The 115,343-nt window shown below is 73.9% G+C and carries 92 protein-coding genes and 2 pseudogenes (3 of these 94 running past the window's edge); 29 read left to right on the forward strand and 65 right to left on the reverse strand.

Annotated features, from left to right (window positions below; translation table 11 throughout):
- Both NX801_RS06590 and NX801_RS06595 read right to left on the reverse strand, forming a co-directional pair.
- Window positions 1-922: the 5' portion of a phytoene desaturase family protein gene (locus tag NX801_RS06590; RefSeq protein ID WP_258786139.1), read on the reverse strand. It extends 494 nt beyond the left edge of the window; 922 of the gene's 1,416 nt are visible here — the first part of the coding sequence; the start codon lies at window positions 920-922; its stop codon lies beyond the left edge, outside the window.
- 253 nt (window positions 923-1,175) lie between these two features.
- Window positions 1,176-2,006: an inositol monophosphatase family protein gene (locus tag NX801_RS06595; protein ID WP_258786140.1), complete on the reverse strand. Its 831-nt coding sequence runs from the start codon at window positions 2,004-2,006 to the stop codon at window positions 1,176-1,178.
- A gap of 173 nt (window positions 2,007-2,179) precedes the next feature.
- Between NX801_RS06595 and lplAB the strand changes: the two genes are divergently transcribed.
- Entirely contained in the window at window positions 2,180-3,235 is a 1,056-nt protein-coding gene (lplAB, locus tag NX801_RS06600; RefSeq protein ID WP_258786141.1) for a lipoate-protein ligase LplAB, read from the forward strand.
- Window positions 3,236-3,351: 116 nt separating this feature from the next.
- Here lplAB and NX801_RS06605 read toward each other — a convergent pair whose 3' ends face one another.
- A complete protein-coding gene (locus NX801_RS06605; protein WP_258786142.1) occupies window positions 3,352-4,752 on the reverse strand; it encodes an amidase in 1,401 nt (466 codons plus the stop codon).
- A 105-nt stretch (window positions 4,753-4,857) separates the two neighbouring features.
- Window positions 4,858-5,859, reverse strand: coding sequence for a TIGR03842 family LLM class F420-dependent oxidoreductase (locus NX801_RS06610; protein WP_258786144.1), 1,002 nt, complete (start codon window positions 5,857-5,859; stop codon window positions 4,858-4,860).
- Window positions 5,860-6,384: 525 nt separating this feature from the next.
- Between NX801_RS06610 and NX801_RS06615 the strand changes: the two genes are divergently transcribed.
- Both NX801_RS06615 and NX801_RS06620 read left to right on the forward strand, forming a co-directional pair.
- Window positions 6,385-8,070 carry a sodium:solute symporter family protein gene (locus tag NX801_RS06615; protein WP_258786145.1) on the forward strand — a complete coding sequence of 562 codons (1,686 nt, stop codon included), beginning with the start codon at window positions 6,385-6,387 and terminating at the stop codon, window positions 8,068-8,070.
- 41 nt (window positions 8,071-8,111) lie between these two features.
- Entirely contained in the window at window positions 8,112-8,444 is a 333-nt protein-coding gene (locus NX801_RS06620; RefSeq protein WP_258786146.1) for a hypothetical protein, read from the forward strand.
- A gap of 150 nt (window positions 8,445-8,594) precedes the next feature.
- On the opposite strand, the gene NX801_RS06625 is transcribed toward NX801_RS06620, so the two are convergent.
- The 8 genes and pseudogenes from NX801_RS06625 to ggt all read right to left on the reverse strand — a co-directional run bounded on the left by NX801_RS06625 (window position 8,595) and on the right by ggt (window position 17,720).
- On the reverse strand, window positions 8,595-9,026 hold the full coding sequence (locus tag NX801_RS06625) for a nitroreductase family deazaflavin-dependent oxidoreductase (RefSeq protein ID WP_258786147.1): 432 nt from the start codon (window positions 9,024-9,026) through the stop codon (window positions 8,595-8,597).
- A gap of 154 nt (window positions 9,027-9,180) precedes the next feature.
- Complete coding sequence (hydA, locus tag NX801_RS06630; protein ID WP_258786151.1) at window positions 9,181-10,572, reverse strand: dihydropyrimidinase; 1,392 nt, start codon at window positions 10,570-10,572, stop codon at window positions 9,181-9,183.
- 89 nt (window positions 10,573-10,661) lie between these two features.
- Window positions 10,662-11,942 carry an aspartate aminotransferase family protein gene (locus NX801_RS06635; RefSeq protein ID WP_258786152.1) on the reverse strand — a complete coding sequence of 427 codons (1,281 nt, stop codon included), beginning with the start codon at window positions 11,940-11,942 and terminating at the stop codon, window positions 10,662-10,664.
- Complete coding sequence (locus tag NX801_RS06640) at window positions 11,939-12,781, reverse strand: nitrilase-related carbon-nitrogen hydrolase (protein WP_258786153.1); 843 nt, start codon at window positions 12,779-12,781, stop codon at window positions 11,939-11,941. Before NX801_RS06640 ends, NX801_RS06635 begins: the two co-directional genes overlap by 4 nt.
- 362 nt (window positions 12,782-13,143) lie before the next feature.
- Window positions 13,144-14,673, reverse strand: coding sequence for a UL36 very large tegument protein (locus NX801_RS06645; protein ID WP_258786154.1), 1,530 nt, complete (start codon window positions 14,671-14,673; stop codon window positions 13,144-13,146).
- A gap of 230 nt (window positions 14,674-14,903) precedes the next feature.
- A pseudogene (locus NX801_RS06650) lies at window positions 14,904-15,275 on the reverse strand (PPOX class F420-dependent oxidoreductase); the annotation flags it as partial.
- Between the two features lie 11 nt (window positions 15,276-15,286).
- Complete coding sequence (locus tag NX801_RS06655) at window positions 15,287-15,544, reverse strand: helix-turn-helix domain-containing protein (RefSeq protein WP_258786155.1); 258 nt, start codon at window positions 15,542-15,544, stop codon at window positions 15,287-15,289.
- Between the two features lie 286 nt (window positions 15,545-15,830).
- Complete coding sequence (gene ggt / locus NX801_RS06660; protein WP_258786157.1) at window positions 15,831-17,720, reverse strand: gamma-glutamyltransferase; 1,890 nt, start codon at window positions 17,718-17,720, stop codon at window positions 15,831-15,833.
- A 112-nt stretch (window positions 17,721-17,832) separates the two neighbouring features.
- Here ggt and NX801_RS06665 point away from each other — a divergent pair.
- The 3 genes and pseudogenes from NX801_RS06665 to NX801_RS06675 all read left to right on the forward strand — a co-directional run.
- Window positions 17,833-18,585: pseudogene (locus NX801_RS06665) on the forward strand (hypothetical protein); the annotation flags it as partial.
- Between the two features lie 466 nt (window positions 18,586-19,051).
- Window positions 19,052-20,236 carry a L,D-transpeptidase gene (locus NX801_RS06670; protein ID WP_258786158.1) on the forward strand — a complete coding sequence of 395 codons (1,185 nt, stop codon included), beginning with the start codon at window positions 19,052-19,054 and terminating at the stop codon, window positions 20,234-20,236.
- 169 nt (window positions 20,237-20,405) lie between these two features.
- Complete coding sequence (locus NX801_RS06675) at window positions 20,406-22,028, forward strand: CocE/NonD family hydrolase (protein ID WP_258786159.1); 1,623 nt, start codon at window positions 20,406-20,408, stop codon at window positions 22,026-22,028.
- 66 nt (window positions 22,029-22,094) lie between these two features.
- Here the strand turns inward: NX801_RS06675 and NX801_RS06680 are convergent, their stop codons facing one another.
- The 10 genes from NX801_RS06680 to NX801_RS06725 all read right to left on the reverse strand — a co-directional run bounded on the left by NX801_RS06680 (window position 22,095) and on the right by NX801_RS06725 (window position 31,950).
- A complete protein-coding gene (locus NX801_RS06680) occupies window positions 22,095-22,535 on the reverse strand; it encodes a DUF6278 family protein (protein ID WP_258786160.1) in 441 nt (146 codons plus the stop codon).
- A 154-nt stretch (window positions 22,536-22,689) separates the two neighbouring features.
- Window positions 22,690-23,469, reverse strand: a complete 780-nt coding sequence (locus NX801_RS06685; protein ID WP_258786161.1) for an exodeoxyribonuclease III — start codon at window positions 23,467-23,469, stop codon at window positions 22,690-22,692.
- Between the two features lie 115 nt (window positions 23,470-23,584).
- The gene (locus tag NX801_RS06690; RefSeq protein WP_258786162.1) at window positions 23,585-24,232 is read right to left on the reverse strand and encodes an MBL fold metallo-hydrolase; all 648 of its coding nucleotides are present in this window, start codon (window positions 24,230-24,232) and stop codon (window positions 23,585-23,587) included.
- Window positions 24,233-24,353: 121 nt separating this feature from the next.
- A complete protein-coding gene (pcaDC, locus tag NX801_RS06695; protein WP_258786417.1) occupies window positions 24,354-25,862 on the reverse strand; it encodes a bifunctional 3-oxoadipate enol-lactonase/4-carboxymuconolactone decarboxylase PcaDC in 1,509 nt (502 codons plus the stop codon).
- Between the two features lie 299 nt (window positions 25,863-26,161).
- Window positions 26,162-26,716 carry a hypothetical protein gene (locus NX801_RS06700; RefSeq protein WP_428986077.1) on the reverse strand — a complete coding sequence of 185 codons (555 nt, stop codon included), beginning with the start codon at window positions 26,714-26,716 and terminating at the stop codon, window positions 26,162-26,164.
- Window positions 26,713-27,876, reverse strand: coding sequence for an ROK family glucokinase (locus tag NX801_RS06705; RefSeq protein ID WP_258786163.1), 1,164 nt, complete (start codon window positions 27,874-27,876; stop codon window positions 26,713-26,715). Before NX801_RS06705 ends, NX801_RS06700 begins: the two co-directional genes overlap by 4 nt.
- Window positions 27,877-28,134: 258 nt before the next feature.
- On the reverse strand, window positions 28,135-28,971 hold the full coding sequence (locus tag NX801_RS06710) for an ATP-binding cassette domain-containing protein (protein WP_258786164.1): 837 nt from the start codon (window positions 28,969-28,971) through the stop codon (window positions 28,135-28,137).
- Window positions 28,968-30,026, reverse strand: a complete 1,059-nt coding sequence (locus tag NX801_RS06715) for an ABC transporter permease (protein ID WP_258786165.1) — start codon at window positions 30,024-30,026, stop codon at window positions 28,968-28,970. Before NX801_RS06715 ends, NX801_RS06710 begins: the two co-directional genes overlap by 4 nt.
- A complete protein-coding gene (locus NX801_RS06720; RefSeq protein ID WP_258786166.1) occupies window positions 30,023-31,036 on the reverse strand; it encodes a sugar ABC transporter substrate-binding protein in 1,014 nt (337 codons plus the stop codon). Before NX801_RS06720 ends, NX801_RS06715 begins: the two co-directional genes overlap by 4 nt.
- A 194-nt stretch (window positions 31,037-31,230) precedes the next feature.
- Window positions 31,231-31,950 (reverse strand): GntR family transcriptional regulator, encoded by a 720-nt coding sequence (locus NX801_RS06725; protein ID WP_258786419.1) that lies wholly within the window; start codon window positions 31,948-31,950, stop codon window positions 31,231-31,233.
- A 184-nt stretch (window positions 31,951-32,134) separates the two neighbouring features.
- Here NX801_RS06725 and NX801_RS06730 point away from each other — a divergent pair, with 184 nt between their 5' ends.
- Entirely contained in the window at window positions 32,135-33,166 is a 1,032-nt protein-coding gene (locus NX801_RS06730) for a Gfo/Idh/MocA family protein (protein ID WP_258786167.1), read from the forward strand.
- Between the two features lie 145 nt (window positions 33,167-33,311).
- On the opposite strand, the gene NX801_RS06735 is transcribed toward NX801_RS06730, so the two are convergent.
- The 4 genes from NX801_RS06735 to NX801_RS06750 all read right to left on the reverse strand — a co-directional run bounded on the left by NX801_RS06735 (window position 33,312) and on the right by NX801_RS06750 (window position 37,167).
- The gene (locus NX801_RS06735) at window positions 33,312-34,577 is read right to left on the reverse strand and encodes an MFS transporter (protein ID WP_258786169.1); all 1,266 of its coding nucleotides are present in this window, start codon (window positions 34,575-34,577) and stop codon (window positions 33,312-33,314) included.
- The gene (locus NX801_RS06740; RefSeq protein WP_258786170.1) at window positions 34,568-35,071 is read right to left on the reverse strand and encodes a MarR family winged helix-turn-helix transcriptional regulator; all 504 of its coding nucleotides are present in this window, start codon (window positions 35,069-35,071) and stop codon (window positions 34,568-34,570) included. The genes NX801_RS06735 and NX801_RS06740 overlap by 10 nt, the downstream gene beginning before the upstream one ends.
- A gap of 159 nt (window positions 35,072-35,230) precedes the next feature.
- Window positions 35,231-35,959, reverse strand: a complete 729-nt coding sequence (locus NX801_RS06745; protein WP_258786171.1) for a response regulator transcription factor — start codon at window positions 35,957-35,959, stop codon at window positions 35,231-35,233.
- Entirely contained in the window at window positions 35,956-37,167 is a 1,212-nt protein-coding gene (locus NX801_RS06750; protein ID WP_258786173.1) for a sensor histidine kinase, read from the reverse strand. The genes NX801_RS06745 and NX801_RS06750 overlap by 4 nt, the downstream gene beginning before the upstream one ends.
- A gap of 145 nt (window positions 37,168-37,312) precedes the next feature.
- Between NX801_RS06750 and NX801_RS06755 the strand changes: the two genes are divergently transcribed.
- The gene (locus tag NX801_RS06755) at window positions 37,313-37,534 is read left to right on the forward strand and encodes a hypothetical protein (RefSeq protein WP_258786174.1); all 222 of its coding nucleotides are present in this window, start codon (window positions 37,313-37,315) and stop codon (window positions 37,532-37,534) included.
- Window positions 37,535-37,689: 155 nt separating this feature from the next.
- Here the strand turns inward: NX801_RS06755 and alc are convergent, their stop codons facing one another.
- Both alc and allB read right to left on the reverse strand, forming a co-directional pair.
- Window positions 37,690-38,802 carry an allantoicase gene (gene alc, locus NX801_RS06760; protein WP_258786175.1) on the reverse strand — a complete coding sequence of 371 codons (1,113 nt, stop codon included), beginning with the start codon at window positions 38,800-38,802 and terminating at the stop codon, window positions 37,690-37,692.
- A 17-nt stretch (window positions 38,803-38,819) separates the two neighbouring features.
- Window positions 38,820-40,157, reverse strand: a complete 1,338-nt coding sequence (gene allB, locus NX801_RS06765; protein WP_258786420.1) for an allantoinase AllB — start codon at window positions 40,155-40,157, stop codon at window positions 38,820-38,822.
- 398 nt (window positions 40,158-40,555) lie between these two features.
- Between allB and NX801_RS06770 the strand changes: the two genes are divergently transcribed.
- Window positions 40,556-41,365, forward strand: a complete 810-nt coding sequence (locus tag NX801_RS06770) for an IclR family transcriptional regulator (RefSeq protein ID WP_258786176.1) — start codon at window positions 40,556-40,558, stop codon at window positions 41,363-41,365.
- 131 nt (window positions 41,366-41,496) lie between these two features.
- Here the strand turns inward: NX801_RS06770 and NX801_RS06775 are convergent, their stop codons facing one another.
- A complete protein-coding gene (locus NX801_RS06775; RefSeq protein WP_258786178.1) occupies window positions 41,497-41,784 on the reverse strand; it encodes a hypothetical protein in 288 nt (95 codons plus the stop codon).
- A gap of 184 nt (window positions 41,785-41,968) precedes the next feature.
- Between NX801_RS06775 and NX801_RS06780 the strand changes: the two genes are divergently transcribed.
- The 3 genes from NX801_RS06780 (at window position 41,969) to NX801_RS06790 (ending at window position 46,051) form a co-directional block, all read left to right on the forward strand.
- The gene (locus tag NX801_RS06780) at window positions 41,969-42,604 is read left to right on the forward strand and encodes a nucleotidyltransferase family protein (protein WP_258786179.1); all 636 of its coding nucleotides are present in this window, start codon (window positions 41,969-41,971) and stop codon (window positions 42,602-42,604) included.
- Between the two features lie 308 nt (window positions 42,605-42,912).
- Window positions 42,913-44,532, forward strand: coding sequence for a malate synthase A (gene aceB / locus NX801_RS06785; RefSeq protein WP_258786180.1), 1,620 nt, complete (start codon window positions 42,913-42,915; stop codon window positions 44,530-44,532).
- 190 nt (window positions 44,533-44,722) lie between these two features.
- The gene (locus NX801_RS06790; protein ID WP_258786181.1) at window positions 44,723-46,051 is read left to right on the forward strand and encodes an FAD-dependent monooxygenase; all 1,329 of its coding nucleotides are present in this window, start codon (window positions 44,723-44,725) and stop codon (window positions 46,049-46,051) included.
- A gap of 132 nt (window positions 46,052-46,183) precedes the next feature.
- Here NX801_RS06790 and NX801_RS06795 read toward each other — a convergent pair whose 3' ends face one another.
- Entirely contained in the window at window positions 46,184-47,140 is a 957-nt protein-coding gene (locus NX801_RS06795; RefSeq protein WP_258786182.1) for a fibronectin type III domain-containing protein, read from the reverse strand.
- Window positions 47,141-47,317: 177 nt separating this feature from the next.
- On the opposite strand from NX801_RS06795, the gene NX801_RS06800 reads away from it, so the two are divergent.
- Entirely contained in the window at window positions 47,318-47,734 is a 417-nt protein-coding gene (locus NX801_RS06800; protein ID WP_258786183.1) for a hypothetical protein, read from the forward strand.
- A 147-nt stretch (window positions 47,735-47,881) separates the two neighbouring features.
- On the opposite strand, the gene NX801_RS06805 is transcribed toward NX801_RS06800, so the two are convergent.
- Window positions 47,882-50,002 carry a hypothetical protein gene (locus tag NX801_RS06805; protein ID WP_258786184.1) on the reverse strand — a complete coding sequence of 707 codons (2,121 nt, stop codon included), beginning with the start codon at window positions 50,000-50,002 and terminating at the stop codon, window positions 47,882-47,884.
- A 1,596-nt stretch (window positions 50,003-51,598) separates the two neighbouring features.
- Here NX801_RS06805 and NX801_RS06810 point away from each other — a divergent pair.
- Window positions 51,599-52,147, forward strand: coding sequence for a TIGR03086 family metal-binding protein (locus NX801_RS06810; protein ID WP_258786185.1), 549 nt, complete (start codon window positions 51,599-51,601; stop codon window positions 52,145-52,147).
- 343 nt (window positions 52,148-52,490) lie between these two features.
- On the opposite strand, the gene NX801_RS06815 is transcribed toward NX801_RS06810, so the two are convergent.
- From NX801_RS06815 to NX801_RS06850, 8 genes are all read right to left on the reverse strand, one after another.
- Window positions 52,491-53,840 carry a nucleobase:cation symporter-2 family protein gene (locus NX801_RS06815; RefSeq protein WP_258786422.1) on the reverse strand — a complete coding sequence of 450 codons (1,350 nt, stop codon included), beginning with the start codon at window positions 53,838-53,840 and terminating at the stop codon, window positions 52,491-52,493.
- 753 nt (window positions 53,841-54,593) lie between these two features.
- Window positions 54,594-55,982 (reverse strand): 8-oxoguanine deaminase, encoded by a 1,389-nt coding sequence (locus tag NX801_RS06820; RefSeq protein WP_258786186.1) that lies wholly within the window; start codon window positions 55,980-55,982, stop codon window positions 54,594-54,596.
- A gap of 84 nt (window positions 55,983-56,066) precedes the next feature.
- Entirely contained in the window at window positions 56,067-57,461 is a 1,395-nt protein-coding gene (locus tag NX801_RS06825; RefSeq protein ID WP_258786187.1) for a nucleobase:cation symporter-2 family protein, read from the reverse strand.
- Window positions 57,462-57,522: 61 nt separating this feature from the next.
- Window positions 57,523-58,473, reverse strand: a complete 951-nt coding sequence (gene pucL / locus NX801_RS06830) for a factor-independent urate hydroxylase (protein WP_258786188.1) — start codon at window positions 58,471-58,473, stop codon at window positions 57,523-57,525.
- Window positions 58,474-58,481: 8 nt separating this feature from the next.
- Window positions 58,482-58,898, reverse strand: coding sequence for a hydroxyisourate hydrolase (gene uraH, locus NX801_RS06835; protein WP_258786189.1), 417 nt, complete (start codon window positions 58,896-58,898; stop codon window positions 58,482-58,484).
- Between the two features lie 248 nt (window positions 58,899-59,146).
- Complete coding sequence (gene uraD / locus NX801_RS06840) at window positions 59,147-59,653, reverse strand: 2-oxo-4-hydroxy-4-carboxy-5-ureidoimidazoline decarboxylase (RefSeq protein ID WP_258786191.1); 507 nt, start codon at window positions 59,651-59,653, stop codon at window positions 59,147-59,149.
- A 190-nt stretch (window positions 59,654-59,843) separates the two neighbouring features.
- On the reverse strand, window positions 59,844-60,164 hold the full coding sequence (locus NX801_RS06845; protein ID WP_258786423.1) for a helix-turn-helix domain-containing protein: 321 nt from the start codon (window positions 60,162-60,164) through the stop codon (window positions 59,844-59,846).
- Between the two features lie 53 nt (window positions 60,165-60,217).
- Window positions 60,218-60,472: a YkoF family thiamine-binding protein gene (locus NX801_RS06850; protein ID WP_258786193.1), complete on the reverse strand. Its 255-nt coding sequence runs from the start codon at window positions 60,470-60,472 to the stop codon at window positions 60,218-60,220.
- Window positions 60,473-60,663: 191 nt separating this feature from the next.
- Here NX801_RS06850 and NX801_RS06855 point away from each other — a divergent pair, with 191 nt between their 5' ends.
- The 3 genes from NX801_RS06855 (at window position 60,664) to NX801_RS06865 (ending at window position 64,147) form a co-directional block, all read left to right on the forward strand.
- Window positions 60,664-61,521 carry a TIM barrel protein gene (locus NX801_RS06855; RefSeq protein ID WP_258786194.1) on the forward strand — a complete coding sequence of 286 codons (858 nt, stop codon included), beginning with the start codon at window positions 60,664-60,666 and terminating at the stop codon, window positions 61,519-61,521.
- 62 nt (window positions 61,522-61,583) lie between these two features.
- Window positions 61,584-62,498 carry a 2-hydroxy-3-oxopropionate reductase gene (locus tag NX801_RS06860; RefSeq protein ID WP_258786195.1) on the forward strand — a complete coding sequence of 305 codons (915 nt, stop codon included), beginning with the start codon at window positions 61,584-61,586 and terminating at the stop codon, window positions 62,496-62,498.
- Window positions 62,499-62,689: 191 nt separating this feature from the next.
- Window positions 62,690-64,147 carry a catalase gene (locus NX801_RS06865; RefSeq protein ID WP_258786196.1) on the forward strand — a complete coding sequence of 486 codons (1,458 nt, stop codon included), beginning with the start codon at window positions 62,690-62,692 and terminating at the stop codon, window positions 64,145-64,147.
- A 518-nt stretch (window positions 64,148-64,665) separates the two neighbouring features.
- On the opposite strand, the gene NX801_RS06870 is transcribed toward NX801_RS06865, so the two are convergent.
- Complete coding sequence (locus NX801_RS06870) at window positions 64,666-64,827, reverse strand: hypothetical protein (RefSeq protein ID WP_258786200.1); 162 nt, start codon at window positions 64,825-64,827, stop codon at window positions 64,666-64,668.
- 118 nt (window positions 64,828-64,945) lie between these two features.
- Here NX801_RS06870 and NX801_RS06875 point away from each other — a divergent pair, with 118 nt between their 5' ends.
- Complete coding sequence (locus NX801_RS06875; RefSeq protein WP_258786201.1) at window positions 64,946-65,881, forward strand: peptidoglycan recognition protein family protein; 936 nt, start codon at window positions 64,946-64,948, stop codon at window positions 65,879-65,881.
- 126 nt (window positions 65,882-66,007) lie between these two features.
- Here NX801_RS06875 and gcl read toward each other — a convergent pair whose 3' ends face one another.
- Window positions 66,008-67,801 carry a glyoxylate carboligase gene (gene gcl / locus NX801_RS06880; RefSeq protein ID WP_258786202.1) on the reverse strand — a complete coding sequence of 598 codons (1,794 nt, stop codon included), beginning with the start codon at window positions 67,799-67,801 and terminating at the stop codon, window positions 66,008-66,010.
- 332 nt (window positions 67,802-68,133) lie between these two features.
- Here gcl and NX801_RS06885 point away from each other — a divergent pair, with 332 nt between their 5' ends.
- Window positions 68,134-68,910: a hypothetical protein gene (locus tag NX801_RS06885; protein ID WP_258786203.1), complete on the forward strand. Its 777-nt coding sequence runs from the start codon at window positions 68,134-68,136 to the stop codon at window positions 68,908-68,910.
- Between the two features lie 48 nt (window positions 68,911-68,958).
- Here the strand turns inward: NX801_RS06885 and NX801_RS06890 are convergent, their stop codons facing one another.
- The 6 genes from NX801_RS06890 to ctaD all read right to left on the reverse strand — a co-directional run bounded on the left by NX801_RS06890 (window position 68,959) and on the right by ctaD (window position 75,317).
- Window positions 68,959-70,563 (reverse strand): AMP-binding protein, encoded by a 1,605-nt coding sequence (locus NX801_RS06890; RefSeq protein ID WP_258786204.1) that lies wholly within the window; start codon window positions 70,561-70,563, stop codon window positions 68,959-68,961.
- Entirely contained in the window at window positions 70,560-72,242 is a 1,683-nt protein-coding gene (locus NX801_RS06895) for an AMP-binding protein (protein ID WP_258786207.1), read from the reverse strand. The genes NX801_RS06890 and NX801_RS06895 overlap by 4 nt, the downstream gene beginning before the upstream one ends.
- 332 nt (window positions 72,243-72,574) lie before the next feature.
- The gene (locus tag NX801_RS06900; RefSeq protein WP_258786208.1) at window positions 72,575-72,775 is read right to left on the reverse strand and encodes a hypothetical protein; all 201 of its coding nucleotides are present in this window, start codon (window positions 72,773-72,775) and stop codon (window positions 72,575-72,577) included.
- A gap of 121 nt (window positions 72,776-72,896) precedes the next feature.
- Window positions 72,897-73,229: a DUF3140 domain-containing protein gene (locus NX801_RS06905; protein ID WP_258786209.1), complete on the reverse strand. Its 333-nt coding sequence runs from the start codon at window positions 73,227-73,229 to the stop codon at window positions 72,897-72,899.
- Window positions 73,226-73,477 (reverse strand): hypervirulence associated TUDOR domain-containing protein, encoded by a 252-nt coding sequence (locus tag NX801_RS06910; protein ID WP_258786210.1) that lies wholly within the window; start codon window positions 73,475-73,477, stop codon window positions 73,226-73,228. The genes NX801_RS06905 and NX801_RS06910 overlap by 4 nt, the downstream gene beginning before the upstream one ends.
- A gap of 115 nt (window positions 73,478-73,592) precedes the next feature.
- Entirely contained in the window at window positions 73,593-75,317 is a 1,725-nt protein-coding gene (gene ctaD / locus NX801_RS06915) for an aa3-type cytochrome oxidase subunit I (RefSeq protein ID WP_258786211.1), read from the reverse strand.
- A gap of 529 nt (window positions 75,318-75,846) precedes the next feature.
- Between ctaD and NX801_RS06920 the strand changes: the two genes are divergently transcribed.
- The 5 genes from NX801_RS06920 (at window position 75,847) to NX801_RS06940 (ending at window position 83,153) form a co-directional block, all read left to right on the forward strand.
- On the forward strand, window positions 75,847-77,187 hold the full coding sequence (locus tag NX801_RS06920) for a diaminobutyrate--2-oxoglutarate transaminase family protein (protein ID WP_258786212.1): 1,341 nt from the start codon (window positions 75,847-75,849) through the stop codon (window positions 77,185-77,187).
- Between the two features lie 146 nt (window positions 77,188-77,333).
- Window positions 77,334-78,896, forward strand: coding sequence for a pyridoxal phosphate-dependent decarboxylase family protein (locus tag NX801_RS06925; RefSeq protein WP_428986089.1), 1,563 nt, complete (start codon window positions 77,334-77,336; stop codon window positions 78,894-78,896).
- A gap of 5 nt (window positions 78,897-78,901) precedes the next feature.
- The gene (locus NX801_RS06930; protein ID WP_258786214.1) at window positions 78,902-80,422 is read left to right on the forward strand and encodes a lysine N(6)-hydroxylase/L-ornithine N(5)-oxygenase family protein; all 1,521 of its coding nucleotides are present in this window, start codon (window positions 78,902-78,904) and stop codon (window positions 80,420-80,422) included.
- Window positions 80,423-80,763: 341 nt separating this feature from the next.
- The gene (locus NX801_RS06935) at window positions 80,764-82,605 is read left to right on the forward strand and encodes an IucA/IucC family protein (protein ID WP_258786215.1); all 1,842 of its coding nucleotides are present in this window, start codon (window positions 80,764-80,766) and stop codon (window positions 82,603-82,605) included.
- Window positions 82,602-83,153, forward strand: coding sequence for a GNAT family N-acetyltransferase (locus NX801_RS06940; RefSeq protein WP_258786216.1), 552 nt, complete (start codon window positions 82,602-82,604; stop codon window positions 83,151-83,153). Before NX801_RS06935 ends, NX801_RS06940 begins: the two co-directional genes overlap by 4 nt.
- 179 nt (window positions 83,154-83,332) lie before the next feature.
- On the opposite strand, the gene NX801_RS06945 is transcribed toward NX801_RS06940, so the two are convergent.
- The gene (locus NX801_RS06945; protein WP_258786218.1) at window positions 83,333-84,130 is read right to left on the reverse strand and encodes a hypothetical protein; all 798 of its coding nucleotides are present in this window, start codon (window positions 84,128-84,130) and stop codon (window positions 83,333-83,335) included.
- A 353-nt stretch (window positions 84,131-84,483) separates the two neighbouring features.
- On the opposite strand from NX801_RS06945, the gene NX801_RS06950 reads away from it, so the two are divergent.
- Window positions 84,484-85,704 (forward strand): cytochrome P450, encoded by a 1,221-nt coding sequence (locus NX801_RS06950; protein ID WP_258786219.1) that lies wholly within the window; start codon window positions 84,484-84,486, stop codon window positions 85,702-85,704.
- Between the two features lie 74 nt (window positions 85,705-85,778).
- Window positions 85,779-86,492 (forward strand): DUF4230 domain-containing protein, encoded by a 714-nt coding sequence (locus NX801_RS06955; protein ID WP_258786221.1) that lies wholly within the window; start codon window positions 85,779-85,781, stop codon window positions 86,490-86,492.
- 94 nt (window positions 86,493-86,586) lie between these two features.
- Here the strand turns inward: NX801_RS06955 and NX801_RS06960 are convergent, their stop codons facing one another.
- The 10 genes from NX801_RS06960 to NX801_RS07005 all read right to left on the reverse strand — a co-directional run bounded on the left by NX801_RS06960 (window position 86,587) and on the right by NX801_RS07005 (window position 98,951).
- Window positions 86,587-88,725 carry a xanthine dehydrogenase family protein molybdopterin-binding subunit gene (locus tag NX801_RS06960; RefSeq protein ID WP_258786222.1) on the reverse strand — a complete coding sequence of 713 codons (2,139 nt, stop codon included), beginning with the start codon at window positions 88,723-88,725 and terminating at the stop codon, window positions 86,587-86,589.
- Between the two features lie 200 nt (window positions 88,726-88,925).
- Window positions 88,926-89,921, reverse strand: a complete 996-nt coding sequence (locus NX801_RS06965; protein WP_258786223.1) for an FAD binding domain-containing protein — start codon at window positions 89,919-89,921, stop codon at window positions 88,926-88,928.
- Window positions 89,918-90,508, reverse strand: coding sequence for a (2Fe-2S)-binding protein (locus tag NX801_RS06970; RefSeq protein ID WP_309505794.1), 591 nt, complete (start codon window positions 90,506-90,508; stop codon window positions 89,918-89,920). Before NX801_RS06970 ends, NX801_RS06965 begins: the two co-directional genes overlap by 4 nt.
- A 245-nt stretch (window positions 90,509-90,753) precedes the next feature.
- The gene (locus NX801_RS06975; RefSeq protein ID WP_258786224.1) at window positions 90,754-91,266 is read right to left on the reverse strand and encodes a DUF5709 domain-containing protein; all 513 of its coding nucleotides are present in this window, start codon (window positions 91,264-91,266) and stop codon (window positions 90,754-90,756) included.
- 281 nt (window positions 91,267-91,547) lie between these two features.
- On the reverse strand, window positions 91,548-91,730 hold the full coding sequence (locus NX801_RS06980) for a CsbD family protein (protein ID WP_258786226.1): 183 nt from the start codon (window positions 91,728-91,730) through the stop codon (window positions 91,548-91,550).
- A gap of 166 nt (window positions 91,731-91,896) precedes the next feature.
- Window positions 91,897-93,033 carry an XdhC family protein gene (locus NX801_RS06985; RefSeq protein WP_258786227.1) on the reverse strand — a complete coding sequence of 379 codons (1,137 nt, stop codon included), beginning with the start codon at window positions 93,031-93,033 and terminating at the stop codon, window positions 91,897-91,899.
- Window positions 93,034-93,132: 99 nt separating this feature from the next.
- Entirely contained in the window at window positions 93,133-94,575 is a 1,443-nt protein-coding gene (locus tag NX801_RS06990) for an NCS2 family permease (protein WP_258786228.1), read from the reverse strand.
- Between the two features lie 331 nt (window positions 94,576-94,906).
- Window positions 94,907-97,264 carry a xanthine dehydrogenase subunit D gene (pucD, locus tag NX801_RS06995; protein WP_258786425.1) on the reverse strand — a complete coding sequence of 786 codons (2,358 nt, stop codon included), beginning with the start codon at window positions 97,262-97,264 and terminating at the stop codon, window positions 94,907-94,909.
- Window positions 97,265-97,431: 167 nt separating this feature from the next.
- Entirely contained in the window at window positions 97,432-98,058 is a 627-nt protein-coding gene (locus tag NX801_RS07000; protein ID WP_258786230.1) for a (2Fe-2S)-binding protein, read from the reverse strand.
- 2 nt (window positions 98,059-98,060) lie between these two features.
- Window positions 98,061-98,951, reverse strand: coding sequence for an FAD binding domain-containing protein (locus tag NX801_RS07005; RefSeq protein WP_258786231.1), 891 nt, complete (start codon window positions 98,949-98,951; stop codon window positions 98,061-98,063).
- A 676-nt stretch (window positions 98,952-99,627) separates the two neighbouring features.
- Between NX801_RS07005 and NX801_RS07010 the strand changes: the two genes are divergently transcribed.
- The 3 genes from NX801_RS07010 (at window position 99,628) to NX801_RS07020 (ending at window position 104,151) form a co-directional block, all read left to right on the forward strand.
- Entirely contained in the window at window positions 99,628-101,538 is a 1,911-nt protein-coding gene (locus NX801_RS07010; protein WP_258786427.1) for a PucR family transcriptional regulator, read from the forward strand.
- A gap of 210 nt (window positions 101,539-101,748) precedes the next feature.
- Complete coding sequence (locus NX801_RS07015) at window positions 101,749-102,612, forward strand: pentapeptide repeat-containing protein (RefSeq protein ID WP_258786232.1); 864 nt, start codon at window positions 101,749-101,751, stop codon at window positions 102,610-102,612.
- A gap of 213 nt (window positions 102,613-102,825) precedes the next feature.
- A complete protein-coding gene (locus NX801_RS07020; RefSeq protein WP_258786233.1) occupies window positions 102,826-104,151 on the forward strand; it encodes a polysaccharide deacetylase family protein in 1,326 nt (441 codons plus the stop codon).
- Between the two features lie 322 nt (window positions 104,152-104,473).
- Here the strand turns inward: NX801_RS07020 and NX801_RS07025 are convergent, their stop codons facing one another.
- Window positions 104,474-106,309, reverse strand: a complete 1,836-nt coding sequence (locus NX801_RS07025; protein ID WP_258786428.1) for a transglycosylase domain-containing protein — start codon at window positions 106,307-106,309, stop codon at window positions 104,474-104,476.
- Window positions 106,310-107,148: 839 nt separating this feature from the next.
- Window positions 107,149-108,819, reverse strand: coding sequence for an ABC transporter ATP-binding protein (locus NX801_RS07030; protein WP_309505799.1), 1,671 nt, complete (start codon window positions 108,817-108,819; stop codon window positions 107,149-107,151).
- A 239-nt stretch (window positions 108,820-109,058) separates the two neighbouring features.
- Window positions 109,059-111,158: an ATP-binding cassette domain-containing protein gene (locus NX801_RS07035; RefSeq protein ID WP_258786235.1), complete on the reverse strand. Its 2,100-nt coding sequence runs from the start codon at window positions 111,156-111,158 to the stop codon at window positions 109,059-109,061.
- Complete coding sequence (locus NX801_RS07040) at window positions 111,155-112,384, reverse strand: nitroreductase family protein (RefSeq protein WP_258786236.1); 1,230 nt, start codon at window positions 112,382-112,384, stop codon at window positions 111,155-111,157. Before NX801_RS07040 ends, NX801_RS07035 begins: the two co-directional genes overlap by 4 nt.
- Before the next feature lie 107 nt (window positions 112,385-112,491).
- Window positions 112,492-113,829 (reverse strand): YcaO-like family protein, encoded by a 1,338-nt coding sequence (locus tag NX801_RS07045; protein ID WP_258786429.1) that lies wholly within the window; start codon window positions 113,827-113,829, stop codon window positions 112,492-112,494.
- Between the two features lie 116 nt (window positions 113,830-113,945).
- Window positions 113,946-115,343 carry the 3' portion of a CocE/NonD family hydrolase gene (locus tag NX801_RS07050; protein WP_258786237.1) on the reverse strand. Its footprint extends 3 nt past the window's final position, so 1,398 of the gene's 1,401 nt are visible here — the last part of the coding sequence; the start codon falls outside the window, past its right edge; its stop codon occupies window positions 113,946-113,948.
- On the reverse strand, window position 115,343 holds a 1-nt sliver of the coding sequence (locus NX801_RS07055) for a hypothetical protein (RefSeq protein WP_258786238.1). The gene runs 848 nt beyond the window's last position; only 1 of the gene's 849 nt is visible here; the start codon falls outside the window, past its right edge; the stop codon is cut by the window's right edge — 1 of its three bases falls inside, at window position 115,343. The genes NX801_RS07050 and NX801_RS07055 overlap by 4 nt, the downstream gene beginning before the upstream one ends.

A 115,343-nucleotide genomic window follows, 5' to 3' on the forward strand; every position in this document is an offset into this window, starting at 1 on the left:
CGGTGCCGGCCCGGCGGGGCGCCTCGGCGGTCCAGGGCACGGGGCCGTCCAGGGCGTAGTCGATCTTGAAGACCGAGGCGCCGTAGCGGTAGCGGTCGTAGGTGCGGCCCAGGCCCGCGATCCGGGCGAGGGCGGTGGGCGAGGTGTCGAAGACGTAGGCGCGGGCGGGCGGCAGCTCGTCCAGCCGCTTGACCTCGTAGGAGGTCTGGATCTCACCGCCGAGGTCCCGGACGTACGCCGCGAGCGCGTCCGAGACGGACTGGGATCCGCCCCGCGCGGCCGGCCAGCCGTGGGCGTGCGCGGACAGGGCGAAGACCAGGCCGATGGCGCTGGTGGCGAAGCCGTCCAGCGGGGCGATGACATGGGCCACCAGACCGGCGATGAGCGCCCTGGCCCGGTCGTCCCGGAACCGGCGCAGCAGCCAGGTGGACGGCGGCAGCCCGGTGAGGCCGAAGCGGGCGAGACCCACTGGGTCCCGGGGCAGGGCGGTCAGCGGCAGGGACATGAAGTCCCGCTTGAGCGTCTCCCACCGGTCGAGGTACGGCTCCACCAGGCGCCGGTAGGTGCCGGCGTCCCGGGGCCCGAAGGAGGCGGCGGTCTCGGCCACCGAGCGGGCGAGCACGGCGGCCGTTCCGTCGTCGAAGGGATGGGCCATCGGCAGCTCCGAGTGGACCCACTCCAGCCCGTACTTCCCGAGCGGCATGGCCCGGAAGGCTGGTGAGCCGATGCCGAGCGGATGCACGGCGGAGCACGGGTCGTGCCGGAAGCCGGGAAGGGTGAGCTCCTCGGTCCTGGCTCCGCCGCCCACGGTGTCCCGGGCCTCGAAGACGGCGACGGAGAAACCGCGGCGGGCCAGTTCGGCGGCGGCGGTCAGGCCATTGGGCCCCGCCCCCACCACGACGGCATCGAGCATCGACGGCACCTTCGGACTCCTTCGTCAGCCGACGGCCAGGGCATCCAGGATATTCCGCCCGCCGGACCGGACGACGGGGCCCCGGCCCCGCGGAGCCCGGCCCGGACAGACCGCAGCCCCGCGGAGCCCGGACCCAATGGCCGGCGCCGGTCCGGACCGGCGCGGGCCTGCGGCACCCCCTGCCGGCCGGCCCCCGGCTCCGCGCGGCCCGGACCCGGCCGGCGACCGGGTGCGACCGCGCGGGCGGGGCCGGTCCGGGCCGTCAGGGGGTGTGGGTGCTCAGCAGCGCCCGTACCCGCTCCGCCGTGGCCGCGTCCCGCGCCGCGGTGAACGGCAGGGCGTTCTCCCCGGTGATCCGGAACGGGACACCGGCCGGCGTGAGGTGGGCGCCGCCCGCCTCGGTCACCAGCAGCAGGCCGGCCGCGTGGTCCCAGGCCAGCTCCCAGGAGAACGCCACCGCGTCCAGCTCGCCGCGCGCCACCGCCAGGTACTCCAGCCCCGCCGACCCGCAGGGCCGGGCGGCCACCCCCTCGGTGCGCAGCCCCAGCAGGGCGCGCTTCTGGTCCGGCGTGGTGTAGTCCGGGTGGGACATGGCGACCCGCAGCCCGGCGCCCGGACGCAGCGCCCCGGAGCGTATCTCCGCGCCGTTGATCCGGGCCCCTCCGCCGCGCACCGCGACGGCCATCTCGTCCCGCGCCGGGGCGTAGGTCCAGGAGGCCAGCACCTCGCCCCGGAGGGCCAGCGCCACCAGGGTGCAGAAGCCCGGGTCGCCGTGGACGAACTGCCGGGTGCCGTCCACCGGGTCGACGATCCAGACGGGCGCGTCGCCGTGCAGCGCGTCGTACACCGCGGGATCGGCGTGCACCGCTTCCTCCCCCACCACGACCGAGCCCGGCAGCAGCTTCCCGAGCGCTTCGGTCAGCCGCTCCTCGGCTCCCCGGTCCGCCACCGTCACCAGGTCGTGCGGGCCTTTCTTCTCGACGATCTCGTGCGCGGCGAGCTGCCGCCAGCGCGGCATGATCTCGGTGGCGGCGGCGTCGCGTATCGCCGCCTCCACCTCGGACAGGGCGATCCCGGGGAAGTGTTCGATCATGCGTCCAGAGAACCACAGCCCACTGACAGCCGGACACCGGTATTCGGCCCGCGCGGCATCCGCCTCGCCGGCGGACCGCCGCCCTGCGCCCCGGCCCGGCGGCCCCCGGTCCCGGGCATAGGGTGGCGGGACGGCCCGGGAACGCTCCGGACCGGGGACGGGAGCGGTGACAGGTGCACGGTGAGTACAAGGTTCCGGGCGGCAAGCTGGTCGTGGTCGACCTGGACACGGAGGACGGAGTGCTCCGCCGGGTGCGGGTGGCCGGGGACTTCTTCCTGGAACCCGACGAGGCGCTGACCGCCATCGACCGGGCGCTGGAGGGCGCCCCCGCCGACCTGGACGCCTCGGGCCTCGCCGCCCGGATCGACGCCGCTCTGCCGCCGGGCACCCAGATGTTCGGGCTGACCAGCGAGGGCATCGGGGTGGCGGTGCGGCGCGCCCTGGCGCACGCCACCGACTGGACGGACTACGACTGGCAGCTCGTCCACCAGGGGCCGCAGCCGCCCGAGCTGCACATGGCGCTGGACGAGGTGCTCACCGCCGAGGTGGCGGCGGGCCGGCGCCCGCCGACCCTGCGGGTCTGGGAGTGGGGCGCGCCCGCCGTGGTGATCGGCAGCTTCCAGTCGCTCCGCAACGAGGTGGACCCGGAGGCCGCCGAGCGGCACGGCATCACCGTGGTGCGCCGGATCAGCGGCGGCGGCGCCATGTTCATCGAGCCGGGCAACACCATCACCTACTCGCTGTCCGTACCCGACTCCCTGGTCAGCGGGCTGTCCTTCACCGACAGTTACGCCTATCTGGACGACTGGGTACTGGGCGCCCTCGGCGACATGGGCGTCAAGGCGTGGTACCAGCCGCTCAACGACATCGCCACCGAGGCCGGGAAGATCGCGGGCGCCGCGCAGAAGCGGGTGGTGGGCGGCTCCGGCGCGGTGCTGCACCATGTGACGATGGCGTACGACATCGACGCCGACAAGATGACCGAGGTGCTGCGCATCGGGCGCGAGAAGCTCTCGGACAAGGGGACCAGGAGCGCCAAGAAGCGCGTCGACCCGCTGCGCCGGCAGACCGGACTGCCCCGCGAGGCGGTGATCGAGCGGATGGTCGGTTCATTCCGTGACCGGTACGGGCTGACGCCCGGCGCCGTCACCGACGAGGAGCTGGCCCGCGCCCAGGAGCTGGCCCGCACCAAGTTCGCCACCCCGGAGTGGACGGCCCGGGTGCCCTGACCCGGCGGCGCGTCCGGTACGGCGACGCGTTCCGTGCGGCGGCCCGCCCGGTGCGACACGCCACCCCGGCGACCCGGCGGCGCACCGGGTACGGCGGCCCCGGCGGTGACCGGGACTCAGCAGCCGGGCGGGACGCGGTCGGCCCAGCGCCGGTCGGCCTCCAGCTGGGCGGCGAGGGAGATCAGGAGTTCCTCGCTGTGGGCGGGCCCGAGGAGCTGGGCGCCGACCGGGAGGCCGTCCCGGGTGAAGCCGGCCGGCACATTGACACCGGGCCAGCCGAGGACGTTCCAGGTCCAGGCATAGGGACAGGCGGCCGCCATGGTGACATCGGTACGCCAGGCGGAGAGCGTGTCATAGGCGCCTATGCGCGGGGGCGGAGCCGCCGTGGTGGGGGTGAGCAGCACGTCGTACCCGGTGAAGAGGGCCCCGATCCTGCGGTGCTGGTGCGTCTCGCGGGCCCGGGCGGCGCGCAGTACCCGGCCGCCGAGCCGGTGGCCGGCACGGGTGGCGGCCCGGGTGCGCGGGTCCAGCAGCCCCGGCTCGGGGTGGCGGCCCGCGTAGGCGGCGACCCCGGCGGCGGCGCGGGGCAGGAAGCTGAGCCCCATCAGGCCGTAGCGGGGCCGGGCCTCCTCGACGGTGTGGCCGAGCCGGGCCAGCGCCTCCGCGAGGTCGGTGACGGCCCGCCGGACGCCCGGGTGCAGCGGAGCGCGGGTGGCGGTGAAGGGTGGCTTCAGCGCCAGGGCCACCCGCAGCCGGCCCGGCTCCCGGCGGGCTGCGGCGGAGGCGTCGAGGGCACCCGGGTGGTGGCGGTCACCCGGATGCGGCCCGGCGGCGGCGTCCAGCAGCAGCGCGGCGTCCGCGACGGTACGCGCCAGCGGGCCGTTGACGGTGAGGCCCTCGAAGCAGTCGGTGTACGGGTGGACGGAGACCCGGCCGCGCTGCGGCTTGATGCCGACCAGATGGGTCCAGGCGGCCGGGATGCGGATGGAACCGGCGCCGTCGGAGCCGAGCGCGGCGGGCACCAGTCCGGCGGCCACGGCGGCGGCCGAGCCCCCTGACGAACCGCCGGGTGTGTGGTCGGTGTTCCAGGGGTTGCGGGTGGCACCGAAGGCGGGGCCCTCCGTGAACGGCCACTGGCCCAGTTCGCAGGAGTTGGTCTTGCCGACGACGATCGCCCCGGCGGCCCGGAGCCTGCGCACCGCCTCTCCGTCGGCGGTGGCGGCCGGCAGGGTGCCCGCGCAGCCGAAGGCGGTGGGCAGCCCGGCGACATCGGTGTCGTCCTTGACCGCCACCGGCACGCCGAGCAGTGGCAGCCGCTCCCCCGTCGCCAGCCTGCGGTCGGCGTCCTCGGCCTCGGCGAGCGCGGCCTCCGCCCGTACACACCGGAAGGCGTTGAGGGTCGCCCGGCTCGTCTCGATCCGCTCCAGCGCGTCCAGCACCAGGGCGGCCGAACTGACCCGACCCTCCGTCAACCGCTGTATCTGATCCGTCAGTCCGGCGATGGCTTCGGTCGGCATGGGCCGGAGCCTACTGGACGGTAGGGAAGGTGTCAGCAGGGCGACCGGAGCGGTCCCGGGGCGGCCGGGAGCACCCCCGTTCAGGCCCGGCGGCCCCACCGGGCCTCAGCCGTTGACCGCCGGGATGACCTCGGAGCCGTACGCGTCGACGGTGGCCTCCTTGGCGTCGTGCATCGCGTAGAGCGCGAACTGATCGACCCCCAGGTCGCGCAGGGCGAGCAGCTTCTCGGTGTGCGCGCCGGCCGGACCCAGCAGACAGAAGCGGTCCACGATCTCGTCCGGCACGAACTCGGTGGAGGGGTTGCCCGCCCGCCCGTGGTGGCGGTAGTCGTAGCCCTCACGGGCCTTGATGTACGCGGTGAGCGCCTCGGGCACCGCGTCGGAGTGCTCGCCGTACCGGCTCACCAGGTCGGCCACGTGGTTGCCGACCATGCCGCCGAACCACCGGCACTGCTCGCGGGCGTGCGCCAGGTCGTCGCCCACGTACGCGGGCGCGGCGACGCAGATGGTCAGCTCGGCCGGGTCCCGGCCCGCCTCCTCGGCCGCCCGGCGGACGGATCTGATCATCCACTCGGTGAGGGCGGGATCGGCCAGTTGGAGAATGAAGCCGTCCGCCTCGCGCCCGGCGAGGGCCAGCGCCTTCGGCCCGTACGCGGCCATCCAGACCGGGAGCCGGCCGTCGCGCACCCACGGGATGCGGATCGAGCGGCCGTCCACCCGGGCCTCTCGCCCCTCGGCCAGGTCCCGGATGGCCCGCATCGCCTCACCGAGCCGGGCCAGAGTGGTGGGCGGGCGCCCGGCGACGCGCAGCGCGGAGTCGCCTCGTCCGATCCCGCAGACGGTGCGATTGCCGTACATGTCGTTGAGGGTGGCGAAGGTGGAGGCGGTCACCTCCCAGCTCCGGGTGACGGGGTTGGTGACCATCGGGCCGACGGTCAGGGCACGCGTGTGCTCCAGAATCCGGCTGTGGATGACGAACGGTTCCTGCCAGAGCACGGCGGAGTCGAAGGTCCAGCCGTAGCGGAAGCCATGGCGTTCCGCGCGCCGCATCAGGCTGACCACCGCCGAGGCGGGCGGGTCGGTCTGGAGGACGAGTCCGAAGTCCATCCGGGGTCTCCTCGGTCAAGGTACTGGCAGATGGCGCGGGGGGCTTCTTCCGGAGAAGCCTTCCACGCCGGTCCTCGCTCAACCGTCGGCCCGCGCTCCGCGCCCCTTCGCGGACGGCGGTGCCCGTCCCTTCCCGGACGGCGGCCTCCTCCGGTCCCCGGACGGCCGTGTCCTCCGGACCGGCTGCCGCGCGGGTGCCCGGAGGTGGCCGGGATGCCTCACCGGGGCGCCCATCAAGGACAACAGAAACAGACAGAAACCATCACCGCCGTGCGCGCTGCGCCTCCTCGCACTCCTCGCAGTCCGCGCCCTCCCACACCGGAGCCACCGAGCCTCGCCACCCAAGTGACGACTGTCCACTGCCGGAACGGATCGTTCGTGTCCTGCGGTCGGCCCCTCTTCCCTCGCCGTCGGATCGCGATCCAGATCACAATCCAACAAAGAACACCAGCTCATCCGTTCAGTTTCCGAACGCCGGGGCGTAGGTTCCGGCAGGAACTGTTCACGCGACGAAGCGGGTTCCCCATGCATACCCACGCGGATCTGCCCCTGGCCGTCGGGCTGCGGCTGCCGACCAACGGGCTCGACTACGCCATCCTGGCGATTTACTTTCTCGTCGTCCTGGGCATCGGCTTCGCCGCCCGGCGCAGTGTGCGGACCAGTCTCGACTTCTTCCTCTCCGGGCGGTCGCTGCCCGCCTGGGTCACCGGTCTGGCGTTCGTGGCGGCCAACCTGGGCGCCACCGAGATCCTGGGCATGGCGGCGACCGGCGCGCAGTACGGTGTCGCCGTCGTCCACTGGTACTGGATCGGCGCCGTTCCGGCGATGGTCTTCCTCGGCCTGGTGATGATGCCGTTCTACTACGGCTCCAAGGTCCGTTCGGTGCCGGAGTTCCTGCTCCAGCGGTTCGACCGGAGCGCCCATCTGCTCAGTTCGGCGCTGTTCGCCTTCGCCGCCGTGCTGATCGCGGGCGTCAACCTGTACGCGCTGTCGATCGTGGTCGAGGCGCTGCTGGGCTGGCCGCAGTGGGTCTCGATCGTCGTGGCGGGGCTGTTCGTGCTCGCGTACATCACGGTCGGCGGTCTGTCCTCGGCCATCTACAACGAGGTGCTCCAGTTCTTCGTGATCCTGGCGGCGCTGATCCCGCTGACCGTGCTCGGGCTCAAGCGGGCGGGCGGCTGGGACGGGCTGAGCGCCACGCTGACCGAGCGGCACGGTGAGGCGTTCCTGCACGCCTGGTCCGGTACGGGCATCGGCGAGGCGAACCCGCTCGGCGCCAACTGGCTCACCATCGTGCTGGGCCTGGGCTTCGTCCTCTCCTTCGGCTACTGGACCACCAACTTCGCCGAGGTGCAGCGGGCGCTTTCCGCCAGGAACCTCTCCGCCGCCCGCCGCACCCCGCTGATCGCCGCCTTCCCCAAGATGTTCATCGTCTTCCTGGTGATGATCCCGGGGCTGGTGGCCGCCGCGATCGTCCCGGAGATCGGCACCTCCGGTTCGGACCTCACCTACAACGACGCCATCCCGCTGCTCATGCGGGAACTGCTGCCCAACGGGGTGCTCGGCATCGCCGTCACCGGTCTGCTCGCCGCCTTCATGGCCGGCATGGCCGCCAATGTGTCGTCGTTCAACACCGTGTTCACCTCGGACATCTGGGCCCGGTACGTGGTCCGGGACCGTGACGACGAGTACTACCTGCGATTCGGCCGTCTGATCACCGCCGTCGGAGTGCTCGCCTCCATCGGCACGGCCTTCCTCGCCGCCAGCTTCTCCAACATCATGGGCTATCTGCAGACGCTGTTCTCGTTCTTCAACGTCCCGATGTTCGTGGTCTTCGTCATCGGCATGTTCTGGAAGCGCGCCTCGGTGAAGTCCGGTGTCTGGGGGCTGGCCGCGGGCACCACCGCCGCGATGGTCAACTACTTCGTCTTCTACCGGCAGGGCGTCATCGCCATCCCGTCCGAGCAGGGCGCCAACTTCGTCTCCGCGATCGTCGGCTTCGTCGCGGGCGCGGTCGTCATGGTCGGGGTGTCCCTGTTCACCGCGCCGAAGCCCGCCGCCGAACTGGCCGGCCTGGTCTACGGAACCACCTCGCCGGGCATGACGGAGCCCCCGGACGAGAGCGACCGGGCCTGGTACCGCCGCCCGGCGCTGCTGGGCTGGGGCGCCGTCGTCCTGGCCGTCGCCTGCTACCTCCCGTACTCCCTCTGACTTCTTCCGACTCCTTCTGACCGCCCGGAGGCTGATCGCCCATGTCCGCACCGCACTCGGAACCGCACTCCGCGCCCGGCTCCACGCCACCGCCCGCCGAACTGCGTGAGGAAGTCACCCGCCTGGAGGCGAAGTCCGCGACGGCGGCCCGGCTCTTCGACATCCGCCGCATCATCGGGGGGCTGTTCACCGTCTACGGGGTCATCGTCACCGTCGCCGGTCTGCTGGCCTCCGACGCCGAGCTGAGAAAGGCCCAGGGGATCAACATCAACCTCTGGACCGGGCTGGCGATGCTCGCCCTCGGGCTGCTGTTCCTGCTCTGGATGCGGCTGCGCCCAGCCCAGCCGCCGGCCGCGCCGCCGGAGACGGACTGAGCGGGACCCCGGCGCCACGGGCACGGTGTCACGGGCGGGGGCGGAGCGGGGCTCCGGCCCTTCCCCCCGCCCGCCTCCGGCGCGGGTACGCGCTCAGGGCACCCCGGGTACGTGCTCAGGGCGAGCGGCACGGACACGGGCCGCGCGCGGTCACGCGGGGTCGAGCACGAACACCGGGATCCGGCGGTCCGTCCTGGTCTGGTAGTCCGCGTAGGGCGGGAACGCCGCCACGGCCCGCTCCCACCACCGCGCGCGCTCGTCGCCGGACGCCTCCCGGGCGATATAGGTCTTCGTCACCGTCCCGTCCTGGAGCGAGACCTCCGGATGCGCCGTGATGTTGTGGTACCAGACGGGGTTCTCGGGTGCGCCGCCCTTCGAGGCGACGACCGCGTAGCTGCCGTTGTGCTCCACCCGCATCACCGGCGTGTGGCGCGGCCTGCCGGACTTCGCCCCGCGCAGCGTCAGCAGCACGATGGGCAGGCCGGCCACCCCGACGCCCTCCGTCGTCCCGGTCCGCAGGATCTGCTCGATCTGTTCGCCGACCCAGGCCGGCACGCTGGATTCCGCCTTCTCGTCGCTCATGCCGGCTTCGAACCCGGCGACCCCCCGGGTTATTCCGCGCGCGGCACCGCCGCACGGGGACACCCGCCGTGTTCACGCCACCCACCCCGCCCCGGGCGACTCCGGGCTCCGCGCCGGGCCGCCACGTGCCGGGCGGTGCCGCGCGACCCCGGGGTCAGCCCGGGTACTGGAAGGTGGCACGGGGCACGAACCTTCCGTGGCCGGCACGGCCCACGTACGTTCTCCGGTCGATGACGACCTCGCCGCGCGAGAGGACCGTCTCGACCTGGCCGGTGACCGTCCTCCCCTCGTACGCCGAGTAGTCGACGTTCATGTGGTGGGTCTCGGCCGACAGGGTCTGGACGGCGTGCGGGTCGTAGATGACGACGTCCGCGTCGGCTCCCGGTGCGATCGTGCCCTTCCGCGGATGGAGGCCGAACATCCGGGCCGGGGCGGCGCAGGCGATCTCGATCCAGCGCCGGCGCGAGATGTGCCCGTCCAGGACGGCCTGATGGAGCAGGTCCATGCGGTTCTCCACGCCGGGGAGACCATTGGGGATCTTCGAGAAGTCCCCTCGGCCGAGTTCCTTCTGCCCGGTGAAGCAGAAGGGGCAGTGATCGGTGGAGACCACCTGGAGGTCGTCGGTCCGCAGTCCCCGCCACAGCGCCGCCTGGTGCTCCTTCGGCCGCAGCGGGGTCGAGCAGACGTACTTGGCTCCCTCGAAGCCCGGCTCCGCGAGGTTGTCCGCGGACAGGAAGAGGTACTGCGGGCAGGTCTCGCCGAAGACCGGCAGCCCCTGGTCGCGGGCGGCGGTCAGTTCCGCGACCGCTTCCTCCGCCGACACGTGCACCACGTACAGCGGAGCCTCCGCCACCCGGGCCAGCTGGATCGCCCGGTGGGTCGCCTCCGCCTCCAGGAGCGCCCGGCGGACCTCCCCGTGATGGCGGGGATCGGTATCGCCCCGGGCGAGGGCCTGTTCGACCAGGACGTCGATCGCGATGCCGTTCTCCGCGTGCGTCATGATCAGCCCGCCCGTGTCACCGGCCTGCTGCATCGCCCGCAGGATCTGCCCGTCGTCCGAGTAGAAGACCCCCGGATACGCCATGAACAATTTGAACGAGGTCACGCCCTGCTCGACGAGGCCGGGCATCTCCCGGAGCGTCGACTCGTTCACGTCCGACATGATCATGTGGAACGCGTAGTCGATCGCGCAGTTCCCGTCCGCCTTCGCATGCCAGGCGTCCAGTCCGACCCGGAGCGCCTCTCCCTTCGGCTGCACCGCGAAGTCGACGATCGTCGTCGTCCCGCCCCACGCCGCGGCTCGTGTCCCCGTCTCGAACGTGTCCGACGCGAAGGTGCCGCCGAACGGCAGCTCCATGTGCGTGTGCGCGTCCACGCCACCCGGGATCACATACTTTCCGGCGGCGTCGATCACCCGGTCGGCGGTCCAGTCCTGGCTGCCCGGCGCGGCCAGGGCCGCGATCCGCTCGCCGTCGAGGAGCACCTCCGCGTGGAATTCGTCGGAGGCGGTGACGACCAGTCCGCCGGTGATCAGAGTGCGTGCCATGGCGGGTCCTCATCTCATCTCGCGTCGGGGAGCGCGGCGGGGGCCGCTGTGCCCGGGGCCCCGGCCCGCGCCGGGGCCCCGGGCCGGCCTCAGAGGGAGCGGAGGGCTCGTTCCAGGACGGCCGCGCCCTCCTCCGCCTCCGTCACGGTCAGCGAGAGCGGCGGCGCGATCCGCAGGGCGCTGGTGCCGTGGCCACCGCCCTTGCCGAGGAGCAGCCCGCCCTCCCGTGCCGCCTCCAGAACGGCGGTGACCGCCTCCGGGGCGGCCTCGTCGGTGCCCGGCCGGACCAGTTCGATCCCGAGCATCAGCCCCCGGCCGCGTACCTCCCTCACGTGCGGCACGCCCGCGGCGGCGGCCCGGAGCCGTTCGAGAAGCAGCCCGCCGACCCGCCGGGCGTTGCCCTGGAGGTCGTGTTCCAGCAGGTACGAGAGGTTGGCGAGACCGGCGGCCATGGTGACCGGGGAGCCGCCGAAGGTGGAGATGGAGTTCGCGTCCAGGGAGTCCATCACCTCGGCCCGGGCCACCACGCCGCCGATGGACATGCCGTTGCCGATGCCCTTGGCGAAGGTGAGGATGTCCGGCGGGCCCGCGGCGCCGTGCGCCTGCCAGCCCCAGAAGTGGTCGCCGGTACGGCCCCAGCCGGTCTGCACCTCGTCGGAGATCCACAGCACCCCGTGCCGGTCGAGCACCTCCCGGAAGGCCGCGTACAGCCCGTCGGGCGGAGAGGTGAAGCCGCCGACGCCCTGCACGGGTTCGGCGATCAGCGCGGCCACGTCACCGGAGTGCCCGAGCAGGTCCTCCAGGTCCGCGACGCAGGCGGCGGTGAACGCCTCGTCGGAGAGACCGGCGAACGGGCCCCTGGTCCGGACGCCGCCATGCACGTACAGCGTCTGGAGCGGGGAGAGGCCGGTGGGCGACCAGGCACGGTTGCCGGTGATCGAGACGGTGGAGAAGGAGCGTCCGTGGTAGCTGTTGCGCATGGCCAGGATCTGCTGCGAGCGGCGGTGGCAGGTGGCGAGCAGCAGCGCGGTGTCGTTGGCCTCGGTGCCGGAGGTGGTGAAGAAGACCCGGGCGTCGGGGATGCCGGAGAGCGCGGCCACGCGTTCGGCCAGCTCGATCATGGGGCGGTTGAGGTAGAGGGTGGAGGAGTGGATCAGCCGGCCGGCCTGCTCGCTCACCGCCTTGGTGACCTCCGGCAGGGCGTGCGCGGTCATGGTGGTGAGAATGCCGCCGAAGAAGTCCAGATAGCGCCGGCCCTCGGCGTCCCAGACGTACCGGCCCTCCCCGTGGGTGAGTTCGATCGGGTCCCGGTAGTAGAGGGCGACCCAGTCGGGGAGGACGGCCCGGTGGCGGGCGAGCAGCTCGTTCACGGCCGCACCAGCCCCTCGTAGGCGTCGGGCCGCCGGTCCCGGTAGAAGGCCCACTGCTGCCGCACGGTGTCGATGAGGCCGAAGTCGAGGTCGCGGACGATCAGTTCCTCCTCCTTGTCGGAGGCGGGGTCGCCGACGAAGGTGCCGCGCGGGTCGACGAAGTAGCTGGTGCCGTAGAAGTCGTTGTCACCGTACTCCTCGCGGCCGACACGGTTGATCGCGGCGACGAAGTACTCGTTGGCGACGGCGGCCGCGGGCTGTTCCAGCCGCCAGAGATGGGCGGAGAGCCCGCGATGGGTGGCGGACGGGTTGTAGACCAGCTGTGCGCCGGCCAGCCCGAGTTGGCGCCAGCCCTCCGGGAAGTGCCGGTCGTAGCAGATGTACACACCGACCCGGCCGACGGCGGTGTCGAAGACGGGCCAGCCGAGGTTGCCGGGACGGAAGTAGTACTTTTCCCAGAACCCCTTGACCTGGGGAATGTGATGCTTGCGGTACTTCCCCAGGTAGCTCCCGTCGGCGTCGATCACGGCGGCGGTGTTGTAGTAGAAGCCGCTGTCCTCGATCTCGAAGACCGGAACGACGATCACCAGACCGGTCTCCTGGGCCAGTTCCCGCATCCGGCGGACGGTGGGGCCGTCCGGAACGGGCTCGGCCCAGCGGTAGTGCTCGGGCTCCTGTACCTGCGGGAAGTACGGGGCGTTGAACACCTCCTGGAAGCCGATCACCTTCGCGCCCTGCCGGGCGGCCTCCCGGGCGTGCTCCTCATGCTTGGCGATCATGGACTCGGTGTCGCCGGTCCAGGTCGCCTGGACGAGCGCGGCACGTACGACATGGGACATGAGCTGCTCCTTCGGCACGGCGCGACGAGCCTCTACGCGGGTGGACGGGTGCGTAGGAAGCGAACGTAAGCCTCGTCACACCCCGGAGCAAGACCACCGCCGGGAAGCGGAGCAGTCGATCACGTTTCGCACCCCACTGGTCGAAGCCGGGGAGAAGCGGATACGGGGATGAAGGGATACGAGGACGGGGTGGGGGTCGCGGGCTCGGGGCGTGGCGGCGCGGGGCATCGGAAGTCCGGAAGGCGCGGGAGGGACGGGGCGGCGGGCGCGGAGCATGAGCCTCGGCCTCGGCGGCGATGAGAGCGGCGACGCGGACGGAGCCGCCGGCGCGGGGCACGGGCCAGGGGCATACGGCCACGGGCTCAGCCGGCGGCCAGTCCGGCGACCCGGAGCGCGTGGACCAGGTCCGCCTCGCGGTCCGGGGACGCCGCGCGGGCGGCGGCCAGCACCAGCGGGACCAGCCGGTCCGGGGCCTGTCCGGCGAGCCGGGCCGCCTCCTCCGGGGCCCGGAACCGTACGACGGCGTCCACCAGGGCCCACGCGTGCGCGCCGCTCCCGCCTTCGGCCAGGGCCAGCACGGCGGCGGCCGTCTCGGCGGCCGGCCGGGCCACCCCCTGGCGCAGCAGCCCCCGGGCGTCCGCCGCCCGGCCCGCCGCGCCGAGGGCACCGGCCAGGGCGACGAGCCGGTCCGGGGGCAGGGCGGCCGCCTCCCAGAGCAGGGTGCCCCAGTCGGCGGCGAGCCCGGCGGCCTCCAGTCCGGCGGCCAGGGCCACCAGTCGCCCGGCCGGCCACCGGGCGGCCTCGCAGAGCAGCACCAGGGCCTCGCCGCTCCGTCCCGTCCGGCGCAGCGCGGGCAGGGCGGCCACGGTTCGCCGGACCGCCCGCACATCCGCCTCGTCCGGCTCGGGCAGCGGCTCCGGACCCTCCGGCGGACGGACCCCCGGCTCCGGCACCGTGCCGAACCGGGCGCCACGCGGCAGGGCGGCGACGACGGGCAGCTCCGGGACGGCGGCCCCGGCGCCGTACGCGCCGGGGCGCGGGGCCGGCGGATACCCGGCTCCCGGGTCATGGCCGGACCCGGCGCCGGGGACGGCCGGCGCGTCGGTATCCCCGGTGGTCTCGGCGGCGTCCGCGTCCAGCCAGGCGTACCGGGCGCCGCGCGGCCGCTTCCGGGCGACGGCTCCCCGGGCCGCGTGCGACCGGGAGCGGAGGCGCGGCCCGGCTAAGGCGGCGGCCTCCGGACCGGGCACGGCGGCCTCCGGCTCCCGCACGCCGGGCCCTGGTCCCACTGCGGCGGGCTCCGGGCCGGGCGCGAGGGGCTCGGGCCCCGGCACGGCGGGCGCCGGTTCCGGGCCGGCGGCCTCCCGGGCGACCGCGGCCGGTTCCGGGCCGAGCGCGGCCAGCCGGGCGTCCAGCTCCACGAGCCGGGCGGAGGCCCGCGCGTGGTCGTCCCGCAGCCAGGCCAGCTCCCCGGCCAGCCGCGCCGCCTCGGCGGAGCCCTCGGCCACCGTACCCAACAGGACCGACACCCGATCGGCCCCGGCGGCGGCGCGGTCCCGCTCGCGCTCCATCGCCGCCCGCCGGCCGCGCAGGGCCGGGCGCCCGCCGGGGCGCCGGTCCCGGGCGGCGGCCGCCCTGGTGTGCAGGGCCCGGGCCCGGGGCAGTTCGGCGTCCGCCGCGTCCGGTCCCCGGAGGGCGGCGAGGTCCTGGAGCAGGGCCTCCACCACGTCCCAGGGCGGCAGCTCCGTACCGGCGACGCAGGCCCGGAGTCCCTCGGCGTCCCGCCGGAGGAAGACGCCGTACCAGCCGGCCCCGGGATCGAGCACGGCCGTCAGCCGCGCCAGCCACTCGGTGAACCCCGTCTCACCGTGCACGGGTAGAGGCATTGCCATGTCCGCGTCCGTCCCCTCGCCACCGACCGGGGCGCCCGGACCGCCCGGGCCCGTCCGGTCCGCAGGCATTGGACCGCAGGGGTGTTACAGCGCGGCTACGGCGAGTTTTCGGTCCCCGACACGGCAGAACCGGCCCCGCCGTCCACCCCGGCGGCTCAGCCGACCGGGCCCGGACCGGTCCCCGGCTCGGCGGCACCCGGACCGTTCGCGCCGGACTGCGGAGCGGCGCCGAACCGTACGGCGATGCCCACGTGCGGCCGCCGGCCACGCCGCCAGAGCGTGGCCGGGACGTCGATCAGCCAGAACTGCCAGGAGTATTTGCGGGCGAGCAGTCTCCGCACCCGCGCCAGGTCCTCCACCAGCCGGCCGGTTCCCTCGACGGCGGGCGTCCCCGCCGCCACCCGGCCGCGTACGTCGCAGGGGGCGACCAGAACCCGGGTGTTCCGCCGCAGCCGCTTCACCTTCCAGGAATCGGCGCGGGTCCACATGACCAGCTCGTCGCCGTCGACCGCGAACCAGATCGGGGTCGCGACGGGCGTGCCGTCCTTGCGGAACGTGGTGAGACTGACGTACTTGCCCTGGGCCACTCCATGGGGGATCACACCGGACGACCCTATGCCGCGGCGGGCTCCGGCGCACAGTGCGCGACCAGTTCGTCCATCGACAGCTCCAGGACCCCGGCCAGCGCCGCGACGGTGAAGAAGGCCGGAGTGGGGGCGCGGCCGGTCTCGATCTTGCGCAGCGTCTCGGCGGAGAGTCCCGCCGCCGTGGCGATCTCCAGCATGGAACGCGGGCCGCGGGCCGCACGGAGCAACCGGCCGAGCCGCTCGCCGCGTTCGCGTTCTTCGGGGGTGAGAGGGGTGCGCACCATGAGCGCCATTCTAATACCGCCCCATCCGGCGCAGTCATGGGCAGGGGAAGAAAGTGGGCGGGATGGAGATCGGGAGTGCTGCGGCCCCGGGCGCCGTGCGCGCGACCGGCCGGGTGGGCGCCGAGGCGCCGGCGGTTGCGCGGAAGGTCGCTACCACGGCACTCCCGCCGCCACCCGCCTGTCAAGACCCGGCCGGGTGATTCGCGATGTACGGCGCGGCCGGGCCAGGGGGGCGCCCCGGGCCCGCCGGCCGCCGAGACGCCCGGCGGCCGGTCGTGTCCGTCCGTCAGCGCGCCGGGCGGACCACCATGGCCGAGCCGCCGCCCCGCCGGACCGTTTCGGCCGCTGCCACCCAGCGACCGTCCGGCAGTCGCTGCACGCCGGTGGCCGCGCCGATCTCCGGGTTCTTCTTGAAGGAGTGCCCCAGCGCCTCCAGGCGGGCGCGCGAGGGGCTGTCGTACAGCGCCGGTTCCAGTTCCGTCGCGGGCGCGTTGCGCTGGCTGGCCCGGGGCGCCGCGATGGCGTCGACCAGCCGCAGATCGCGGTCGAGCACCCCGGTCAGGGTCTGGAGCACCGTGGTGATGATGGTCGCGCCACCCGGCGAACCCACCGCCAGCACCGGTCGGCCGTGCCGGTCCAGGACGATGGTCGGGGACATCGAGGAGCGTGGCCGCTTTCCGGGGCCCGGGAGGTTCGGGTCGTGCACGGCCGGATCGGCCGGAGCGAACGAGAAGTCGGTCAGCTCGTTGTTGAGCAGGAAGCCCCGGCCGGGCACGGTGATCCCGCTGCCGCCGGTCTGCTCGATGGTCAGCGTGTAGGCGACGACGTTGCCCCATTTGTCAGCCGTCGTCAAGTGGGTGGTGTTTTCCCCCTCGTACGTGGTCGGGGTGGCCCGGCCCCCGGCCCCGCACGGCCGGGGGTGGCGCGGGTCCCCGGGCGCGAGCGGGCTGGTGAGCGCGGCGTCGTCATGGATCAGGCAGGCCCGGCTGTCCGCGAAGCGCTGCGAGAGCAGCCCCTTGACCGGCACGTCCTCGAAGTCCGGGTCACCGACCCAGCGTCCCCGGTCCGCGAACCCGATCCGGCTCGCCTCGATGAACCGGTGAAGATACCGTTCCTGGGAAGCCGCCCGGGGCGAGAGGTCGGTGCGCTCCAGGATGTTGAGGGCCTCACCGATGGTGGTGCCGCCCGAGGAGGACGGCGGCATGCCGTAGATGTCCAGCCCCCGGTAGCCACTGCGGGTGGGCTGTCGGCGCTCCACCGTGTACCCGGCCAGGTCCCGGGTGGTGAGGTCGCCGGGCCGTACGGTACGGGTGGCGCCGGGGCGCACCGGGGGCTTGCGTACGGTACGGACGATGTCGGCGGCCAGTTCGCCCCGGTAGAGCGCGTCGGCGCCCTCGCGCCCCAGCTTCTCGTACGTCCGGGCGAGATCGGGGTTCTTGAGCCGGGAGCCGACGACCGGCGGCTTCCCGCCGGGCAGGAAGAGCGCGGCGGTGGCCGGGAAGTCCCGGAACCGGGCCTCGTTGGCCTGGGTCTGCGAGCGGAAGGTGGCGTCCACGGTGAAGCCGTCGCGGGCCAGCCGCTCGGCCGGCTTGAGCAGTTCGCCCAGGGGCTTGCTGCCCCAGGCGCCGAGCGCGGTCCGCCAGGTGGCCGGGGTGCCGGGGGTGCCGACGCTCAGCCCGCTGGTCACCGCCTCGTCGAACGGAATCGGCTTGCCGCCCGCCAAGAAGAGGGAGGCGTCCGCCGAGCCCGGGGCGGTCTCGCGTCCGTCGATGGTATGGACGGCGCGGGTGCGGGCGTCGTAGTGGACGAAGTAGCCGCCGCCCCCGATGCCCGCCGAGTACGGTTCGGTGACACCGAGCGCCGCCGCCGTCGCCACCGCCGCGTCCACCGCGTTGCCGCCCGCCTTGAGCACCTTCAGGCCGGCCGCCGAGGCATCGGCGTCCACGCTGGAGACCGCCCCGCCGTACCCGATCGCTTCCGGGACCTTGACCGGTGTGCCGCCCCGGGCGGGCGCCGGAGCCGTGCCCTGAGCGGCCGGCTGGTTCGCCGGCTGCCGCACCGGCGCGGGCGGCGGGGCCGGGGGCGCGGCGAGCGGGGGTGGCGCGGCGGCGCCCACCGACAGGGCCGTGGCGGCGACCGCGGCGAGGGAGAGGTTCCGTACAGTGGAGCGACGCATGCGCACCTCCGGTTGACGACCCGACGACCGTGCGCGCAGCCTAACTTCAGGCCAGGGGCCGTACCAGGACCGACTCGAACAGGGTTCCGCTCCCCCGCTAGCATGCGCGGCCATGACGGAAGACCTCCTCGACATCGTGCTCGGAGTGCTCGCCACCGCCGTGAGCGCCGCGCTCGGCTGGCTGGCCCGGACCACGCTCTGGCGGCGCCGTCTCGGCCGCAAGCGGGCCTTCTTCGGTCTGCCACCCGACGCCGAATGCCTGTTGGTGGTCAACCAGGAGGCAGGCGAGGAGGGTGCGGGAGGCGCGGTCCACCGGTTCGACGTGTTCGCGCTGCTGGAGCTGGCGGCGCTGATCAAGGAGTGCGGGGCGCACGCCCGGATCGTGCGGCACGACACGGCGCACCAGGGGTTCGGGGAGCGCGCCGAATTCTGCCTCGGCGGGCCCGGCTCCAACCGCCGGATGGCGGCGCATCTGCGGAGCCTGCTGCCCGGGGTGCGGGTCACCACCGGTCCGGAACCGGTGGCGGAGCGGGGGACCTTCCGGATCGGCGGCGAGGAGTACCGGGCGGAGCGGGGCGCCTTCGAGTATGTGCTCCTGGCCCGGCTCACGGCGGGCGAGGGCGGCCGGCCGGTCTTCCTCTTCTGCGGGCAGCGGGCCATCACCAACCAGGCGGCGGCGCGCTATCTGGCCCGCCACCATGAGCGACTGGCCCGGGAGCACGGCCGGCGGGGCTCGTTCGTGCTGCTGCTGAAGGTCGTCAACTCGGAGGCGTACGGCCCCGATGTGGTGGAGCTCGTCGCGGACGTCACCCGCGCCGCCCGGACCGCTCCGGCGGCCGTCCCGGCCGCGGTGACCGCCGCCGCCCCGGCTCCCGCGGACCCGGCCCCGGGGACCGGCCCCGAACCGGGCACCGGCGGCGGTGCGGGCGGCCGACGGGGCGCCCGGAGCGCCCGGGACCGGGCACGCCCGGCGGGCGACCGCCCCAGGTCACCGGCCGGCGATCCGACCGGTGCCGAGGACGGGTGATGGTGGCGGAGGACGGAGGCGGGTGAACCCGCCCGGACCGCGAGCGGCGGCACGACGGCGGCTCTCCTGGCCACGCCCGCCCCACGCACACCCCATGTCGGTTTCCGTCCAACGGATACGGCAACCGGGCCGGGTTCGCCGGGGACCCGGTGGGCTGGCGGTCGCGCCGGCCGGCCGTCCAACCTCCGTGCGGGTGTCGGGCGTGTCACACCCGTTCCGGGGGAAAGTTTCCGGATCGCGGCAACCCGTCAACCTGAAGCGCCCTCTTCCCCGGGGACGACCATTCGTATCGGAGGTTTTCGAGTTGAGCCGCATACGCCCGCGCACCCCGTTCCGCACCGCCGTTCTGTCCGGCACCGCGGTCCTCGCCGCGGCCGCCCTCACCGCGTGCGGCGGGGCGGAGGGCTCCGGGACCGGCTCCGGCAAGGCGGCCGAGCCCACCACCCGGATCTCGGTCAACCTCAGCGGCCGGCAGGCCAAGGCGGGCGAGCCGGTGACGGTGAAGCTCGCGGCGGGCCGGCTCCAGCAGGTGACCGTCACCGACTCCAAGGGCGCGACCCTGGCCGGTGCGGTCGCCTCCGACGGCAAGACCTGGACCTCCGCCCGGCCGGCCGCGCCGGGCACCGCGTACAGCGTGGAGGCACGGGACACCGGCGGCGGCACCGCGCGGGCGGACTTCGCCACCGCCTCCCCGGAGAAGGTCAACAAGCTCACCCTGGCACCCGGCAAGAACACCACGGTCGGCATCGGGCACCCGCTGTCGATCGTCTTCGACCACCCGGTGAAGAACAAGGCCGCGGTGGAGAAGCGCCTGAAGGTCACCACCTCCAACCACACCGAGGGCTCCTGGGGCTGGATGAAGGACTACTCCGGCAAGGACCGGGTGGACTGGCGGCCGCGCGAGTACTGGAAGCCGGGCACCAAGGTGACGCTCGCCGCGGAACTGAACGGTGTCGACTCGGGCGGCGAGGGCGGCTGGTTCGTACGTGACTACCAGACCGGCTTCACCGTCGGCGCCCACCAGGTGGTCAAGGCCGATCTGGACCACCACACCCTCAAGCTGCTGCGCGACGGCGCGGTGGTCCGGGAGCTCCCGATGTCGGGCGGCACCCCGGGCGGCGACAAGGCGTCCTGGCGGGGCAAGACGGTGCTGATGTCGAAGGAGGGCACCATCAACATGCGCTCCGAGACGGTCGGACTGGGCGATGCCTACGACAAGATGGTCGACTACTCGATGCGGCTCACCTGGTCGGGCATGTACGCCCACGCCGCCCCCTGGAACAAGGCCTACTTCGGCAACACCAACCACAGCTCCGGCTGCCTCGGCATGAGCACCTCCGACGCCGGCTGGCTCTACGGCCAGGTGCGGCCCGGCGACCCGTTCGAAGTGGACGGCGCGGATGCCAAGGGCACTCAGGCGGTCAACAACGGCTACGGCGACTGGAACGTCTCCTGGGCCGACTGGCAGGCCAAGTCCGCGGCGCACTGACCGTTCCCCGAGCCGCGCCAACTCCCGGCCGAAACAATCCGGACGGGAGTTGGCGCGAACCTCACCAGCCCCAACGATCGTTACCGGTACGTAACTTACTGCTCGGTTACTTACGTGTGCCACACGTGCATACCCCGGATGCCCCCTTACCGCATCCGAGGAGTGAGCCGTGGGAAATCCCCGCACCGCCCTGCGTACGACGACGACCGGAGCCCTGCTGACCGCACTGGTGGCGAGTGCCGTGCTCGCCACCGGACCGTCCGGCGCGGTCGCCGCGGAGACACCGGCTGCCGCACCGGCCTCCGGGGCCGCCGCCGGCCGGTCCTCCGGCGGCGGCATACGGTTCGTCGACATCCCGGGGGACGGCGGCGTCGTGCTCAAGGGCAATGTGGTCACTCCCACTGACGCCGTACCGGGCCACCGCTATCCGGTGCTCGTGCTCCCGGCCAGCTGGGCCACGTCCCAGCTGCAGTACCTGATACAGGCCCGCAAGTTCGCGGACTCCGGTTATGTGGTGGTCAGTTACACCACTCGTGGCTTCCTGGGCTCCGGCGGCGAGATCGAGGTGGCGGGGCCGCCGGACATCGCGGACGCCTCCCGGGTGATCGACTGGGCGCTGGCCCACACACCCGCCGACCCGGCGGCCGTCGGGATGGCCGGGATGAGTTACGGCGCGGGCATCACCCTGCTTGCCGCCGCGCAGGACAAGCGGGTACGGACGGTGGTCGCCCTGAGCGGCTGGGGCGACCTGGAGCAGTCCATCTACGGCGGCCGCACCCAGCACCTCCAGGCGGGCGCCCTGCTCGGCGGCGCGGGGTACCTCGCGGGCCGCCCCAGCGCCGAATTCCAGCAGGTACTGCGGGGGTTCATGAGCTCCGACCTCTCCGGCGAGGAGGCGATGAGGGCCTGGGCCGCCCGGCGCTCCCCCGCCAACCAGCTGGACCGGCTCAACGCCAACGGCCCCGCCGTGATGCTCGCCGGCGCCTGGGGCGACACGCTCTTTCCGCCCAATCAGTACGCCGCCTTCTACGAGAAGCTCGCCGGTCCCAAGCGGCTGGAGCTGCGCCCCGGCGACCATGTCACACCCGAACTCGCCGGACTGCTCGGCGTCCCCAACGACACCTGGAACAGCGCCCATCGATGGCTGGACCACTACCTGAAGGGGGTTGACAACGGCGTGGACCGGGAGCGCCCGGTCCAGCTCTCCTCCCGCTCGGGCGGCGGCTACGAGACCTACCCGGACTGGAAGTCGGTCGGCGCCACCGAGCGCAAAATCGCCCTGGGCGCCCGGCAGCGGATCCTCGCCAACGTCGACTCGGGCGCCAACGGCGGCATGGTCATCCTCTCCAACGCGCTCGACCAGTTCCTGAAGCTGCCGCCGGTGGTGTCCGTCCCGCTGCTCCCCCGCCCGTTCGCGGCGGTCTGGGAGTCCGGACGATACGGCGCCATCCAGCACGTCCGGGGCACCGCGCGGCTGCACACCACGGTCAGCAGCACCGCGTCGAGCGGCACCTTCATGGCGTACCTCTACGACGTGGGCCCGCTCGGGCTGGGCAAGCTGGTCAGCACGGCACCGTACACCTTCCACGACCGGACCCCGGGCCGGCCGTTCGGCGTCGACCTGGAGCTGGGCTCCACCGCGTACGACGTCCCGGCGGGGCACCGGCTGACCGTGGTCGTCGACACCGTGGACCCGCTCTACGCCGAGCACAATCCGTTCGGTGCCCGGCTGACCTTCTCCTCCCCGGCGGCCGACCCGTCGTATCTCTCGGTGCCGCTGCGGGAGGAGTGAGCAGGAACGGTGGCGGCCGGGGCGGCGGGGACGCCCGACCCGGCCGGACGGTCGGGGGGACGCTCGTCAGTTCTCGGCGGACTCGGCGTAGAGCTGGGAGAGTTCGGGCGCGCCGGTCATCGCCCATTCCAGCCCCGCCGCCACCACATCGACCTCGCGCCCGGAGGCCAGCCGCACCACCGGCCGGCCGTCCGGGCTCATCCGCCAGACCGCCCCGGGAACCGTCCGGACCAGCACCGTGCCGAGGTAGAGGCCCACGTCGTTGCCGAGCGAGGGCAGTTCCTCCGGGTCGTCGCGCCAGCGCGGCGGCAACTGGTCGAGGGCGGCGAGTGAGCGGGGGCTGTCGTCCAGCCGGACACCCGACTCCTGGACTCGGGCGCGCAGCAGCTCGCACTCGGAGAGCATGTCGGCGACCCCCTCGGGGTCACGGTCGAAGGCGGAGACCAGCGGCGGTTCCGAAGGGCCGTCGTGCCGCTTGCGCCAGGCGTCCAGGAAGGGGATGTTCATACGGCCCAGCCTCGCACCGCTGTGCCCCACGCACCACAGGGCACGCGCGGAGCACGGGGAACGGAACGCCGAACCCCCGGAGAAATCCCGGTCGGCCGGGCCGCCGGAGCCCGGCCGGCCGGCTCCCGGGCTCCGGCCCTCGCGGCTCCGGCTCTCACAGCTCCAGATCGACCACCACCGGGGCGTGGTCCGAGGCACCCTTGCCCTTGCGCTCCTCCCGGTCGACGTAGGAGTCGCGCACCGCGTCCGCGAACGGCTTGTTGCCGTACACGAGGTCGATACGCATGCCCCGGTTCTTGGGGAAGCAGAGCTGCCGGTAGTCCCAGTACGTGAACGGGTGCGCGTACTTGAGCGGACGCGGCACCACATCGCCGAGCCCGGTCTCCCGCAGTGCGGCGAGCGCCGCGCGCTCGGGCTCGGTGATGTGTGTGGAGCCCTCGAAGAACGACAGGTCCCACACGTCGTCGTCGGTGGGCGCGATGTTGAAGTCCCCGAGCACGGCGAACGGCCGGGCGGCCGCGGCGTCCTCCGCGACCGCGTCCCGCAGCGCCTCCAGCCAGCGCAGCTTGTAGGCGTAGTGGTCGTGCGCGACCTCGCGGCCGTTGGGCACGTAGACCGACCAGATCCGCGCGCCCCCGCAGGTGGCGGAGATGGCCCGCGGCTCCTGGACGCCCTCGTACTCCGGACCGCCGGTGAGGCCGTGCACCACGTCCTCCAGGCCGACCCGGGAGAGCAGGGCCACGCCGTTCCACCGGCCGGTGGCGTGCACCGAGGAGTCGTAACCCAGCTCGCGCAGCTGCTCGGTGGGGAACTGCTCGGCGGTGCACTTGGTCTCCTGGACGCAGAGGACGTCGGTGCCGCTGCTCTCCAGCCAGGCCAGCAGCCGGGGGAGCCGGGCAGTGATCGAATTGACGTTCCACGTGGCGATGCGCATGACGGAAAGCCTAACGGCGGGATCGGACAACCGGCGCGGACCACGGGCGGCTCCCGGCCGTCCCGGGGCGGTCGGGAGCGCCGCCGACGGGGCGCCGGACGGCCCGCGCGCCGGATTACCGGCCGGGCCGGACGTCGGTGGTGTCCCCCGGGGTGAGCCGGAGGTGTGCGGCGCCGCCCAGTTCACCGATCTGGCGGTCGTAGACCGGCCGGGCCAGGTCGGTGAGGAGGGAGTCGTGGACGTCGATGGCGCGCCCCGGCTTCACCTCCCGCACATAGTCGATCACCTCGGAAATCTTGTTCCAGGGGGCGTGCACCGGCAGCAGCAGCGTCTCCACCGGCTGGTCCGGGACGGTGAGCGCGTCCCCGGGGTGGAACACCGCGCCGTCGTCCACCAGGAAGCCGACATTGGTGATGCGCGGGATGTCCGGGTGGATCACCGCGTGCAGTTCCCCGTGCACCCGTACCTCGAAGCCGGCGGCGGTGAAGGTGTCGCCGTGGCCCACCGTGTGCACCCGCCCCGGGAAGGCCGCCGAGAGCTGGTCGGCCACGCTCCGCAGGGTCCAGAGCTCGGCCGCCGGGTTGGCCTCCAGGGCCGCCCGCAGCCGCCCCTCGTCGAAGTGGTCGGGGTGCTCATGGGTCACCAGCAGTCCATCGGCGCCCAGCGCCGCGTCCGGCTCGCTGAAGCCGCCGGGGTCGATGACGAGCGTCCGGCCCTCCTCCTCCAGCCGGACACAGGCGTGGGACTTCTTCGTCAGTTTCATGGATATGGCTCCCCACTCTCACAGACTGGTTCGTCGCCCGGTCCGGGCCGGCCCGGACCGGGGGGCGGGGCCCGGGGCCGGTGTACGGCGTCCGGGCCGCTCCGCGTTCCGGAGCCGGACCCTAGGCCTCGGGACTGGTCTCCTCAAGGATCACCCGGCGGGCGACCTTGAAGGCGGCCTGGGCGGCGGGTACCCCGCAGTAGACCGCCGTCTGCATCAGCACCTCGCGGATCTCGGCCGGCGACAGACCGTTGCGCAGGGCGGCCCGGGTGTGCGGGGCCAGCTCCTCCAGGTGGCCCCCCGCGACCAGGGCGGCCAGGGTCACACAGCTGCGGGTCCGGCGGTCCAGGCCGTCCCGGGCCCAGATCTCGCCCCAGGCGTACCGGGTGATCAGCTCGTCGAAGTCACCGGTGAAGTCGTCGGCGCCGGCCAGGGCGCGGTCCACATGGGCGTCGCCCAGCACCTCCCGGCGCAGCCGCAGCCCCTTCTCGTACGGGTCGGGACGCCCCGCGTCGTACCGGTCGGGGTGCGCCACCTCCCGCGCGGGACCGGGCGCCACCGGCACGGGAGGCGCCTCCGGAGCCGGGGGCGGCACCGGAGCGTCCAGGACGTCCGCCTGACCGGGACCGGGCGGCACCGGGAGCACACCTGCCGGGACGGCGGCATGAGCGGGGCCGGGACCGGGCGGCACCGGGGGTACGCCGACCGGACCGGGACCGGGCGGCACCGGGGGTACGCCGACCGGACCGGGACCGGGCGGCACCGGGGGTACGCCGACCGGACCGGGACCGGGCGGCACCGGGGTCGGGCCGGTCGAGGGCTCGGGCACGGACGGCACCCAGGCGGTGGAGAAGTGGCGTACCAGCAGGTCGGTGACGGCGGTCGGCTGCTCGACGGGCGCCAGATGCGAGGCGCCCGGCACCACGGCGAGACGGGCGTCCGGGATGCCTGCGACCAGGGTCCGGGCCTCGGCCGGTCCGGTCACCCGGTCCTCGGAGCCGACCAGGACCAGGGTGGGCACGCCGACCCGGCTCAGCTCGGTCCGTACGTCGAAGGCCACCAGTGCCTCGCAGGCGGCGACATAGCAGGCGGGATCGGTGGTACGGACCATCTGCACCGCCCACTCCACGATCGCGGGCTGGGCGGCGGCGAAGCCGGGCGTGAACCAGCGCTCGGGGGCGCTGCGGGCCATCGGTTCGAGCCCATTGGCCCGGACCATCACGCCGCGCTGACGGAACTCGTCGGCGGTGCCGAACCGGGGCGAGGCGGCGACCAGGGCGAGCGAGGCGAGCCGGTGCGGGGCGCGCAGGGCCAGCTCGGCGCCTATCGCGCCGCCGATCGAGCAACCGGCGTACCCGAAGCGCTGAATGCCCAGTTCGTCCAGGGTGGCCAGCAGTCGGGTGGTCAGCTCCCCGACCGCCGCGGCCGGATCGGCCGGCGCACCACCGTGGCCGGGCAGGTCGAAGCGGAGGACACGCCACTGGCGGGCGAGCTCGGGTATCTGCCTGTCCCACATGTGGAGGGTCGTCCCGAGCGAGGGGCCGAGGACGAGAACCGGAGCGTCGGCGGGCCCGTCGGACCGGTGGGCGAGGGTCCTGGGCGCGTGCAGCGGGTCCGGTCCCGGCGGCATGACCGGGCCGAGCGGCCCGTTCGTCAGGGGCGTAGGCGAAGGCGTCTGCGTCTCACTCACCCGCTCCAGGGTAATGAGCGCGGGGGTGATCGGCGCCCCCGGGGCCGGACCCCGGCGCGGGGGCGGGTCCGGGACGGAGCCGGCCGGCGCGGAACGCGGTGGTGGCACCGCCGGGCCGGTGCCACCCGAACGGGGCCCGGACGGCTCCGGGGCGGGAGCGGTGCGGCCGCGGCGCCACCGGTACCGGGCCCGTTCACGCCGGCCCGGCGGGCCGGCGCCACGCTGCCGCTCCCGGCGGCTCAGGGGGCGGCGGTGGAGACGACGTAGACGTGCGGGGCGGCCGGGTCGGAGAGGTCCACGGTGATGTCGCGGACCGGGCGGGGGTCGGGCAGCCGGTGGGTGGTGGCCGACCAGTCGTGGTCGTCCGGGAAGTCCCAGCCGACCGTGGTGGCGTCGCGGTGGCTGATGGTGACCTTGCCGAGCGACAGCTGAGCCCGGGTGGTGCCGATCTCCCGCAGGAAGACGTCGAGCCCCGCGCCGCTGGTGGTGAACTCGACGTACAGCCGGCTGGACTTCCAGTTGCTGGTCTCGAAGTAGGCCACGTCCTGGGACTGCGCCGGCACCGGCACCTCGAAGACATTGCGCTTCATCTTCGACGGCCAGCTGTCCTGCAGCCCGGTGACCGAGGACTCGGCCTCCTTGTCGCGTCCGCTGTCCCGGCTCTGTTCGGCGGAGATCACCAGATAGCCCGCCGGGATGCCGATGAGCAGCACGATGACGGCGGCGGTGAGCCAGCGGCGGACGATCATGTGCCGGCGGTTCTCCGGCGGGCCGGCCTGGTGGGGAACGGTCACGACGGCGGTTCCTCGGTGGTGGTGAAGCCGCCGTTGCGGATGGCCTGGGCGTATCGCTCGTAGCGTTCATGGCGCTCGACCCGGCGGCGGTTGGCGCGGCGGAAGCGGCGGGCGACGAGCCGGGCGAGGTCGGCGGCGCCGACCATTCCGGCCTCCGGGCCGAGCTGGGCGCGGACGATCCGGGCCTCCGGCCGGTAGCCGCGCCCGGTGAGGTGGCGGCGGAAGGCGTCCCGGGCGGGGCCGATCAGCAGGTCGTCGGCGGCGCTGACGCCTCCGCCGACGACGAAGCAGGACGGGTCGAGGGCGGCGGCCAGGTTGGCGATGCCGACGCCGAGCCACTGCCCGATGTCCTGGAAGAGCTCGACGCACATGGCGTCACCCTCCCGGGCCAGCTCGGTGATGAGCGGACCGGTGATGTCCGGGACGCTGCCCTTGACCCGCTCGATGATGTTGTACGCCACCGGGGAGTCGGCCGCGGCCAGCTCCCGGGCCTCCCGGACCAGCGCGTTGCCCGAGCTGTACTGCTCCCAGCAGCCGCGGTTGCCACACGGGCAGCGGTGGCCACCGGGGACGACCTGCATATGGCCGAACTCGCCCGCCACCCCGTACCGGCCCCTTTTGACCTGGCCGTTCTCCAGGATGGCGCCCCCGATACCGGTGCCCAGCGTGATCATGACGAGATGGTCCTCGCCGCGCCCCGCGCCGAACCGCCACTCCGCCCAGGCGGCGGTGTTGGCGTCGTTGTCCACCATGACGGGCACCGCGAGCCGGCCCTGGAGCGAATCGCGCAGCGGTTCATTGCGCCAGGCCAGGTGGGGGGCGAAGAGCACCCTGCTGCGGTCGGCGTCCACCCAGCCGGCCGCGCCGATGCCCACGGCGTGGACGTCGTGCCGGTCGGAGAGATCGAGAACCAACTCGGTGATGGTGTCCTCGACCACCTTGGCGCTCTTGGACTTGTCGGGCGTCTCGGTCTTGATCTGCTCCAGGATCTGGCCGTCCGCGTCGACGACTCCGGCCATCACCTTCGTACCGCCGATGTCGATGCCGACGGTCGGGACCCGGGGGGCGGTCAGGTGCGAACGCCGCTCGCGGGTGCCGACGGTCCGCAGGACGGTGGCCCGTGCGGAGCCGCGGTGGGCGAAGTCGCGGTACGTGCTCATCGGTCCCTGTGGGGGTGGGGGGAGCCGGCGGGGTGGGGGTACGGCCGGCGGCGGACGGCGCCCGCCGCCCCCGATTCTGCCAGGTAGGTCCCCGCCGCCGGCGCACGGCCGTCCCGCCGGTCCCCGACCCGGGCTCCGGCGGGAGGGCCGGCACAGCGGGCGGCCGGCCACGGCGGCGGGCAGGCGGGCGACAGGGCACGGGGCAGGCGCGGCGGCGGAGCCGGCCGGGGCGTACGGCCCCGCCGGCAGCCCGGGCCGTCAGGTCGCGTGGGCGCGCTCCAGCTCGTGGCGCAGGTCCTCCAGTTCGCTGCCGCCCGCCATCTGCCGGGTGAGCTCGTCCAGAGTGACCGCGTCCTTGGTGTGGCTCGCGGTCATGGTGCCGCGCTTCAGCAGGACGAACCGGTCGCCGACCAGGTACGCGTGGTGCGGGTTGTGGGTGATGAGGACCACGCCCAGACCGGCGTCGCGCGCCGCCGCCACGTACTTGAGCACCACGCCGGACTGCTTGACACCGAGCGCGGCGGTGGGCTCGTCGAGGACCAGCACCTTGGCGCCGAAGTACACGGCCCGGGCAATGGCGACACACTGCCGCTCGCCGCCGGAGAGGGTGCCGATCGGCTGGTCCACGTCCCGCAGGTCGATGCCCATCCGCAACAGTTCGGCGCGGGTGGTCTCGCGCATCCGGGCCACGTCGAGCCGTCGGAGCGGACCTGTGCCCTTCGTCGGTTCGGAGCCCAGGAAGAAGTTGCGCCACACCGGCATGAGCGGGACGACCGCCAGGTCCTGGTAGACGGTGGCGATGCCCCGGTCCAGCGCGTCGCGCGGCGAGGCGAGAGCGGTCTCCTCGCCATCGATGCGCAGGGTGCCGCCGTCGTGCCCGTGCAGCCCGGAGATGATCTTGATGAGGGTCGACTTGCCCGCACCGTTGTCACCGAGGACACAGGTGATCTCGCCCGGGTGGACCTCCAGGGAGACACCCTCCAGGGCGCGGATGTTGCCGTAGTACTTGCTGACGGCGTCGAGCTCCACCAGGGCCGTGCCGTCGTTCGCCGCCGTCACTGCCGTGGATCCGGCCGGGGGTGTGGTGCCGGTCATGCGGTGGCCTCCGCGCGCTTGCGTACCCAGGCATTGAGCAGGGTGGCCAGCAGGAGCATGGCGCCGAGGAAGAACTTGAACCAGTCCGGGTTCCACTCGGCGTAGACGATGCCCTTGCTGGTCATGCCGAAGATGAAGGCGCCGACCGCCGCGCCGATGGCGGAGCCGTAGCCGCCGGTGATCAGACAGCCGCCGATCACCGCCGCGATGATGTAGATCAGCTCGTTGCCGACGCCCTCGCCGGACTGGACGACGTCGAACGAGAAGAGGAGATGCTGTCCGGAGACCCAGGCGCAGAAGCCCACGCCCATGTAGAGCCCGGTCTTGGTGGCGCGGACCGGGACACCGACCGCGCGGGCGGCCTCCGGGCCGCCGCCGACGGCGAAGACCCAGTTGCCCGCCCGGGTGCGCAGCAGGATCCAGGTGGCGAGCGCGACCAGGCCGAACCACCACAGGACGGTGACCTTCAGCTCGACACCGCCGAGGGTGAGCTGGGAGGCGAAGAGGGCGCGGGCCGAGCCGAAGCCCTCCATGTCGGCGATGGTCTTGGTCGACACCGTACCGCTGATCAGCTTGGTGAGGCCCAGGTTGAGCCCGGTCAGCATCAGGAAGGTGCCGAGCGTGATGATGAAGCTCGGCAGCTTGGTCCGGGTGAGCATGAAACCGTTGAAGACACCGATGGCGACGGTGACCAGCAGCGACACCAGGACGCCCACCCAGACGTTGGTGGTCAGCTGGAAGCTGAACATCGAGGAGATCAGCGCCGAGCTGGTGACCAGCACTCCGGCCGACAGGTCGAACTCGCCACCGATCATCAGCAGGGCCACCGGCACCGCCATGATCCCGATGGTGGAGGCGGCATAGAGGACCGTGCCGAAGCTGGAGGCCCGGAGGAAGCCGTCGGCGACGAGCGCGAAGAAGAGGAAGACGGCGAGGGCACCGACGACCGAGCCGAGCTCCGGGCGGCCGAGCAGCCTGCGCAGCGGCGAGACCCGCAGCAGCCGCTCGTCCGCGGAGGGATCCTCGCTCCTGACGGGTGGGACGGTGGTGGTCATCGGGTGCCCCGCTCGGTGTACTCCTTCAGCGCGGCGGCGGCGTCCTTGGTGATGATCTGCGGGCCGGTCAGCACGGGCCGTCCGCCGCCGAGCACATCGGCGTTGTAGCGGTAGAGCCAGAGCAGGTCCACGGCCTGGTACCCCTGAAGGTAGGGCTGCTGGTCGACGGCGAAGCCGAGCCGGCCGGAATCGAGCGCGGCGGCGACCTTGGCGTTGAGGTCGAAGGTGTCGACCTCGGCCCTGGACCCGGCGCTCCGCACGGCCTGGACGGCGGCGTCCGCGAACGGGGCACCCAGGGTGACCACGGCGTCGATGGAGCTGTCGGTCTGGAGCTTGGCCTCCACGGCCGCCTGGACGTCGGGCATGTTGGTGCCGTCCACGTAGAGGTTCTGCAGATCGCCGCCGAAGGTCTTCTTCACGCCCGCGCAGCGCTGCTCGTGGCCGACGTTGCCCTGCTCGTGCAGGACGCACAGGGCCTTCTTGCGCCCCCGCTTGTCCAGTTCCTCGCCGACCGCCTCGCCGGCGATGGTCTCGTCCTGACCGATGTGAGTGAGGGCGCCGAAGCTCTTGGACTGGGCGGAGCCGGAGTTGACGGTGACGACCGGGATGCCGGCCTTGACCGCCTTGGCGACCACCGCCTTCATGGCGTCGGGCTTGGCGAGGGTGACGATCAGTCCGTCGACCTTCTTGTCGATGTAGGAGTCGACCAGCTGCGCCTGCTGCTGCGCCTCGTCGCTGTGTGCGTAGAGGAAGTTGATGTTGTCCTTGACCGCCGCCTGCTTGGCGCCGTTCTGGACGATGTCCCAGAAGGTGTCACCGTCCCCGGAGTGGGTCACCATGGCGATGGTCCACTTGGGGGTGTTCACCGCCGCGTGTCCCTGCGCCGAGGCCGCCTTGCGGGCGTCCTCCGCGCGCTTGCCGCCGGTGCTGCTGCACCCCGCGAGCGAGAGCGCGAGCGCCGCCGCGAGCACCGCGCCGACCGCGCGCGCCCCTGTCCGAACCCTTGCCACGACGCCGTGCCCTTCTTCGTGTCCTCCGAGGTGCCGACGGGGGGCATATCGCCTCGTCCCGACTCGCCAAGTATCGGTCATGGGGTGAGTGTGGACGGCGGCGGGGCAACTCGTCCAGGTTTTGTCCGGACATTCTTACATCGTACGGAAGACCTGTGGAGGCGCGTACCTCGCGAGCCCGGACGGCTCGGCGCTCAGCCGCGGACCAGCAGCTGGAAGTCGAAGGCGTACCGGGAGGCCCGGTAGATGTGGGAGCCGAATTCGACGGCCCGCCCGGTGTCGTCGTAGGTGGTGCGCTCCATGGTGAGGAGCGGCGCGCCCGGCTCCTCCCCCAGCAGCTCCGCCTCCTCCCGGGCGGCGGCGCGGGCGCCGACCGTCTGGCGGGCGCTGTGCAGGGTGACACCGGCGGCGCGCAGCAGCCGGTAGAGCCCGGTCTCCTCCAGCTGCTCGGTGGCCGGCTCCAGCAGGTCGGCCGGGAGATGGTTGCGGAGCCGGGCCATCGGCTCGTCATGGGCGGACCGCAGCCGCTCGACATACCGCACCTCCGCGCCCTCGGGTACGCCGAGCGCGGCGGCGACCCGGGCGGGCGCGGGCTCCAGCCGGTTGACCAGGACGGCGGTGGCGGGGCGCTGGCCGGCGCCGGCCAGGTCGTCGTAGAGGCTGCTGAGCTCCAGCGGCCGCTTGACCTGGCTGTGCACCACCTGGGTGCCGACTCCCCGGCGCCGGACCAGCAGCCCCTTGTCGACCAGGGCCTGGATGGCCTGACGGACGGTGGGACGGGACAGCCCGAGCCGCCGGGCGAGCTCGATCTCATTGCCGAGCAGGCTGCCCGGGGTGAGCTCCCCGTGCTCGATCGCCGCCTCCAGTTGCTGGGAGAGCTGGAAGTAGAGCGGTACGGGGCTGGTGCGGTCCACGCCGAGCGGCAGCCGTACGACGGGCCCCGCCGCCGTGCCGGTCTCGGCGCGGGGGGTTCGGGCTGCTCGGGTCTGCTTGGGCACGGGCCGAGGGTATCCGCGCCCAGGGTTGACGGAAAGTCGTGAAGTCCTGTTGTCAGGACAAATGCTTGACAGGGCGCCGGGCCCCCGCCACCTTGGGGCCATGCGCATCGGACTCATCGGTACGGGACGGATCGGCACCTTTCACGCGGGGGTGCTCGGACGCCATCCGGAGGTCGGGGAGCTGCTGGTCGCCGACGCCGACGCGGCCCGGGCGGCGCGGATCGCCGCACTGACCGGCGCCACCGCCGTCACCGTCGACGAGATCTTCGCCCATGGCGTGGACGCCGTGGTGATCGCCTCCGCGACCTCCTCGCACGCCGGTCTCATCGCCAGGGCCGCCCACGCCGCGCTCCCCGTCTTCTGCGAGAAGCCGATCGCGGTGGACCTGCCGGGAACCCTCGCCGCGCTGGACGAGGTGGCGGCGGCTGGGACCGCCCTGCAACTCGGCTTCATGCGCCGGTTCGACGCCGGCTACCGGGCCGCCCGGGAGGCGGTGCGCTCCGGGCGGCTGGGCCGGCTGCACACCGTGCGCGCCACCACCGCCGACCCGGCTCCGCCGCCCGCCGCCTATCTGCCGCTGTCGGGTGGGCTCTACCGGGACTGCCTGGTGCACGACTTCGACATCCTGCGCTGGGTGACCGGGCGCGAGGTGGTGGAGGTGTACGCCACCGGCTCGGACGCCGGACACCCGATGTTCCGGGCGGCGGACGACGTGGACACCGCCGCCGTGCTGCTCACCCTGGACGACGGCACCCTCGCCACCGCGACGGCCACCCGCTGCAACGGCGCCGGCTACGACGTCCGCATGGAGCTGGCGGGCGAGCGGGACCAGCTCGCGGTGGGCCTGGACGCCCGCACCCCACTCACCTCCGCCGAACCTCTCGGCCCGCCCCGTCCGTCCGCTCCCTGGCCCGGCTTCCTGGAGCGGTTCACACCGGCGTACGAGGCCGAGCTGGACGCCTTCGTCCGCCTGGCCCGCGGCGAGGCGGCCAACCCCTGCGACGGCCATGAGGCGCTGCGCGCCCTTCTGGTCGCCGAGGCCTGCGAGCGTTCCCGCCGCGAGCGCCGCCCGGTCCGCCTGGACGAGATCGCCGGCGCCCTGCCCGCCGGCGCCCCCGCCGCCGCCCGGTGAGCGGCACGGGGGCCCGCGCGGAGCCGGCGCGCGACCCTGCGGTGCCCCCGGCCGTGGCCCGGCGCACCCCTCACTTGCCGGAACTGCTCGGGAAGCCCTTGCCTACCACGCGGCTGTGACAGCCCCGGCCGATGCGAGTGAGCCCCTACCCGCACTCCGGGACCGCCGGAGCGGCGGACGGGGACAGCGGTGCGGGCGACCGCCGCAGTCCGGGGGTGCGGATCGCCACCGCCGTGACAGCGGCGAGGCACAGCAGCCCACCGCTGACCAGCGCGGTCGTGCCGGTGGTGGCGCCGGCGACCAGGCCGCCGCGCAGATTGCCGAGCTCGGGCCCGGCCTGTCCGACGACCTGCTCCGCGGCGGCGACCCGGCCCAGCAGTCGGGCCGGAGTGTGCGTCTGGACGATCGTCCCCCGGGCGACCACGGAGACGGTGTCGGCCGCTCCGGCCAGGGCGAGAAGGGCGAACCCCCACCACGGACGGGACGACATTCCGAAGAGCATCAGCGCACCGCCCCATACAGCGGACGCCGCCAGCGTCAGGAGGCCCGGACGGGCGAGCCGGGTGAAGACGCCGGAGAACAGGGACGCGGTGACACCGCCCGCGGCGACGGCCGTGAGGAAGAGCCCCAGTGTACGCGGATCTCCGCCGAACCGCTCCGAGTTGATCAGGGGGAAGAGGCTGATCGGCATGGACAGCACGGTGGTGGCCAGATCGGTGAGCAGGGCTCCACGGACGACCGGGGTCCCGGCCAGGAAGGCCAGTCCGTCGAGGATCCCGCTCGCGCCCGGCCGAGCGGGGCCGTCCCCGGCGGGCGTCTGCGGCAGGCCGAGCGCGCCGAGGAACACGGCGCCGAAGGTGACCGCGTCGATCGCGTAGCAGGCACCGGCCCCCGCCCCGCTCACGATCAGTCCGCCGAGGGCGGGCCCCACCAGCATGGCCCCTTGGAACGACAGCTGCCGCAGCGCCAGGCCGGCCGCCAGCTCGTGGCGCGGCAGGAGACACGGAAGAACGGCGCGGGAGACCGGCCCGGCTCCGGCGGCACAGGCGGCCTGCGCCGCGACGAGCAGCAGCACTCCGACGATCGGCGGACGATCCAGAAGGGTCTGAAGCGCGAGCAGAAGCGCGCACCCGGCTTGCCCGCCGGTCATCACCAGGTAGACCGTCCGCCGGTCGGCGCGGTCGGCAAGCGATCCGGCGAAGAACCCGAAGGCGACGAGCGGGATCACCTGCGCCAGACCCACCGCCCCGGTCCAGACGGGGCTGCCGGTCGTCCGCCACACCTGGAACATCACCGCCACGGCCGTCAGTTGACTGCCGAAACCGGAGAGTGTCTGGCCGATCCACAACCGCCGGAAGGGTGGTGACGACCGCAGCGGAGCCACGTCGAGCAGCAGACGTCTCAGCGCCACGCCGGGTCCTGGGCCAGCTTCTCGGCCACCCGGTCGTGAAAACTCCTGCGGGCCAGGGCAGCTTCGATGTCGGCGACGGCCCGGCTGAGCGGATAGGGGATCTCGGCCTCGATCTCGGCCACGGCCGCCTCGGTGGCGCGCCACTCCGCCGCCAGGCGTCCGACGACCTTCACGGCCTTCGCGGTGAGGGTCACTCTCTTGCTGCGCGCGTCGTCGCCCGCGACGGTACGGACCCAGCCGGCCGCGCGCATGGCCGCCACCTTCTGGCTCAGCGCCGAATGGGTCCGGCCGACCGAGTCGGCCAGCTCCTTGATGGTCATCGGCCCCTGGGCGTGCAGCCGCAGCAGTTCCATGACGAAGCTCGGCCTGAGCCCGTCGATCCGTCCTTCGGCATAGACCCGGGCCAGCTCGGCGTCCATCGACGCCTGGAGGAGGCGCAGCGGACGCCAGAGGCTCTGCCGGGTGGGGTCGCGTTCTTCATCGAATCCGGTCACGGAATCACCGTAACAGCACTTACATAAGCACTGTCATAATAATTTTCCGGCCCGCGACGTCCCCCTTCTCCGCTTGGCGGGCGGACAGCCCGACGGGTTCCATGTCTTTCCCCACGGAGATGCGGAGAGCCGTGGCCGGCACGACGCGTCGGATCGAGATCAGGGCCGGGGCCCGCCCGGGGCGGACCGGCCGGACTCACCGAGACGGTCGGCGGGCTGCCGTGACAGCTCCGCGTCATGGACCAGCAGGGCGATCTGGACCCGGTTGTTGAGCCCGAGTTTGGTCAGCACCCGGGAGACATGTGTCTTGACGGTGGGCACGCTCATATAGAGCGCGGCGGCGATCTGCGCGTTGGAGGCACCCCGGCCGACGGCGAGGGCCACCTCGCGCTCCCGCCCGGCCAGGGCAGCCAGCCGGGTGGCGGCGTCGGCGCGCCGGGCGGCCTCCCGGTCCTGGCCACCCGCCTTCCCCGCGACATGGGCCATCAGCTGGCGGGTGACGGCCGGGGAGAGGACCGGGTCACCCGCCGCCACCCGTCGGACGGCCGCCACGATCTCGGCGGGCGGGGTGTCCTTGAGGACGAATCCGGCCGCGCCCGCCCGCAGGGCGCGCAGCACCTGCTCGTCGGCGTGGAAGGTGGTGAGAACGACGACCTCGGGCCCGTCCGGCCGGGCCCGGAGCCGTTCGGTGGCGGTGAGGCCGTCCACGCCCGGCATCCGGATGTCCATGAGGACGACATCGGGTCCGGTACGGTCCACCAGCGCGGGCACCTCGGCACCGTCGGCACACTCGCCGACGATCTCCAGGTCGTCGGCACCACCGAGCATGAGAGTGAGCCCCGCACGGACAAGAGGGTCGTCGTCCACGACGATCAGCCGGATGGTCATGCGGGCCACGGTAGCCAGGCCCGGACGGTGAAGCCGCCGTCCGGGTCCGCGCCGTGGCTGAGGCGGCCGCCGGCGAGGGCGGCGCGCTCGGCGAGCCCGATGAGCCCCTGGCCGGATCCGGGGACCCGGGGGACGGGCCTGGTGGGCGGCGAGTTGCGCACTTCGACCGTGACGCCCTCGCCCGCGCGGCCCCGCAGGGTCACCGCGGTCTCGGTACCGGGGGCGTGCTTGCGGGCGTTGGTCAGCCCCTCCTGGGCGACCCGGTAGACCGCACGGCCGGTGGCGGCGGGCACGGCGTCGGCCGGGCCGGTGAGTTCGTCGTCCAGGGCGACCCGCATTCCCGCCGCGCGGGACTCACTGATCAGGGCGGTCAGGGTCGCCAGGGTCGGCTGCGGCCGGTCGCCGTCACCCGGGTCACCGGGCGCCCGCAGGACACCGATGATCTCCCGCAGGTCCTGGAGGGCCTCGTGGGCGCTGTCCCGGACGACCCCGGCGGCCCGGGCGACCTCGGCGGGCGGCGCGCCGGGCCGGAACTCGAGGGCGCCCGCGTGGACGCTGAGCAGCGTGAGGCGGTGCGCCAGCACATCGTGCATTTCGCGGGCAATGGCCTCCCGGGCGGCGCGCTGGGCCCGCTCGGCCCGGAGCTCCGCCTCGGCCTCGGCCCGGACGGCGCGCTCCCGCAGAGCGGCCACCAGTTGCCGCCGGGAGCGGACGAGCATGCCCCAGCCGGTGACCAGAAGAAGCAGGACGACTCCCAGCGTGATGGCGGCGAGGGTGCTCATCTCGGGGTCGGGGCGTACGAAGGCCTGGACGACGCCGCTGACCAGGGCCGCTCCGCCGACCAGGGAGAGCCGTCGGAACGGCACGCGGACCGCGACCCCGAAGAGGGCGACCAGGACCGCACCGCTCGCGGCGGGGGCGACGGCATCGACGGCGCAGACGGCGAGTGCCACGGCGACCGGCCACCGGCGGCGGAACCAGAGGGCACAGCAGGCGGTGGCGCCGAGCAACTGGTCGGCGAGCACGGCGGCCGGGGCGTTGTCGGCCCGGCGGGACGCCTCTGCGGCGAGCAGACCGATGAACGCCGCTCCGGCGAAGGCGACCGTGTCGACCAGCCAGTCCCGTACGGTACGCCGCCGGCGGCGGCCCGGTCCGGCGGGGCCGGCCAGATCGGAGGGCAGCAGCCACGGGTACTCGGCACGGGTCATACCGCCGAGGCTATGCGGCGGGACCGACCGGCGGGTCTCCCGGCAACGGGGCGGTACCGAAGTCGGAGAAGCCGATACTTTCGTCGGCCCTCACCCTGCCCAAGTCGGACGCGAAACAGCGCCCGGCCGGCCCAGGATCGGGAACATGAAGAAATCGCTGGAAATCCTGGGCATGGTGGTGCTGGTCGCGGGTGTCTGCGGCGTGGTGCGGGAGCTGACCGGTGGCTGGTTCCGGTTCATGGGCTTCACCCGGTACCTGACCGAGGGCGTCGGACTGCTGCACGGCAAGGAGGTGTTCGTCAATGTCGTGGTGGCGGTGCTGGGCCTGGCGCTGCTGGGTCTGGCGGACCGCGTCGGGCGGCGGTGACGGCGGCTCGTCGCCGTCCGGGACCGGGGCAGGGGATGCGGGTCCCCGGCCCCGGGCGGGGCGCCGCGGCCGCCGGCGGAACCGGGCCCGGCTCCTGTCGGCGGCGCGGTGCCGAAGGCCGTACCGCCGTACAGCCATACCTACGCGGAGGGGATTCAGCCCCCGAGCTCCAGATGGCGTGCGAGGAGTCGCTTGGTGCCCTCGTCGGTCGGGGCACCGAACAACCGCAGCCGGGAGATACCGCCGTCCGGATAGATGTCGATCCGGACATGAGTGCCGCTGACCGGCTCGGGCAGCACGAAGCGGTGGTTGGTGTCCGGCTGGAGGCGAGTGCGGGGCAGGAACTCGGTCCAGACGCCGGAGCCGTCACCGGCGGAGAGCGCCGCCCAGCCCGCGCTGTTGCCCTTCAGACAGGCGGTGTCGATCTCGACCGCCCGGATCTCGGAGGAGGCGGCCAGGCGGTAACGGATCCAGTCGTTGCCCCGGTCGCGGCGGCGACGGGTCTCCCACCCGTCGTCCATCTTCTGTGAGCGGCCGGGCTGGACGGTGTTGGTGGCCGGCGAGTAGAAGCGGTCGGACGCGTCCTCGACCACACCGCCGTTCTCCAGCGCGACCAGGTCGAAGGTGCCGACCGCGGTGAGCCACTCCGGGTCGGGGGCGACCTCGCCATACACCCGCAGCCGGGCGACACCGCCGTCGGGGTGCTGGTTGAGGCGCAGATGGGTGAAGCGGCGCTCCGCCTCGACGGCGAAGCCGTTGGCCGCGTGGCCGCCGACGGGGGTGCGCGGCACCAGGGTGGTCCATGCGACGCCGGGCGCCAGCAGTTCCTCGGGGGACGGCGTACCGGGCACCGAGGCCCCTTCGACCGACACCGCCTGCGGGTGGTTGCCGCGGAAGTGAGCGGTGTCCACGACGATTCCGCGTATCACCCCGGGGGCCCCGAGCCGGATCAGCGCCCAGTCGTGGTCGCCGTCGGCGGGGTACGGCTCGGCGGCGGACGCGCCCCGGCGGCGGCGGGTCTCCCAGCCGTCCATGACCTTGCCCTTGTGGCCGAAGCGCTCGGGGTCGAAGACGGCGGGTCCGGGCTTGAGCAGGTTCTCGCGCTCCGCGAAGAACTCGTCGTTGGCGGCGATCACCCCGGCACCGAGTGTCCGGCCCGCGAGGTCGGCGTGGACGGTGAAGGGGAAGTCGGCGGTGCGGTAGTCGGCGTACGGGTCGCCTCCGGCGTAGGGGCGGGCGTCGCCGGTGAAGCGCGGGATGCCGGTCACGGGGTCGGGTGTTCCTTTCACTGGTTCCTTTCGAGCAACCGGCCGCTGGGGGCGGCCGGGGTGCCGCGGTCCGCTATGCGGCTCCCCCGCAACCAGGTCGCCGTGACGACGCCGTGCAGCGTCCGGCCGGCGTACGCGGTGATCCGGTTGCGGTGGTGCAGCGCGGCCGGATCGACGGTGAAGGTCTCGTCGGGCGCGAGGACGGCGAAGTCGGCGTCGCGGCCGGCCTCGATGGCGCCCTTGCGGGTGAGCCCCGCGAGGGCGGCAGGCGCGGTGGACATCCAGCGGGCCACGTCGTCCAGGGTGCGGCCCCGGCGACGCGCCTCGGTCCAGACGGCGGGCAGCCCGAGTTGGAGCGAGGAGATGCCGCCCCAGGCGGTGGCGAAGTCGGGGGTCTTGAGCTCCGGGGTGGAGGGCGAGTGGTCGGAGACCACGCAGTCGATGGTGCCGTCCGTGAGCCCCTGCCACAGGGCGTCCTGGTTGGCGGCTTCGCGGATGGGCGGGCAGCACTTGAACTCGGTGGCCCCGTCCGGGACTTCCTCGGCGGTGAGGGTGAGGAAGTGCGGACAGCTCTCGGCGGTGATCCGGACGCCCTCGCGCCGGGCCTCGGCGATCAGCGGCAGGGCGTCGGAGGAGGACAGATGCAGTACATGGACCCGGGCGTCCAGCCGCCGGGCCTGGTCGATCAGAGTCCGGATGGCCGCGTTCTCGGCCTCGCGCGGCCGGGAGGCCAGGAAGTCCGCGTACGCCCCGCCGCCCCGCTGGGGCGCGGCGTCCAGGCGTCCCGGATCCTCGGCGTGCACGATCAGCAACCCGTCGAATCGGGCGATCTCGGTGAGCGCGGCGGTGAGCCGTTCCCGGTCCAACTGGGGGAACTCGTCCACCCCGGACGGCGACAGGAAACACTTGAAGCCGAACACCCCGGCGTCGTGCAGGGGGCGCAGCTCCTCGGTGTTGTCGGGCAGGGCTCCGCCCCAGAAGCCCACGTCTACATGGGCCTTCTCCCGGGCCACCGCCCGTTTGACCCGGAGATGGTTCACGGTGGTGGTGGGCGGCAGGGAATTGAGCGGCATGTCGATCAGGGTGGTGATGCCGCCGGCGGCCGCGGCGCGCGTGGCAGTCCAGAAGCCCTCCCACTCGGTGCGCCCCGGGTCGTTGACATGGACGTGGGTGTCGACGAGCCCCGGCAGCACCGCGTGGTCGCCCACGTCTTCCAGCCGGGCCCCGGCCGGGAGCTCGGCGTCGTACGGCAGCACGGCCTCGATGGTGCCGCCGCGGACGGTGACGACCGCGGGGCGGGTCCCGTCCGGGGTGACCACGCGCGTCGACCGCAGGACGAGTTCCACACCGGACACATCGCCGGTATGGAGCCCGCGCCCGGGTTCCCGCGCGCCCAGCACGTCGTTTCCGCCCACGCCCGCCCCGCTTTCCGTTGCGTCTCGGCCTCGTCGGCCGGATCGTTTCAACGAACTGTTGAAGGAGTGTTCACCCCCGATCGGAGCCCGTCAAGGGTGATCCAGAGGGTGAGCGGGGATGCGCAACCGATTCGGATGTTTCCACAAAGCAGAAATCAGTTTCCACATAAGAGAATGGCGCTCACCACAACACCTGCACCGAGGGCTGTGGGAACAGACCGTGGACAGCCGGACAAACAGCCCCTGACCGGCCCGGACGTCCCACCGGGAACAATGTGCCGGACGAACCGGACCGGTAGGCTGCTGCCTTGTCCGTCCTCCCCGAAAGGACCGTTGCCGTGCCGACGTCCAGCGCGAGCACCACCGAAGCCGCCGCCAAGCCCGCCGCGTCGGGTGGCGTCCAGTCCCTGGAGCGCGCCTTCGACCTCCTGGAGCGGATGGCCGACGCCGGCGGCGAGGTGGGACTGAGCGAACTCTCCGCGAGCAGCGGGCTGCCGCTGCCCACCATTCACCGGCTGATGCGCACCCTGGTCGCCTGCGGATATGTGCGCCAGCAGCCCAACCGCCGGTACGCCCTCGGGCCCCGCCTCATCCGTCTCGGCGAGTCGGCGTCCCGGCTGCTCGGCACCTGGGCCCGCCCCAGCCTGGCGCGGCTGGTCGAGGAGACCGGGGAGACCGCCAACATGGCACTGCTCGACGGCGACGAGATCGTGTACGTCGCCCAAGTGCCGTCCAAGCACTCGATGCGCATGTTCACCGAGGTGGGACGCCGGGTGCTGCCGCACTCCACGGGCGTGGGCAAGGCCCTGCTCGCCGACGCCCCGCCGGAGGAGGTACGGGCACTCCTGGCCCGGACCGGCATGCCCGCGGCGACCGACAAGACGATCACCGACCCGGACGCTTTCCTCGGCGCGCTGGAGCAGGTACGGCGGGCCGGGTACGCGGTGGACGACAACGAGCAGGAGATCGGGGTCCGCTGCCTGGCGGTCGCGGTCCCGGACATGCCGACCGCCGCCGCCATCTCCATCTCGGGCCCGGCGGGACGGGTCACCGACGCCGCCACCGAGCGGATCGTGCCGGTCCTCCAGGAGGTGGCGCGGGAGTTGTCGGCCGCGATCGCCGGCACCTCCACGCCGCCGCAGGGCTGAACCACCGCCCACCAGACCGGCCGAGGCGCCGTGGCTGCCGGTCGTTCCGGCTCCGGTCGCCGGTCCGTCCCGGTGACGTTCGGGCGCGACCGCGCCCCGGCCCGTGAACCACCCGTCCCGCCGGGGCTCGGTCAGTCCGCCTCGACCGTCTCCAGGACGACCGCCCGGGGCGGACCGATGAGCCCCTGGATGTTGTCCGGCGACGACCACACCCGGGTGCGTACGTCGTCGTGGAACCGTTCGGCGTCCTCGGCGGTGTCGAAGTCGAGGTCGATCACCACTCGTCCGGCGTCGTCCCGCTGCCGCAGGACTCGATGATGGCGCACGCCGCCCAGCCGGCGGAAGTCGGCGAATCGGTCGAATCCCGCCTTCCAGGCCTCGTAATCCGAGACCGTTATCTCGATGTGAAGGGTGGTCATCGGGGTCCTCCCGCGCGTCGACGTCCTCTTCTCCATCCTGGCGCCCGCCCCTCGCACCCGCGCGCCGGGCGGGGCACCTCCACCCCCGGGAAGACCGGTCGGCAGCGGGCCGCGTCCTGCTCCCGGCACCGGACGGTCCATCGTTCGGTGCCCGGCGCGGGAGCGGGTGCGGTATGCAGGGGGCATGGATCCCCAGACGCACCCTCCCGGCCCGCCGGACGCCCATGACGCACCGGTGATCGCGGGCCTGCTGCTGGCGGCCGGCGGCGGCCGGCGGCTGGGCGGCCGGCCCAAGGCCCTGCTTCTCCACCGAGGCCGCCCTCTGGTGGAGCACGCCGCGGCGGCGCTGTGGGCGGGTGGCTGCGACTCGGTCCACATCGTGCTGGGCGCCGCCGCGGACACCGTACGCGAGCGGGCCGGGCTGCCCGGCTGCGTTCTGGTGGAGAACCCCGACTGGGCCGCCGGCATGAGTTCCTCACTGCGCGCCGGACTGGCCTCACTGGCCGGTTCCGGAGCGGACGCGGCCCTCGTGTCCCTGGTCGACCAGCCGGGCATCGGGGGCGAGGCGGTGGCCCGGGTGGCAGCCGCGTACGACTCCCGCACCTCGCTCGCGGCGGCCACGTACGACGGACGGCGCGGCCATCCGGTGCTGCTCGGGGCCTGCCGGTGGCCGGAGGCGGCGGCGAGCGCCGGGGGCGACCGGGGGGCCCGCGCCTACCTCCGGGCCCAGGAGGCGGTGATCACGCTGATCGAGTGCGCGGACGTGGCGGAGCCGTACGACATCGACACAGTGGCGGACCTCGCCCGCCTGGAGACGTGAGGCCCGGTCGCCGGCGCACCAACGGGGCGGCCGCTCGGCAAGCGGCTCCGGCGACCGGCGGGAACGCGCCCCGGGCCGCCGGGAGGACGGGGTGGCATCGCGGGCCGGATTCTGTCGATCCGGAGTATCTCGACATCAACAAACCATTGAGTTTCCACCATAAGGAAACTACTATCCACTGATCAGAAGCGATTGACCGCCCACGGGGCACCCGCCCCGCCTCCCGGTCGCCATGGCACTCGGTGCCCGTCCGGCGCGCCGAACAAGGGACGGCGCCCCGTGCAGCCCGCTGAAGGAAGTGACAGCCCATGTCCGCACCAGCGCCGTCGCCGCTGGCCATCGCCGCCGAGCCGCTGCCCCGGCAGGAGGAGGTCCTGACCGACGCGGCCCTCGCCTTCGTGGCAGAGCTGCACCGGCGGTTCACTCCCCGCCGGGACGAGCTCCTCGCCCGGCGCGCCGAGCGGCGGGCCGAGATCGCCCGTACCAGCACTCTCGACTTCCCGAGCGAGACCGCGCACATCCGGGCGGACGAGAGCTGGCGCGTCGCCCCGGCACCCGCCGCGCTCGACGACCGCCGGGTGGAGATCACCGGGCCGATCGACCGCAAGATGACCATCAACGCGCTCAACTCCGGCGCCCGGGTCTGGCTCGCGGACTTCGAGGACGCCTCGGCTCCCACCTGGGAGAATGTGATCCTCGGGCAGCTCAATCTGATCGACGCGTACCGCCGCGCCATCGACTTCACCGACCCGAACTCCGGAAAGGCGTACGCCCTCAAGCCTGCCGGGGAGCTGGCCACCGTGGTGGTACGGCCTCGCGGCTGGCACCTGGACGAGCGTCATCTGACCGTGGACGGCCGACCGGTGCCGGGCGCGCTGGTCGACTTCGGACTCTACTTCTTCCACAACGCCCGGCGTCTGCTCGACCTCGGCAAGGGTCCGTACTTCTACCTGCCCAAGACCGAGTCGTATCTGGAGGCCCGCCTCTGGAACGAGATCTTCGTCTTCGCCCAGGAATACACCGGCATCCCCCGGGGCACCGTCCGCGCGACCGTGCTGATCGAGACGATCACCGCGGCGTACGAGATGGAGGAGATCCTCTACGAACTCCGCGAACACGCCTCCGGCCTCAACGCCGGACGCTGGGACTACCTCTTCTCGATCGTCAAGAACTTCCGGGACGGCGGCGCACGGTTCGTACTGCCCGACCGCAACGCCGTGACGATGACCGCCCCGTTCATGCGCGCCTACACCGAACTGCTGGTCCGCACCTGCCACAAGCGGGGAGCCCACGCCATCGGCGGCATGGCGGCGTTCATCCCGTCCCGGCGCGACGCGGAGGTCAACCGGATCGCCTTCGAGAAGGTCAAGGCCGACAAGGACCGGGAGGCCGCCGACGGCTTCGACGGCTCCTGGGTCGCCCACCCGGACCTGGTGCCGATCGCCATGGCTTCCTTCGACGCCGTCCTGGGCGACCGGCCGAACCAGAAGGACCGGCTGCGCGAGGACGTCTCGGTGGCGGCAGGCGACCTGATCGCCATCGACTCGCTGGAGGCCCAGCCGACGTACGCGGGGCTGCGCAACGCGGTGCAGGTCGGTATCCGTTATATCGAGGCATGGCTGCGCGGGCTGGGCGCGGTGGCCATCTTCAACCTTATGGAGGATGCCGCCACGGCCGAGATCTCACGCTCGCAGATCTGGCAGTGGATCAATGCCGGAGTCGTCTTCGAGAACGGCGAGAAGGCCACACCCGAACTCGCCCGCCGGGTCGCCTCCGAAGAGCTGGCGGCGATCCGCGGCGAACTGGGCGACGAGGCGTTCGCCGCAGGAAAGTGGCAGCAGGCGCACGATCTGCTGCTCGCGGTCTCACTGGACGAGGACTACACGGACTTTCTGACCCTTCCCGCCTACGAACAGCTCACCGGCTGAGTCCGGCCCGCCGGCCCCGGCCGACCGCGCCCGCTGGTGCCCGGCCGGTCGGGGCCGGCGTCCGTATCATCGCCGTACAGCGGCCGGAACGCTCACGGGACACTGTCAACCGCCGCTCGGGCGAAAGCCTTTCGCCATCACGGCCCCTTGAGCCGCCTCGCTCCCGGGGCCGTGATGCCATGATTGCATCATGCAGGGAAAACGAGTCGCCATTGTGGGCGGCAGTATCGCCGGCTGTGCCACCGCGCTGGCCGTGCACCGGGGCGGAGCGACCGAGATCACGGTGTTCGAGCGGTCCGGCGCGCACCTCGCCGAGCGGGGCGTCGGACTGGCCGTGCACGGCGAACGCTATGCCGAGCTGGAGGCCGCCGGGTATCTGGACGGCGACATGCCGTCGGCTCCGATAAACCACCGGCGCTGGTATGTCGGTGACGGCACGTCCGCGATGGGCCGGGTCATCGACACGATGACCTTCCCGTTCCGCACCTACAACTGGGGTCCGTTGTGGCGGGAGTTGCGCGAGCGGGTGCCCGCCTCGGTCGAGTTCCGCGCGGCGACCGCGGTGGAGTCGGTGACCGCTCACTCCGGTGGCGCCGGCAGCGCCCCCGGGGCGGAGCTGGTGACCACCTCCGGCACCGGCCGCTACGACCTGGTGATCGGTGCGGACGGCTACCGTTCCGTGATACGTGAGGCGGTGGCAGGCGAGCCGGTACGACCCGAGTATGCCGGATATGTCGCGTGGCGGGGAGCCTATCCCGCCGAGCGGTTGCCGGAGGCGGAGCGCTGGGCGGACGACGAATGCGCCTATGTGGTCTTCCCGGGCGGCCATGTCATCGCCTACCGCATACCGGACGGCCGGGGCGGACTGCGGATCAATTGGGTACTGTACGCCACACCTCCCCCGGACCACGACGCCGCAGCCGCCCTCCTCCCCCGTCCGCGCACCGGCGCCCCCGCCCCCGGCGAGGCGGACACCACGGTCGGAACGGCTTCCACCGGTTCGGCGGTTGACGACGGGACGGGCGCCGTTCCGGCCGCTGCCCGGACGGTCACCGAGACGCTGCGGCGCCGACTGCTGCGGCTCGTCGAGGAGCAGTTGCCGCCCTACTGGGCCGAGATGGTGCGGGTCACCGCGCCGGACGAGCTGTTCCTCCAGCCGATCTACGACTTCACGGCGCCCCGGTACGCCGGCGGTGCGCTGCTCCTGGCCGGTGACGCGGCCACCGTCGCCCGCCCGCACACGGGAGCGGGAGCGGTGAAAGCACTCCAGGACGCCACCGCCCTGGAACGGTCCCTGACCGGCGCGGCCGACTGGCCGGAGGGGCTCGCGGCCTACGACGCCGACCGCGCCTCTGTCGGCCGCACCATGGTGGAGCTGGGCCGCCGTCTGGGGCACCTTCTGGTCGAGGCCACTCCCGACTGGGCCGCCATGGACCGGCGAGGACTGGACGAGTGGTGGCGGAGGACGGACACCACCGGATCATTCGGCGGCCGGCGGCTGCGTGGCGGTACGTCGTGAACAGGAGCCTCTCCCCCGCGCCCCGCACCGTCGGCTGCCACCGGCCGGGGCGGGGTCCGGGTGCCGGCAGCTCGTACGGCCGGCCCGCCCCGACGACGGGGCCGTGCTGAGCCCATGGAGCGCCGTGGGGGGTTACCGGGTGACAACGGTGCGCTGGGCCGAGAAGCCACCCCAGGTGCCATCGGGGAGCCGGGCCCGCAGTTTGACACTGTAACGAGTGCCGGGCGGATCAGTGACGGTGAAGGTGTAGCTCGCCGTCCCGGTGGGCGGCGGGCCGCCCCAGACGATGGTGGTGGCGAACTTTCCGTCGAGGTACAGCTGGTGCTCCCGTACCGGCGCCCCGGTGACGGGCGGGGTCCAGGTCAGCCGAACGGCGCCCCTGACGGCGGTCGCGGTGAGCGCCGCGGGGGCGGTCACCGGCCGGGCACCCGGTGCGGTGGGGGTGGTGAGATCGACCGCCTCGCTGTCCGGCGAGGAATTCTCGGCGGCGTCGCGCGCCCGCACCGTGAACGTGTAGACGGTGCCCGGGCGCAGCCGGGTGATCCGGGCGGTGGTCTCACCGCCGCCGACGCTGTGGACGCGGGAGTCCTCCTGGTAGATGTCGTAGGCGGTGACGGCGGTGTCATCGCTGCTGGGCGCCCAGCCGAGGACCACCTCGTGACCGCTGACGACGGCGCCGTGCGGACGGGTGGGGCGGCTCGGGGCCGTACGGTCGTCCGGTCTGTCGACCGGAGTGGTCACGGGGACGGCGGTGCTGGTGACCGAGAGATTCCCCGCCGCGTCCCGGGCGCGGACGCTGAAGCGATAGGCCGTCCGGGGGGTGAGCCCGTCCACATCGGTCATCACCCGGCCGCCGGTGACGGTCTTCACCCTGCTCCCCTGCTGGAACACCTCATAGCCGGTCACCGCCCGGTCGTCGGTGGCGGGCCGCCACATCACATGCACCGAGGTGGCACTGCTCGCCTGCGCCGTGACTCCCCCGGGGGCAGAGGGCCGTTCGGTGTCACGGTGCTCCTCAGGACCGCCGCAGGCGGTGAGGGCGAGGACGGCGAGGACTGCCGACACGGCGGGGACGAGGGGGCGTTGCACGGCCTGGCCTCCACGGGCGGACGCTGAATTGGTCCAGACCTGTATGGCATACCCGGCGGCCCGCATCAAGGGGCCGGTCGTACCGGGCGCACGATCGGCGACGGGAGAAGTCGAATGGGAACGGGACAGGTTGTGACGAAGCGGCGAGGCCGAGAAGGGGCTCTGTTCACGATCTGGATGGTGGTGGGGTGCACGCTGCTGGTACCTCCGTCGTTGCTGCGCCACCGGCTGCCGGACCCGGTGGCGACGCACTGGCGGGCCACTTCGGACGTCCCGGACGGGTCGATGCCGCTCTGGGTGACCCCGGTGGTGGCCACCGCGCTGTGGACGGTGGTCGTGGCGGTCGTGGCGGCCCTGTGGAGGCGGGGGCTGACCGCGCGTCCGGCGGTCCGTGCGTGGTGCGTCTCGATCCTCGGAGGTGGCGGGGGCTTCCTGGTGGCGGTCCAGCTGACCATCATCCACGCCAATCTGGACCGTCCCACCTGGCAGGCGGCCGGCGTTCCGACGTGGGGCCTTCTGCTGGCCGGTCTCCTCGGCGGGCTGGCCGGCCTGCCGGGGCTGGCGGCCAAGCGCCGATCCAGGACGACGAGGTGACGGACCGCTCGAAGGAACCACGGCGGGGGACGGCGGCTGTCGCGGAGCCGGGGCGCCGGCCCCCTGCGACGACCGGCCGCGGTGTGCCGGGCAGCGGAGGAAGTGTGGCGGCCGCAGGACAGCCGGCTGTTTACGGCCGGCCCCGGTTCAGGTCCCCGGCTGTCTCGCCACCCGCGTCGCCCATCGCCGTACCCGGGCGTCAGGGTGATTCGCGGCCAGGTCCTTGGTGTAGATGGTGAAACTGTGCGGCCCGGCCGCCGCCAGCGCCGCCAGCAGAGCTTGTGGGCCACCGGGCCAGCCCGCGGCCGCGGTGTCGAAAGCGGTGACGAGGGCGCCGGGCGCGGACCGGTCGTCCGGCCCTGCCGGCTCGGCCGCACGGCGGGCCCGCAGGTCGGCCAGCCAGTGCGCCATCAGTTCCTCGTCGAGAAGGACGGCCCGGGCGGAGTAGGGCACCACCGCCTCCGGTGCCTCCTCCCCCCGCGACACGAGAAGGCGGCGCGCGTATCCGCCCAGTACGGGGTCGGTGAGCACCTCCCGGACCGGAGCCGAAGGCATCCCGGCCGCTTTCAGCAGGGTGAACACCGACTTGGGCCCCTCCCCGTGGGTGGTGTGGATCCGGGAGAGGGCCGCGAGCAGGATGCGCCAGGTGTCGTCGCCTCCCCCGTGCCCGGCGACCCAGTCCGCGAGGGCGGCCACGGCGGCCGGTCCCGACCAGCTGTCGGCCGCCGCGATCAGTTCGTCCGGATCCCAGCCGAGGACGGTGTCCCGCAAGGGCGCGGCGACCTGACCCGCCAGCAGGGCGTGACGCACGGCGGCGTTGCCCAGGGGAGTCAGACCGTAGGCGTCACCGGACCGGAAGAGACAGCCGGTGGCGGCCAGCCGGTCCAGCACGGCGGCAAGGGACCGGGCCGGCCTCTCCAGGGAGGACCGCTCGCTCTCGTCCGGCGCGACCCGGCCCAGCAGTTGCCCCAGCCGATCGGCGGCAGGGAGGACGTACGGACCCGGTACGGGTGCTCCGGGGACGGGCACCGGAGATTCGACCACCTTGGGGTCCAGCTCCCAGCCGGCCACATCCGCCACCTCGCGGGCCACCGAGTCGGGCATCCCGCCCCGCTCGTAGAGCGCGTAGAGCAGATGGGACGCGTCCGGGGCGTAGGCGTCGGCGGGTGCGGCTTCGGCGGCGATCCGCTCCACGGTGGCGGTCAGGATGTCGGCGGCCAGTTCGGCCAGTTCCTCGGGGGTGCCCTCGCTCCAGACACCACCGGCCGGCCCGGGGAAGCCGCACCGCTCGGCGAGCTCCCGCAGGGCGGCGCCGTCCGGGGCCGCGGCGCTTCCGGCGAGACCGGGCGCTTCGGCTCCACGGGCCAGCGCGGCGGGCAGCGGGGCGGCGTGCAACAGGGCCCGCAGTTCGCCGGGGGCGGGCAGCCCGGAAGGCGGCAGCAGTGGAGCGTCGGAGCGCCCGTAGTAGTCGAGGTGTTCGTCGAGCAACCGGTCCGCGAGAGCGAGATGCGGCAGGGACTCAGGACCGGGGGCGAGGTCGGAGCGGGGCCCGGCGAGCGCCGCGCCGAGTCCCTCGGCGGTCCAGCGGCCCAGCAGTTCGTCGGCCAGCTCCTCCCATTCCTCCGCCGTCCGGGGCGGGTCCGTCAGCAGCGGTCCGGCAGTCGGGACACCCCTGGCATCCCGGGCAGCCGCGCCGAGCAGCGCCTCGGTGAGCAGGGTCCGGGCGGCGAAGGTGCGGTCCGCCAGGTGGGCCCGGTGCACTCCACCGGGAAGCGGGGGCCGCTCGCCGCGTGGTGTCCGGTCGAGAGCGGCAAGCCACTCCCGTACCGCTCCGGAGTCGTCGCGGTCGACTCCATCGGCGGTGAGCAGCGCGGCGTACCAGCGCGGCCAGGTCAGATTGCGCGGGTCCCGCATGGCCCGTTCGAAGTCCGGTACCGCGTGGCCCACGGTCTCCAGCAGCCGGGCGTGGCGCTTGGCGTTCAGCCGGTGGGTCGACCGTGCCCGGTCGGCGAGCGCGATGAGCACGTCCGGCAGGGCGGCCAGTTCGTCGGGAGTGACCTGGAGCAGCACCGGCAGATCTTCGTGGAGAAGCCGGCGGACCAGCGGCGGCGTGGGTTCGGGCACCCCGGAGCGGCGGTCGGCCCCGTTGAGGGAGAGCAGGGCGAGGACGGCGTCCACCGGCCGGGCCGGCAGGTCGAGCCCCCGCTCGTCCGCCACCCAGCGGAGGAAGTCGTCACGTCCGGTGTTCAGCGCAGTGGTACGGGTCACGCCGGGAGCGTATGGGCGGCGGCCACCGGCGAGGCCCCTGCCACGGCCTGACCATACGAACGGGTGAACGGACGCGCTTGCCCGGGGCCGTTGTCAGTGGGATGCGCTTCACTGATCTCCGTCACTTTGCGTGACGATCTCACGACCATGCGGATGCGACATCCGGGAGGGGAACCCCATGCGGGACCGTATGACCTTTGTGACGCTTCCGGCACTGCGTCGGCGCGGCTGGACGGACGCCATGGTGAGTGCGCTGCTCGGCGAGCCCGACTTGCAGGGGCGAAATCCACGGCAGTGGTCGCTCGCCCCGGTGCGGCTCTATCTGCTGGACCGGGTGGAGGCGGTGGAGCGAGCTCCGGAATTCGGTGCGTGTGCCGCGGCTTCGGGGCCGGGCTCTACGGCCGCGCGGGTGGCGGCGGAGCGGCGGCGACAAGCGGTGCTGGCCGGGATCCGCGCCGAGCAGTTGCGGGTGCCGGTGCTGTCGGAAGCCGAGCTGGAGGCGCGGGCGTCCCGGCATCGGGGCCTGCTGGGGCAGGGGGCACCACCGGACACGCCGGAGGGCAGAGCACGGGGCCAGGTCGCCTATCTGCGCCATGCGCTGCGGCGGTACGAGACCCTGCTGGACGGGCTGTTCGGCGACACCGGCCGGGCCGAGGCGGAACGGCTGCTGCGGGCCCGGGTGTACGGAGCCATCGCCCGGGCATACCCCCGGCTCGCGGCGGAGTGCCGGCACCGGGCGGAGCTGTCGGCAGGACCGGACGTGGCGGCGCCCGCAGCGCCGAAGGGCAGGGATCACGGACTTGGGCCGGACGATGCGGCGAGGGGGCGGCAGGAGGCCGGGCGTGACCGGCCGGAGGTGCCGCCCGGGCCGCCGGGCGCCCTCTCCGCTGCCGGGACGGAGCGCGGCACACCGCGCGTGGACGGGGCCGGAGGCCGCGATCGGGTGGACGGCGGTCACCACCGCGACGAGCCTGTGCCGGCTGACGGCGCGAGCCCGACCGCCGGACCGCGGACGGCCGGCGGTTCGCCGGCGGCCGGTCGTGAGCGGTCGACCGGCACACCACCGGCTGGGAACTCGATGCGGCGGAAGTCCGCGCCGAGTGGCTCGCTGCCGGCCCGCACCGCGTCGGCGGGCAGCCGCCGGCACCCGGCTCGCGTGGTTTCCGCCGGGCCGCCGGGGGCGGCGGACCCGGCGCCGTCGAGCGCTCCGCCGCCCCCGGCGGCCGGCGGGCGGCCGCCGGGCGTCGCTTCACCGTCTCCGGCCGCGCCGTCACAGGGCCCGGGTTCGGCGCGACCCGGCACACCGCCGGGCGCCGCCTCGTCGTCCCGGCAGGTACGGCCGGGCAGCGGTACGCGCCGGATCGGGCAGCCGACCGATGAATCGCCGACGCCCGGAGAGTCAGCACGGGTATGGACGAGACACGAGACTTCCGAAGCGCTCAGGGCCCGCACGACACCCCTGCCGCCACAGCACCCGCCGGGGGCCGCCCGACGCCTGAGCGGCGCTCAGGCCGACCCGCCACCGCGGACCGGGACCGGCCCGACGGCCCGGACGCCGGATCGGAGCCCCCGGACCTGGGTCCGGCGGCTCATGGCATGGTCCGGCTGCTGGAAGGCGTCACCGACGACCGGCTCTCCGGGCCGACGCCCTGCCCCGAGTACACCGTCGGAGAGTTGCTCGGACATGTCGCCGTCCTGTCGTCGGCCTTCCGGGAAGCCGCCCGGAAGCGCTTCGGACCGGCCACCGACACCCATCCGGAGGCCGCCCGGCCGGTCCTGGGGGCCGACTGGCGGATCACACTCCCCCGGCTTCTCACCGAGTTGGCCGAGGCTTGGCGGGACCCGTCGGCCTGGCAGGGAATCACCCGGGCCGGCGGGCTCACCCTGCCGGGAGAGGTGGCGGGCGCGGTGGCGCTCGACGAGCTGGTCGTCCACGGCTGGGACCTGGCTCGCGCCACTGGTCAGGACTACGCCCCCGACGAGGCATCGCTCCGGGTCTCGTACGAGATGCTGGCCGCCGCGAGTGACGGCCCTGAAGACAGCAGTCCGTTCGGCCCGCCCGTTCCCGTCCCGGACGGGGCTCCGCTGCTCGACCGGGTGGTGGGCCTCGCTGGTCGGCGCCCTGACTGGCGTCCGGACCGCTGATCCCGCCGGCGCCCGGAGGGACGTTCCGCCCGGTACAGGGGTCCGGGCGGACCGGACACGGCGGCCGGACGGAGCGGGACGCGGTATCCGGCCAGGCGAGGAGAGCCGGGCAGGCGCGGGTCGCCGGCCCCGCCCCGGCAGCCGGACGGGCGCCGGCGTCCGGAGAGGTTCCGGTGCCGGGGCCCGCACCACCGGCCGGCGCGCCGGCACCGGCAACCGGGACGACCGGACCGGCGCCGTCAACCGCACCGGGCCCCGGAAGGTGAGCCGAGGCCCCCGGACCGGAGCGGGTCCGAACCGGCCGGGCCGCCCCCGGACGGCTCCGGGCACCGGCCGAGCCGCCTCAGTGAGCCGGCGCGGCCCTCGGAGCGCGAGTGCCGGAGATCTCCTCACCGGGCTCCATCGGGGCGGTCACCTCGTCGTCGTCCCGGCGCCCGCCCAGGTGGTTGAAGACCAGGTTGAGCAGGACGGCCGCGACACAGCCGGTCGAGATGCCGGAGTCCAGGATGATCTTCGCGGTTTCCGGGAAGGCGTGGTAGAACTCCGGCGCGGTGATGGGAATGATGCCGACGGCGAGCGAGACGGCCACGATGAGCACGTTGTTGTCCTTCTCCAGGCTCGCCTTCACGAGCGTCTGGATGCCGCTCGCGGCCACCGAGCCGAAGAGCACCACGGCGGCACCGCCCAGCACCGGGCGCGGGACCACGGCGATCAGCGACGCGGCCGCCGGACAGAGGCCCATCAGCACCAGAAAGCCGCCACCGGTCGCGACCACGAACCGGCTGCGGATGCGGGTCATGGCGACGAGCCCGATGTTCTGGGCGAAGGCGCTGCACATGAAACCGTTGAAAAGCGGGCTGAGAGCGGAGCCCAGTGTGTCGGCGCGCAGCCCGGCCGCGATGGTCCGCTCGTCGGCCGGCTTGTCCACGATCTCTCCGAGCGCCAGCATGTCGGCGGTCGACTCGGTCATGGACACCAGCATCACCACGCACATCGAGACGACAGCGGCCACCGCGAACCGCGGCGGCCCGAAGTGGAAGGGAGCGGGGAAGCCGATCAGGTCGGCCTCGACGACCGGGCCGAAGTCGGTGGCGCCGAAGGGGATGGCGGCCAGGGTGCCCAGCACCAGCCCCAGCAGCACGGCGATCTGCTTGACGAACCCGCGGGTGAACCGGCGCAGCAGCAGGACCAGGACGAGGGTGACGGCGGCCAGTGTCAGATGGGTGGCCGACCCGTAGTCGGATGCGCGCGGGTTCGGCCCCTGGGCCCAGCCGAACGCGACGGGAAGCAGCGAGACACCGATCAGGGTGATGACGGTACCGGTGACGACCGGCGGGAAGAACCGGACCAGCTTGCTGAAGAACGGGGCGGCCAGGAAGCCCAGAACTCCCGCCACGATGACGGCCCCGAAGATCAGCGGTATGGCATCGGACTTGTCCTCGGTGCTGTCCACGATGGCGAGCATCGGGGCCACCCCGGCGAAGGTGACGCCGTTGACGAACGGCAGCCGGGCGCCTATCCGCCAGATCCCGAGGGTCTGGAGAAAGGTGGCGAGACCGGCCGTGAAGAGGCTGGCACCGGTCAGAAAGGTGAGTTCGGTGCCGGAAAGGCCCACGGCCGCTCCGACGATGAGGGGCGGTGCCACCACACCCGCGTACATGGCGGCGACGTGCTGCAGCCCGCTGGTGAGCATCCTCAGGGGCGGCAGGGTCTCGTCGACCGGGTGCCTCCGGTCGACGGGAGCGCCGTCGGGCGCGGGCTGCGCGGTGGGGCTGTCGGCGGGCTCTGCAGCGGTGTTGGACCTCGGCTGAGCGGTCACGGCGGTCCTCCGGTCGGTTACGCGTCGTCGGTCGACGCGGGTGTCAGGGAGGTGGTGCGGTTCGTGCGGTGCGGCGCGATGTGGTGCCGTACGGCCGGTGCGTGCGGGCGGGACGCGGTGCGGAAGGCGCTCGGTGCGGTACGGCGCGCGTGGCGGGGCGGGCTTCGGGTGGTGACGGGGGCGGCCACCGCGAGTCGTCCTGGGCCGCTGGAGACCGGATCGGCGGTCACCGCACGGCCGGCACCGGTGAGAGAAGCCGGCCGCGCGGTGGGGCTCGGCGCGGTGCCCCGGTGGCGATGGCGGGCGGCCCGGTTGGTGCGGAGGAGGCCCCCCGGCGGGATCGCCGCCGACGGCACGTGCGCGAGATGGCGCTGTTGCCGTGTCACCGGCGAGGCCGGAGCGGGGAGTACGCCGGGCGGTCGGACCGCCGGGGGTGTCGGCGGCCGGAGCCGTGAAAGGTACCGGAGACGGGACCGCGAACGGTCGGGTGGGGGTGGTTCACCGTCCGGAGGGTGCCGGCCCGATCATGGGCCGGCGCCCTCCGTCCGGCTGCCGGGCACCCCGCTCGGGTCCCCGGCGCCCGGTCGGGGGCCGTCCCCCCCGACCGGAGTTCTGGGAGCGACCGGCTCAGTCGCCGGCGGCGATACGGGCGAGGCGGCGGGCCTCGTCGCGGGTGGTGCGCGCGATGGCCTCCTCGTCGGCGGTGAGCAGCCGCCCGTTCTCCACGATCTGGCGCCCGTCGACGAAGGAGGCGGTGACCGGGGCGGGCGGTCCGAAGATCAGGGCGGTGACCGGGTCGGCGATCGAAGCGTGGCCGATCCCGTCGAGCCGCCAGAGCACCAGGTCGGCCAGCTTGCCGGTCGCCAGTGAGCCGATCTGATCGGCTCGGCCGAGCACCCGGGCCCCGCCGGCGGTGCCGAGGCGCAGCGCCTGACGGGCGTTGAGGGCGGTTTCGCCGTGGGCGCCCAGGCGGTTGACCAGCAGGGCGTTGCGGAGTTCGGTGTGGAGCTCGCCGGACTCGTTGGAGGCGGTGCCGTCCACGCCGAGGCCCACCGGGATGCCCGCCCTGAGCATGTCGGGAACGCGGGCGATGCCGGCCGCGAGCCGGGCGTTGGAGGAGGGACAGTGGGCGACACCGGTGCCGGTACGGGCGAAGGCCGCGATGTCGGAGTCGCTCATATGGACACAGTGGGCCATCCACACGTCCTCGCCGAGCCAGCCGGTGGACTCGAAGTAGTCGGTCGGCCCCATACCGAATTTCTCCTGGCAGAACCGCTCCTCCTCCACGGTCTCGGAGCCGTGGGTGTGCAGCCGGACGCCGAGCCGGCGGGCCAGCTCGGCGCCCTGCTTGAGCAGTTCGGTGGAGACGGAGAAGGGCGAGCAGGGGGCGACCGCGATCTGGGTCATGGCGTCGAAGGAGGAGTTGTGGTACTTCCGGACGGTCTCCTCGGTGGCGGCGAGTGCGTCGTCCAGGGACTCGACGGCGAAGTCCGGCGGCAGTCCGCCGTCCTTCTCGCTGAGATCCATGGAGCCACGGGCGAGGGTGAAGCGGACCCCCATGTCGGCGGCGGCCCGGATGATGGCACCGGAGAGGTCACCGGCGCCGCGCGGATAGACATAGTGGTGGTCCATGGCGGTGGTGACGCCGCCACGCACCATCATCGCCAGGGAACCCTGGGCGGCGGCGTGTGCCATGTGTTCGTCGATCCGCGCCCAGGTCGGGTAGAGGGCGACGAGCCAGTCGAAGAGGTTGTGGTCGGTGGCGAGGCCGCGGGTGATCCACTGGTAGAAGTGGTGGTGCGTGTTGATCAGGCCGGGTGTGGCGAGATGCCCGGTGCCGTCGACACGACGGACCACGTTCTCCAGAGTCTCCGGGGCACGGCCGGCGCCGAGCGATTCGATCCGGTTGTCCGCGAGGACGATGTGGCCCGAGGCGTACTCGGTGTCCTGGGCGTCCACGGTCGCGATCGCGCAGTTCTCGATCACGGTGCGCCGGGTGGCTGCCGAAGGTGCCATGGTGCTTCCTTGTCGTGAGAGGCGGTGTTGGTTCCCGCGTATCCGGGAATCCGGCCGGGATTCGGCGGCGGGCACGGCAGGGCCCTAGGAGGATTCGAGTGCCGCGGCCGGGCGGCCGCGGGTGCCGAGATGGTGGAAGAAGATGTTGAGCAGAACCGCGGCGAGGGCCCCGGCGCTGATGCCGGAGCCGAGCACGGTCTGCGCCCAGGCGGGAAAGCGTTCGTAGAAGGTGGGGGCGGCGAGTGGAATGATGCCGGCACCCAGCGCGACGGCCACCAGGATGATGTTGGAGCTGTCGTCGAGTCCGGCCTCGGAGAGGGTCCGGATGCCACTGACCGCGATGGAGCCGAAGAGCACGATCCCGGCGCCGCCCAGGACGGGCATCGGGACGAGCGAGACAACGGCGCCGAGCACCGGGAAGGCCCCGAGCACCAGCAGCGCGCCGCCGGCCGCGGCCACGACATAGCGGCTGCGGACACGTGTCAGTGAGACCACACCGACGTTCTGGGCGAAGGCGGAGGTGGGGAAGGTGCCGATGACGGGGCCGAGCAGGGTGGCGAGGCCGTCGGTGCGCAGGCCACGGGTGATGGTACGGCCGTCGGTTCGCCGCTCGCAGATTTCACCGAGGGCCAGCATCCCGGCGCTGGACTCGGTCATCAGCACCAGCATCACGATGCAGAGGGAGAGGATGGCGGCGGGATGGAATTCGGGGGCGCCGAAGGCGAAGGGAGCGGGCAGCGCGGCGACCGGTGCCTCCCGCAGCGCGCCGAAGTCGGCCAGGCCGAACGGGACGGCGGCGAGGGTGCCGCAGAACAGGCCGAGCAGCAGGGCGATCTGCTTGACGAAGCCCCGGCCGAAGCGCTGGAAGAGCAGGATCACCACCAGGGTGAAGGCGGCGAGCGCCAGGTGCTTCCCGGCACCGAAGTCGGCTGCGCCCCGGTCGCCGCCTTGTGCCCAGGCCACGGGTACGGGCATGAGGGTCACCCCGATGAGCGTGATGACGACCCCGGTGACCAGCGGTGGAAAGAAGCGGAGGAGCCGGCCGAAGAATGGGCCGACGGCGAGGCAGAAGGCTCCGGCCACCATCACCGCCCCGTAAATGGCCGGCAGTTGATGACCGGGAGCGCTGGTTTCGGCGATGGCGAGCATCGGTGCGATGCCCGCCGAGGACGCCGCGTTGACGAACGGCAGCCGGTTGCCGGCGAAGCCACCCAGGCCCAGGGTCTGGAGCAGGGTGGCGAGTCCGGCGACGAGCAGGCTCGCCGCGATGAGCCGGGTCATGGCGGCCGTGTCCAACCCGGCCGCCTGCCCGACGATGAGCGGAGGGGTGACGACGCCCGCGTACATCGCGGCGATGTGTTGGAGCGCGGCGGGGACGAGCCGCGTGACAGGGAGCTTCTCGTCCACCGGGTGACAGGGGACCGTCACCGGTGGGGTGGGGCGGGGGCCGCGCATGGGCCCCGGCGCTGGCTGTGCCATGGCTGTTCCCTCCGGTCCGGGGCCGCCCCGCCGGGTGGGCAGGGCGGTCGGCGGCCTGGCGTCAGAGGTTGGTCAGGTCGACCGGGATCAGCGGTTCGGTGCCGTCCCGCAGGATGGTGGCCTCGATGAGGCCGTAGGGGCGGTCAGCCGCGAAGTAGACCTCGTTGTCGTTCTTGAGGCCGAAGGGTTCGAGGTCGACCAGGAAGTGGTGCTTGTTGGGCAGCGAGAACCGCACTTCGTCGATCTCCGTACGGTGGTTGATGATGCGCGCGCCCATCTGATAGAGAGTCTGCTGAAGTGAGAGGGAGTAGGTCTCGGCGAAAGCCTGGAGCATGTGCTTCTTCACCTGCTCGTAGGACTTCTCCCAGTGCGGCGTCTTCTGGTCGTCACCGTTCCAGTTGAATCGCCAGCGGCCGGACACCTCAGTGGCGAGGATGCGGTCGTACGCCTCGGGAAGCGTCGTGTACTTGTCCTTGACGTACCCCCAGAACTCCGAGTGGGTGGAGTTCATCACGACCAGGTCCTTCAGCCCGGATATGATCTGCCAGGTCTCGCCGTCGTAGGTGATCTCGGCCAGGCGGGTCTCCTGGCCCCTGCGGACGAAGGAGTGCCTGACCTCTTCAGCTCCGATGAACCCGGAGTTGGCCTCGGAGGTGTCGATGCGCTCCCAGGCGTACTCCTCGATCCGGATGCGGGCCCGGTGGATCGGCTCCTGGCTCGTGACGAAGTGGCGGGCCAGGTGGATGCCGAACTGCTCGGCCGACTCGATCCCGTGCTCCTTGGCGAAGGCGAACACCGTGTTCTTGGTGGTGTCGGTCGGGAGTACGCTGGCGTTGGAGCCGGAGTAGTGGACGTCGTCCATGTCACCGGAGAGGGCGACGGAGACGTTGAGGTCCTTGATGTGGTGGGTGTCGCCGTCCCGGACGATCCGGACGACGCGGTTCTCCGCCTTGCCGTACTGGTTCTGACCGAGCATCACGGGGCGGGCGGAGTGGGGCGGCTGGGCGGTCATGGTGTCTGCTAGCTCCCTCGGTAAACGGAGTAGCCGAACGGGTTGAGCAGCAGCGGTACGTGATAATGCTCGCCCGGCGTGACGGCGAAGGTGATCGCCACTTCCGGGAAGAACACACCGCTGTCCCTGATGCGGGGGGCGTCCTGCTGCGCCTCGGCTTGCTGGTCTGGGACGTGCGGGCCGGTGCCCGTGCGCCTGAGGTACGCCTCGGTGTCGAAGTCGAGACGCACATGGGTGGTGCCCTCCGGCAGCGCCGGCAGATCCTTGCAACGCCCGTCCGCGTCGGTGGCCGAGCCCCCGAGCGCCGTCCACTCCGCCGAGCGGCCGGTCCGGGCGGCCAGCCGGACGGCGACGCCCGCCGCGGGGCGCCCGGCACTGGTGTCCAGGATGTGCGTGGACACCGAGGCGGTGGTTTCCGTACTCATGTGCTCTCTTCCCCTTGGGCGTGGCGCGCATGGTGTGCGTGTGTCCGGGCCGGGAAGCCCGCAGGCGTGCGCTCGCAGCCGTGCTCCCGCGCGCAGGGCCGGGGTTGGTGCGCCCGCCCCCCGCTCGTGCCGCGCGGCAATACTCCGGGCGGGCGCCCGGACCAGGAGCCGGCACCGGTGCGCACCGCTGCCGGTGGGCCCGGCGCGGTACTGCCCCCACCGTTGAGCGGCGCGGTGCCGGAGGGCGACTAGGGGCCGTCCGCCAGGCGGGTCAGCCGGATACGGTTGATCTTGGTCAGCTCGGTACGGACGATCTCCCGCTCCACGGCGGGCGGGTTGTCGATCCGGTCCCGGAGTGCGTCGCGCATCTGTTCCCCGGTCCGGCCGGTGGCGCAGATCAGAAAGACGTGCCCGAACCTCTCCTGATAGGCGAGATTCAGTTCGAGCAGTTCCGCCCGGAGTCGCTCGGAGGCACCGGCCACGCCGCGCTGTTCGCGGGCGGAGACCGGGTCGCCGGGCTTGGGGCGGCCGATGGGCGGGTGCCTGGCCATCGCCTCGGCGAGATCCCCTTCGGTCAGCTCGGCCATGACGGCGTCGCCGGCGTTCAGGAGGGCTTCGGTGGTGGCGAACGGGCGCCGGGCGAGCAGCGCGCTCCCCCAGACCGAACTGGCACACACCTCGTGCAGGGCGGCGAGCGCCTCGCTGTCCGCAGAGGTGTTGAACCGGGTGAGGCCCGGCGTCGGACTCGAAGTCACGGGAGCCTCCGTGGCTGTTTCTCGTCGTGCTGTGGACGGGCTGCGGACAGCTAACGCCCCGGCCCGACCCAACGTCAACACTTTGTTGAAAAGTTCTGTACACGATTCGGTATGGAGTTCCTCCGCGCCGTCCGGCGGAAAGCCGCCGCCCGGTCACTCCCGGACGGCGGCCGTGTCAGTGGCGGGTGATTCACTGGCCCTTGGCGGCGTTCTCCCGGTTCAGGTAGTTGTAGACGGTGAACCGGCTGACCCCGAGGGCGCCGGCCACGGTCTCCACGCCGTGACGCACCGAGAAGGCGCCGCGCGCTTCCAGGGTCCGGACGACTTCCTGCTTGCTCTTGCGGTCGAGCTCCGCCAGCGGCTTGCCGTGCCGTCGCTCCAGGGCGGCCAGGATGTGGTCGAGCGAGTCGGCGAGTTGGGGCAGCCGCACAGCGACCACGTCCTCTCCCTCCCAGGACAGCACCACGTCGTCGGGCTGGGCCCGTTCGGGCACGAGCAGCTCCCCGCCCATGGCGTCCACCAGCGGCTTCACGGCCGCGACCAGCGGATGGTCCCGGAGTTCGGTCACTTGTCGGCCTCCCCGATCACATTGACCTGGAGCGAGACCCGGGTGGCCCCGGCCTCCAGGGTGCGGCGCAGCAGTGCCCCCACCGCGTCGAGCACGGCGTCGGCGCCACCCTCGGCGGTGTTGCCGAACGGCCCGACGTCCACCGCGTCCAGCGGGGCGCCCTGGATGACCTCGCGCGCCACCACGGCATGGGCGGGCGCCTCGTCCAGATCGAACGGTTCCGTCGTGAACTCGACCCTCAATCGCTGCATGGGCTCACCGTAGCGCCGGACCCTCCGAGCGATGCTCCTCGGCCAACCGGGCGGAAACCCGCCGGCGCACGAGACCACCCGGTGACCAGTGGCGACCGGTCGGTCTTCAACCCTTGACAGGTGCGCCGACTGGATACACTCTTCCGTTAAGCAGAAAGTAGATTCCGCTATACGGAAGGAGCGTCGCCCTCATGGCCCGCTTCCCCGAAGACGCCGACAAGGACCGGCGCTTCGATGTGAATCTGTCGATCCTCTTCACCGAGCTTCCACTCCTGGAGCGCCCCGCAGCCGCCGCCGCGGCGGGCTTCACGGCGGTGGAGCTGTGGTGGCCCTGGATCGAGACGCCCACGCCCGCCCGGGGCGAGCTGGACGGTCTGCGAAAGGCGCTGGAGGACGCCGGTACCCGGCTCGTGGGCCTGAACTTCTACGCCGGCCGGCTTCCGGGACCGGACCGGGGCGCCCTCTCCGTACCGGGTGAGGAGTCCGACCGGTTCCGCGCCAATGTCGAGGTGGCCGCCGAGTTCGCCGGCTCGGTGGGCTGTGCCGCCCTCAACGCGCTCTACGGCAACCGGATCCCGGGCGCGGACCCGGCCCGCCAGGACGAACTTGCCCTGGAGAACCTGGCGCTGGCCGCCCGCGCCGCCGACCGGGTCGGAGCGGTCCTGCTGATCGAGGCCCTCAACCGCCCTGAGTCGCCGGACTATCCGCTGGTCAGCGCCTCGGCCGCGGTCGAGGTGGCCGACCGGGTCAACTCGGCCACCGGGCTTGGCAACGCGAAGTTCCTGCTGGATCTGTACCACCTGTCGATGAACGGGGAGGACCTGCCCGAGGTCATCGACCGGTACGCCGGCAGGACCGGCCACGTCCAGATCGCGGACAATCCGGGCCGGGGCGCCCCCGGCACGGGTGACCTGGAGCTGGCGGGACTGCTCGACCGGCTCCGCGAGGCGGGTTACGACGGCTGGATCGGCCTGGAGTACAAGCCCGGCGACCGGCCGAGCGCGGACGCGTTCGACTGGCTGCCCCGCCCACTGCGCGCGGCGCACTGACCTCTCACACCTTCGCGCACTCCCGCCCCCTCACTCCCCGCTCGCGAAAGAGGCACCCCGACATGAGTACTCCTTCCCGGCAGACCCCGGAGCCTCTGCCGTCCGTCGCCTGGATCGGGCTCGGCATCATGGGCTCCCCCATGTCCGAGAACCTGGTGCGGGCCGGTTACCAGGTCACCGGTTACACACTGGAGCAGGAGAAGCTGGACCGGCTCGCGGCGGCCGGCGGCAAGGCCGCGGGGTCGGTGGCCGAGGCCGTCCGGGAGGCCGACGTCGTCATCACGATGGTGCCCGCCTCCCCGCAGGTCGAGGCGGTCGCCTATGGCCCGGACGGCATCCTGGCCCACGCCCGGCCGGGCACGCTGCTCATCGACATGTCCTCCATCACCCCGGGAACGTCGGTCGAGCTGGCGAAGGCGGCCACCGAGCGGGGGATCCGGGTACTGGACGCCCCCGTCTCCGGAGGCGAGGCGGGCGCCGTCGAGGCCGTGCTCTCCATCATGGTCGGCGGCGAGCAGGCCGACTTCGACCGGGCGCGGCCCCTCCTGGGCACCCTCGGCAAGACCGTCGTGCTCTGCGGACCGCACGGCTCCGGACAGACGGTGAAGGCGGCCAACCAGCTGATCGTCGCCGTCAACATCCAGGCGTGCGCCGAGGCCGTGGTCTTCCTGGAGAAGTCCGGCGTACACCTCCCCGCCGCGCTCGACGTCCTGGCCGGCGGGCTGGCCGGTTCCACCGTCCTCGCCCGCAAGAGGGACAACTTCCTCAACCGGGACTTCGCTCCGGGCTTCCGCATCGACCTCCACCACAAGGACATGGGCATCGTCACCGACGCCGCCCGGGCCGTGGGCGCGGCACTGCCGGCCGGCGCCGTGGTCGCCCAACTGGTCGCCTCCCTCCGCGCCCAGGGCGACGGCGGGCTCGACCACTCCGCCCTGCTGCGCGCCGTCGAACGGCTCTCCGGCGCGGAGGTCTGACCCCGCCCGCTCCTGCGGCGGGCCACCGATTTCCGGGTGGCGCCGGCGCCGACACCCTGTCCTGTCGCGCCCAGGCGCCGGCGCCATCCGGAAGCACCTCCTCCATTTTCAACAAACTGTTGACGCTCTCTCCGGGGCGAACCTACGCTCCTCGCACCGCCCGCAGCCCCCGTACGTACCGGAAGGTCACGATGTCGAAGCGCGTGCTTACCACCGAGTCCGGCGCCCCCGTCGCCGACAACCAGAACTCCGCGGTCGCCGGTGCCGGCGGTCCGCTGCTCCTCCAGGACCAGCACCTGCTGGAGAAGCTCGCGCGCTTCAACCGTGAGCGCATCCCGGAGCGGGTGGTGCACGCCCGGGGCTCCGGCGCGTACGGCCATTTCGAGGTCACCGACGACATCACCGGCTTCACCCGGGCCGCCTTCCTCTCCGAGGTCGGCAAACGGACCGACCTGTTCCTGCGCTTCTCGACGGTGGCCGACTCGCTCGGCGGCGCGGACGCGGTCCGCGACCCCCGGGGCTTCGCTGTCAAGTTCTACACCGAGGAGGGGAATTACGACCTCGTCGGCAACAACACCCCGGTATTCTTCGTCAGGGACCCGATCAAGTTCCCCGACTTCATCCACTCCCAGAAACGCGATCCCTTCACCGGGCGCCAGGAGCCGGACAACGTCTGGGACTTCTGGGCCCACTCCCCCGAGGCCACCCACCAGGTCACCTGGCTGATGGGGGACCGGGGCATCCCCGCCTCGTACCGCCATATGAACGGCTACGGCTCCCACACCTACCAGTGGAACAACGCCGACGGCGAGGTCTTCTGGGTCAAGTACCACTTCAAGACCAACCAGGGCGTGCGCTCGCTCTCCGCCGGGCAGGCGGCGGAGACGGTGGGCCGGGACGCCAACTCGCACCAGACCGACCTGCTCCAGGCCATCGAGCGCGGGATGCACCCGTCCTGGACCTTGTACGTCCAGATCATGCCGGCGGCCGAGGCGGACGGTTACCGCTTCAACCCGTTCGACCTCACCAAGGTGTGGCCGCACGCCGACTACCCGCTGAAGCGGGTGGGCCGGCTGGTGCTCGACCGCAACCCGGACAATGTCTTCGCCGAGGTCGAGCAGGCGGCGTTCTCGCCCAACAACTTCGTCCCCGGCATCGGCCCGTCCCCGGACAAGATGCTCCAGGGCCGGCTGTTCGCCTACGCGGACGCCCATCGCTACCGCCTCGGCGTCAACCACACCCAGCTGCCGGTCAACGCACCGCGGGCCGCCGTGGCCGACAACTACGGCCGGGACGGACTGATGGCCACCCGCCGCGGCTCCCGCCACGACAAGAACTACGAGCCCAACTCTTACGCCGGGCCCGCCCAGACCGGCGCGCCGCTCACCGCGCCGCTGGAGGTGCGGGGATGGACGGGCACGCACGCCGCCCCGCAGCACACCAAGGACGACGACTTCTTCCAGGCGGGCGAGCTCTACCGGCTGATGTCGGAGGACGAGAGGGCGCGCCTGGTGGCGAACATCGCGGGCGGCCTCTCCCAGGTCTCGCGCGAGGACGTCATCGAGAGGATCCTCGCCCATTTCCACGCCGCCGACCCCGAGTACGGCCGCCGGGTCGAGGAAGCGGTCCGGGACCTGCGCGAGAAGTGAGCGCCGCCCCGGGCCCGCGCGCCGGGAGCGAAGACGTTCCACCGGGGAACAGCAGGACGACAAGACCGCGTACGACGGTCGGCGGGAGGCCGGCCCTCGTGCGCAGTCCGCGGCACGGGCCCGTCGAGGGGTGGTCCGGCGCCACGGACGGCAGGAGGACCGCGGCGGCGCGCGCGCCAGTGCGGTGGCGAGGAACCGGGGACCCACCCGCCTGACCTGAAGACGGGCCCTCCGGAGTTCCGTCGCGCCCGCCGCGGTCTCCACCTCCTCCCCCACCGGCCCCGTCCGGCGGCGCGAATGTCCCGTCGCGCCGGCCTCGCGCCGCCGGACGGACTCCACTCTCGGGGCACCCCCGCACCGGACCGGAGCGCGGAGCCGGGCTCACCTGCCCCGGCTCCGCGCTCTCGCGTGTGCGCGCCGCGCCCGATTCCGGGCAGCACCGTCCGTACGACCGGCCGGAGGTCCGCGCCCGGCGCCCGGCCGTCGCCCCGCCCAGCCCGGGCGACCGGGGAGAGACCCTAGTGCCCCGACGGGTCGATCACCTTGTCGAGCACCGCCCGCACCGCCTCGTACGCCGCCGCGGTCGTGTCGTCCCGGGCGGTGCGCTGTTGCTCGCCGGCCCAGTCACGGGCCACCCGGATGCGCCGGAGGAGTTCGTCCGCGTCCACTACTTCTGCCATGGATGCCGAATACCCCGTTCCGGATCGGACCACCCATGGATGACGGTTACGCAGAGCGGGTATATCACCACGGTACGTACTTAACGTGCACCTGACAGGCGCCCGAGAGGAGGGGCCCATGGCGTGGTACCCCGCTGCGACCCGTATGGAGCTGCAGCCCGAGTCGGATGCTCAACCGGCGATCCGCCCCACCCAGTTCATCCTGCACAGCGTGGCCGCGCCCTGGACCGCACGGCGCATGTACGAGTACTGGCGCGACTCCACCAATCTGGAGAGCCACTTCGGGCTCGGCTACGCCGGGGATCTCGCCCAGTACATCGGCACCGAGACCCGGGCGGACTCCAACTACCAGGCGAACCGGCGTCCGGACGGCACCGGGGCCGTGTCGGTCGAGACGGCCTCCAACCTCCAGCACACCGACCCCTGGACCGATCAGCAGATCGAGCAGCTCGTCCGGCTCGGCGTCTGGCTGCACCACCACCACGGCATACCCCTGCGGGTCTGCCGGAGTGCGTCCGACCCGGGGTACGGCTACCACCGGCTGTTCCGGGCGTGGTCCACCAGCGGCACCGCCTGCCCCGGGGACGCCCGGGTGCGGCAGTTCAACGACGAGGTCTTTCCCGGGATCGTCACCGGGGCGACCGGCCAGCTTCCGCCCCCTTCAGAGGAGGACCCGATGCCGACCGTCATCAACGAGACCAGGGCCGGCGGCCCGACGCTGCAGCCGGGTGCGTACACCCTGATCCCCATGGCGTACGACCCGCCGCTGCTCCAGGGACCGTGCAGTTACGCGGTCACCGCCTACGCCACGGTGAAGGGCGAGCCCGGAACCCGGGTCCAGATGCGCTTCCACGACCTGGCCCTCGCCACCGGCCGGCTCTCCCTGGACCTGCCGATCGACTGCGGAGTGATAGGCCCGGACGGCGTGCTCAACGCCCAGGTCAGCCGGAACGGGATCCTTGCCACCAATGAGCAGTTGCGGGTGGAGATCCAGGCGGACCGCACCGCCAAGGTCGACTGGCGGGTGATGCGGGCCCTGCGCTGGACCCCCTGACCCGGCGGTCGCCCGGGCCCGCGCCGGCGGGGCGGTAAGCGGCGGAGATACGGCCGCGGGCGTACGCGCCGGCCGGTGGCCGCACCCCTCGCCCGGCCCCGGCGGTGACCGGGGCCGGGCCGGGGCTCAGACGGGCCGGGTCAGCTCCCGGATCGCCGTGGGGGCGTGACCGGGCTCGGTGGCGAGCTCCTCGAACTCGGAGACGTCGCTGATGTCCATGGTCCGGCTCATCGAGATGTTGGTGACCCGCTCCAGGATCGCCTCCACCACGACCGGCACCCGGTGCTCGGCCGCCAGCTTCTTCGCCTCCTCGAAGGCCGGCAGCAGCCCGTCGGGCTCGGTCACCCTGATGGCCTTGCAGCCGAGCCCCTCGGCGACCTTGACGTGATCGACCCCGTAGACGCCCAGCTCCGGGGCATTGAGGTTCTCGAACTCCAGGTTCACCTGGAAGTTGATGTCCAGCCCCAGCTGGGCCTGCCGGATCAGGCCGAGGTACGCGTTGTTGACGAGCACATGGACGTACGGGATGCGGTGCTGCGCCCCGACCGCCAGCTCCTCGATCATGAACTGGAAGTCGTAGTCCCCGGAGAGCGCCACCACTTGGGCCTCCGGATCGGCGGTGGCGACGCCCAGCGCGGCCGGGACGGTCCAGCCGAGCGGGCCCGCCTGACCGCAGTTGATCCAGTGGCGCGGCCGGTAGACGTGCAGCAGCTGGGCACCGGCGATCTGGGAGAGGCCGATGGTGGTGACGTACCGGGTCTCGGGCCCGAAGGCGCGGTTCATCTCCTCGTACACCCGCTGCGGTTTCAGCGGCACGTTCTCGAAGTGGGTGCGGCGCTGGAGGGTGGCCCTGCGCTCCTGGGCGGCGCCGACCCACGCCGAGCGGTCGGGCAGCCGTCCGGCGGCCCGCAGCTCACGGGCGACCTCGATGAACAGTTCCAGGGCCGCCCCGGCGTCGGAGGTGATGCCGTAGTCGGGGGCGAAGATCTTGCCGATCTGGGTGGGCTCGATGTCCACATGGACGAAGGTGCGGCCCTCGGTGTAGACGTCGAGCCGGTAGCCGGTGTGCCGATTGGCCCAGCGGTTGCCGATGCCGAGCACGAAGTCCGAGGCCAGGAAGGTGGCGTTGCCATAGCGGTGCGCGGTCTGCACGCCGACCATGCCGGCGTGCAGTTCATGGTCGTCCGGCAGCACGCCCCAGCCCATCAGGGTCGGGATCACCGGGGTGCGGGTGAGTTCGGCGAACTCCCTCAGCAGCCCGGCGGCGTCGGCGCCGATCACCCCGCCGCCGGCCACGATCAGCGGGCGCTCGGCCGCGAGCAGCAGCGAGAGCGCCTTCTCGATCTGGGCGCGGGTGGCGGCCGGCCGGAAGGCGGGCAGCGGCTCGTACGTCTCCGGGTCGAACTCGATCTCGGTCTGCTGGACGTCGATCGGCAGGTCGATGAGGACGGGACCCGGGCGGCCGGAGCGCATCAGATGGAACGCCTGCTGGAAGACGCCGGGGACCTGGGCGGCCTCCAGAACGGTGGTGGCGGCCTTGGTGACGGGTCCGGCGATGGCGGCGATGTCGACGGCCTGGAAGTCCTCCTTGTGGATCACGGAGGTGGGCGCCTGGCCGGTGATGCAGAGGATCGGGATCGAGTCACCGGTCGCCGAGTAGAGGCCCGTGATCATGTCGGTGCCGGCGGGACCCGAGGTGCCGATGCAGACACCGATGTTGCCGGGCGCTGCGCGGGTGTATCCCTCGGCCATGTGCGAGGCGCCCTCGACGTGCCGGGCGAGGGTGTGGTGGATGCCGCCACCCTCCTTGAGCGCCTTGTAGAAGGGGTTGATCGCCGCGCCCGGCACACCGAACGCGTGGCGGACGCCTTCCCGCTTGAGGATCTCGACTGCCGCTCGGGCTGCGGTCATTCGGGGCATGGAGTGCTCCTGAGAGGCCTGGCGGATACGGGCTCTGTCGCGCCACCTGAGAGCGTCGATCCGGAATGCGGACGAGTGGTGAGTGCTGCGGAGCACGGGGCTCGGAAGGGGGCCGGCTGCACGGGCGGGCGCTCAGCGGGACCCACCTCACGAGCCCGGCAATATTCCGCAGTGCGAAATATTTATTCTGTTATACGGAAGTAATGTAGGACGCTCCCCTGGAGCCGTCAAGGGAGTGCCCATCCGGCGGGCAGTTGGCCGAACCCACTCCCCAATCCGCCCCCGGTGATGGACCATGGGGCGGATCGCAGAGGGACCGATGGGGGCCTGACATGGGAGACAACGTGCCGGTGCGCTGCCCGGTCTGCCGCAGGGCGCACGCCTACACGCCGCCCGCCTATCCGTGTGCCTGTGGCGCGCCGGTGGTGCCGCCGCTCGCCGCGGGCGCCCCCGCCGAACCGGTCACCCACCGCACCTGGACCGATGAGTGGGTCACCGTCCGGTGTACCGCCTGCGGGCTCACCGGCCAGTGGCCGCAGCCCGAACTGGGCTGCCCCTGCGGCGCCCTGCTGCGGCTGCCCGTCCGTCCGGTCACCGTCGCACCTCACCCGCCCGCCGGGACGCCCGATGCTCCCGGCGCCCCTGCCGGGCCGGCGGCCGGTGCCACGGTGGCCGGCACCGGGCGGTCGGCCGTCCGGGTCCCCGCCCCACACCCCTCGGCACCACAGCGGCCCGACTTCCGCCCGGTGACCATCCGTACCGCCCGGGACGCGGTGACGGCCGCCGCCCGCTATCTGCGCTGGCTGGGCTTCCGGGAGCTGGACCGGCCGGAGGAACGCACCGCCGCCGGCATCGATCTGCGTGGTCCCGGTGTGATCGCCCAGGTCGACCCGACCACCCGGCCGGTCTCGCTGCGGGCCGTCGAGTGCCTCTGGCTCACCGGCCTGGCCGCACCCGCCCTGAGCGTCTTCTTCTCCCTGGCCGGATACGAGGAGAAGGCCCGCGCCCGGGCCGAGCAGGTGGGGCTGCCGCTCTTCGCCATGGACCTCACCGGCGCACCGCAGCCGGTCGGCTCCCCGGCCGAGGAGCTCGTCGCCCGGGGGGCCTGAGCCGACGGGCCCGGTCCTCGCGACACTTCCTGCCCGCGAAACCGGCGGCTATCTCCGGCCGTAGGTCTCCCGCAGCTCCACCTTGCGGACCTTGCCGCTGACGGTCATCGGGAAGGCGTCCAGGATCTCCAGCCGGCGCGGCACCTTGTAGTGGGCCAGCCGGTCGGCGCAGTACGCGGACAGTTCCTCCAGCGCCGGCGGGTCGGCCGGGTCGTGGGGGATCACGCAGGCCAGGATCTCCTCGCCGTACCGCTCGTCCGGGACGCCGACCACCTGCACGTCCGCGATCTTCGGGTGGGCGTGCAGAAACTCCTCGATCTCGCGGGGGTAGACGTTCTCGCCGCCCCGGATGATCACGTCCTTGATCCGGCCGACGATCTGTACGTAGCCGTCCTCCCGGAGCACCGCCAGATCACCGGTGTGCATCCAGCGGGCGGGGTCGATCACCTCGGCGGTGCGCTCGGGCTCGTCCCAGTAACCGCGCATCACGCTGTAGCCCCGGGTGCACAGTTCCCCGGGCACACCGCGCGGAACGGTGGTCCCGGTGTCCGGGTCGACGACCTTCACCTCCAGGTGCGGCAACACCCGTCCGACCGTGCCGGTGCGGCGTTCCAGGTCGTCGTCACGCCGGGTCTGGGTGGAGACCGGGGAGGTCTCGGTCATCCCGTAACAGATGGACACCTCGGCCATGTTCATCTCGGTGACCACCCGTTTCATCACCTCCACCGGACAGGACGAGCCGGCCATGATCCCGGTGCGCAGCGAGGAGAGGTCGTACCCGGCGAAGTCCGGCAGGTCCAGCTCGGCGATGAACATGGTCGGCACCCCGTAGAGCGAGGTGCAGCGCTCCCGCTGGACCGCCTCCAGGGTGGCGGCCGGCTCGAAGGACGGACCCGGCAGCACCACGCAGGCCCCGTGCGAGACGGCCGCGAGATTGCCCATCACCATGCCGAAGCAGTGGTAGAACGGCACCGGCAGGCAGATCCGGTCGCGCTCGGTGTAGCCGAGCGTCTCGCCGACGGACCGGCCGTTGTTGAGGATGTTGTGATGGGTGAGCGTGGCACCCTTGGGGAAACCGGTGGTACCCGAGGTGTACTGGATGTTCACCGGGTCGTCGCAGGACAGTTCCGCTTCCCGGGCGGTCAGTTCCTCGTCGGGCACGGTGCGTCCGAGCAGCTCCGTCCACTCCTGGTCACCGAAGTGGACCGCCGTGAGCGATGCCGTGCGCTCGGCGCGGACCCGCGCCACCAGGGCCCGGTAGTCACTGGACTTGTGGGCCACCGAGGCGAACAGCAGCCCGATGCCCGCCTGGTCGAGCACATACGCCAGCTCGTGGGCGCGATAGGCCGGGTTGATGGTGACCAGGACGGCACCGATCCGGGCGGTGGCGTACTGGACGAGCACCCACTCCGGGCAGTTGACCGCCCAGACGCCCACCCGGTCCCCCTTGGCCACGCCCCGGGCCAGCAGCGCCCGGGCCAGCCGGGTCACGTCCGCGTCCAGCTCGGCGTAGCTCCAGCGCCGTCCGGAGGCCAGGTCCACCAGCGCCTCGCCGTCCGGCCGGCGGGCGGCCGTCCGGGCCAGATGGGCACCGATGGTGTCCGCGGTCAGCGGGGAGCCGCCGGTGCCGTGGGCGTAGGACAGCGTGGTCACAGTTCTCCTTCGGTGTATTCGACGGCACCCGCCGCCGGGCCCGCGGCCGTCCGCTCCCGCAGTTCGATCCGGCGGATCTTGCCCGAGACGGTCTTCGGCAGCTCGGCGAACTCCAGCCGCCGGACACGTTTGTACGGGGCGAGCACGGCACGCGAGTGCGCGAAGATCGCCCGGGCGGTCTCCGGACCCGGCTCCCACCCCGCCGCCAGGACGACGTAGGCCTTGGGCACCGCCAGCCGCACCGGGTCGGGCGCCGGCACCACCGCCGCCTCCACCACGGCCTCGTGCTCCAGCAGGGCGCTCTCCAGCTCGAACGGCGAGATCTTGTAGTCGCTGGCCTTGAACACGTCGTCCGCCCGGCCCACATAGGCCAGATGGCCGTCCGCGTCGCGGGAGGCGATGTCACCCGTTCGGTAGTAGCCGTCCGCCATCACCTCGGCGGTACGCTCGGGGTCCCCGTGGTAGCTGGTCATCAGACCGACCGGGGCGGCCGAGAGGTCCAGGGCGATCTCGCCCTCGGCGACGCCCGGTTCACCGGTCACCGGGTCGAGCAGCTCCACCGTGTAGCCGGGGCTGGGCCGTCCCATGGAACCGGTGCGCGGCTCCTGGCCGGGGGTGTTGGCCACCTGCACGGTGGTCTCGGTCTGCCCGAAGCCGTCCCGGACGGTCACGCCCCAGGCGCGCCGGACGGCCCCGACGACCTCGGGGTTGAGCGGTTCGCCGGCCGCGACGGCCTCCCGGGGCGGGGTGCGCAGAGCGCTCAGGTCGGCCTGGATGAGCATCCGCCAGACGGTCGGCGGAGCACAGAAGGTGGTGACGCCCGCCCGGTCCATCTCGGCCATCAGCCGGGCCGGGTCGAAGCGTTCGTAGTGGTGGACGAAGACGGTCGCCTCGGCGTTCCAGGGCGCGAAGAGACTCGACCAGGCGTGCTTGGCCCAGCCCGGCGACGAGATGTTGAGGTGGACGTCGCCGGGCCGCAGACCGATCCAGTACATGGTGGTCAGATGACCGATCGGATAGGAGGCATGGGTGTGCTCGACCAGCTTGGGGCGGGCGGTGGTGCCCGAGGTGAAGTAGCGCAGCAGCGGGTCGCCGGCCCGGGTGGGCCCGTCGGGTGTGAAGCCGCCCGGGGCGGTGCCGGCGTCCTCGTAGGCGAGCCAGCCGTCCGGGGCGCCGCCGACGGCGATGCGGGTCCAGTCGCCGGGCACCGCCGCGAACTTGGCGGTGTCGGCCGACCGGGCCAGGACATGACGGACCGCGCCGCGTTCCACCCGGTCGCGCAGATCGACGGGGCCGAGCAGCGGGGTGGCCGGGATGACCACCGCCCGCAGCTTCATCGCGGCGAGGGCGGTCTCCCACAGCTCGGTCTGGTTGCCGAGCATCACCAGGACCGGATCGCCGGCCCGGACGCCGTGTCCGCGCAGCCAGTTGGCCAGCCGGTCGGAGCGGGCGGCCAGTTCGGCGAAGGAGAGCCTGGTCCCGGAGCCGTCCTCCTCCACCAGATGGAGAGCGGTGCGGTCGTTGCCGGCCGCGATCACATCGAACCAGTCCAGTGCCCAGTTGAACGTCTCCGGGCGGGGCCAGCGGAAGCCCGCCCTGGCCGCCGGGTAGTCGTCCCGGTGCCGCAGCAGGAAGTCCCTGGCCTCCCGGAACGTCTCCGTCGCACGGCTCTCCGCCATCTGCCCTCCACCCGCTCGTCACACCGTTCCCGGCCACATCGTGCTACCGCCGGCGGTGATCCACCACCCCTCGGTGATGTCCGACCGGTGGGGCGCGGCCTCTCGCCGGCGGAGGGCGCGCCGCTCCGGGCGCGCTCCGGCGTTCCCGCTCGTCCGGACTCCCCACCTTGGACGAGCGGGCGGAGCCGCAGCGCCTCCTCGGCGTATGGGTGTGGAGCGTGGCGCCGGGGGCCGGACCACGCCCCTGGACGCCATCGGGCCGTTCGGACCGGTCGGACCGGACAGGTTTTCCAGCCGAAGCCGTCGAGCCGGGCGGCCAGGGTGTAGTGGGGTCACGTGATGTTCTGCGTCCGGAGGCCGACCAGGTGGCCCGCCGCCCGCTCGGCGGACAGCTTGGCGCGGGTCAGCAGCGGACGGCGGGCCGGGGTGGCGCGGTCGAGCGCGGCGGCACCGATGGCGGGAGCGGAAGCACCAGGAGCGGAGCGGACATGCCCCGCACGGTACGGGCCGTCGTGGACGGGGTCCCTGTCCACGACGGGACGGCGGGGGCGAGGCCGGGTCCTGCGGGGCGAGGCCGGGACCGGCGGGGTGCTCCGGCAGGACGCGATCGGGGCCGTAAGGCCGAGGGCCCGGAGCGGGACCGACCAGGCGGGGTCACTTCTCCGGGTCGTGGCCCCAGTTCATCAGTGAGTGGCGCCAGGCCGTGTCCGAGGTGTCGCCCTTGGGACGCTGGGCGAGGTGGCGGTGGACGTAGCCGACCACCTTCCGCATATGGGCCAGGTCGTCGTCGGTGAGGTCGTCCTTCTTGGTGCCCAGGAGCTTCACGATGCGCCGGCCGGAGGCGTGGCCGGTGCTCTCGCCGCCGTCCTCGCTCTGCCCCACGCTCCGGGACTCCTCCGTGCCGAGCCACTTCTCCAGCTCGGAGGCGGTCATATTGACGGCCTCCCGGAAGTCGGCCCGGGTGCTGTCGCGGTCCTCGCCGCTCACCCCTTGCCGCCCTTCTTGCGGAGCGACTCCGGCTTGTGGACGGCCGAGCGGCCGGACTTCTCGCTCTCCACCTCGTACTGCGGCTCCTCGGAGGAGGCGTCGACCGTACGGCCGGCGGCCTCGGTGCGCTCGGTGATCTTCCGGCGCACCGTGCCGGGCACCTCCGTACCGTGGCTCTGCCAGGCGACCTTGTCGCCCTTGCCGAGCCGTTTGTCCCGCGCCTTGCTCCGCGCCTTGTCCTTCGCCATGGCGGACACCTCGCCCTCCGCGCCCCGGCCGGTCCGGGCGCGTCCCCAGCAGAGCACGGCCCCCGGCCGCCCGCCACCGGGGCGAGACCGCACGGGCCCCGGCCCGGGCCGCCGGTCAGTCGTTGTCGCCGGAGAGCGGCGGAGCGGCGCCCTCGCCGGGTTCGACCACGTCCCGGTGGCCGGTGACGCGAGCCCGGTCGAGGGAGGTGATCACCGGATGGTGCAGGTCGAAGGCGGGCGACTCGGAGCGGATGCGGGGCAGGGCGGTGAAGTTGTGCCGGGGCGGCGGGCAGGAGGTGGCCCACTCCAGCGAGCGCCCGTATCCCCAGGGGTCGTCCACCCGCACCCGCTCCCCGTACCAGGCGGTCTTCCACACGTTGTAGAGGAAGGGCAGCGTGGAGAGCCCCAGCAGGAAGGCGCCGATGGTGGAAACCGTATTGAGGGCGGTGAAGCCGTCGGCGGCCAGATAGTCCGCGTACCGCCGGGGCATGCCCTCCGCGCCCAGCCAGTGCTGGACGAGAAAGGTGGTGTGGAAACCGGTGAAGAGCGTCCAGAAATGGATCTTCCCGATTCGTTCGTCGAGCATTTTCCCGGTCATCTTGGGCCACCAGAAGTGGAAGCCGGCGAACATCGCGAAGACGACCGTGCCGAAGACGACATAGTGGAAATGGGCCACCACGAAGTAGCTGTCGGTGACATGGAAGTCCATCGGCGGCGAGGCGAGGATGACCCCGGTGAGTCCGCCGAAGAGGAAGGTGACCAGGAAGCCGGTGACCCAGAGCATCGGGGTCTCGAAGCTGATCGACCCCTTCCACATGGTGCCGATCCAGTTGAAGAACTTCACCCCGGTCGGCACGGCGATGAGGAAGCTCATGAAGGAGAAGAAGGGCAGCAGCACCGCGCCGGTGGCGAACATGTGGTGCGCCCACACCACCGCCGAGAGCCCGGTGATGGCGATGGTGGCACCGACCAGGCCGACGTAGCCGAAGAGCGGCTTCCGGGAGAAGACCGGGATGACCTCGGTGACGATGCCGAAGAAGGGCAGCGCGATGATGTAGACCTCGGGGTGGCCGAAGAACCAGAAGAGGTGCTGCCAGAGCACCGCCCCGCCGTTCTCCGGTGCGAAGACGCGCGAGCCGAACCGGCGGTCGGACTCCAGGACCAGCAGCGCGGCGGCGAGCACCGGGAAGGCCAGCAGCACCAGGACCGAGGTGAGCAGCACGTTCCAGGTGAAGATCGGCAGCCGGAACATGGTCATGCCCGGGGCACGCATCCCGACCACCGTGGCGATGAAGTTGACCGCGCCCAGGATGGTGCCGAAGCCGGAGAGCGCGAGGCCCATGATCCACAGATCGCCGCCGACGCTCGGCGTGTGTCCGGACCGGCTCAGCGGGGCGTAGGCGGTCCAGCCGAAGTCGGCGGCGCCCTCACTGGTCAGCAGCGAGCCGAGGACGATCAGACCGCCGAAGAGGAAGAGCCAGTACGCGAACATGTTCAGCCGGGGGAAGGCCACGTCCGGGGAACCGATCTGCAGCGGCATCACCGCGTTGGCGAAGCCGGCGAAGGTCGGTGTGGCGAAGAGCAGCAGCATGATCGTGCCGTGCAGGGTGAACGCCTGGTTGTACTGCTCGCTGGAGACCAGCTGGAGGCCGGGCCGGGCGAGTTCGGCGCGCATGACCAGAGCCAGGGCCCCGGCCGCGAGAAAGAACCCGAAGGAAGTGGCCAGATAGAGCTGGCCGATCTTCTTGTGGTCCGTGGTGGTGAGCCAGTCCACCAGCACCCGTCCGGCCCGCCGTCGCGCGCGGGGTACGGCGGAGGCGGTACCGGTCGTTGTCACCATGCGGAACCTCGCAACGCGCATACGGGCGGGACGCGCGGCAAAGTAGCCCCCTACCGCCGGGGGAGACGGTACGCGCACCGACTGCGGATCGAACCGATTGGAGCGCTCGCGGCCCCCGCCACGTCACTCGTTCTGCTGATTGCCGATCGCTGATCACCTGCTTACCGGTCCCTGACCGCCGATCACCGATCGCCGGACGGTACTCGCGGGACGGAGGTGCGGCACGGGCACGGCGGCACCCGTGCACGCAGAGGGAGTATGCGACTGCCCAGGGTGGGGCGGTACCCCGCCCCGGCGGCCGGGGTCAACATCGCGCCATGACTTCACCATCTGCGGGAGGAGTGCACAACAAGCTTGCCAGCAAGGGCGGTTGACTGGCTCATGGGCCCACTCGGCTCGCCACGCAGTATTCTTGATCGACCAACAGGTTAGGCTAACCTAACCTTTCAGGTCCGACGGGGTGGGTCCGCCGCAGGTCCCCCGTGCGCCCCGCGCCCGGACCTCCGCACCACGACCGAAGGGCATCCCCATGCCGAACGGTGCACTGCGCGCCGAGCTCCTCCAGCGCCAGGAGCGGCGCGAATCCGCCGCCCGCACCTACGCGCGCACCCTCCCCGTCGCCCCCGTGCACGCCGCCGGCGCGGTGGTCACCGGGGCCGACGGCCGCACCTATCTGGACTGCCTCTCGGGGGCCGGCACCCTGGCGCTGGGCCACAACGACCCGGAGACCATCGCCGCGATGCAGGCGGTGCTCGCCTCGGGCGCGCCGCTGCACACCCTGGATCTGATCACGCCGCAGAAGGACGCGTTCAGCGGCGCGCTGCTGGGCCTGCTCCCGGGAGAGCTGCGGGAGAACGCCCGGCTGCACTTCTGCGGACCGGCCGGCACCGACGCGGTGGAGGCGGCGCTGAAGCTGGCCCGGCACGCCACCGGCCGGCGCGGGGTGGTGGCCTTCACCGGGGCGTATCACGGGATGACCCTGGGCGCGGCCGCCGTCTCCGGTCCGGTCCGGATGAGCGGGGCCGCCGGGCCGGACGCCGTACCGGTGACCCGGCTGCCCTACCCGTACGGGCTCCGCTGCCCGTTCGGCACCGGGGACGCCGAGCGCTCCGGGGAGCTGTCCGCACGGCTGCTGGAGAGCCTGGTCACCGACCCCGGCAGCGGGGTGGGCCGGCCGGCCGCGGTCGTGCTGGAAGTGGTGCAGGGCGAGGGCGGGGTGATCGAAGGGCCGGACGGCTGGCTGCGTGAGATCCGCCGGATCACCGCCGAGCACGGCATCGTCCTGATCGTGGACGAGGTCCAGACCGGCGTCGGGCGCACCGGCCACTTCTGGGCGTGTGAGCGGGCGGGGGTGACCCCCGACATCCTGGTCACCTCCAAGGCGGTGGGCGGCGGCCAGCCGCTCGCCCTGATCGCCTACCGGCCCGAGCTGGACACCTGGCCCGCCGGTCACCACACCGGTACCTTCCGTGGAAACACCCTGGCCATGGTCGCCGGCCTGGTCACCCTGCGCGCCGTGGCGGAGCGTCAGCTGGCCGAGCGGGCGCTGAAACTGGGCGAGCGGCTGCGGCGCGGGCTGCGGGAGATCGCCGCGGGTCACCCGGAGTTCGGGCAGGTACGGGGACGGGGGCTGATGATCGGTGTGGAGCTGGTCGATCCGGGCGGCAGCCCCGGGCCCGACGGCGCGCCGCCCAGCGACCCGGTGCTCGCCCGGGCACTGCGGGCCGCCTGTCTGGAGCGGGGACTGATCCTGGAGCTGGGCGGCCGGAACGACACCGTGCTGCGGTTGCTCCCGCCCCTGGTGCTCACCGACGAGCAGGCCGACACGGTGCTGGACCGGATCGCCCGGGCGCTGGAGAGCCGAGCGTGAACGTGCTCCCCTCCGCACCCGGCACCCCCGCTCCCCGCCCGGCACCCGGCGGTCCCGGGGCGCCCGGCACCGACGAGGTGTCCGGCGCCGACCCAGCGGCCGGCGCCGACACGGCGTACGGCACCGACGAGGTGCCCGGCACCGGCATGGCGTACGGCCCGCTCCCCGCCGGCGGCCCAACCGGCACGTCCCGCACGTCCGGTACGCCGGGCGCCGGCGGCTCGTCCGGTGCGCACGGCGCTCCCGGCCCCGCCGGCCCGCCGGCGACGGCCGCCGTCGCCGGCGGTACCGGGGGGCCGGCCGCTCTGGCCGAGCTGACCGGCGTGGTGCTCGACGCTCTCGCCGAGGGGGCGGCAGCGCGCTCCGGGCCGCTCCCGGCGGGCGGCCCGGCGGCCGTGGCCGAGCGGCTGGCCGCTGCCTGCTCCCCCGCGCTGCCCGAGCACGGCACCGGGGCCGGGGAGGCCCTGCGTAGCGTCGTACGGGCGGTGGCCGAGGGCGCGGCCGACCCGGCCGATCCGGGTTGCGTGGCCCATCTGCACTGTCCGCCGCTGGCGGTGGCGGCGGCGGCCGACCTGGCGGCCTCGGCGCTGAACCCGTCGATGGACTCCTGGGACCAGGCCCCGGCCGCCGCCGTACTGGAGGAGCGGGTCACCGCCGCCCTCGCCGCCCTGGTCCACCCGGCCGCCCCCGCCCCGGACGCCCTGGTCACCAGCGGGGGCACCGAGTCCAATCTGGTCGCCCTGCTGCTGGCCAGGGAGCGGGCCCGGGCGGCCGGCGCGGCCGGGGTGCGGGTGGTGTGCGGGAGCAACGCGCACCACAGCGTGCGCCGGGCGGCCTGGCTGCTCGGCCTGCCCGCCCCGGTGACCACGGGCTGCCGGGCCGGCCGGATGGTGCCCGCCGAGGTGGACCGGGCGCTCGCCGGGCTGGCCGGACCCGCCCTGGTGGTGGCCACCGCCGGCACCACCGACGAGGGGCTGATCGACCCGCTGCCCGAGCTGGCCGAGGTGGCCGCCGCGCACGGCGCCGAGCTGCATGTGGACGCCGCCTACGGCGGTCCGCTGCTCTTCAGTGAGGCGCTCGCGCCCCGGCTGGCCGGGCTGGACGCGGCGGTGTCGGTCACCCTGGATCTGCACAAGCTGGGCTGGCAGCCGGTGTCGGCGGGGCTGCTGACGGTGCGGGACGCGGCGGCGCTGCGCCCGCTGGAGTTCCAGGCCGACTATCTGAACGCCGATGACGACACCGAGGCCGGGCTGCCGGATCTGCTGGGCCGCTCGCTGCGCACCTCCCGCCGCCCCGATGTACTGAAGATCGCCGTCACCCTGCGGGCCCTGGGCCGCCGGGGCATCGGCGCCCTGGTGGAGCACTGCGTGGCCGCCGCCGGGGTGTTCGCCGCCCGGGTGGACGCCCATCCGGAGCTGCGCCGCCGCCCGGGCGACCCCGGGATCAGCACCGTGCTGTTCCGCCCGGCCGCCGCCGACTCCCTGCCGGCCGGCAGGGACGAGGCACTGGTGGCCGGGGTGCGCCGGCGGCTGCTGGCGGACGGCCGGGCGGTGGTGGGCCGCGCCCTGGCGGAGGACGCCGACGGCACGGTACGCCTCTGGCTGAAGGCCACTTTGCTCCACCCGCGGACCACCGGAGGCGAGCTGGCGGACCTGCTGCTGCCCGCCGTCGTCGCGGCCGCACGCACCGAGCTCCTGGAAGGACCCTGACCCCGATGGCTCCAGCCATATCCCCGTCCGGCCGCCGCCCCGGCGGCGGAAGCACCACCGGGCCGGGCGCCCCGGCCGCCCCGGCCCGCCGCTCCGCCCCCGCCGGCCGGGCCGGGCCGGAGGGCGCGGGAGCGCCCGGCCGGCTCCCCGGCGACGACCGGGTGCTGGACCTGCTCGGCGTCGGCATCGGCCCGTTCAATCTGTCGCTCGCCGCACTGGCGGACGGGGTGCCCGGCCTGGACGCGCTCTTCCTGGAGCAGCGCCCCGCCTTCCACTGGCACCCGGGGCTGCTCATCGACGGAGCCACCCTCCAGGTGCCGTTCCTCGCCGACCTGGTGAGCCTGGTGGACCCCACCAGCCGCTGGTCGTTCCTCAACCATGTCCGGGAGGGCGAGCGGCTGTTCCCCTTCTACTTCGCGGAACGGTTCCACATCGAGCGCGCCGAGTACGACGCGTACTGCCGCTGGGTCAGCGAACGGCTGCCGTCCTGCCGCTTCGGCCACCGGGTGGACAGCGTGTGCTGGGACACGGAGCGGGCGGCGTTCCAGGTGGACGTCACCCGGCTCGGCACGGGCGGCACGGCCGAGCGGACGGACCGGTTCCACGCCCGGCACCTCGCGCTGGGGGTCGGCACCGCCCCGTACGTCCCCGAACCACTGCGCACGGTGGCCGGCGACCCCGCGGCCCCGGTGCTGCACTCCGCCGACTATCTGGCGCACCGGGAGCGGCTGCTCGCCGCCCGGCATGTCACCGTGGTCGGCTCCGGGCAGTCCGGCGCGGAGGTGCTGCTCGATCTGCTACGGGCCCGGCCGCGCGGGCGGGAGGGGCTGACCTGGCTGGCCCGGACCCGGGGGTTCTCCCCGATGGAGTACAGCAAACTGGGCCTGGAACACTTCACGCCCGACTACACCCACTACTTCCACGGCCTTCCCGAGCCGGTCCGGGACCGGCTGCTGCCCGCGCAGTGGCAGCTCTACAAGGGGGTCAGCGCGGAGACACTGGGCGAGATCCACGACGAGCTCTATCGCCGGGTGACGCCGGACGGCTGGCCCGACGTCACCCTGACCCCCGGGGTCGCGGTCACCGGCGGCCGTGCCGTGGGCGGCCGGGTGGAGCTGACGCTCACCCATACGGAGCAGGGCGGCGAGGCGCGGCTGACCACGGACGCGGTGGTGCTGGCCACCGGGTACGCCGAGCGGTCGGTCGCGGAGCTGCTGGCACCGCTCGGCCCGTATCTGCTGCGGGACGCGGCGGGCCGGCCACTGATCGACGCCCGGCAGCGGCTGGAGCTCGACGGAACGGTCGCCGGCTCGGTCTTCGTCCAGAACGCCGAGCGCCACACCCATGGCGTCGGCGCCCCCGACCTGGGGCTGGCGGCCTGGCGGTCGGCGGTGATCCTCAACGCGCTGACCGGCAAGGAGGTCTATCCGCTGCCGCGCCGTACCGCGTTCACCACCTTCGGTCTCCCCGGCGCCCGCCCGGCCGGCGACCACCCGGCCGACCCGGCCCCCGGCGACCACCGCTGAGACCGTCCCGCGCCTGAGCGATCCCCCAGCCGCTCGGGACCGGGACGGCGCCCGCACCGGCCGACCGCCCGCTGACCCGGTCGTCGGGACAGTCCCGGCCACCCGCCCGGCCCGGTTGCCGGGACGACCCCCGGCCCGCCCGTCCGGGCCCACCCGGCGGGCCGGTCCGGCCGGTCCCCGGGCCGCCGTCCCGGAACGCCCGCCGGGCATCCGCCGGGCACCCACCGTCCCTGAACTCCGCGCCCCCGTGCCCCGTACGACCCGGCGGGCGGCGAGTCGCCCGTCTCCCCCGGGTGGTCCGCCGCCGCCCGGCCCCCACGCCGAAGGACCTGGCCGCACAGATGAGCTCCTCCCCCGCTTCCCCGCCCCGACCGCCCGGACCCGCCGACGACCCCGGCGGCTGGGCCGACCGTGACGCCACCGCCCGGCTGCTGCGCTGCTGGGTGCGGGAGACGGGAGCGGCCCGGCCCGCCGGCGGTGTGCTGCGCCTGCCGCTGCCCGCCTCGGGCACGGTGCTCACCGTCCCGGTCGAGCACTGGTCGCCGGCCGGGTGGCACCGCTTCGGCCCGGCCCGGCTGGCCACCGGGACACCCGCGCCCGCCGCCGTGGTGGCCGCGCTGCTCGCCCTGGAGGCGTCCGGCGGCGACCCGGCCGCCACGGCCGAACTCACCGGCCGGGTCACCGACTCGGCGCTGCGGGTGGCGGAGTTCGTACGGCTCCGCTCGGCGGCGCCCGATGACCCGCCCGGCACCACCGCCTTTCTCGCCGCCGAGCAGGCGCTGCTGACCGGCCACCCGTTCCATCCGGCCCCCAAGAGCCGGGAGGGACTGACCGGCACGGAGGCGGAGCGCTTCTCGCCCGAGGCCCGGGGCGCCTTCCCGCTGCACTGGTTCGCCGCCGACCCCCGGGTGGTCGCCGCCGACTCGGCGCTGGGCCGGTCCGCCGCCGAGCTGCTCGCCGCCCTGCCCGGCGCGCCCGCGGCCCCGCCCGGCACGGTGCTGCTCCCGGCCCATCCCTGGCAGGCGCGGGACGTGCGGGGCCGCCCCGGCGTACGGGCGCTGCTCGCCGGCGGTCTGCTGCACGACCTGGGCCCGGCCGGCCCGGAGTGGTCGCCCACCTCCTCGGTCCGCACCCTGTACCGGGCGGACGCGCCGGTGATGCTGAAGCTCTCGCTGGGGCTGCGGATCACCAACTCCCGCCGCGAGAACCTGCGCCCGGAGCTGCGCCGGGGCGTCGCGGTGGCCCGGCTGCTCGCCGCTGGCCTGGGCGCCCAACTGGCCGCCGCCCACCCGGGCTTCGGCCTGGTACGGGACCCGGCGTGGCTGGCGGTGGACGCCCCGGACGGCTCCCCCACCGGGCTGGACGCCGTCCTGCGGGAGAACCCGTTCCGGCCGGGCGCCGCGCAGGCCGAATGCGTGGCCGGTCTGGTCGCGCCCCGGCCCGATCTGCCGGGCGGCGGCTCCCGGCTGTCGGCGCTGGTCCACGCCCGGGCGGGCCGGACCGGGCGGACGGTGGCGGAGGCGGCCGAGGAGTGGTTCCTGCGCTATCTGGACCACGTGGTGGCACCGGTGCTGTGGCTCCACGCCCGCTACGGCCTGGGCCTGGAGGCGCACCAGCAGAACACACTGGTGGTGCTGGACCGGGACGGGCTGCCGTGCGGCGGCCGTTACCGGGACAACCAGGGCTACTACTTCTCGCCGAGCCGCAGTCCCGCGCTGTACCGCTGGATGCCGGGCGTCGGCCGTGACCTGGGCACCCAGGTGGCGGACGAGGTGATCGACGAGCGCCTCGTCTACTACCTGGGCGTGAACAACCTGCTGGGCCTGGTCGGCGCCCTCGGCTCCCAGGGCCTGGCCCGCGAGGAGCGGCTGCTGGGCCACGCCCGGCGCTTCCTGGCCGACCGGGCGGCCGGCCGAACCGCTGACCGGCCAGCCGGCGGCGGAGCCGACCGGGTGACCGGCCGGGTGGCGGACCCGGCCGCCGGCCCGGACGGCGCCGGGAGTCCCGGCGCCGCCGAGGAGCCCGGTGACTCGCCGGCCGCGCTGCTGGCGCGGGCGCCGGAGCTGCGGTGCAAGGCCAATCTCCTGACCCGCGTCCACGGACTGGACGAACTGACCGGACCTCTGGAGTCCCAGTCCGTGTACGTCGGCATTCCCAACCCGATAGCGGAGGTGACGCAGTGATACGCGAGGACATACTGGTCGCGGAGACCGAGCTGGCACAGGGGACGTTCACCCTCCGGGCGGTCGACCCGGCCGACGACGCCGAGCTGATCCATGCCTGGATGAACGACCCCGAGGTGGCCCGCTACTGGGTGCGCGCCCAGCCGCTGGAGCGGGTCGCCGCCTATCTGCGCCAGCAGGTGGCGAGCGCCCACTCCACCCCTTTCGTGGGCTGTCTGGACGGTACGCCGATGAGCTACTGGGAGGTGTACCGGGCCGACCTCGACCCGCTCGCCCATCACTACGCGGCCCGCCCCCGGGACGCGGGCGTCCATCTGCTGCTCGGCCCGGCGGAGTGCCGGGGGCGCGGGCTCGGCTCGGTGCTGCTGCGGGCGGTCTCCAACTGGCTGCTGCGCAGCGACCCGTACGCGGGCCGGGTGGTGGCCGAGCCCGACATCCGCAATGTGCGCTCGGTGCGGGCCTTCGAGAGCGCCGGGTTCCGGATGATCCGCCAGCTCGACCTGCCCGACAAGCGGGCCGCCTTCATGGTGCGCGAGCGCCTGGCCTGACGGCGGCGCCCGCTGCCGGGCCGCTGCCGTACGCCGCCGGGCACGCCCCCCGTACGAGCCCCGTGCGTACCGGCCCCCGTACGAGTCCCCGTGCGTACCGGCCCCCGCGCATGCCACCGGGCCGGCCGGGAGCACCCCGACCGGCCCGGTGGGCGGTCACCGCGCGGTGGGCCGTGGCCTCACTCGCAGCTGGCGATGGTGGAGCGGGCGCGGTCCGGTGAGGCGTGGACGACGCGGCACTGGTCGTCGTCGAGCCCGCCGTCCACGAAGCCCCAGCCGGGGCCGGCCTTGAGCACGCTGCCGCCCAGGCCGCTGATGCGGTCCTGGCCGGGGCCGCCCTGGATGACGCCGCCGGCCTCGGCACCGAGGGACTTGGCCTCGATGTGGTCGTTCTCCGAGCCGCCGAGAGCACGGCCGCCGAAGTCGATGGCGCCGGTGACGATGTGGTCCTCGCCGTCGTTGCCGAAGACCTGGCCGCCGCCGCGGGCGTAGTCGCCGGGGGCGCCGTGGACGCTGCCGACGGTGATCTTGTCGTTGCCCATGTCGCCGTAGACGGTGGCGCCGTGCTCGGCGGTGCCGCGCACGGTGGCGACGATCAGGGTGTCGTTGCCGTTGTTGCCGCGCACGGTCGACTGACCGTATCGGGGCGCCAGGTGGCTGGTCTGGATGGTGTCGTCGCCGTCCCCGCCGAGGATCTGGGAGTCGATGATGAGCCCCTTGACGCGGATGTAGTCGTCGCCACCCCCGCCCCAGATGGTCATGTTCTCGACGTCGTTCTCACACTCGATCCGGTCCTTGCGGTTGGTGCCGCGGACCTCGGCGCCCGGCGGCACGCTGACACCGTTGACGGTGCACTGGTGGCTCGGGAGCCCGCGGTCCAGCGCCACGGCCGGGGCGGCCGTGAGCGTGGTGGCGAGGATCGAGGTGGCGAACAGGGTGCGTACGGCGACGCGGGTCATGCGGGAAGTCGCTGGCATGCTTGGGTCTCCTGATGAGAGCTCCTACCGACGAGGCTTCTGCTTGCCCCCGGCCCTCCGGTCGCGTACCGGCTCCGCTCCCGGCCTCACCCATTCGTCACAGCAAGTATGTTCATCGACCGGCCGAGTGGGGCATTCTGCGCCGCTCGCGCGGGGGACGGGGCGGGGCTCCTCCGTTCAGGGGTGGTTGGCGAGCGCGGCGACACGACCGGACCGGGTCCGGGAACACATCCGCGTGGCCGGCGACGCGGGCCCGCGGCCCGGGGCCGCGGACGGCGGGCGTCCGGCCCGTCGAGACCGCACCCCGCTCCGGCGCGAGCCGGGCACCAGCCGGACAGAGGAGTTTCCCCACCATGACGGACGTGACCACGGCCGAGACACCGCCCGCGCGGTTCTGGGAGATCGAGGACCTGCGGGGTCTCGACTTCGACCCGCTGCTCGCCGACTTCCTCCACAACGACCCGGTGCCCCGGATCCGGCTGCCGCACGGCGAGGGCGAGGCCTGGCTGGTCACCCGGTACGAGCACGTCCGGATGGTCACCTCGGACCCCCGGTTCAGCCGCCGGGCACTGGTGGAGCGGCAGACCAGGGCCACCGGGATGACCGGCCACACCGTCGCCTCGCACGCGGGCTTCAACTACACCGACCCGCCCGAGCACACCCGGCTGCGGAAGGTCGTCACCCGGGCCTTCACCGGACGCAGCATGAAGCGGCTGCGCCCGCTGGCCGAGCAGACCTGCGCCCGGCTGCTCGACGAGGTGGAGCGGCACGGCGCCCCGGCCGATCTGATGGCCCTGTTCCACGGGCCGTTCCCGCTGGCGGTGGTGAGCGATCTGGTGGGCGTGCCCGAGGAGGAGCACCACCGGCTGGCCGCCTGGCCGGACCTGGTGCTCTCCTCGGGGCCCGGACCGGAGCGCAGCCGCCAGGTGAAGGCCGAGCTCACCGCGTACATCGTGGAGCTGCTCGAACGGCGCCGCCGGGAGCCGCGCGAAGACCTGGCGACCGTGCTGGCGGACGCCCTGGACCGGGGCGAGATCAACCGTGATGAGGCCATCTCGGTCACCACCGCGATCCAGGTCAGCGGCGCCCACGCGGTCCGCAACAACAGCGCCAACATGGTGTACGCGCTGCTCACCCACCCCGAGCACCTGGCCCGGCTGCGCGCCCGGCCGGAGCTGCTCACCCAGGCGGTGGACGAGCTGCTGCGCTTCATCCCGCACCGCAACGGCGTGGGCCTGCCCCGGGTGGCCACCGAGGACGTGGAGGTCGGCGGGGTGCTGATCCGGGCCGGCGAGGTGGTCTATGCCTCGTACCTCGCGGCCAACTGGGACCCCGAGGTCTACGACGACCCGGACGTCATCGACTTCGACCGTACGGCCAGCGCGCACATGGCCTTCGGACACGGCCCGCACCACTGCATCGGCGCCCAGCTGACCCGGATGGAGTCCGAGGTGATGCTCTCCGGACTGCTCGGCCGCTTCCCGCAGCTGCGGCTGGCGGTCGCACCGGAGGAGATGGTCTGGCAGCGCAAGGGCCTGATCCGCGGCCCGCAGTCCCTTCCCGTCACCTGGTGAGTCACCAACTCCCGGCACAGCACGTCTGATTGACCGCTCCCGGGGCAGACGCACGGCGGGAAGGAGCCGCCGCCATGTCCTCCAGTACGCCCACCGCGTCGCCCGGGGCCCCCGGGGCCCGTCCGCCGGCCCCCGGGGCGCCCGGGCCCTCCCCCGGGGCACGCCGCTCCTGGCTGAGGGCGGCCGGGGTGCTCCTCGTACTGGCCGCCCTGCTCTTCGCGCTGTTCCGCTTCACCCCGCTCACCGGGCTCGGTCTGTTCGGCGAGGAGACCCGGGACCGCTCCGGTCCCGTACTCCTGGAGTCCCTGCGGGACATGAGCCGTTACGACGCCGCCTCCGGAAGCTTCCAGGTCGTCGTGGACCTGGAGAAGGACGTCCGGTTCCTGCCGGACGCGGTACGCGGCACCCGCACGCTCTACGTGGGGGCGGGCACCGTGGACGCGTATGTGGACCTCGGCCGGCTGGGGGCCGGGGACGTGACGGTGAACGAGGACCGCACGGCCGCCGCCCTCCGGCTGCCGCACGCCGCGCTCGGCAAGCCCGCCCTGGACCCCGACCGCTCCTACGCCGTCGCCAAACAGCGCGGACTGCTCGACCGGCTGGGCGATCTCTTCTCCGACAACCCGAACACCGAGCAGGCCGTGCAGCGACTGGCCGTGCGCCATATCGCGGACGCCGCCGGGGAGAGCCGTCTCACCGCCCGCGCCGAGCAGAACACCACCCGGATGCTCCAGGGTCTGCTGCGATCGCTCGGCTTCCAGAAGGTGACGGTCAGCTACGGCCCCTGAGCCTCCCCGGGGCCTGCGGGGTCCGGCGAGGGCGGGCCTGCCCGGCCCGGCGGGCCCGGCGTCCGGGCCTCCGATCGGGTCCGGACAGGTCCGGTCAGGCGAGGGCGGGCAGGACGCGGTCGGGGGTGAGGGGAAGGTGGCGGAGACGGACGCCGGTGGCGTGGTGGACGGCGTTACCGATGGCGGCGGGGGTGCCGACGATGCCGATCTCACCGATGCCCTTGCTGCCCATCGGGTTGAGGTAGTGGTCCTCCTCGTCGATCCAGTGGGCGTCCACATCGGGCACGTCGGCGTGCGCGGGCACGTGGTACATCGCCAGGTCCGCCTCGGTGAAGTCGCCGAACGCCGGGTCCATGGTGCTGTGTTCGGTGAGCGCCATGCCGAGACCCATCACCATGCCGCCGACGAACTGGGAGCGGGCGGTACGGGGGTTGAGGATACGGCCGGCGGCGTACACCCCCAGCAGCCGGCGCACCTGGACCTCGCCGGTGACGGTGTCCACCTGCACCTCGGCGAAGTGGGCGCCGAAGGCGTGGCGGGCGAACGCCGGGGCGGCGGAGGCGGCTTCGGTGGTGTCGGCGGTGGCCGTCAGTCCCTCGGGCGGCAGCGCGCCGTGGTGGTCGGCGAGCCGGTCCACCAGGGCGGCGCACGCCTCGTGGACCGCCCAGCCCCAGGAGGCGGTGCCGGAGGAGCCGCCGGCGAGCGGGGCGGCGGGGAGACGGGTGGAGCCGATCTCGACGCGCACGGCGGACAGTGCCGCGCCCAGCGCCCCGGCGGCGATCTGGGCCAGCACGGTCCGGGCGCCGGTGCCGATGTCGGTGGCGTTGACCCGGACGGTGAAGGTGCCGCCGGGGTGGGCGGTGGCCGAGGCGGTGGAGGGCGCGACCAGTACGGGGTAGGTGGCGGCGGCGACCCCGGTGCCGGTCAGCAGATCGCCCTCGCGGCGCACCCCCGGGCGCGGGTCGCGGTCGCCCCAGCCGAACCGGCGGGCGCCCTCGCGCAGGCACTCCACCAGGTGGCGACTGCTGAACGGCAGTCCGCTGCCCGGTTCGGTGACGGGCTCGTTGCGCACCCGGAGGTCGATCGGGTCCATGCCCAGCTCCACGGCGAGTTCGTCCATGGCGGACTCCAGCGCGTACATCCCGGGCGCTTCGCCGGGTGCCCGCATCCAGGAGGGGGTGGGCACGTCGAGCGGGGTGACCCGGTGGCTGGTGAGGCTGTGCGGCGAGGCGTACATCACCCGGGCGGGTACGGCGGCCTGCTCCACGAACTCCTTGATCCGGGAGGTGTGGGTGGCGACCTCATGGCTCACCGAGACCAGGGTGCCGTCGCGTTCGGCGCCCAGCCTCAGCCGGTGCAGGGTGGGCGCGCGATGGCCCACGACGGCGGACAACTGGCGCCGGGGCAGGGCCAGTTTGACGGGACGGCCGGTGTGCCGGGCGGCCATGGCGGCGAGCACCACATGGGGGCGGGGGGTGCCCTTGGAGCCGAAGCCGCCGCCGACGTGCTCGGAGATCACGGTGATCCGGCCCTCGGCCAGCCCGAACAGCTGGGCCAGCGCGGTCCGTACGGCGTTGGCACCCTGGCTGGAGTCGTAGACCGTGAGGTGTTCGGCGCGGTCGCCGTCCCAGTGGGCGAAGGCGGCGTGCGGCTCCATCGGGTGGTTGTGCAGCGGCGGCACCCGGTAGGCGGCGTCGATCCGCACCGGGGCGGCGTCGAAGGCGGCCTCCGGGTCGCCCCGCCGGCTGCTGCCGGCCTCCCCGCCGTTGGCCGTCTCGGGCACATAGCCGTCCGGGTGGCCGGCGGTGAGGGCGACGTCGTGCGGCTCGGCCGCGTAGGAGATCCGTACGGCTCCGGCGGCGGCGCGAGCCTGCTCCGGGGTCTCCGCGACGGCGAGGGCGACGAACCAGCCCCGGTGCGGCACCCGGTGGTCCTGGAGCACGGCGAGGGTCGGGTCCTCGGCGTGGCCCAGCCGGGGCGCGGTGTCCGGGGTCAGTACGGCGAGGACGCCGGGCAGCGCCAGGGCGGCGGCGGTGTCCACGGCGGTGACCCGGCCGCGCGCCACGGTGGCCGGGACCGGCCAGGCATAGGCGCAGCCGGGCGGGGTGTGGGCCTGCTCGGTGGCATAGCGGGCGGTCCCGGTGACCTTGTCCCGGCCCTCCAGACGCGCGGTGTCGGCGCCCAGTGAGCCGGACGCGGGGGCCAGGGTGGAGGTGGCGGCGGTGGGGCGCATCGCGGGTCCTTCCGCTTCAGTGGCACGGACGTTCGTTCGGTCGGCCGTACGCGTACCGGGGCGGGCGCCCGGGCGGGGCCAGCGGGCTCACGGCCGGTCGGGCCGGGCCGGTGGTCACGGCCGGGCGGGCCGGCGGGTGGTGGCGGCCGGACGCGCCCGTGACCGGTCAGGGGCGGGCGGCCGGGCGAGCCGGTGGCCGGTCACGGGCGGGCGGCCGGGCCGGCCAGTCCGGTCAGCACCCGGCGGGCGAGGTTGCGGGCGAGCGGCACCTTGAAGGCGTTGTCCCGCAGTGGCTCCGCCCGGTCCAGCTCGGCGTCGACGGCGCGGGCGATGTTCTCCCCGGTGGGCGCCGCGCCGAGCAGCGCGGCCTCGGCCCGCTCGGCCCGCCACGGCCGGTGGGCGAGCCCGCCGAAGGCGATGCCCACCTGGCGCACCACGCCGTCCGCCACTTCCAGGACGGCGGCGACCGAGGCCAGCGCGAAGGCGTACGAGGCCCGGTCGCGGGCCTTGCGGTAGGCGGACGGCAGCCCCGCCGGGGCCTCCGGCAGCACCACGGCGGTGATCAGCTCGCCGGGCCCGATGACGGTGTCCCGCTCCGGGTGGTCCCCGGGCAGCCGGTGGAACTGCCCGACCGGGACGGTCCGGGCCCCGTCCGCCCCGTGCAGTTCCACGGTGGCGCCGAGCGCGGCGAGGGCGACGGCCATGTCGGAGGGGTGGGTGGCGATGCAGGACGGTGAGTGGCCCAGGACGGCGTGGTCCCGGTGGCCCCCCTCCCGGGCACCGCAGCCGGTCCCCGGCTCACGCTTGTTGCAGGGCTTGGCCGGGTCCTGGAAGTAGGGGCAGCGGGTGCGCTGGAGCAGGTTGCCGCCGGTGGTGGCGATGTTCCGCAGCTGCCCGGACGCCCCGGCGAGCAGTGCCTGGGAGAGCACCGGATAGGAGGCGCGGACCAGCGGATGGGCGGCGAGGTCGCTGTTGCGCACGGTGGCGCCGATCCGCAGACCCCCGCCGGGCAGCGGCTCCACGGTGTCCAGCGGCAACCTGCTGACGTCCACCAGGGTGCCGGGCGACTCCACGCCCAGCTTCATCAGGTCGACCAGATTGGTGCCGCCCGCCAGATAACGGGCGCCCGGGTGCCCGGCGTGCGCGGCGGCGGCCTCCTCGACGCTGCGGGCCCGGACATAGCCGACGGGCCTCACCGGGCCGCCTCCGCCGCCGTGTCCGCGACCGCTTCCACGATGCGCGGGTAGGCGCCGCAGCGGCAGAGGTTGCCGCTGAGCCGCTCACGGATCTCGGCCGGGGTGAGACCGGCCGGTCCGCCGGGTGAGGCCGGACCGTCCGGTGAACCGGTGTCCGGCGGGGTGACGTAGGAGGGGTGCCCGGCGGCGGCCTCGGCCAGCAGTCCGACGGCCGAGCAGAGCTGGCCGGGGGTGCAGTAGCCGCACTGGAAGGCGTCCCGGTCCAGGAAGGCGCGCTGGAGCGGATGGAGTTCCCCGTCGCCGGCGTCGCCCGCCAGGCCCTCCACGGTGGTGATCTCGGTGCCGTCCTGGGCGACCGCGAGCAGCAGACAGCTGTTGGCGCGCCGGCCGTCCACCAGCACCGTGCAGGCTCCGCACTGGCCGTGGTCGCAGCCCTTCTTGGCGCCGGTGAGCCCGAGCCGCTCGCGCAGGGCGTCCAGCAGGGTGGTGCGGTGGTCGACGTCGAGGGTGTGGGCGGTGCCGTTCACCCGGAGGGTGACGCCGGAGGCGGTGGTGACCGGCTCGGTGCCGGTGGCGGTGTGCTGCACGGTGGGGCCTTCCGTACGGCGGGTGGGGGGTGGTCCGGCCGGGGTCGGGCGGAGCCGGGGGCCGCGGGACCGCGATGCGGGCGGTCCGTGGGCCGTGAGTACGCGATGGGGGGGCCGAAGCAGGCGTTCGCCCGGCGGTGCCGTGACAGGAGCGGGGAGGGCGGGACAGGAGCGGGGGGCGGGACAGGCACCGGCCCCGGGGGCGGGACGGGCACCGGACCGGGCCCGTCCCGCCCGTACGGCGGTCAGCGCGACCCGTCGTCCGGGAGCACCTCGTCGTCGTCCGGGACCGTGTGGATCGCCGCCTCCTCGGCCGAGGCGGCGGCGCCGTCCACCCCCACGTCCTCGGCGATCATGTCCTTCTCGGCGTCGGCGTGGGCGCCCTCGTCCGGGGCGACCAGCCGCCCGGAGCGGGCCGCGCCGACCTCGTCGTCCACCGGTTCGCCGTTGCCGCCGGCCAGATCGCCGATGCCGTCGTCGTCCCGGACCCGCTCCGGCTCCTCCAGGGAGGGGTCGGGCACCTCCTCGGCGAGCCGCTGGTCCAGGGACTCACCCTCCCGCTGCTCCCGGGCGGTGGTGCCCTCGTGGTCCACGGCGAGCGGCCGCTCGGGCGGGGACCAGCCCTCGTCGTACGGGTCGGCCTCGCGGTCCGACAAGGTGTCCTCGGGGTCGAGAATGCCCTCGTCCTCGGAGACCTCGGATGCCTCGGAGCCGCTGGGCTGGTAGACCTCGTCACCCATCGCTTCGTCGCTGTCCATGGCCCGCCGGCCTCCTCTCCTCTGCGCGCGTCTGTGCGCCGTGCGTCTGTGGGTCCGCGGATCCCGCGCGTGTGCGGATCCGTGGACCCATTGGATCTTTCGTACGTACGCCTGCCGCGTATCCAGCCTGGGGCAGGTCACACGTCCCGGCATTCCGGGCGACGGCCGCGGGGCCGGAACGGGGCCCGGAAACCGGCGGTGGCCCGGCGGATCGTCTCCGCCGGGCCACCGCCGCGTTCCGGGGGATCCCCCGGTGTCCCATCCGCCGTCCGTCGCCGGTGCTACCGGTCGAAGGCGTCCTTGACCTTCTTGCCCGCCTGGCGGAGATCGCCCTTGGCGCGCTCCGCGCGTCCCTCGGCGGTCAGCCGCTCGTTGCCCACGGCGCGGCCGACGTTCTCCTTGACCGCGCCCTTGATCTCCTCGGCCTTGGCGGACGGCTTGGTCTTCTTGTCCTGGGTCGACATGGTCGCGCTCCTCATCTCGGGAACTCGGGGCCGTTCTCCCGACAGCACTGCTGGTGCCCGGCGCCCCGGGCGGCAAACGCCGCGCACGCCGCGCACGCGGCAAGCCCGGCCCGGCCCGTTGACCCGCCCGGAGGACCCGGGTGGCCGGCGGGCGGCACGGGGCGGGTCAGGCGACGGAGTCCATCCGGCGGACCCGGGCGGCCGGGGCGTCGTGGTGGATCGGGGTGTGGGCGCCGGTCAGCGCGACCCCGCTGCCGCCGCGCCGGGCGGCGACGATCTCCGCGCCGATGGAGAGGGCCGTCTCCTCGGGCGAGCGGGCGCCGAGGTCCAGCCCGATGGGTGAGCGCAGCCGGGCCAGTTCCCGTTCGGTCACCCCGGTCTCGCGCAGCCGGCGCGCGCGGTCCTCATGGGTGCGGCGGGAGCCCATCGCGCCGACGTAGGCGACCGGCAGCCGCAGGGCCAGTTCCAGCAGCGGCACATCGAATTTGGCGTCATGGGTGAGGACGCAGAGCACGGTCCGGCTGTCGGTGTCGGTGGCCGCCAGATAGCGGTGCGGCCAGTCGACCACGACCTCGTCCGCCTCGGGGAAGCGGGCCCGGGTGGCGAAGACCGGCCGGGCGTCGCAGACCGTGACATGGTGGCCGAGGAACTTGCCGACCCGGACCAGTGCCGCGGCGAAGTCGACGGCCCCGAAGACGATCATGCGCGGGGGCGCCACGCTCGACTCGACCAGCAGGGTGAGGGGCCGGCCGCACCGGGAGCCCTCGGCGCCGATGGTGACGGTTCCGGTGCGCCCGGCGCCGAGCAGCGCGGCGGCCTCCCCGGCGGCGGTGCGGTCCAGCAGCGGATGGCCGCCGAGCCCGCCCTCGTACGAGCCGTCGGGGCGCACCAGCAGCGCGTTGCCCAGCAGTTCCTCCGGCCCCCCGGCGATCCTGGCGAGGGCCGCCGCCTCCCCGCCGGCGGCGGCCGTCAGCGCGGCGGGCAGCACCCCGCCGCGAACCGGGGTGACCAGGATGTCGATGACTCCGCCGCAGGTCAGGCCCACGGCGAAGGCATCGTCGTCGCTGTAGCCGAAGCGTTCGACAACGGTCCGGCCGTCCTGGAGCGCCTGCCGGCACAGCTCGTACACCGCCCCCTCCACACAGCCGCCGGAGACCGAGCCGATGACCGTGCCCTCGTCGTCCACGGCGAGGGCGGCGCCCGGCTCCCGGGGCGCGCTGCCGCCGACGGCCACCACGGTGGCGACGGCGAACCGGCGCCCCTGGCCGGCCCACCGGCTGAGCTCGGCGGCGATGTCCAGCATGTCGTTCTCCTCGGGGAAGCTCTCGGACTCGAAGGTCGTCCCGGACCAGGGAAGACCGGGGGACGGAGGGCCAGGGGGCGAGCAGGGGCAAGCCCCTCGTCAGTGCGCGGTACCCGTTGTGAAGTAGAAAATGAACACCGCGGAGAGCACCCACATGAGGACGCTCGGCTCCCGCCACTTTCCCTGAGCCGCCTTAATGGCGCAGTACGCGATCACACCGGCGCCCACCCCGGTGGTGATCGTGTAGGTGAACGGCATCAGCACCACGGTCAGGAAGACCGGGACCGCCACCGACCAGTCGGTCCAGTCCACGTGCCGGGCGTTCTGGAGCATCATCGCCCCGATGACCACCAGCGCGGCGGAGGCCACCTGGCCGGGCACCAGCTGGGTGAGCGGGGTGAAGAAGAGGCAGGCGGCGAAGAACAGCCCGGTGACCGTGGCGGACAGCCCCGTGCGGGCGCCCTCCCCGACCCCGGTGGCGGACTCGATGAAGACCGTCTGCCCGGAGGCACCGGCCGCGCCGCCGGCCATCCCGCCCGCGCCGTCGATGAAGAGCGCCTTGTTCAGTCCGGGCATCCGGCCCCGGGCGTCGGCGAGCCGGGCCTCCTGGCCCACCGCGATGATGGTGGCCATCGCGTCGAAGAAGCCGGCCAGCACCAGGGTGAAGACGATCATGCCGACGGTGGAGGCGCCCAGCTTTCCCCAGCCGCCGAACTCGACGGACCCGAGGAGCGAGAAGTCGGGCATGGAGATCAGTCCGCCGTGCGGCAGCGGCGCCTTGCCGCCCCACTCGGCCTCGTCGATCAGCCCGGCGGCCGTGGCGGTGACGGAGACGACCGTGCCGATGACGATGCCCAGCAGGATGGCGCCGGGCACCCGGCGCGCCTGGAGCATGAAGATCAGCAGCAGGGTGACGGCGAAGAGCGCCACCGGCCAGCCGGTCAGCGAGCCGCCGGCGCCGAGGGCGACCGGGCCGCTGCCCCGGCCCTTGCCGACGAACCCGGCGTTGACGAAGCCGATCAGCGCGATGAACAGGCCGATGCCCATGGTGATGCCGTGCTTCAGGGCCGGCGGGATGGCGTTCATCACCACTTCGCGGACGCCGGTGACGACCAGCAGGCAGATCACCGCGCCGTAGACCACGCACATGCCCATCGCCTGCGGCCAGGACATGTGCGGGGCGACCTGGGTGGAGAGGACCCCGGACACACTGAGGCCGGCCGCCAGGGCGAGCGGGACCTTGCCGATGACGCCCATCGCCAGGGTGGTCACGGCGGCGGCGAGGGCGGTGGCGGTGACCAGTGCCGGCTGGCTCAGCTTGGCGCCCAGCGCGTCCTGACCGCCCAGCAGCAGCGGATTGAGCAACAGGATGTACGCCATGGACATGAAGGTCGTGATGCCGCCGCGCACCTCGCGCGCGACCGTCGACCCCCGGTGGGAGATGTGAAAGTACCGGTCGAGCCAGGACCGCCCGGCGGGAACGCGCGAGCCGGGGCCCGCGTCCTCGGCGGTGGTCACCGGCTGCACTGACGACTGGGTCATGATGCCTGCTACTCCCAAGGTTCACAGGGGCACCCGTACGGCCTGCCGGCCGACGGGATTTGGGATGGTGTACGGCTGCACGACCCGGGGGACGGCCCGAGACGAACGGGACGGGAGGTGGCGGTTCGGCCGCCTCCCCGTGGGGGTGGGGGGGGACCGCGAGCGGTGCGGTCACCGGGGCTCCGGGCGGGGCGGGCGTACGGGAGTGTGACGTTCCCGGGTCCGCGCCGCCCGGAGGGCTTGCGTGCCGTGCCAAAGGGGCCGCCGGACGGCCGGCTGTCGGGCCTGACGGCCGCCGCGCCGGGGGCCGTCGGGCCCGGCCGGCCGGCCGTCAGAGGGTGCCGGTGAGGTGCTCGGGGCGTACCGGCGTCCGGTTGAGCTCCAGTCCGGTCGCGGCGCGGATCGCCGCGAGGACGGCCGGGGTGGAGGACAGGGTGGGCGCCTCGCCGATGCCCCGCAGCCCGTACGGGGCGTGGTCGTCGGCGAGTTCGAGCACATCGACCGGGATGGTCGGGGTGTCCAGGATGGTGGGGATCAGATAGTCCGTGAAGGACGGGTTGCGCACCTTCGCGGTCTTCGGGTCCACCACGATCTCCTCCATCACCGCGACCCCGAGGCCCTGGGTGGTGCCGCCCTGGATCTGGCCGACGACGGAGAGCGGATTGAGCGCCTTGCCCACGTCCTGGGCGCAAGCCAGCTCGATGACCTTGACCAGGCCGAGTTCGGTGTCCACCTCCACCACCGCGCGGTGCGCGGCGAAGGAGTACTGGACATGGCCGTTGCCCTGGCCGGTGCGGAGGTCGAACGCCTCGGTGGGGCGGTGCCGCCATTCGGCCTCGACCTCGACCACCTCGTCCTCCAGCACCTCCACCAGGTCCCCGAGCACCTCGCCGCCGTCGGTGACCACCTTGCCGCCCTCCAGCAGCAGTTCGGCGGTGGCCCAGGCCGGATGATGGCTGCCGAACTTCCGGCGGCCGAGCTCCAGGACCTTCTCGCGTACCAGCTCGCAGGAGTTCTTGACGGCACCTCCGGTGACATAGGTCTGGCGGGAGGCGGAGGTGGAACCGGCCGAGCCGACCCGGGTGTCGGCCGGGTGGATGGTGACCTGGGCGACGCCCAGTTCGGTGCGGGCGATCTGGGCGTGCACGGTGACCCCGCCCTGGCCGACCTCGGCCATCGCGGTGTGCACGGTGGCGACGGGATGGCCGTTGATCACCTCCATCCGCACCCGGGCGGTGGAGTAGTCGTCGAACCCCTCGGAGAAACCGACGTTCTTGATGCCGACCGCGTATCCGACGCCGCGGACGACGCCCTCGCCGTGGGTGGTGTTGGAGAGGCCGCCGGGCAGCGCGCGGACGTCGGCGCCCTCGGTGGTCTCCCACTGGCGCTCGGGCGGCAGCGGCCGGGCCTTGACCCGGCGCAGCAGCTCGGCGACGGGCGCGGGTGAGTCGACCGGCTGCCCGGTCGGCAGGAGGGTGCCCTGCTCCATGGCGTTGAGCTGCCGGAACTCCACCGGGTCCATGCCGAGTTCGGCGGCCAGCCTGTCCATCTGGGCCTCGTAGGCGAAGCACGCCTGGACGGCGCCGAAGCCGCGCATGGCCCCGCAGGGCGGGTTGTTGGTGTAGAGGGCGACGGCCTCGATGTCCACGTCGTCCACCTTGTACGGGCCCACCGCGAGCGAGGAGGCGTTGCCGACCACCGCCGGGGAGGCGGAGGCGTAGGCGCCGCCGTCCAGCACGATCCGGCACCTGAGGTGGGTGAGCCGGCCGTCCCGGGTGGCGCCGTGCTCGTACCGGAGCCGGGCGGGGTGCCGGTGGACATGGCCGAAGAAGGACTCGAACCGGTTGTAGACGATCTTGACCGGCTTTCCGGTGCGGAGGGCCAGCAGACAGGCGTGGATCTGCATGGACAGGTCCTCGCGTCCGCCGAAGGCCCCGCCGACCCCGGCGAGCGTCATCCGGACCTTCTCCTCGGGCAGCCCGAGCACCGGGGCGATCTGGCGCAGGTCGGAGTGGAGCCACTGGGTGGCCACATAGAGGTCGACACCGCCGTCCTCGGCGGGCACCGCGAGCCCGGACTCGGGCCCCAGGAACGCCTGGTCCTGCATGCCGAAGACGTACTCGCCGGTGACGATCACATCGGCGCGCCCGGCGGCGGCCGTCGCGTCGCCCCGGACGATCGGCTGGCGGTGCACGATGTTCGGGTGCGGTACGTGCCCGGCGTGGTGGTCGTCGCGCCCGGGGTGGAGCAGCGGAGCGCCGGGTGCGGTGGCGGACGCCTCGTCGGTGACGACGGGCAGCTCCCGGTACTCCACCCTGATCTTGGCGGCGGCCCGGCGGGCGGTCTCCGGGTGGTCGGCGGCGACCAGGGCGACCGGCTCGCCGTGGTGGCGGACCCTGCCGTGGGCGAGGACCGGGGTGTCCTGGATCTCCAGGCCGTAGTTCTTCACCTCGGTGGGCAGATCGTCGTAGGTGAGCACGGCGTACACCCCGGGCTGGGCGAGCGCCTCCGAGGTGTCCAGGGAGACGATCTCCGCGTGGGCCACGGTGGAGCGCAGGATCTGGCCCCAGAGCATGTCCTCGTGCCACATGTCGGAGGAGTACGCGAACTCGCCGGTGACCTTCAGGGTGCCGTCCGGGCGCAGGGTGGACTCGCCGATGCCGCCCCGGGTCCGCGAACCCTGCGTCATCCTGGTCGGCGTGCCGACGGGGGCGGCGGTCCGGGCGCCCCCGAGGGCGGTCCGCGTACCGGCCCGGGCGTCTCCGGGGGCGGCTCCGGCGGCGGTCGCGGCGGCCCCGGCGTCCCCCGAATACGCAGGGCCGGGTGCGGCGGTGGCGGGGGAGGTGGTGGGCTCCGTCATGGTCGCGCTCCTCCGCTCTGCGGCTCGCGGGGTTCCTGGCGGGCGGCCGCGAGCCGGACGGCGTCCAGGATCTTCTCGTAGCCGGTGCAGCGGCAGAGGTTGCCGGAGAGCGCCTCGCGGATGTCCTCGTCGGACGGCGAGGGGTTGCGCTCCAGCATCTCGTCGGCGGCGACCAGCAGCCCGGGGGTGCAGAAGCCGCACTGGACGGCCCCGGCGTCGATGAACGCCTGCTGGATCGGGGCCAGCGCGGCGGCATCGCCGGTACGGGAGCCGGTCCCCCGGGCGGTCCAGCCGCGGGCGTCCTGGAGGGACAGACCGGCCGGGCCGGATCCGGCACCGGCACCGGGGGTGTGGCCGGACCGGTCGCCGCGGCGGCGGGCGTGGTCGGCCAGGCCCTCGACGGTGACGACCTCCCGGCCCTCCGCCTGGCCGGCGGCGACCAGACAGGAGCAGACCGGCACCCCGTCCAGCCGGACCGTGCAGGAGCCGCACTCGCCCTGCTCACAGGCGTTCTTGGAGCCGGGCAGCCCCATCCGCTCGCGCAGGACGTAGAGGAGGGACTCGCCCTCCCAGACGTCGTCGGCCTCCTGGCGGCGACCGTTGACCGTGAATGTGACGCGCATGGCTACGCGGCTCCTTCCAGGGGACGGCCGGTGGCGCGGTACTGCTCCCAGGCCCAGCCGAGGGTGCGGCGGGCCATGACGCCGACGGCGTGGCGGCGGTACCGGGCGGTGCCCCGGACGTCGTCGATGGGGTTGCAGGCGCCGGCGGCGAGCTGGGCGAACTGCCGGGCGAGGGCGGGCGGGAGGGCCCGGCCGCTCTCCCAGAAGCCGCCCTCCTCAAGCGCCGCGCCGAGGAACAGCTCGGCATCCCCGGCCCGTACCGGGGTGGGCGCGGCGGAACCGATGCCGGTGCGCACGGTCCGGGTGTCCGGGTGCAGCGCGAGCCCGAAGGCGCAGACGGCGATCACCATGGCGTTGCGGGTGCCGACCTTGGAGTACTGCTGGGGTCCGGTCGCCTTCTTGATGTGCACGGCGCGGATCAGCTCGTCGGGGGCGAGCGCGTTGCGCTTGACACCGGTGTAGAACGCGTCGATCGGGATGCGGCGGGAGCCGCGTACCGACTCCGCCTCCACCTCGGCGCCCGCGGCGAGCAGGGCGGGGTGGGCGTCGCCGGCCGGGGAGGCGGTGCCCAGGTTGCCGCCGACCCCACCCCGGTTGCGGATCTGCGGGGAGGCGACGGTGTGCGAGGCGAGCGCGAGCCCGGGGAGCTCGGTCCGCAGTCGTTCCATGATCCTGCTGTACGGGACCGAGGCCCCCAGCCGGACGGTGTCCGCGCCCACCTCCCACTCGGTGAGCGGCTCGACGCGGTTCAGGTCCAGCAGGTACTCGGGTCGCCGGTGGTCGAAGTTGATCTCGACCATGATGTCGGTGCCCCCCGCGATGGGGACGGCCGAGGGATGCTCGGCCTTCGCGGCGAGCGCCTCCTCCCAGGTGGCCGGGCGAAGGAAGTCCATGTGCGGCTCTCTTCCACGTGTTCCGGTGCCGCGTCGTCCGGCAGTGGTTCCGGCGGCCGGTCCGGCGGAGGCGGGTGGTGGTCCGGCGGGGGCCGACGGCTGTCGGCGCGGGGTGCGCGCCGGCCGCCGTGCTCGTCGTTCCATCCGGGGTCCCGGTTCCGCCGGCTCCCCCGGGATGTGCGGGACGGCCGGTCCGGTGTTCCGCCGGTGGGCGGGCGGGACCGGGCCGCCCCGGAGGGACCGGTGCGACCGAAATACTGTTCGGACGATGCGCTTGTCTACGCCGGGGCACGGGGTACGGCCGGCCCATGTCGTCGGCTGTTGCCGGCTGGCTTCTGCCGGCTGACGTCCGTCGGCCGTTGTCCGCCAGCCGCTGTCTGTCAGCTGTTGCCGGCTGTCGTCAGTGGTCGACGGCCGCCGGCGGCTTCGTTCATGTCCTGTTCACGCGCTGTGACTCAGTAGACCGAGCGGCGTGCCCTCGGGTGCAGTCACGGATCCCATGAAGGAGTTGGCTGGCCCGGCCGCTAGACTTGTAGATTCGAACGAACGGCGAGGAGTTGTCATCTCTTCGTTTCTTCCCGGAAACCGTGGCCCCGGCCGAGCCGTGTCCGGGACCGACGGGAGAACATCCAGAACACCCGTGACCACCCCACGAGAGAGATCGGCGGCGAACGAGATGCGGCTGCGCGCACTGCTGGAGACCGACGCGCTGGGCCTGCGGCTGCTCGGCGGCGAGGAGGAGCTCGACCGCACCGTGCGCGGCGTGATGACCACCGACCTGCGCGACCCCAGCCGCTATCTGTCCGGCGGCGAGCTGGTGCTCACCGGGCTCGCCTGGCGGCGGGACGCGGCCGACTGCGAGCCGTTCGTGCGCATCCTGGCCGCCGCCGGGGTCGCCGGACTGGCCGCCGGCGAGGCGGAGCTGGGGGCGGTTCCGGAGGATCTGGTCGAGGCATGCGCCCGCCACCGGCTGCCGCTCTTCGCCGTCCATGAGTCCGTCGCCTTCGCGACGATCACCGAGCACGTGGTCCGCCAGGTGTCCGGGGAGCGCGCCGGGGACCTGGCCGCCGTGGTGGACCGGCACCGGCGGCTGATGACCTCCGGCCCGGCCGGCGGCGGCCCCGAGGTCGTCCTCGATCTGCTCGGCTCCGACCTGGACCTCCGGGCCTGGGTGCTCTCCCCCACCGGCCGCCGGATCGCGGGTGCCGACCGCGCCCTGCCGGACGGGGCCGGTGCCGTACTGGCCGGGGAGCACCTCGCCGCGACCCGCTCCGGGCGGCGCGGCCCGCACCGGGCGACGGTGGGCTCGACCACGTACTCGCTCTTCCCGATCCGGAACACCGGGCGCGGCGGCGCGCCCGCCGTGCGGGAGCCCCGGGAGACGCTGCTCTCCGACTGGCTGCTGGCCGTCGAGGCGGACGCCGGCGACTGGCCCGCCGCCCGGCTGGACCTGCTCCAGGGGGTCACCCAGCTGATCGCCGTCGAGCGGGACCGGCGGGAGGCCGCCCGCGCGGTACGGCGCCGGCTGGCCCAGGAGGTGCTGGAGCTGGTCCAGGCGGGTGCCGCGCCCGCCGAGGTGGCGGCCCGGCTGCGAGTGGCCGCGCCGGTGCTGCTCCCGGGCCTTGGCACCGCCCCGCACTGGCAGGTGGTGGTGGCCCGGGTGGAGTGGGGCGGCGGCCGGACCGCCGAGGCGGGTGACACCCCGGGTACGGGTGCCCCGGGCACGGCGGGGACGGCGAACCCGACAGGAACGGCGGGGACGACGGGGACGGCGGGGACGACGGGGACGGCGGGGACGGCGCCCGACACCGGGGCGATGGCCCAGGCGCTGCTGGAGGAGATCCTCGTCGACCCGGCCGCGACCGGACCGGACCCGGCCGACCGGATCGCCGTCGCCCACTTCGGCGGTGAGGCCGTCGCGCTGGTGCCGCTGCCCGCCGGGCCGGACCGCGCCGGCTCGGGCGCGGCCGGAAGCACCGCCGCCGCGCCGGGTCACTCGTCCGGGGACGGCCCGGGCGGCGTGGCCACGGGCGGTGACGCCCCCGACGGGGCCGAGCGGGCGGACGGTACGGACGGTACGGACGGTTCGCGGGGGCTGCACGCCGACACCCTGCTGGCCGCCGTACGGGCGCCGCTCTCGGCCGGGCTCGACGGCGACGGGCGGCTCACTCTGGGCGTCAGCGCCGCCGTGCACTCCGCCGAGGGGCTGCGCGGCGCCCTGGAGGAGGCCCGGCACGCCCGGCGGGTCGCCGCCGCCCGGCCGGGGCGGGTCTGCGCCGCCGGCCACCACGAGCTGGCCTCGCACGTCCTGCTGCTGCCGTTCGTCCCGGACGACGTACGCCGCGCCTTCACCGCCCGGCTGCTGGACCCGCTGCGCGACTACGACCGGCGGCACCGGGCGGAGCTGATCCCGACGCTGGAGGCGTTCCTCGACTCCGACGGCTCCTGGACCCGCTGCGCCTCGCGGCTCCATCTGCACGTCAACACCCTGCGGTACCGGGTGGGACGGATCGAGCAGCTGACCGGACGGGACCTGTCCCGGCTGGAGGACAAGCTGGACTTCTTCCTCGCGCTGCGCATGTCCTGACGCCCCGGCTCGGGCGCCCCGCCGGGCCCGGACGGCCCGCCACCACCGGCGCCACCGACTGTCACGGTCCGCCGGCGGCGCCGTCCCCGGGAGCCGGGAGAATTCCCCGGGGCCGGGAGAACCGCCCGTCTCTCTCCCCCTGCCCCCGGGCCGAGAACACCGAAGAGCCCCCGAGGGCCGACAGAACCGACAGAGCAGGAGCCACCCATCGTGTCCGGACCGGCCGACCCCCCGAAAACCGACGGCACCACCCGGCCGCCGGCCGGAGCACTGCGCGGCGACTGCGCCGACTGCTTCGGACTCTGCTGCGCCGCCCTGCCCTTCGCCAGGTCGGCGGAGTTCGCCGCCGACAAGCCGGCCGGCCGCGCCTGCGGCAATCTGCGGACCGACTTCCGGTGCGGCATCCACTCCCGGCTGCGCGAGAGCGGCTGGACCGGCTGCACCGTCTACGACTGCTTCGGCGCCGGGCAGAAGGTGTCCCAGGTCACCTTCGGCGGCCGGGACTGGCGGGCCCATCCGGAGACGGCTCCGCTGATGTTCGCCGTCTTCCCCGTGATGCGCCAGCTCCATGAGCTGCTCGTCCATCTCACCGAGGTGCTGGCGCTGAAGCCCGCCCGCTCGCTGCACGGCGAGGCCCGCCGGCTCCGCGACGAGACGGAACGGCTCACCGCGCTCGCCCCCGGGGAACTGGCCCGGCTCGATGTGGGGCCGCACCGGGGCGAGGTCGGCGCGCTGCTGCTGCGCGCCGGCGAGCTGGCCCGCGCCGGGACGCCCGGCCGGAAGAAGAACCGGCGGGGCGCGGACCTGATGGGCGCCCGGCTGAAGGGCGCCGATCTGCACGGGGCCGGGCTGCGCGGGGCGTATCTCATCGCGGCCGACCTGCGCGGCGCGGATCTGCGCCGGGCCGATCTGCTCGGCGCGGACCTGCGGGACGCCCGGCTCGGCGGGGCCGACCTGACCGGTGCGTTGTTCGTCACGCAGCCGCAGCTGAACGCGGCCCGGGGCGACGCCCGTACCAGGCTGCCGGAGGGACTGGCCCGCCCGGCGCACTGGACCCCGGCGGCGGGCGACTGACGGCTGGGGGCCGACGGCTGACGGACAGCGATCGGACGGCGGCAGGACCGCGGTCGGACGGCAACGGTCCGGAGAACGGAGGGTCTCGGTCCGGCAACCACCCGATGATCACATCGGTCCGGGGCACTGATCGCGGAGACTGGACGTTCTATATTCAGTTCGTCATGCCGGATCAAAGTACCTGTTTCCCCTTTGCCGAGAGCAGCCGCACCGATGCCCCGAAGTACCCGCAAACGCGGCAGCCGTAGGCGCGCCCGCCGCAACAACCATGCCCGCACCGCACTCCTGGCCGCGTCCGCGCTGGTGCTGGTCTCCGTGGCCCTGCTGCTCGGCAGGACGCTCACCGGCGATCAGGAGACCTCGGCGGCGGCCACCCAGGGGAAGGCCGACCCCGGCTCCGACGGGTCGAAGCCGGGCGCGGGCGAACGGCAGCAGGGTGCTCTCGCCAAGTTGCGGGCCCAGCCCTGGGACGGCAAGACCAAGGTGCTCGGCGACGGCTCCACCTCCTGGACCGGCCCGCAGCCGGGACAGTTGAAGCCGGAACGCCTCAAACCAGGACAAAAGCCACCACAGTTCGTGGTCTTCTCCTGGGACGGCGCGCTGGAGGGCGACGACCATCTCTTCTCCCACTTCCGCGAGGTGGCCAAGGAGAGCAACGCTCATATGACGTTCTTCCTGACCGGCATCTATCTGCTGCCGGCCGCGAAGAAGAACCTCTATGAGCCGCCCCAGCACGGCCGGGGCTCGGCGGCCATCTCGTACCCGACCGACGAGCACATCCGGACCACGCTCGGCCAGCTCAGCGGGGCCTGGAAGGACGGGCACGAGATCGGCTCGCACTTCAACGGGCACTTCTGCGGCGCCAAGGGCGGCGACGACTGGTCCACCGCCGAGTGGACCAGCGAGATCCAGCAGACGTACGACTTCGTCAAGAAGTGGAAGACCAACACCGGCTTCACCGACCTGCCGGCGCTGCCCTTCGACCCCGACCGGGAGTTCGTCGGCGGCCGCGCGCCCTGCCTGGAGGGGCAGAAGACGCTGATCCCGGCGGCCAAGAAGTTCGACTGGCGCTACGACGCCAGCTCGCCGGGCAACTTCCAGACCTGGCCGCGCAAGCAGGACGGCGTCTGGGACTTCCCGCTCCAGCTCCTGCCGTACCCGGAGAAGGAGATCCAGGTCCTCTCCATGGACTTCAACTTCCTCTACAACCAGTCCAACGGCAAGACCGACGGCAATCCGGCGATGTACCAGATCTGGGAGAAGACGACCCGCCAGGCGTACCTCAACGGCTTCAACCGCGTCTACAACGGCAGCCGGGCGCCGATGTTCATCGGCAACCACTTCGAGCAGTGGAACGGCGGCATCTACATGCAGGCCGTGGAGGACGTGATGCGGGAGGTCTGCCCGCGCAAGGACGTCAAGTGCGTCTCCTTCCGCGAGCTGAGCGACTGGCTGGACGCCCAGGACCCGGCGGTCCTGGAGCAGCTCCGGACGCTCGACCCGGCCCAGGCGCCGATCTGGAAGAGCGTGGTGAAGTAGGCGGCGGGGCCGGGCCGGTGCGCATGGCCCGGCCGGTGGCGGCGTGACCCGTACGAGGGCCCGGCCGCCGGACACCTCTCGGCAGGGTGTCCGGCGGCCGGGCCCTCTCCGTGGGAGTGCGCCGGGCCGGTCCGGCGGCCGGGCCCGTCGCGGGCGGGCCGGGCGGCGGTCGAGCGGCGGCGGCCTCCGGGATGCGCGGACGCCAGGACGCGCGGACGCCGAGGTCACGGGCCGCGTGCGTACGCCGGGCCTCCGGGGCCGGGCGGCGGCGGGACCCGCCGGACACTGCCGGGCACCGCCGGACGGCTCCCGGCGGCCGGGCTCAGCGGGAGTGGGCGGCCATGGCCTTCTCGTACGCCTGCCAGATGTCGGCCGGAAGCGTGCTGCCGACCGTCCGGGAACGGTTGCCCGCCACTCCGTCCAGCGGGATCAGCTCCAGCTTGTGCAGGTCCATCCGGTAGAGCACCACGGCGGTGGCCTCGGTCTCGGTGTAGCCGGCGAACCAGGCGGCCTTGTTGTCCTCCGTGGTGCCGGGCTTGCCCGCCGCCCGTGCGCCGGGCACCCGGGCGCTCCGGCCGGCGCCGGAGTCCAGCGAGTCCCGCAGGGCGTCCGTCACCTCCCCGGCCACCTCGGACGTGAAGGCGCGTTCCGGCTCGGGCGCGGCCATCGGGATGTCCGCGCCGTTGCGGCTGACCCGGAGCACCGAGTACGGCTCGGTGTGCATGCCCTTGGCGGCGAAGGTGCCGTAGGCGGTGGCCATCCGGATGGCGCTGGGCGTGGAATTGCCGAGCGCGAAGGCGGGCACCTGGGGGCCGAGGCTGGAGGCGAGGATGCCGGCCCGCTGGGCGTGGACGCGCAGCCGGTCGAGGCCGACGTCCATGCCGAGCTGGAGGAAGGGCGTGTTCACCGAGTCGGCGAGCGCCCGGCGCAGGCTGATGTTCTCCCCCCAGGACTTTCCGCCGTCGTTCTTGCCCCGCACCATCTTGCCGTTGCGGTCCCAGTAGGGGCCCTCGGGGGTCATCACGGCGGCGTCGTGCTGGCCGTTGTAGGTGGACTCCGGGGTCACCGGGGAGCGCGGGGCATCCCGCTCCTTCACCACGCCGTCGGTGAGCCCGGCGGCGTACACGAAGGGCGCGAAGGCCGAGCCCGCCGGGACGGTCACCGCGTTGGACTCGTTGAACCCCTGCTTCAGCTGGCCGGGGCCGCCGTACAGGGCGAGGATCCGGCCGTCGGCGCCGACGGTGGCCGCACCGGTGCGGACGAAGGTGTCGGTCTTCCGCTTCTTCGGGTCGAGCTTTTTGCGGGCGGCCTGGACCGCCTTGTCGAGTTCCTCCGTCCGGGTCTTGTCGAAGGTGGTGTAGATCTGGTAGCCGCCGAGGTCGAACTCGGCCTCGGAGACCTTTCCGCTGCGGGTGATGTACGACTTCGCCAGCTCGACCAGATAGCCCTGCTGGCCGTCCAGCTCGGTCCGGCCGCCGGTCTCCTGGGTCGGCTCGGGGAACCGGGTGAACGTCGCCCGCTTCTCCGGGGAGAGCTTGCCGATCTCCACCATCCGGTCCAGCGTCCACTTCCACCGCTCGACGGCCCGGGCGTGGTTGGCCTTGCCGAGCGCGGGATCGTAGAGCCCCGCCCCCTTGAGCAGCGAGGCCAGGAAGGCGCCCTCACTGGCGTTGAGCTCGGAGACGTCCTTGCCGTAGTACGCCTGGGCGGCGCGCTGGATGCCGTACGTGCCCCGGCCGAACCAGCTGGTGTTGAGGTAGCCCTCCAGGATCTCGTCCTTGCTGAAGGCGTTGTCCACCTTGAGCGCCAGCAGGATCTCGGTGTACTTCCGGGAGAAGGTCTGGTCCTGGTTGAGGTACGCGTTCTTCACGTACTGCTGGGTGATGGTCGAGCCGCCCTGGGTCTCGCCGCCGCCGATCATCCGGGAGGCGGCACGCAGGATGCCGGAGGGCGAGACACCGGGGTCGGAGTAGAAGCTGGCGTTCTCCGCCGCCAGCACCGCCCAGCGCACGTCCTCGGGCACCTGCTCCAGCGGCATCTCCTGGCGGCGGACCCAGCCGGTCCGGGTCATCTGGGTGCCGTCCGCCCAGTAGTAGACGTTGTCCTGCTGGGTGGCGAAGGAGTTGAGGTCCTCCGGGATGTCGGTGGTCCAGTACATCAGGCCCACGGTGGCCACCAGCAGGCCGGCCGCGGACAGCACGGCACCGGCGAGCTGGCGCCAGGAGGGTATCCAGCGGCGGTAGCCGGTGCGGCCCGGGCGGGGGTAGGCGGGCCGCAGCCGGCGCAGCCAGGGCCGCAGCCGCTCACGCAGCCTCGCCAGGACCGGGCGCAGCCGGTCGAGCAGCGGGGTCAGCCGGGCCAGCAGGGGCGCGAGCCGGGCGAGCAGCGGGGCGAGCCGGTCGCGGAGGCCGCCGGCGGCGGGCCGGGGGGCCCGGCGGGTTCCGTTGGGCGCGGCACGGCGGGCCCCGGCGGGCGCCGCCCACCCGGTCCGCCCGTCGGTACCGGCCGCCCGCTCGTCGGTACCGGCGGCCCGCTCGGCGCCGTTGCCGCGCCCGGACCACCGGCCGCGCTCCGGCGGCTTGCCCCGCTTACCCACGGGCGATCACCTCTGCCTCACTCATGACGACGCACTGAACCGCCACAGTCGGCATCGAACCCCCCAGTAGTGCGCAGTACCGGGACACCGCCCCCACGGCACCCCGAAACAGTCCCCCGACGGGGATCACCCTACGGAGGAGCGTTCGACCGGTGTGCACCACCCCCCACTTTTCAGCCAAGGTTGACCCAAAACCCGCCATGAACATCTCTGTGGGTGGCTTTGCGCACCCTGCTCCGGTCCGACCGGAGCGGAGAGAAGGGCTGGTGAGCGGGGGTGGCGGGGCGGACCACCCGGTCGGCCGGGGCCGGTCGGGCACCCCGGGCCGGCCCGCCGGTGGCACCCGGGCCGGGTCGGTGGCGGGTGTCCCGGCCGGGCCCGCCGGTGACACCCCGGCCGGGTCAGCGGGTGAGCACCCGGCCGAAGGCGCCACCCCGCGCGGACAGCTCGGCCCAGGTGCCCGTCCCGGCGATCCGGCCGCCCTCCAGCACCGCGATCCGGTCGGCCCGACGGACGGTGGCCGCCCGGTGCGCGACGACCACCGTGGTACGGCTCCGGCCACCGGGTCCCGGGGCGGCCAGGGCGGCGGCCAGCTCGGCGTCCCCGGCCGCGTCCAGCTGGGCCGTGGTCTCGTCGAGCACCAGGATCCTGGGGTCGGCCAGCAGGGCGCGGGCGAGGGCCACCCGGGCGCGCTGACCGCCCGAGAGGGTGGCCCCGCGCTCCCCCACCACGGTGGCGTACCCGTCCGGCAGCCCGGCGGCGATCCGGTCCACCCCGCACAGCCGGGCGGTGGCGCGCAGCCGCTCGTCGTCCGCCTCCGGGGCGGCCAGCCGGAGATTGTCCGCGAGGGTGCCGTGCAGCAGCGGCGCCTCCTGGCCCACCACCGCGACCGTCCGGCGCAGCTCCGGGTCCGCGACCTCCCGCAGATCGACCGGGTCTCCGTACGCCCCGAGCAGTTCCACCGCCCCGTCCTCCGGGTCCCAGAACCGGGCGAGCAGATGGGCGCAGGTCGACTTGCCCGCGCCCGAGCCGCCGATCAGGGCCAGGGTCTCGCCGGGGCGTACGGTCAGGTCCACCCCGTCCAGCACCGGGCCCGCGCCGTAGCCGAAGCGCACCCCCCGGAGCCGTACGCCCAGGGGGCCGGCCGGCACCGGACGCGGGGCCCCGGGCGGCGGGGCACCGGCCGGGGCCGAGAGCGCGGCGCCGACCCGGGCGGCGGCGGCCCGCAGTCCGCCCGCCCGGCCCAGCGCGGCGGCCGCGTCGGCGACCGGGGCCAGGGTGGCGAGGGCCAGCGCCATGGCGGCCGGCGCCCAGGCCCGGCCCGGCCCGTGCCCGGCCGCGACCGCCGCGACCACGGCCACCGTGCCCGCCACCACCAGCAGCTCCCGCACCGCGCTCTCGCCCGCCTCCCGGGACTGCTCGGCCCGCTGCGCCGCGCCCAGCCGCTCCCCGGTCGCCCACAGCCGGGCCCGACGGCGCTCCAGGGCGCCGGCGGCGAGCAGTTCGCGCAGGCCGTCGACGGTCTCGACCGCCTCGGCCGACAGCTCGGCGGCGGCCCGCCGGGTGCGCGCGCCCCGGGCGGTGCGCCCCGGGCCGTCCAGCAGCGGGACCACCACCAGCAGGGCGGCGACCGGCAGTACGGCCACCGCCAGCCAGGGATCCAGGGCGGCCAGCACCAGGGTGCCCGCGCCGAACACCGTGCCCGAGGCGACGAGCTGGGCCACGGCATGGGCGTAGAAGAACTCCAGCGCCTCCACGTCCCCCAGCGCCGCCGCGGCCAGGTCCCCGCTGCGCCGGCCGCCGACCCGGGCCGGGGCGCTGCGGGCCAGCCCGTCGAAGACCCGTACCCGCAGCTCGGCCAGGACCCGGTAGGCCAGGTCGTGCGAGAGGTCCATCTCCCGCCAGGTCAGCAGCGCCCGCGCCAGGACGAGAGCGACCAGCGCGGCGACCGTGGCCGGGCCCGGGGCCGCCCCGTCGGTGACCGCCGCGCCGACCGTGCCGGCGGCCAGGGTGACCAGCGCCACCAGCGCCGTCTGGTCCGCGAGCGCGGCGCCGAAGGTCCGGACGGTCATGGCCTTGTGCGCGGCCAGCACCGGGAGCAGGGCCCGCAGCGCCCCGCGCCCGGGCACGGGGCCGTCGTCGGCACCCGGCCGGTCGGCGGGCCCGGCCGCGGGGCCGCCCGGCGTTCCCTCCGGGGCCGGCGCGGTCCCGCCTCCCGGGACCGGGGCGGGTCCGTGGGGCGGTGCACCGTCCGGGGGCGTACCGGCGCCCGGGGCCGTCCCGTCCCATCGCGCCGGAACCGCCTCCGTACTCATGCCGCCTCCCGCTCGTCGTCGTTCCGGTCGTCGTTGTTGCGCTCATCGGCGTTCCGGTCGTCGGCGTTCCGCTGGCCACCGTTTCGCTCGTCGGCGTACCGCTCCCCGCTGTTCCGCGCGACGGTGACCCGCTCCCCGGTCTTCCGTTTCTCCGCGCCCCGCTCGTTGTCGTTCCGGTCGTCGTTGTTGCGCTCGTCGGCCTTCCGGTCGTCACCGCTTCGGTCGTCGCGGGTCCGTTCGCCGACGTGCCGTCGCCCGCTGTTCCGCGCGCCGGCGGCCCGTTCCCCGGTTTTCCGCTCCTCCGCCTCGCGTTCGCCGGTGTCCCGTTCGCCGGGCTCCCGCTCGCGGACCCCCGGCTCTCCGGTGTTCCGTTGCGCCGTCTCCCCCGCGCCCGCCGCCACCAGCCGGGCGTAGAGCGGGCTGCGGGCGAGCAGCTCCGGGTGGGTGCCGGTGGCCGCGACCCGGCCGGCGTCCAGCACCACGATCAGGTCGGCGTCCCGGACCGAGGCCAGCCGGTGCGCGACCACCAGCCGGGTGCGGCCCTTGGCGGCGGCGAGCAGGGCGCGCCCGATCCGGGCCTCGCGCCGCTCGTCGACGGCGCTGGTCGCCTCGTCGAGCACCAGCACCGGGGCGTCCGCCAGCAGCGCCCGGGCGAGGGCGAGTCGCTGGCGCTGACCGCCCGAGAGGGTGGCGCCGCGCTCCCCGATCACTGTGGCGTAACCGGCCGGCAGGGCGGCCAGCTCCTCGTGGATCCCAGCCGCCCGGGCCGCCGCGCGCAGTTCGGCGTCGCTCGCGTCCGGCCGGGCGAGCCGGAGGTTCTCGGCCACCGAGGCGTGGAAGAGGTACGTCTCCTGGGAGACCACCGCGATCCCGCGCCGGAGCGCCGCCAGGGAGTACGCGGCGGTGTCCGTCCCGTCGACGGTCACCCGCCCCGCGTCCGGGTCCCACTGCCGCAGCAGCAGAGCCAGCAGGGTGGACTTGCCGGCGCCCGAGGGACCGACCACGGCGGTGGTGAGCCCGGCGCCGGCGGTGAAGGAGACCCCGCGCAGCGCGGGGCCCGCGGCGCCCGGGTAGCCGAAGGTGACGTCCTGGAAGCGGAGTTCCGGCGCCGTGACCGGGGCGGGCAGCGTCCCGGTGTCGGGGACGGCCGGGTGGGCGGTGCGCAGCGCGGCGATCCCGTCGGCGGCCGAGACGCCCAGATAGCCGGCGTGCCACTCCCGGGAGAGGTCGCGGACCGGCCGGAAGCACTCCCCCGCCAGCAGCAGCACCAGATAGGTCCCGGTGGCGGCGGTGCGCCCGGAGGCGGCCGAGGCGCAGGCGACCAGCGCGGCGGCGACCGTGCCGCCCTGCACGGCGAGGTCGGTGAGGCCGGTGTCCACCAGAGAGACCCGCAGTTTGGCGACGGTCGCCCGGTGCAGCGCGGCCGACCGCTCCTCCAGCCGGCGCCGGGTCCGGCCGGTGGCCCCGGCGGCCCGGAGCGCGGGCATGGCCTGGAGCGCCTCCAGATAGTCGGCGGCCAACGCCTCGTAGCTCTCCCAGTGCTCCTGGCCGCGCCGCCGCAGCAGCCGGTCCCACCAGCGGGGTGCGCCGAGGGCCAGGGCCAGTGCCGGGGCGAGCGCGAGCACGGCGTACGGCTCCACGGCGGCGACGGCGAGCAGCAGCAGGGGCGGCAGGGCGCAGGTGAGGATCAGCTGCGGCAGATAGCGGGAGACATAGGCGTCCACTCCCTCCACGCCGTCGACCAGGGTGGCGCGCACCGCCCCCGCCCGGTCGTCCGCGCCGCGCGCCGGGCCGAGGGTGCCGAGCCGGGCCAGCAGCGCGTCGCGCAGGGCGACCCGTACCGTGGCACCGGCCCGGACGGCCAGCACCCGCTGCCGGTGGCCGAGCCCGGCCCGCAACGCGACGGTAGCGAGCACCCCGGCCAGCGGGAGCGCGAGCCCGGCGGTGTCGCCCCGGGCGATCCGGGCGAGGGCCAGGGCGAGCAGCCCGGCCTGGGCGAGATGGGTGAGGGCGACCGCGCCGAGCAGAGCGGTCGCCCCGGCCAGCGGCCGGCGCCCGGCGCGGGCGGCCCGCAGCAGTTCGGGGTGGAGCATCATGACGGCTCACCCGCCCTTCCGGGGGCCGGCCGGGTGCCGAGCGCCAGGGCGTGCACGGGGTGGGCCGGGGCGCCGGGGCCGTGCTGCCAGGAGCCGACCGGCCGGGAGTGCAGACCGAGGCGGGCGGCCAGGGCCTGGGCGACCCCGACGGCGTACCCGGCGCGCAGATGGTCGCGGCGGATCCGGTCCGGTTCGGCGTCGTCGGGGCAGCCATGGGCCAGCAGCAGCGCCCCGGCGGCCGACACCCAACCCTGCCCGGCGGCCCGCCGGGCGAGCACCCGCAGTTCCCCGGCGCCCGTGTCCGGACCGGCACCGGCACCGGCACTGACGCCGGCCCCGGCGCCGGCACCGACACCGACGCCCGGGCCGGCACCGGCGGGGTTCTCGTCCCTGACCAGCCGCCAGCGCAGCCCGGAGGGCGTTCCGCAGGCCGTCGCCACCGCCGCCAGCCGGTCGAGCTGGGCCGGTCCCGGCACTCCGGTGAAGCCGGGCTCCGCGCTGCGGCGGGCGCCCGGCACGGCATCCGGCAGCTCGGCGGCGGTCAGCGGTTCCCACTCCGGGGCGCCCGGCCCGGCGGGACCGGCGAGGATCCACCGGGCCTCCGTCAGCACCGGGGGCTCGGGGTGGGGGTCGTCCGGGGGCGGGGTGCCCGGCGGGCAGGCGGCCCAGCGCCGCAGCGCCGAAGCCGGGCCGGGCGTCAACCGCACTGCCAGCAACGGCACTTCGGGTCCGTCGGCCGGCAGCCCGGCAGCCGCCGCGAGCAGCTCCCGGCCGGCCCCCGGGCACCACTCGACCGCCCCGGCCAGGGCGAGCGCGGCGACCGTGTGGCCGGCGTCCAGCAGCACCAGCGGCCAGCCCCGGTGGCCGTAGTGGGAGACGGTACGGCGGGGGGTGGCGGTCAGCACCGCCAGCGCCCCGGCCGGTACGGCCCCGGCCACCGCGCCGCGCGCCACCAGCGCGTGGCGCACCGGGTGGTAGGCGTACCGGCCCGGCGGCAGCCCGTGCCCGGGGCCCAGCAGCAGCTGGGCGTTGACCGGGTGGAGGGCGCCGGCCGAGGCGGCGGGCCGCAGCCGGGCGCCGGCCAGCGAGAGCCGGAGCAGCCGGTCCAGCCGGGGCGGTACCGGCAGCGGCGGTCCGGGCCAGGGGGTGACGAGCGGACCGGCCGGGAAGTCCGGCCCCGGCGTCCCGGCCGACCGGGCGCGGGCGAGCGCGGTGTCCGGACCCACCGGCGGGACCGGACCGGTCCGGGACGGCGGACCCGCCGGGGAACCGGGCGGGTGGCGGCGGGGCACCGGCACGGTCGCCGGGTCCTGGGGAGAAGTCATGAGGGGCCTCACATGTGCGGCGGCGGGGCGAGGGTGAAGTCGCCGGGCGCGACGGGGGCGGTGGTGCGCCAGCCGCGTTCCAGGGCGGCGTCCCGGAACCGGGAGCAGCCGAAGTAGCCGAAGGCGGCGGGGGCGTTGGGCACCAGGCCGGAGACCAGCACCCGGGCGACCCGGAGCGGGGTCTCCTGGACGTCCTCGGTGGTGAGGTCGGCGGTGACGACCCGGTGGCCGCGCTCGGCGAGCCGTGCGTCCAGGGCCGCCCGGCTGCCGGGAGCGAGCGCCTGGACGGGTACGGTGCCGAGCGCGGGGTCGGTGAAGCGGCGGGCGTACGGCGCCATCCGGGGGTCCAGCCAGACCTGGACATGGGCGCCGAGGTCCCGTACGGCCCCGAACTCCGGTCCGCAGACGTCGAGATAGCGGCGGTCGGGGCGGTGGTCCAGATAGAGGCCCCGGGCCAGCATCCCGGCCTCGATCGCCCGGAACACCCAGCCGTCGGCCTCGGTGGCGCCCTGGGTGAAGACCCAGGTGTGGACGGCCTCCAGCACGGCCTTGCGGGCGGCCTCGGCGGGGTCGTACCGGCAGGCGAACCCGGCGGCGTGGATGGATCGCGCGGGGTCGTGCACGAGCGCGGCCACGCAGGGGGCGAACTCCGAGGGCATCTCGACCAGATGGACGTCCAGGGCACAGCCCGCGAGGTCCTGGTCGAGGCCGGGGACGGAGTGCGGGTCGATGCCCCGGGCGGGTCCGTCGAGGTGCCACCAGAGTTCCAGGGCGTCCCGCTCGACCACTTCGAGGAGTCCGCGCTCCACCGCGTCGGGCAGCCCCTGGCCGGTGGCGATGCCCGCGTAGTTGAGGTGGTGGGTGCGGGGCAGTGAACGGTACTCGCCCTGACGCCAGTTGAGGTGGCTGAGGGCGACCGGTACGAGGGTCGGAGCGCCATCGTCGGTGGCCCGGGCCCAGAGGGCGGGGGTGTCCTCGGTGAGCGGCCGGTAGGCGAAGCCGGGCCGGCCGTACTGCCAGTCGGCGTACACCGGTACGTCTCCGGGGCCGTACAACCGGTGTCCTTCGGAGCGCAGTTGGGCGGCGGTGGCGCGGCGGGGCGCGTCCGGGTGGCCGGGGGGCGGCAGCCGGTTGCCGCAGTAGCGTTCCACGGCCTCCGCGACGGCGGCGATCCGGGCGCCCTCCGGGTCGCCGAAGGTGGTGCCCAGGGACACCCGGTCGGCGGGCCAGGCGCCGAACCGGCGGGCGTCGGCCACATCGGCGGTCATCGCGGTGTAGCGGGGCGGGGCGCCGTCCGGGTGCGGCACCGGCGCGACGGCGCGGACCAGCCCGCAGACCGGGTCCACCAGCTCGTCGAGACCGGGGGAATCAAGAACACCGGCGGCGTTGGTGACATCGGTGGCACAGGTGGCATCGGGGGCGGGTTCGGCGGGGGGTGCGGGCCACCCACCGGTGAGGGGGGTCAACGGATGGTCTCCTGTACGGGATCGATGGGCCGGGCGCCCCGGACGACGGGCAGCAGCAGGGCGCTGCCGGCCATCCGGACGAGGCGCCGGGAGGCGGTGAGCCGGACGGCGGTCACCGGGTCCTCGCCGGTGTGCGGGTTGCGGGCGTGGGCCGGGAAGTGATGGCCGGCCACCTCCAGACGGAGCCGGGTGCCGGCGTCCAGCCGGCGGGCCAGCTGGCCGAGCGGCACGGTGAAGGGGCCGGGCCGGGCGCGCCGGACGATCCCGGTGGCGAGCGGCTGGGCGCGCCCGGCCGGGTCCAGGGCCACCAGCCGGACCGCCCAGTCGGCCGAGGCGGTGTCGGCCACGGCGTCCAGCCGGGCCTCGGCCGGGCCCAGCAGATCGAGGGGGCGCGGCAGCGGCGGGCTGACCAGCAGGCACCGGTCGGGCGCGCCCCGGTCCGGCACGGCCAGGTCGTCGGAGCGGACCGGGCGCCCGGGGTCGGCCAGGAAGCCGGTGCCGCGCAGCGGCCGGAGGCCCGTCCGGGCGCCGAACTCCCAGCGCGCGGCCGGCCGGCGCTCGTGGGCGCCGTACCAGTGGTCGCTGCCTCCCAGGGCGATGGCGCCGGTGCGGCCGGCCAGGGTGCCGTCGAGCGCGGCCCGGGCCCAGGCGACGTACAGCTCCCCGAGGTCGATCCCGTGCGCGGGGCGGGCCTCGGGCGCGGGTTCGGCGGTGAGGCCGTGGCCCCAGGGGCCGAGCAACAGCCGGGCCGGGCCGCGCCAGTGGCGCCAGAGGCGCAGGGTGTCGCCGGCGAACGGGTCCCGGCTGCCACCGACGGCCAGCAGTGGCACCCGGCCGGTGGGCAGGGGGCGGCGGGCAGCGGCCCAGAGCGCCGGCCAGGAGGGCCGGTCGAGCAGCCGGGCGACCGGCAGCCGGTCCAACTCCGGCGCTCCGGGCGCCGGGTGGGCGGCACTCCGGTCGCCGTGCGCGGCCCACCAGCCGGCCCGGGAGGCCAGCCGCTCGGGCCCGGTGGTCTCCCGGGCGGTCTCCGCGAGCCCCAGTGCCGGGACGGCGGCGATCACCGCGTCGCCCGGGGCGGCGAGGGCGCAGTGGGCCGCGTAGGAGGCGCCGGCGGTGACGATGCGCCCGTCGCTCCAGGGCTGGTCGCGGACCCAGCGCAGGGTGGCCGCGCCGTCTTCGGCCTCGTGCTCGCCATAGGGGCGCCAGCACCCCGGGGAGCCGTATCGGCCGCGTACGTCCTGGGCGAGGGCGGCGAACCCCCGGGCCGCCCAGCCGCGCAGCTCGGCATGGTGGGCCTCCCGGCCGTAGGGGGTGCGCACCACCACGGCGGGGTGCGGCCCGCGCCCGGCGGGCACCAGCAGCCCGGTGGCGAGACCGTGGATCCGTACGGTGGT

Origin of the sequence: Streptomyces pyxinae, assembly GCF_024756275.1 — a bacterium.
Classification (GTDB): Bacteria; Actinomycetota; Actinomycetes; order Streptomycetales; family Streptomycetaceae; genus Streptomyces; species Streptomyces pyxinae.

Bases quoted from the DNA above. Each gene is read 5' to 3' on its own strand.
- NX801_RS06605 (WP_258786142.1), bottom strand. From the start codon at position 4,752: ATGCCGACCGAAGCCATCGCCGGACTGACGGATCAGATACAGCGGTTG.
- NX801_RS06595 (WP_258786140.1), bottom strand. From the start codon at position 2,006: ATGATCGAACACTTCCCCGGGATCGCCCTGTCCGAGGTGGAGGCGGCG.
- NX801_RS06990 (WP_258786228.1), bottom strand. From the start codon at position 94,575: ATGACCCAGTCGTCAGTGCAGCCGGTGACCACCGCCGAGGACGCGGGC.
- NX801_RS06815 (WP_258786422.1), bottom strand. From the start codon at position 53,840: ATGCTCACCAGCGGGCTGCAGCACGTCGCCGCCATGTACGCGGGTGTG.
- NX801_RS06705 (WP_258786163.1), bottom strand. From the start codon at position 27,876: ATGAGCACGTACCGCGACTTCGCCCACCGCGGCTCCGCACGGGCCACC.
- NX801_RS06930 (WP_258786214.1), top strand. From the start codon at position 78,902: ATGGCTCCAGCCATATCCCCGTCCGGCCGCCGCCCCGGCGGCGGAAGC.
- NX801_RS06980 (WP_258786226.1), bottom strand. From the start codon at position 91,730: ATGTCGACCCAGGACAAGAAGACCAAGCCGTCCGCCAAGGCCGAGGAG.
- NX801_RS06690 (WP_258786162.1), bottom strand. From the start codon at position 24,232: ATGAAACTGACGAAGAAGTCCCACGCCTGTGTCCGGCTGGAGGAGGAG.
- NX801_RS07035 (WP_258786235.1), bottom strand. From the start codon at position 111,158: ATGATGCTCCACCCCGAACTGCTGCGGGCCGCCCGCGCCGGGCGCCGG.
- NX801_RS07020 (WP_258786233.1), top strand. From the start codon at position 102,826: ATGCCCCGAAGTACCCGCAAACGCGGCAGCCGTAGGCGCGCCCGCCGC.
- NX801_RS06950 (WP_258786219.1), top strand. From the start codon at position 84,484: ATGACGGACGTGACCACGGCCGAGACACCGCCCGCGCGGTTCTGGGAG.
- NX801_RS06655 (WP_258786155.1), bottom strand. From the start codon at position 15,544: ATGGTGCGCACCCCTCTCACCCCCGAAGAACGCGAACGCGGCGAGCGG.
- NX801_RS06945 (WP_258786218.1), bottom strand. From the start codon at position 84,130: ATGCCAGCGACTTCCCGCATGACCCGCGTCGCCGTACGCACCCTGTTC.
- NX801_RS06985 (WP_258786227.1), bottom strand. From the start codon at position 93,033: ATGCTGGACATCGCCGCCGAGCTCAGCCGGTGGGCCGGCCAGGGGCGC.
- NX801_RS06780 (WP_258786179.1), top strand. From the start codon at position 41,969: ATGGATCCCCAGACGCACCCTCCCGGCCCGCCGGACGCCCATGACGCA.
- NX801_RS06855 (WP_258786194.1), top strand. From the start codon at position 60,664: ATGGCCCGCTTCCCCGAAGACGCCGACAAGGACCGGCGCTTCGATGTG.
- gcl (WP_258786202.1), bottom strand. From the start codon at position 67,801: ATGCCCCGAATGACCGCAGCCCGAGCGGCAGTCGAGATCCTCAAGCGG.
- NX801_RS06645 (WP_258786154.1), bottom strand. From the start codon at position 14,673: ATGGCAATGCCTCTACCCGTGCACGGTGAGACGGGGTTCACCGAGTGG.
- NX801_RS06885 (WP_258786203.1), top strand. From the start codon at position 68,134: ATGGGAGACAACGTGCCGGTGCGCTGCCCGGTCTGCCGCAGGGCGCAC.
- NX801_RS06960 (WP_258786222.1), bottom strand. From the start codon at position 88,725: ATGCGCCCCACCGCCGCCACCTCCACCCTGGCCCCCGCGTCCGGCTCA.
- NX801_RS06850 (WP_258786193.1), bottom strand. From the start codon at position 60,472: ATGCAGCGATTGAGGGTCGAGTTCACGACGGAACCGTTCGATCTGGAC.
- NX801_RS06615 (WP_258786145.1), top strand. From the start codon at position 6,385: ATGCATACCCACGCGGATCTGCCCCTGGCCGTCGGGCTGCGGCTGCCG.
- NX801_RS06925 (WP_428986089.1), top strand. From the start codon at position 77,334: ATGGCGTACGGCCCGCTCCCCGCCGGCGGCCCAACCGGCACGTCCCGC.
- ggt (WP_258786157.1), bottom strand. From the start codon at position 17,720: ATGCGTCGCTCCACTGTACGGAACCTCTCCCTCGCCGCGGTCGCCGCC.
- NX801_RS06775 (WP_258786178.1), bottom strand. From the start codon at position 41,784: ATGACCACCCTTCACATCGAGATAACGGTCTCGGATTACGAGGCCTGG.
- pucD (WP_258786425.1), bottom strand. From the start codon at position 97,264: ATGACGCAGGGTTCGCGGACCCGGGGCGGCATCGGCGAGTCCACCCTG.
- pcaDC (WP_258786417.1), bottom strand. From the start codon at position 25,862: ATGCCGCCGGGACCGGACCCGCTGCACGCGCCCAGGACCCTCGCCCAC.
- NX801_RS06825 (WP_258786187.1), bottom strand. From the start codon at position 57,461: ATGGCACAGCCAGCGCCGGGGCCCATGCGCGGCCCCCGCCCCACCCCA.
- pucL (WP_258786188.1), bottom strand. From the start codon at position 58,473: ATGACCGCCCAGCCGCCCCACTCCGCCCGCCCCGTGATGCTCGGTCAG.
- NX801_RS06845 (WP_258786423.1), bottom strand. From the start codon at position 60,164: ATGGGCGGGGAGCTGCTCGTGCCCGAACGGGCCCAGCCCGACGACGTG.
- NX801_RS06800 (WP_258786183.1), top strand. From the start codon at position 47,318: ATGGTGGTGGGGTGCACGCTGCTGGTACCTCCGTCGTTGCTGCGCCAC.
- NX801_RS06935 (WP_258786215.1), top strand. From the start codon at position 80,764: ATGAGCTCCTCCCCCGCTTCCCCGCCCCGACCGCCCGGACCCGCCGAC.
- NX801_RS06750 (WP_258786173.1), bottom strand. From the start codon at position 37,167: ATGACCCGTGCCGAGTACCCGTGGCTGCTGCCCTCCGATCTGGCCGGC.
- NX801_RS06640 (WP_258786153.1), bottom strand. From the start codon at position 12,781: ATGTCCCATGTCGTACGTGCCGCGCTCGTCCAGGCGACCTGGACCGGC.
- NX801_RS06910 (WP_258786210.1), bottom strand. From the start codon at position 73,477: ATGGCGAAGGACAAGGCGCGGAGCAAGGCGCGGGACAAACGGCTCGGC.
- NX801_RS06620 (WP_258786146.1), top strand. From the start codon at position 8,112: ATGTCCGCACCGCACTCGGAACCGCACTCCGCGCCCGGCTCCACGCCA.
- NX801_RS06745 (WP_258786171.1), bottom strand. From the start codon at position 35,959: ATGACCATCCGGCTGATCGTCGTGGACGACGACCCTCTTGTCCGTGCG.
- NX801_RS06860 (WP_258786195.1), top strand. From the start codon at position 61,584: ATGAGTACTCCTTCCCGGCAGACCCCGGAGCCTCTGCCGTCCGTCGCC.
- NX801_RS07005 (WP_258786231.1), bottom strand. From the start codon at position 98,951: ATGGACTTCCTTCGCCCGGCCACCTGGGAGGAGGCGCTCGCCGCGAAG.
- NX801_RS06755 (WP_258786174.1), top strand. From the start codon at position 37,313: ATGAAGAAATCGCTGGAAATCCTGGGCATGGTGGTGCTGGTCGCGGGT.
- NX801_RS07000 (WP_258786230.1), bottom strand. From the start codon at position 98,058: ATGCGCGTCACATTCACGGTCAACGGTCGCCGCCAGGAGGCCGACGAC.
- NX801_RS06920 (WP_258786212.1), top strand. From the start codon at position 75,847: ATGCCGAACGGTGCACTGCGCGCCGAGCTCCTCCAGCGCCAGGAGCGG.
- ctaD (WP_258786211.1), bottom strand. From the start codon at position 75,317: ATGGTGACAACGACCGGTACCGCCTCCGCCGTACCCCGCGCGCGACGG.
- NX801_RS07010 (WP_258786427.1), top strand. From the start codon at position 99,628: ATGCGGCTGCGCGCACTGCTGGAGACCGACGCGCTGGGCCTGCGGCTG.
- NX801_RS07030 (WP_309505799.1), bottom strand. From the start codon at position 108,819: ATGACCGTCCGGACCTTCGGCGCCGCGCTCGCGGACCAGACGGCGCTG.
- NX801_RS06955 (WP_258786221.1), top strand. From the start codon at position 85,779: ATGTCCTCCAGTACGCCCACCGCGTCGCCCGGGGCCCCCGGGGCCCGT.
- NX801_RS06820 (WP_258786186.1), bottom strand. From the start codon at position 55,982: ATGGCACCTTCGGCAGCCACCCGGCGCACCGTGATCGAGAACTGCGCG.
- NX801_RS06870 (WP_258786200.1), bottom strand. From the start codon at position 64,827: ATGGCAGAAGTAGTGGACGCGGACGAACTCCTCCGGCGCATCCGGGTG.
- NX801_RS06875 (WP_258786201.1), top strand. From the start codon at position 64,946: ATGGCGTGGTACCCCGCTGCGACCCGTATGGAGCTGCAGCCCGAGTCG.
- NX801_RS06895 (WP_258786207.1), bottom strand. From the start codon at position 72,242: ATGGCGGAGAGCCGTGCGACGGAGACGTTCCGGGAGGCCAGGGACTTC.
- NX801_RS06680 (WP_258786160.1), bottom strand. From the start codon at position 22,535: ATGAACATCCCCTTCCTGGACGCCTGGCGCAAGCGGCACGACGGCCCT.
- aceB (WP_258786180.1), top strand. From the start codon at position 42,913: ATGTCCGCACCAGCGCCGTCGCCGCTGGCCATCGCCGCCGAGCCGCTG.
- NX801_RS06625 (WP_258786147.1), bottom strand. From the start codon at position 9,026: ATGAGCGACGAGAAGGCGGAATCCAGCGTGCCGGCCTGGGTCGGCGAA.
- NX801_RS06865 (WP_258786196.1), top strand. From the start codon at position 62,690: ATGTCGAAGCGCGTGCTTACCACCGAGTCCGGCGCCCCCGTCGCCGAC.
- NX801_RS06790 (WP_258786181.1), top strand. From the start codon at position 44,723: ATGCAGGGAAAACGAGTCGCCATTGTGGGCGGCAGTATCGCCGGCTGT.
- uraH (WP_258786189.1), bottom strand. From the start codon at position 58,898: ATGAGTACGGAAACCACCGCCTCGGTGTCCACGCACATCCTGGACACC.
- NX801_RS06810 (WP_258786185.1), top strand. From the start codon at position 51,599: ATGGTCCGGCTGCTGGAAGGCGTCACCGACGACCGGCTCTCCGGGCCG.
- NX801_RS06685 (WP_258786161.1), bottom strand. From the start codon at position 23,469: ATGCGCATCGCCACGTGGAACGTCAATTCGATCACTGCCCGGCTCCCC.
- NX801_RS06975 (WP_258786224.1), bottom strand. From the start codon at position 91,266: ATGGACAGCGACGAAGCGATGGGTGACGAGGTCTACCAGCCCAGCGGC.
- NX801_RS06710 (WP_258786164.1), bottom strand. From the start codon at position 28,971: ATGACCGGCACCACACCCCCGGCCGGATCCACGGCAGTGACGGCGGCG.
- hydA (WP_258786151.1), bottom strand. From the start codon at position 10,572: ATGGCACGCACTCTGATCACCGGCGGACTGGTCGTCACCGCCTCCGAC.
- NX801_RS06730 (WP_258786167.1), top strand. From the start codon at position 32,135: ATGCGCATCGGACTCATCGGTACGGGACGGATCGGCACCTTTCACGCG.
- NX801_RS06715 (WP_258786165.1), bottom strand. From the start codon at position 30,026: ATGACCACCACCGTCCCACCCGTCAGGAGCGAGGATCCCTCCGCGGAC.
- NX801_RS06610 (WP_258786144.1), bottom strand. From the start codon at position 5,859: ATGGACTTCGGACTCGTCCTCCAGACCGACCCGCCCGCCTCGGCGGTG.
- NX801_RS07025 (WP_258786428.1), bottom strand. From the start codon at position 106,309: ATGTACTGGACCACCGACATCCCGGAGGACCTCAACTCCTTCGCCACC.